The sequence below is a fragment of the Paenibacillus farraposensis genome (assembly GCF_020736845.1).
GTDB lineage: Bacteria > Bacillota > Bacilli > Paenibacillales > Paenibacillaceae > Paenibacillus > Paenibacillus farraposensis.
In genome coordinates this window covers 294,855-406,427 of sequence record NZ_JAFFQR010000105.1, presented here as the reverse complement: position 1 = coordinate 406,427, position 111,573 = coordinate 294,855, and the positions used below count along the sequence as shown (strand labels likewise).

88 protein-coding genes and 16 pseudogenes (1 of these 104 cut by a window edge) are annotated in these 111,573 nt (G+C 44.8%); 51 read left to right on the top strand and 53 right to left on the bottom strand.

What is annotated here, in order from left to right:
- Positions 1-269 (top strand): annotated as a pseudogene (locus tag JO375_RS18375) (IS3 family transposase); the annotation flags it as partial.
- 70 nt (positions 270-339) lie between these two features.
- Here JO375_RS18375 and JO375_RS18370 read toward each other — a convergent pair.
- From JO375_RS18370 to JO375_RS18360, 3 genes are all read right to left on the bottom strand, one after another.
- Entirely contained in the window at positions 340-477 is a 138-nt protein-coding gene (locus JO375_RS18370; RefSeq protein ID WP_229525805.1) for a hypothetical protein, read from the bottom strand.
- Positions 478-1,084: 607 nt separating this feature from the next.
- Positions 1,085-1,768: a hypothetical protein gene (locus JO375_RS18365; RefSeq protein WP_229525804.1), complete on the bottom strand. Its 684-nt coding sequence runs from the start codon at positions 1,766-1,768 to the stop codon at positions 1,085-1,087.
- A 217-nt stretch (positions 1,769-1,985) separates the two neighbouring features.
- Positions 1,986-2,618 carry a hypothetical protein gene (locus tag JO375_RS18360; protein WP_229525803.1) on the bottom strand — a complete coding sequence of 211 codons (633 nt, stop codon included), beginning with the start codon at positions 2,616-2,618 and terminating at the stop codon, positions 1,986-1,988.
- 91 nt (positions 2,619-2,709) lie between these two features.
- On the opposite strand from JO375_RS18360, the gene JO375_RS18355 reads away from it, so the two are divergent.
- The 3 genes and pseudogenes from JO375_RS18355 to JO375_RS18345 all read left to right on the top strand — a co-directional run bounded on the left by JO375_RS18355 (position 2,710) and on the right by JO375_RS18345 (position 5,093).
- Positions 2,710-3,075 (top strand): hypothetical protein, encoded by a 366-nt coding sequence (locus JO375_RS18355; protein WP_229525802.1) that lies wholly within the window; start codon positions 2,710-2,712, stop codon positions 3,073-3,075.
- Position 3,076: 1 nt separating this feature from the next.
- A complete protein-coding gene (locus JO375_RS18350; protein ID WP_229525801.1) occupies positions 3,077-3,412 on the top strand; it encodes an Imm8 family immunity protein in 336 nt (111 codons plus the stop codon).
- An 895-nt stretch (positions 3,413-4,307) separates the two neighbouring features.
- A pseudogene (locus tag JO375_RS18345) lies at positions 4,308-5,093 on the top strand (IS3 family transposase).
- 488 nt (positions 5,094-5,581) lie between these two features.
- Here JO375_RS18345 and JO375_RS18340 read toward each other — a convergent pair.
- Positions 5,582-5,683 (bottom strand): annotated as a pseudogene (locus JO375_RS18340) (LacI family DNA-binding transcriptional regulator); the annotation flags it as partial.
- 280 nt (positions 5,684-5,963) lie between these two features.
- Between JO375_RS18340 and JO375_RS18335 the strand changes: the two are divergent.
- On the top strand, positions 5,964-9,128 hold the full coding sequence (locus JO375_RS18335; RefSeq protein ID WP_322098754.1) for a bifunctional cytochrome P450/NADPH--P450 reductase: 3,165 nt from the start codon (positions 5,964-5,966) through the stop codon (positions 9,126-9,128).
- A gap of 505 nt (positions 9,129-9,633) precedes the next feature.
- Here the strand turns inward: JO375_RS18335 and JO375_RS25135 are convergent.
- Complete coding sequence (locus JO375_RS25135; RefSeq protein WP_377531003.1) at positions 9,634-9,858, bottom strand: helix-turn-helix domain-containing protein; 225 nt, start codon at positions 9,856-9,858, stop codon at positions 9,634-9,636.
- 70 nt (positions 9,859-9,928) lie between these two features.
- Complete coding sequence (locus JO375_RS18330; RefSeq protein ID WP_229525799.1) at positions 9,929-11,500, bottom strand: diguanylate cyclase; 1,572 nt, start codon at positions 11,498-11,500, stop codon at positions 9,929-9,931.
- 274 nt (positions 11,501-11,774) lie between these two features.
- On the opposite strand from JO375_RS18330, the gene JO375_RS18325 reads away from it, so the two are divergent.
- From JO375_RS18325 to JO375_RS18295, 8 genes and pseudogenes are all read left to right on the top strand, one after another.
- Positions 11,775-12,491, top strand: a complete 717-nt coding sequence (locus JO375_RS18325) for a type 1 glutamine amidotransferase (protein WP_229525798.1) — start codon at positions 11,775-11,777, stop codon at positions 12,489-12,491.
- Between the two features lie 1,315 nt (positions 12,492-13,806).
- The gene (locus JO375_RS18320) at positions 13,807-16,251 is read left to right on the top strand and encodes a glycoside hydrolase family 44 protein (protein ID WP_229525797.1); all 2,445 of its coding nucleotides are present in this window, start codon (positions 13,807-13,809) and stop codon (positions 16,249-16,251) included.
- Between the two features lie 94 nt (positions 16,252-16,345).
- Positions 16,346-17,080: an RNA polymerase sigma-I factor gene (gene sigI, locus JO375_RS18315; protein ID WP_229525796.1), complete on the top strand. Its 735-nt coding sequence runs from the start codon at positions 16,346-16,348 to the stop codon at positions 17,078-17,080.
- A 291-nt stretch (positions 17,081-17,371) separates the two neighbouring features.
- A pseudogene (locus JO375_RS18310) lies at positions 17,372-17,594 on the top strand (transcriptional regulator); the annotation flags it as partial.
- Positions 17,595-17,666: 72 nt separating this feature from the next.
- Complete coding sequence (locus JO375_RS18305; protein ID WP_229525795.1) at positions 17,667-17,843, top strand: hypothetical protein; 177 nt, start codon at positions 17,667-17,669, stop codon at positions 17,841-17,843.
- 12 nt (positions 17,844-17,855) lie between these two features.
- The gene (locus tag JO375_RS18300) at positions 17,856-18,155 is read left to right on the top strand and encodes a class I SAM-dependent methyltransferase (protein ID WP_229525794.1); all 300 of its coding nucleotides are present in this window, start codon (positions 17,856-17,858) and stop codon (positions 18,153-18,155) included.
- A 35-nt stretch (positions 18,156-18,190) separates the two neighbouring features.
- Positions 18,191-18,319 carry a hypothetical protein gene (locus JO375_RS24625; RefSeq protein ID WP_267497750.1) on the top strand — a complete coding sequence of 43 codons (129 nt, stop codon included), beginning with the start codon at positions 18,191-18,193 and terminating at the stop codon, positions 18,317-18,319.
- A gap of 556 nt (positions 18,320-18,875) precedes the next feature.
- The gene (locus JO375_RS18295; protein ID WP_229525793.1) at positions 18,876-21,755 is read left to right on the top strand and encodes a glycoside hydrolase family 9 protein; all 2,880 of its coding nucleotides are present in this window, start codon (positions 18,876-18,878) and stop codon (positions 21,753-21,755) included.
- Between the two features lie 422 nt (positions 21,756-22,177).
- Here JO375_RS18295 and JO375_RS18290 read toward each other — a convergent pair whose 3' ends face one another.
- Both JO375_RS18290 and JO375_RS24620 read right to left on the bottom strand, forming a co-directional pair.
- Positions 22,178-22,396: a hypothetical protein gene (locus tag JO375_RS18290; protein ID WP_229525792.1), complete on the bottom strand. Its 219-nt coding sequence runs from the start codon at positions 22,394-22,396 to the stop codon at positions 22,178-22,180.
- A gap of 182 nt (positions 22,397-22,578) precedes the next feature.
- Positions 22,579-22,704, bottom strand: a complete 126-nt coding sequence (locus tag JO375_RS24620) for a hypothetical protein (protein ID WP_267497749.1) — start codon at positions 22,702-22,704, stop codon at positions 22,579-22,581.
- 1,128 nt (positions 22,705-23,832) lie between these two features.
- Between JO375_RS24620 and JO375_RS18285 the strand changes: the two genes are divergently transcribed.
- The 8 genes and pseudogenes from JO375_RS18285 to JO375_RS18250 all read left to right on the top strand — a co-directional run bounded on the left by JO375_RS18285 (position 23,833) and on the right by JO375_RS18250 (position 31,893).
- On the top strand, positions 23,833-24,795 hold the full coding sequence (locus tag JO375_RS18285; protein ID WP_229525791.1) for a cation diffusion facilitator family transporter: 963 nt from the start codon (positions 23,833-23,835) through the stop codon (positions 24,793-24,795).
- 382 nt (positions 24,796-25,177) lie between these two features.
- Positions 25,178-25,282 carry a DUF6254 family protein gene (locus JO375_RS18280; protein ID WP_229525790.1) on the top strand — a complete coding sequence of 35 codons (105 nt, stop codon included), beginning with the start codon at positions 25,178-25,180 and terminating at the stop codon, positions 25,280-25,282.
- Between the two features lie 382 nt (positions 25,283-25,664).
- A complete protein-coding gene (gene helD, locus JO375_RS18275) occupies positions 25,665-28,082 on the top strand; it encodes an RNA polymerase recycling motor HelD (RefSeq protein WP_229525789.1) in 2,418 nt (805 codons plus the stop codon).
- 133 nt (positions 28,083-28,215) lie between these two features.
- A pseudogene (locus JO375_RS18270) lies at positions 28,216-28,633 on the top strand (MarR family winged helix-turn-helix transcriptional regulator).
- Positions 28,634-28,677: 44 nt separating this feature from the next.
- Positions 28,678-28,845, top strand: a complete 168-nt coding sequence (locus tag JO375_RS18265; protein WP_229525788.1) for an arylamine N-acetyltransferase — start codon at positions 28,678-28,680, stop codon at positions 28,843-28,845.
- A gap of 350 nt (positions 28,846-29,195) precedes the next feature.
- A complete protein-coding gene (locus tag JO375_RS18260; RefSeq protein WP_229525787.1) occupies positions 29,196-29,645 on the top strand; it encodes an RrF2 family transcriptional regulator in 450 nt (149 codons plus the stop codon).
- 283 nt (positions 29,646-29,928) lie between these two features.
- A complete protein-coding gene (locus tag JO375_RS18255; protein WP_229525786.1) occupies positions 29,929-30,579 on the top strand; it encodes a nitroreductase family protein in 651 nt (216 codons plus the stop codon).
- A 273-nt stretch (positions 30,580-30,852) separates the two neighbouring features.
- Complete coding sequence (locus JO375_RS18250) at positions 30,853-31,893, top strand: NAD(P)-dependent alcohol dehydrogenase (RefSeq protein ID WP_229525785.1); 1,041 nt, start codon at positions 30,853-30,855, stop codon at positions 31,891-31,893.
- A gap of 190 nt (positions 31,894-32,083) precedes the next feature.
- Here the strand turns inward: JO375_RS18250 and JO375_RS18245 are convergent, their stop codons facing one another.
- Positions 32,084-32,407 carry an ROK family protein gene (locus JO375_RS18245; RefSeq protein ID WP_229525784.1) on the bottom strand — a complete coding sequence of 108 codons (324 nt, stop codon included), beginning with the start codon at positions 32,405-32,407 and terminating at the stop codon, positions 32,084-32,086.
- A 129-nt stretch (positions 32,408-32,536) separates the two neighbouring features.
- Here JO375_RS18245 and JO375_RS18240 point away from each other — a divergent pair, with 129 nt between their 5' ends.
- On the top strand, positions 32,537-32,737 hold the full coding sequence (locus JO375_RS18240; protein WP_229525783.1) for an MFS transporter: 201 nt from the start codon (positions 32,537-32,539) through the stop codon (positions 32,735-32,737).
- A gap of 53 nt (positions 32,738-32,790) precedes the next feature.
- A complete protein-coding gene (locus tag JO375_RS24615) occupies positions 32,791-32,919 on the top strand; it encodes a hypothetical protein (protein WP_267497747.1) in 129 nt (42 codons plus the stop codon).
- Positions 32,920-33,118: 199 nt separating this feature from the next.
- Here the strand turns inward: JO375_RS24615 and JO375_RS18235 are convergent, their stop codons facing one another.
- The 4 genes and pseudogenes from JO375_RS18235 to JO375_RS18220 all read right to left on the bottom strand — a co-directional run.
- Positions 33,119-33,973 carry an SDR family oxidoreductase gene (locus JO375_RS18235; protein WP_229525782.1) on the bottom strand — a complete coding sequence of 285 codons (855 nt, stop codon included), beginning with the start codon at positions 33,971-33,973 and terminating at the stop codon, positions 33,119-33,121.
- Complete coding sequence (uxuA, locus tag JO375_RS18230) at positions 33,970-35,064, bottom strand: mannonate dehydratase (RefSeq protein WP_229525781.1); 1,095 nt, start codon at positions 35,062-35,064, stop codon at positions 33,970-33,972. The genes JO375_RS18235 and uxuA overlap by 4 nt, the downstream gene beginning before the upstream one ends.
- Before the next feature lie 28 nt (positions 35,065-35,092).
- A complete protein-coding gene (locus tag JO375_RS18225) occupies positions 35,093-35,770 on the bottom strand; it encodes a GntR family transcriptional regulator (RefSeq protein ID WP_229525780.1) in 678 nt (225 codons plus the stop codon).
- Between the two features lie 94 nt (positions 35,771-35,864).
- A pseudogene (locus tag JO375_RS18220) lies at positions 35,865-36,007 on the bottom strand (DeoR family transcriptional regulator); the annotation flags it as partial.
- 475 nt (positions 36,008-36,482) lie between these two features.
- On the opposite strand from JO375_RS18220, the gene JO375_RS18215 reads away from it, so the two are divergent.
- The 5 genes from JO375_RS18215 to JO375_RS18195 all read left to right on the top strand — a co-directional run bounded on the left by JO375_RS18215 (position 36,483) and on the right by JO375_RS18195 (position 42,563).
- Positions 36,483-37,349 carry a LysR family transcriptional regulator gene (locus JO375_RS18215; protein ID WP_229525779.1) on the top strand — a complete coding sequence of 289 codons (867 nt, stop codon included), beginning with the start codon at positions 36,483-36,485 and terminating at the stop codon, positions 37,347-37,349.
- A gap of 203 nt (positions 37,350-37,552) precedes the next feature.
- Entirely contained in the window at positions 37,553-38,794 is a 1,242-nt protein-coding gene (locus tag JO375_RS18210; RefSeq protein WP_229525778.1) for a cation:dicarboxylate symporter family transporter, read from the top strand.
- Positions 38,795-38,933: 139 nt separating this feature from the next.
- Complete coding sequence (cuyB, locus tag JO375_RS18205) at positions 38,934-39,626, top strand: cysteate racemase (protein WP_229525837.1); 693 nt, start codon at positions 38,934-38,936, stop codon at positions 39,624-39,626.
- Between the two features lie 39 nt (positions 39,627-39,665).
- Positions 39,666-41,084: an aspartate ammonia-lyase gene (gene aspA / locus JO375_RS18200; RefSeq protein ID WP_229525777.1), complete on the top strand. Its 1,419-nt coding sequence runs from the start codon at positions 39,666-39,668 to the stop codon at positions 41,082-41,084.
- A 51-nt stretch (positions 41,085-41,135) separates the two neighbouring features.
- On the top strand, positions 41,136-42,563 hold the full coding sequence (locus tag JO375_RS18195; protein WP_229525776.1) for an NAD-dependent malic enzyme: 1,428 nt from the start codon (positions 41,136-41,138) through the stop codon (positions 42,561-42,563).
- 400 nt (positions 42,564-42,963) lie between these two features.
- Here JO375_RS18195 and JO375_RS18190 read toward each other — a convergent pair whose 3' ends face one another.
- Positions 42,964-43,845, bottom strand: coding sequence for a LysR family transcriptional regulator (locus JO375_RS18190; protein ID WP_229525775.1), 882 nt, complete (start codon positions 43,843-43,845; stop codon positions 42,964-42,966).
- Positions 43,846-44,101: 256 nt separating this feature from the next.
- Between JO375_RS18190 and JO375_RS18185 the strand changes: the two genes are divergently transcribed.
- From JO375_RS18185 to JO375_RS24845, 8 genes are all read left to right on the top strand, one after another.
- A complete protein-coding gene (locus JO375_RS18185; protein ID WP_229525774.1) occupies positions 44,102-44,827 on the top strand; it encodes a (Fe-S)-binding protein in 726 nt (241 codons plus the stop codon).
- A 15-nt stretch (positions 44,828-44,842) separates the two neighbouring features.
- On the top strand, positions 44,843-46,261 hold the full coding sequence (locus JO375_RS18180) for a LutB/LldF family L-lactate oxidation iron-sulfur protein (protein ID WP_229525773.1): 1,419 nt from the start codon (positions 44,843-44,845) through the stop codon (positions 46,259-46,261).
- On the top strand, positions 46,262-46,957 hold the full coding sequence (locus JO375_RS18175) for a LutC/YkgG family protein (protein WP_229525772.1): 696 nt from the start codon (positions 46,262-46,264) through the stop codon (positions 46,955-46,957).
- 926 nt (positions 46,958-47,883) lie between these two features.
- Positions 47,884-48,474: a TetR/AcrR family transcriptional regulator gene (locus tag JO375_RS18170; protein WP_229525771.1), complete on the top strand. Its 591-nt coding sequence runs from the start codon at positions 47,884-47,886 to the stop codon at positions 48,472-48,474.
- Between the two features lie 21 nt (positions 48,475-48,495).
- Complete coding sequence (locus tag JO375_RS18165) at positions 48,496-49,866, top strand: carboxylesterase family protein (RefSeq protein ID WP_229525770.1); 1,371 nt, start codon at positions 48,496-48,498, stop codon at positions 49,864-49,866.
- 366 nt (positions 49,867-50,232) lie between these two features.
- A complete protein-coding gene (locus tag JO375_RS25130) occupies positions 50,233-50,415 on the top strand; it encodes a MerR family transcriptional regulator (protein ID WP_377570637.1) in 183 nt (60 codons plus the stop codon).
- A gap of 29 nt (positions 50,416-50,444) precedes the next feature.
- Positions 50,445-50,627, top strand: coding sequence for a MerR family transcriptional regulator (locus JO375_RS18160; protein WP_229525769.1), 183 nt, complete (start codon positions 50,445-50,447; stop codon positions 50,625-50,627).
- Entirely contained in the window at positions 50,624-51,394 is a 771-nt protein-coding gene (locus JO375_RS24845; RefSeq protein WP_322098753.1) for a carboxymuconolactone decarboxylase family protein, read from the top strand. The genes JO375_RS18160 and JO375_RS24845 overlap by 4 nt, the downstream gene beginning before the upstream one ends.
- Positions 51,395-51,702: 308 nt before the next feature.
- Here JO375_RS24845 and JO375_RS18145 read toward each other — a convergent pair whose 3' ends face one another.
- Together JO375_RS18145 and JO375_RS18140 are read right to left on the bottom strand one after the other, a co-directional pair.
- On the bottom strand, positions 51,703-52,533 hold the full coding sequence (locus JO375_RS18145) for a copper amine oxidase N-terminal domain-containing protein (protein ID WP_229525768.1): 831 nt from the start codon (positions 52,531-52,533) through the stop codon (positions 51,703-51,705).
- A 168-nt stretch (positions 52,534-52,701) separates the two neighbouring features.
- Positions 52,702-53,592 carry a hypothetical protein gene (locus JO375_RS18140; RefSeq protein WP_229525767.1) on the bottom strand — a complete coding sequence of 297 codons (891 nt, stop codon included), beginning with the start codon at positions 53,590-53,592 and terminating at the stop codon, positions 52,702-52,704.
- Positions 53,593-54,659: 1,067 nt separating this feature from the next.
- On the opposite strand from JO375_RS18140, the gene JO375_RS18135 reads away from it, so the two are divergent.
- The 4 genes from JO375_RS18135 to JO375_RS18120 all read left to right on the top strand — a co-directional run bounded on the left by JO375_RS18135 (position 54,660) and on the right by JO375_RS18120 (position 59,205).
- Complete coding sequence (locus tag JO375_RS18135; RefSeq protein ID WP_229525766.1) at positions 54,660-55,868, top strand: MFS transporter; 1,209 nt, start codon at positions 54,660-54,662, stop codon at positions 55,866-55,868.
- Positions 55,869-56,090: 222 nt separating this feature from the next.
- Complete coding sequence (locus JO375_RS18130) at positions 56,091-57,359, top strand: aspartate aminotransferase family protein (protein WP_377530951.1); 1,269 nt, start codon at positions 56,091-56,093, stop codon at positions 57,357-57,359.
- 34 nt (positions 57,360-57,393) lie between these two features.
- Entirely contained in the window at positions 57,394-58,443 is a 1,050-nt protein-coding gene (locus tag JO375_RS18125; RefSeq protein ID WP_229525764.1) for a zinc-dependent alcohol dehydrogenase, read from the top strand.
- 33 nt (positions 58,444-58,476) lie between these two features.
- Positions 58,477-59,205 (top strand): HAD family hydrolase, encoded by a 729-nt coding sequence (locus JO375_RS18120; protein ID WP_229525835.1) that lies wholly within the window; start codon positions 58,477-58,479, stop codon positions 59,203-59,205.
- A 483-nt stretch (positions 59,206-59,688) separates the two neighbouring features.
- On the opposite strand, the gene JO375_RS18115 is transcribed toward JO375_RS18120, so the two are convergent.
- The 11 genes and pseudogenes from JO375_RS18115 to JO375_RS18060 form a co-directional block, all read right to left on the bottom strand.
- A complete protein-coding gene (locus JO375_RS18115) occupies positions 59,689-60,294 on the bottom strand; it encodes a DUF1349 domain-containing protein (protein WP_229525763.1) in 606 nt (201 codons plus the stop codon).
- Between the two features lie 330 nt (positions 60,295-60,624).
- Positions 60,625-60,822, bottom strand: coding sequence for a TetR family transcriptional regulator C-terminal domain-containing protein (locus tag JO375_RS18110; protein WP_229525762.1), 198 nt, complete (start codon positions 60,820-60,822; stop codon positions 60,625-60,627).
- Between the two features lie 64 nt (positions 60,823-60,886).
- Complete coding sequence (locus JO375_RS18105; protein WP_229525761.1) at positions 60,887-61,993, bottom strand: Gfo/Idh/MocA family protein; 1,107 nt, start codon at positions 61,991-61,993, stop codon at positions 60,887-60,889.
- A gap of 65 nt (positions 61,994-62,058) precedes the next feature.
- Positions 62,059-62,787, bottom strand: a complete 729-nt coding sequence (locus JO375_RS18100; protein ID WP_229525834.1) for a ThuA domain-containing protein — start codon at positions 62,785-62,787, stop codon at positions 62,059-62,061.
- A 36-nt stretch (positions 62,788-62,823) separates the two neighbouring features.
- Positions 62,824-63,996 carry a Gfo/Idh/MocA family protein gene (locus JO375_RS18095; protein WP_229525760.1) on the bottom strand — a complete coding sequence of 391 codons (1,173 nt, stop codon included), beginning with the start codon at positions 63,994-63,996 and terminating at the stop codon, positions 62,824-62,826.
- A gap of 286 nt (positions 63,997-64,282) precedes the next feature.
- The gene (locus JO375_RS18090) at positions 64,283-64,615 is read right to left on the bottom strand and encodes an IS5 family transposase (RefSeq protein ID WP_229525759.1); all 333 of its coding nucleotides are present in this window, start codon (positions 64,613-64,615) and stop codon (positions 64,283-64,285) included.
- 135 nt (positions 64,616-64,750) lie between these two features.
- Positions 64,751-64,919, bottom strand: a pseudogene (locus JO375_RS25125) (arabinoxylan arabinofuranohydrolase); the annotation flags it as partial.
- 173 nt (positions 64,920-65,092) lie between these two features.
- Positions 65,093-65,413: pseudogene (locus JO375_RS18080) on the bottom strand (carbohydrate-binding protein); the annotation flags it as partial.
- A gap of 108 nt (positions 65,414-65,521) precedes the next feature.
- A pseudogene (locus JO375_RS18075) lies at positions 65,522-66,814 on the bottom strand (carbohydrate-binding protein); the annotation flags it as partial.
- Positions 66,800-67,183, bottom strand: a pseudogene (locus JO375_RS18065) (carbohydrate-binding protein); the annotation flags it as partial. The pseudogenes JO375_RS18065 and JO375_RS18075, both read right to left, overlap by 15 nt.
- A 440-nt stretch (positions 67,184-67,623) precedes the next feature.
- Positions 67,624-67,896, bottom strand: a complete 273-nt coding sequence (locus JO375_RS18060; RefSeq protein WP_229525758.1) for a hypothetical protein — start codon at positions 67,894-67,896, stop codon at positions 67,624-67,626.
- Positions 67,897-68,156: 260 nt separating this feature from the next.
- Between JO375_RS18060 and JO375_RS18055 the strand changes: the two genes are divergently transcribed.
- Both JO375_RS18055 and JO375_RS18050 read left to right on the top strand, forming a co-directional pair.
- On the top strand, positions 68,157-69,143 hold the full coding sequence (locus JO375_RS18055; protein ID WP_229525757.1) for a LacI family DNA-binding transcriptional regulator: 987 nt from the start codon (positions 68,157-68,159) through the stop codon (positions 69,141-69,143).
- A gap of 47 nt (positions 69,144-69,190) precedes the next feature.
- Complete coding sequence (locus JO375_RS18050; RefSeq protein ID WP_229525756.1) at positions 69,191-71,467, top strand: alpha-galactosidase; 2,277 nt, start codon at positions 69,191-69,193, stop codon at positions 71,465-71,467.
- A gap of 279 nt (positions 71,468-71,746) precedes the next feature.
- On the opposite strand, the gene JO375_RS18045 is transcribed toward JO375_RS18050, so the two are convergent.
- Entirely contained in the window at positions 71,747-72,052 is a 306-nt protein-coding gene (locus tag JO375_RS18045) for an ArsR/SmtB family transcription factor (RefSeq protein WP_229525755.1), read from the bottom strand.
- A 110-nt stretch (positions 72,053-72,162) separates the two neighbouring features.
- On the opposite strand from JO375_RS18045, the gene JO375_RS18040 reads away from it, so the two are divergent.
- Positions 72,163-73,335: an MFS transporter gene (locus JO375_RS18040; protein WP_229525754.1), complete on the top strand. Its 1,173-nt coding sequence runs from the start codon at positions 72,163-72,165 to the stop codon at positions 73,333-73,335.
- Positions 73,336-73,551: 216 nt separating this feature from the next.
- Here the strand turns inward: JO375_RS18040 and JO375_RS18035 are convergent, their stop codons facing one another.
- Positions 73,552-75,423, bottom strand: a complete 1,872-nt coding sequence (locus JO375_RS18035; RefSeq protein ID WP_229525753.1) for a fibronectin type III domain-containing protein — start codon at positions 75,421-75,423, stop codon at positions 73,552-73,554.
- Between the two features lie 311 nt (positions 75,424-75,734).
- Here JO375_RS18035 and JO375_RS18030 point away from each other — a divergent pair, with 311 nt between their 5' ends.
- Entirely contained in the window at positions 75,735-76,064 is a 330-nt protein-coding gene (locus JO375_RS18030; RefSeq protein ID WP_229525752.1) for a DUF3817 domain-containing protein, read from the top strand.
- 241 nt (positions 76,065-76,305) lie between these two features.
- On the opposite strand, the gene JO375_RS18025 is transcribed toward JO375_RS18030, so the two are convergent.
- The gene (locus JO375_RS18025) at positions 76,306-76,557 is read right to left on the bottom strand and encodes a YolD-like family protein (protein ID WP_229525751.1); all 252 of its coding nucleotides are present in this window, start codon (positions 76,555-76,557) and stop codon (positions 76,306-76,308) included.
- Positions 76,558-76,688: 131 nt separating this feature from the next.
- Between JO375_RS18025 and JO375_RS18020 the strand changes: the two are divergent.
- The 4 genes and pseudogenes from JO375_RS18020 to JO375_RS18010 all read left to right on the top strand — a co-directional run.
- Positions 76,689-76,868 (top strand): annotated as a pseudogene (locus JO375_RS18020) (MFS transporter); the annotation flags it as partial.
- A gap of 261 nt (positions 76,869-77,129) precedes the next feature.
- Positions 77,130-77,318 (top strand): annotated as a pseudogene (locus tag JO375_RS18015) (ABC transporter permease subunit); the annotation flags it as partial.
- Positions 77,318-77,643: pseudogene (locus JO375_RS24840) on the top strand (ABC transporter ATP-binding protein); the annotation flags it as partial. The pseudogenes JO375_RS18015 and JO375_RS24840, both read left to right, overlap by 1 nt.
- Positions 77,616-78,926 (top strand): MATE family efflux transporter, encoded by a 1,311-nt coding sequence (locus JO375_RS18010; RefSeq protein WP_229525750.1) that lies wholly within the window; start codon positions 77,616-77,618, stop codon positions 78,924-78,926. The pseudogene JO375_RS24840 and the gene JO375_RS18010, both read left to right, overlap by 28 nt.
- A gap of 389 nt (positions 78,927-79,315) precedes the next feature.
- On the opposite strand, the gene katA is transcribed toward JO375_RS18010, so the two are convergent.
- The 8 genes from katA to JO375_RS17970 form a co-directional block, all read right to left on the bottom strand.
- On the bottom strand, positions 79,316-80,773 hold the full coding sequence (katA, locus tag JO375_RS18005; RefSeq protein ID WP_229525749.1) for a catalase KatA: 1,458 nt from the start codon (positions 80,771-80,773) through the stop codon (positions 79,316-79,318).
- Positions 80,774-81,037: 264 nt separating this feature from the next.
- Positions 81,038-81,640 carry an adenylyl-sulfate kinase gene (gene cysC, locus JO375_RS18000; RefSeq protein ID WP_229525748.1) on the bottom strand — a complete coding sequence of 201 codons (603 nt, stop codon included), beginning with the start codon at positions 81,638-81,640 and terminating at the stop codon, positions 81,038-81,040.
- Positions 81,641-81,706: 66 nt separating this feature from the next.
- Entirely contained in the window at positions 81,707-82,606 is a 900-nt protein-coding gene (locus tag JO375_RS17995) for a TIGR02452 family protein (RefSeq protein WP_229525747.1), read from the bottom strand.
- Positions 82,607-82,623: 17 nt separating this feature from the next.
- Positions 82,624-83,094 carry an NADAR family protein gene (locus tag JO375_RS17990; RefSeq protein ID WP_229525746.1) on the bottom strand — a complete coding sequence of 157 codons (471 nt, stop codon included), beginning with the start codon at positions 83,092-83,094 and terminating at the stop codon, positions 82,624-82,626.
- Positions 83,095-83,123: 29 nt separating this feature from the next.
- Entirely contained in the window at positions 83,124-84,029 is a 906-nt protein-coding gene (locus JO375_RS17985; protein WP_229525745.1) for an NUDIX hydrolase, read from the bottom strand.
- A gap of 273 nt (positions 84,030-84,302) precedes the next feature.
- Positions 84,303-85,184, bottom strand: a complete 882-nt coding sequence (locus tag JO375_RS17980; protein ID WP_229525744.1) for a glycosyltransferase family 17 protein — start codon at positions 85,182-85,184, stop codon at positions 84,303-84,305.
- On the bottom strand, positions 85,181-93,727 hold the full coding sequence (locus JO375_RS17975; RefSeq protein WP_229525743.1) for a non-ribosomal peptide synthetase: 8,547 nt from the start codon (positions 93,725-93,727) through the stop codon (positions 85,181-85,183). Before JO375_RS17975 ends, JO375_RS17980 begins: the two co-directional genes overlap by 4 nt.
- A 1-nt stretch (position 93,728) precedes the next feature.
- Complete coding sequence (locus tag JO375_RS17970; RefSeq protein WP_229525742.1) at positions 93,729-97,169, bottom strand: non-ribosomal peptide synthetase; 3,441 nt, start codon at positions 97,167-97,169, stop codon at positions 93,729-93,731.
- Between the two features lie 375 nt (positions 97,170-97,544).
- Between JO375_RS17970 and glsA the strand changes: the two genes are divergently transcribed.
- On the top strand, positions 97,545-98,483 hold the full coding sequence (gene glsA, locus JO375_RS17965; protein WP_229525741.1) for a glutaminase A: 939 nt from the start codon (positions 97,545-97,547) through the stop codon (positions 98,481-98,483).
- Between the two features lie 143 nt (positions 98,484-98,626).
- On the opposite strand, the pseudogene JO375_RS17960 reads toward glsA, so the two are convergent.
- Positions 98,627-98,903 (bottom strand): annotated as a pseudogene (locus JO375_RS17960) (VOC family protein); the annotation flags it as partial.
- A 48-nt stretch (positions 98,904-98,951) separates the two neighbouring features.
- Positions 98,952-99,365, bottom strand: a complete 414-nt coding sequence (locus tag JO375_RS17955) for a DoxX family protein (RefSeq protein WP_229525740.1) — start codon at positions 99,363-99,365, stop codon at positions 98,952-98,954.
- Between the two features lie 268 nt (positions 99,366-99,633).
- Between JO375_RS17955 and JO375_RS17950 the strand changes: the two genes are divergently transcribed.
- Positions 99,634-100,173: a helix-turn-helix domain-containing protein gene (locus JO375_RS17950; RefSeq protein WP_229525739.1), complete on the top strand. Its 540-nt coding sequence runs from the start codon at positions 99,634-99,636 to the stop codon at positions 100,171-100,173.
- A 117-nt stretch (positions 100,174-100,290) separates the two neighbouring features.
- On the opposite strand, the gene JO375_RS17945 is transcribed toward JO375_RS17950, so the two are convergent.
- The 9 genes and pseudogenes from JO375_RS17945 to JO375_RS17905 all read right to left on the bottom strand — a co-directional run bounded on the left by JO375_RS17945 (position 100,291) and on the right by JO375_RS17905 (position 107,368).
- Positions 100,291-100,638, bottom strand: a complete 348-nt coding sequence (locus tag JO375_RS17945) for a hypothetical protein (RefSeq protein WP_229525832.1) — start codon at positions 100,636-100,638, stop codon at positions 100,291-100,293.
- Between the two features lie 143 nt (positions 100,639-100,781).
- Positions 100,782-100,994, bottom strand: coding sequence for a hypothetical protein (locus JO375_RS17940; protein WP_229525738.1), 213 nt, complete (start codon positions 100,992-100,994; stop codon positions 100,782-100,784).
- Positions 100,995-101,011: 17 nt separating this feature from the next.
- Positions 101,012-101,260, bottom strand: coding sequence for a stalk domain-containing protein (locus JO375_RS17935; RefSeq protein WP_229525737.1), 249 nt, complete (start codon positions 101,258-101,260; stop codon positions 101,012-101,014).
- Positions 101,241-102,359 carry a phosphodiester glycosidase family protein gene (locus JO375_RS17930; RefSeq protein WP_229525736.1) on the bottom strand — a complete coding sequence of 373 codons (1,119 nt, stop codon included), beginning with the start codon at positions 102,357-102,359 and terminating at the stop codon, positions 101,241-101,243. The genes JO375_RS17935 and JO375_RS17930 overlap by 20 nt, the downstream gene beginning before the upstream one ends.
- A gap of 311 nt (positions 102,360-102,670) precedes the next feature.
- Positions 102,671-103,100 (bottom strand): annotated as a pseudogene (locus tag JO375_RS17925) (potassium/proton antiporter); the annotation flags it as partial.
- Positions 103,101-103,255: 155 nt separating this feature from the next.
- Complete coding sequence (fumC, locus tag JO375_RS17920) at positions 103,256-104,644, bottom strand: class II fumarate hydratase (RefSeq protein ID WP_229525735.1); 1,389 nt, start codon at positions 104,642-104,644, stop codon at positions 103,256-103,258.
- A 342-nt stretch (positions 104,645-104,986) separates the two neighbouring features.
- Positions 104,987-106,006: an aldose 1-epimerase gene (locus tag JO375_RS17915; protein ID WP_229525734.1), complete on the bottom strand. Its 1,020-nt coding sequence runs from the start codon at positions 106,004-106,006 to the stop codon at positions 104,987-104,989.
- A gap of 136 nt (positions 106,007-106,142) precedes the next feature.
- Positions 106,143-106,946, bottom strand: coding sequence for an MBL fold metallo-hydrolase (locus JO375_RS17910; protein ID WP_229525733.1), 804 nt, complete (start codon positions 106,944-106,946; stop codon positions 106,143-106,145).
- 125 nt (positions 106,947-107,071) lie between these two features.
- Complete coding sequence (locus JO375_RS17905; protein WP_229525732.1) at positions 107,072-107,368, bottom strand: hypothetical protein; 297 nt, start codon at positions 107,366-107,368, stop codon at positions 107,072-107,074.
- A gap of 161 nt (positions 107,369-107,529) precedes the next feature.
- On the opposite strand from JO375_RS17905, the gene JO375_RS17900 reads away from it, so the two are divergent.
- Entirely contained in the window at positions 107,530-108,762 is a 1,233-nt protein-coding gene (locus JO375_RS17900; protein ID WP_229525731.1) for an aminopeptidase, read from the top strand.
- Between the two features lie 76 nt (positions 108,763-108,838).
- Here JO375_RS17900 and JO375_RS17895 read toward each other — a convergent pair whose 3' ends face one another.
- The 4 genes and pseudogenes from JO375_RS17895 to JO375_RS17880 form a co-directional block, all read right to left on the bottom strand.
- Positions 108,839-109,330, bottom strand: a complete 492-nt coding sequence (locus JO375_RS17895; RefSeq protein ID WP_229525730.1) for a hypothetical protein — start codon at positions 109,328-109,330, stop codon at positions 108,839-108,841.
- 259 nt (positions 109,331-109,589) lie between these two features.
- A pseudogene (locus JO375_RS24835) lies at positions 109,590-110,058 on the bottom strand (iron-containing alcohol dehydrogenase); the annotation flags it as partial.
- Entirely contained in the window at positions 110,051-111,100 is a 1,050-nt protein-coding gene (gene bioB, locus JO375_RS17885) for a biotin synthase BioB (RefSeq protein ID WP_229525729.1), read from the bottom strand. The pseudogene JO375_RS24835 and the gene bioB, both read right to left, overlap by 8 nt.
- A gap of 198 nt (positions 111,101-111,298) precedes the next feature.
- On the bottom strand, positions 111,299-111,573 hold the final stretch of the coding sequence (locus tag JO375_RS17880; RefSeq protein ID WP_229525728.1) for a hemolysin family protein. It continues 1,060 nt past the right edge of the window; only the last 275 of its 1,335 coding nucleotides appear in the window; the start codon falls outside the window, past its right edge; its stop codon occupies positions 111,299-111,301.

The following is a 111,573-nucleotide window of genomic DNA, read 5'->3' as shown; positions in this document are numbered from 1 at the left end:
ATGAAAAGATGGACGAGCTTCTGGAAACCTTTGAGATCGGTCGTTCTCTGAGCATGAAAGGCTGTCCCTACGATAACGCTGTGGCAGAAGCTACGTTCAAAGTCATGAAGACAGAGTTTGTGTATCAGATGAATTTTCAGAGCCTTCGTCATCTGGAACTGGAGCTGTTTGATTATGTGAATTGGTATAACCATCATCGAATCCATGGAACCCTGGAGTACATGATCCCAGTTCACTATCGTCATGCAGCCCTTAAAAAAGTTGTCTGATTTACTGTTGACAATCCAACCCGGCTGGGTTACTGGCGTATCGCCGGAAACGCGATATTACAACGCTCTGTTACAAACGAAAAGCTTGCACAGGCAGGATATTATGACTTCCCTGCACAGTACGAGCGTCTTCGCCAACTGCACTTAAACGGTTGAACCGCCGTATACCGAACGGTACGTACGGTGGTGTGAGAGGTCGGCTGCTCAATTAATGGGTAGCCTCCTACTCGATTTTGTGGGTTCATTGCAGGGTACATTGCGGTTGAAATGCCTTGCTGTGACTGGGTTCGTACGGTGTGCTGTTGATGTAACCAGTGACTGTCACTGATGGTATGCAGGGTGCTACCGTATCTTGGGATGGTAAGACTAATACGGCTACAGTTACAAAATAAATAAACACCCTACTGGCATTTAGCTGGTAGGGTGTTTATTGTGTTTATAAAGAAAGGTCTTGCTTTTAGACGCTGAGTATGGCGCTCAAAAAAATTTTATTTACTAAGGTCAACGTGATTTATTACGTCTCAAAAACATCATAAGAAGTACACAAAAATACAATGTAAAAGCAACAATAATCCACCACTGAGGGTCAAATATATACAGAATGACTCCTATAAGCAGGACTGTTTCTGTTATTGCAATCCTTACGTTTAGCATTGTTTTTTTGCTCACTCTTGCTTCCAACTTAGGAAGCAATATGAGGGCAATTGCAGTCAATGCAGCAAAAAAAATTGAAGTAAATGAATTATAAATAAATACCAGCTCCCTTTTTGATTATGTACATCTCCTGTGCCGTTAGGGGCTGCTGAAGAGAGACATTAATTACTTGTGATGGACCATCCTGTCCACATCAGGTTAACCGTAATTCCTCTGCCTTTATCTTGGATCTTAAGGACTTGTGCAAGAAGCCCTGCTCCTGCCCCGAAAATCGCCCCGCCTAGTGCTGGGCCTTGCCCACCCGGAATAGTGGATAAAAGCAGGGATAGAAATCCAGCGGCAGAGCCAGACGCTTCCATAGCTGCTATCTGGTTTTGTGTTTCTGAGTGAGATAGGGTTATAGCAACACCCCATGGATAAACATTACTAAAAGCATTTGTGCTGAATTGGTTATTGTAATGGCTATTTCCTTTTGCGGTTACTGTGATATCTCCAGTCGCTGTACTTAAATATCCTGCTTTGATTTCGGTATTTATTTGTTCAAAAGCCTTCGCAAGTTTATCATACTTTTCTTCGCCAACAACGTCCTTGGCTTTTGTATCCAGTGTGTAAAGCCCGTCTTCCCCTAAGATGATGTAAGGTTCAATCTTTGCTGCTGCTGCGGCAATTTCGTCAGCATTAATCACTGTCGGTTGCCCTTTTTGTTCTAATGTACTGCTTGAACCGTTGCTGTCAACTGATGGAGTGGCAAATGCTGCAACAGGCGCTACCACAGTGAGAGCTAAGACACTTGTAAGGATAATTGCTGTCTTCTTCATTTTCAATACAGACACTTCCTTTTCCATGATATGGAATACTTAAACATTATACCACTTAAAAAGGAATTTTTTTGTATTAAGATATAATAAAAATGGAAATTGATTCTTTGGAACTGCTTATTCTACAGAACTCGACATCTTGCTCTAAATAAATTAACGACTCCTTTAAGAAGTCGTTAATTACAGTAATATTTATGATTAGAATATTCCGTGACTATTAGGAGTGATTTGGCCAGTTACCGCATTAATGGGTGGTGTGAGGATGATTAAACTTAATACGATTGTCAAAGTAAGAAATACCTTTTTCATTTTTCAGTTCCCCTTCCAGAATTTTTTTAAATAGCAGGGCGTAACTGTCAAGCTGAGACGGGGTAGCAAAACCTCTAAACGCCTCGAATAGAGCTATACACCGTTTGAAGTATTTACCATTTTCTATTTTAATGGAGGATTCCAATGCCTGCAACAAGCAATTTAATGCATCGACAAACTTGTCTTTTCTTAGATGGTATAACGCTAAATGATAAGAGTAATCAATGAACTGAAAAATGTTTCCGTAATCCTCCAGTTCGGGAAAAGCAGCACTATACTGACTCATGGCGGCTAACTCATTGTCAATGTCCCACCCATACTGTAGGGCTGCTTCAACGATTGAGACATGGGCTGGAAGCCAGTCATCTTCTGGGGAAATTCCCAAGAACCTTATATACTCGGGAATAATATGCTTGTTTCCTTCAAACATTGTTAATTCGTATTGGTTCAGCTTGGCTAAAAGTTTAAAATTCTCTACAACCTCAAGTCCATCCTTATCCAACCCGTTAAACCAACCTAGCTCAGAGTATTTTTCAATGTAGTCTCTGGTGGCTGTGTAATTTTGCATCTTTAGGTGTGCTACACCACACATCAAGTGGCTGTGAAACTACATCTTCAAAACCAAGCAAACCGAACGAGAAGCTTCCTGAAACTGAGGGATGGGTGATCTTAACCAATCTGGTACAAAGTATTATAACCCAAATTATGTTTATAACATGAGTTCAACTGACATGGTTCTAGGAGCAAAAAATGCACCTAAGGGGTTGTCAACAATGGGGGGCGCTACGAGAGCCGATGCTATGGAAGCAGGGAAAGCGTGGGTTGGACCTGGTGCAAAGCCAATAACTAACGGAAATGGTGAGATAATTGGTTACAGCAGTCAGGACGCGTTAAGGGCATTTAGGTTACAATATAAACCGAAGGAAGGCAGAGTAAGGGCTAACTTTACGGAGAATACCCTTAATGAACGAACTAATGGAAAAAAAGAAGTCAAAAACGTTCACGTTGATATAATGGAGGAATAGAATGATTAAACCACAATTAGTCTCATTTACTGTTATTAGCGAAGAGTGGGGGGATGATATCGAAGATTTTGCTGTTGATGTACAAATAGATATCGGGCCATATAATTCAGAAGGTGCTGATACTTTTTCCTTTCGTGTCATAAGTCCAAAGAGACTGGAACAATATCTTGACGGAAATAATGTAGAAATTGGACGGGGAATCTTTATCATGAAAGATTACAATATAGGTGCTATTCAATCTCAGGTAAACCGGCTACTTGATAAATGCCGAGGTGATTCATGGATAGAGGTTGCAATATTATTATCAAGATATTTTCATTGGGAATATGAGGAGTAAAATTTGTTTTAACCTTGATGGGCTTTGTGTCTTTCAAGGTTTCTTTTATTGGTGAGGGCTACCCAGTGCTGAATGAACCCATCATTCAACAAATAACACATATAACCCTTGTAATACCCGTATAAGATTTCTTCATTTCGGTTGTACGCACATAAATGCTTGAATTTCATCCCCTAAATAATGGTTTTCCGTTACAACAAACAGGTTGATTGTGGTCAGATACCACCATGATTGACCTGTTTGTTGTTATCATCGTTTTCTTGCGGGTTTGTTCAAAATTAAATGCAACTTTGCGAATAGATACCCCGATGGATATAGTGTCGAGAGCGTCGCAACTAAATTGTAAGATAGTCCGACCACTAATATTGTCAGGACTTAACTGAACATTTCTCAACGGGAAGGTCATGTGTTAATGGCTAGCCACCTGCCCTCTAATTAAGCCCGAAATTCATGGAAAAATTCGGGAGGGGGCGGCACATGAAAGGGGTCACTATATCCATTGACCGCATTGTCATTGACTTTACAGACGTATATTGGGACTTCTTCAACGAGTTCCACAAACGAATCTGTCATTTCTACGGGGTCAGAATGACGGTGGGGGACAGAGGATTTCAATATCGAATCAGAATCAATACGGGAGAACACTTCATGCATATCTCCTACAAGTTGGTCTTTGCCCCAAAAACTCGTAAGAATACGCTGAGGATTGAAGCCTACCCGAAATCTCTTGTTTACTTTCGTCATTGGCTCGAACAAATTCGAGATTACGCTAATGAAATTTTATTAGTGTGGTGTGATGTAGCTTTCGATATTGGATCGGCTACACTCTTCTAGACAGAAAAATTGTGGTCTAATTTAGTAGACTACAGACCAACCTAGAAGAAACTAACGGATCATGACTAAAAAAGAAAGACGTACCTTTAGCGCTGAATTTAAAGCACAGATGGTTCAGCTCTATCAAAGTGGCAAAGCACGAAAAGATATCATTCAAGAATACGATTTGAATCCTTCATCGTTGGATAAATGGGTGAAACAGAGTTCCACATCTGGGTCCATCAAAGAGAAAGACAACCGATTATGAAGGAATACGTGTTGGTTTCCTCGTATACGGTCGCTCAGTACAACCCTCATCCCACGAGATGCAATGAAGCCAAGCAAGCGAATGTACTTGACCGCAAATTTGAACAAGAGCAGGAGTTATCTGTCGTCGTAAGCGGATCTGACATACGTCCGAGTATGTTCATATTGGAACTACGTATGCTTCTTTGTAGATCTGTTTAACCACGAGATTATCGGCTACAGTGCAGTCCCCCACATGGATGCCAAGCTGGTTTACCGTGCTTTGAATTCAATTAAGGGCAACCTGAATGACATTCAGCTCTTCCATACCGACTGAGGTAATAAATTCAAGAATAAGCTCATTGACGATGCGCTGGAGGCTTTTCAGATTGAGCGTTCTTTGAGCATGAAAGGCTGTCCTTATGACAATCCCGTTGCAGAAGCCACTTTTAAAATTTTCAAAACGGAGTTTGTAAAGAAACGTCATTTTGAAAGTCTTGCTGAGCTAACCACAGAATTACATGACTATGTACACTGGTTTAACCATATTCGGATTCACGGTTTTCTGGATTACTTGAGTCCGGCTGAGTTCAAGCAGAGGCACCACAAAAAAATTGTCTAGTTTAGTGTTGACAATCCAGAGAATCACACTTTCCGTTGACAACAAAAGTTAGCGGAAAGTGTTTTTTCTTATCATGTCAAAAATTGAATTCTTACATTAGTTGCATAATATATTGACAGATGGTTAATTATGGTGAAAAATGAATTATGTTTTAAAAAACTGGCAGAGGTACCGTAGTAGTCGGAGATTGGGAAAGCCAACAACACTTATATCGAGAAACATAGGACATATGGTTCGGTTACGAAAAGTAAAAGAGATCGGCATGCCGATCCCTAATAGCTCTTTTCAATTGGTTTGGTTTCGCCGGTACGGGGATTGAACGGCATAGGTTCACCAAGTTCTTCGAACTTAACGATCTTGTGCTTAACCCCCTGATTCTCCAGAGCTTTCAAAAGATCTTCTGGGGTTTCTGTTATAACTACACCTGGAAGGTTCGATCACCAATATTTTCCTGAAGATACTGTTATGACTAATCAACTGGCGTGAATGGTGTCTGGGCTCACAGACAGTGACAGATCGTTATTTAAAACCCTTGAGACTGTTGCGGCAGACACACCCGCTTCGCGGGCAATGTCTTTAATAGTTGCCAAAAGAGTTCACGCCTTTTTAGTTAATGTTTTTACTAAAAATCGACTTTATCCTAACACATCCCATTCAACCTTTCAAGATGACAATTGAATATAATAAGATTGCTTTTGATCTACTAGTGTTTTGAAGAGACATTAATTAAAACGTTTACTTTTAATTAATGTAATCAATTATGTGTCCATTGAGATTAAACACAATCCGATAGGAATGAATATTCACTTCTATCGTTGAATAACAATTAAGAGTTTTTACAAAATAAAACCACCAATGGAGGTTTTGTATATGACAACTATTCCACAACCTAAAACTTTTGGTCCACTCGGCAATTTGCCTCTAATTGATAAGGACCGGCTCGTACAATCATTCATGAAGCACGCTGATGAATATGGACCTATTTTTCGTACGGATCTTCCCTCGGGAAGCATCATATTTATTTCCGGACACGATCTCGTTGCCGATGCTTGCGATGAATCGCGTTTTGATAAAAATATATCTCCATCCTTAAGGAAGATTCGTCCCTTATTAGGTGACGGCTTGTTCACAGCTGGAACACAAGAACCAAATTGGCAGAAGGCACACAATATTTTACTACCAAGCTTCAGTCAAACCGCATTGCGCGGATATCATGGCATGATGGTGGACATTGCAGTACAACTCATTCAAAAATGGACGCGATTAAACCCGGATGAGAGTGTAGATGTTCCAGAAGACATGACTCGTCTTACTTTAGATACCATTGGTTTATGTGGATTCAATTACCGCTTTAACAGCTTTTACCGGGAGCAGCCGCATCCATTCATTATATGCATGGTTCGGGTACTGGGTGAGGCCATGAGCCAACTGCAACGTCTTGGTATTCAAGATAAGTTAATGGTAGTTACGAAGCGTCAATTCAAGCATGACATTCAAACCATGTTTTCTTTGGTAGATAAAATCATTGCAGAAAGGAAAGCTGCCGATCAGCAAGGTAAAGACGATTTACTTGCACATATGTTAAACGGTGTAGACCCTGCAACAGGCGAAAAATTGGATGATGAGAACATAAGGTACCAAATTATTACGTTTCTGATTGCTGGGCATGAAACCACGAGTGGGTTACTGTCCTTCGCTTTGTATTACCTGTTGAAAAATCCGGATAAATTAAAGAAGGCTTATGAAGAAGTGGATCGCGTTCTGAAAGAACCGATTCCAAGTTATTCGCAAGTACGGGAATTAAAATATATTCGAATGATCTTGAACGAAGCCCTGAGACTTTGGCCAACTGCCCCAACTTTTTCCTTGTATGCAGAGGAGGATATGGTCTTAGCCGATAAATACCCTATAAAGAAAGGGGAGACGGTAACTGTTCTCATCCCAAAACTTCATCGTGATACCGAAGTGTGGGGGGATGATGTAGAGGAATTCCGTCCGGAAAGATTCGTGGATCCTGGCCAAATTCCTCACCATGCCTATAAGCCTTTCGGAAATGGCCAGCGTGCATGTATTGGACAGCAATTTGCACTTCACGAAGCAACTCTTGTTCTTGGTATGGTGCTCAGACAATTTGAAATTATCGATCATACGAATTATCAGCTTAAAGTGAAGGAAACCTTAACCTTAAAGCCAGAAGATTTCACGATGAGGGTTCGCCCCCGTGGAACGCAGACTCATTTAAGTTTCACTGCAATGCCAATAGCGGAACCGGTGAAACAAGAAAAACCGACAGGAATGCCAGTGATTGAAGCTCATAACACACCTCTTCTCGTACTTTATGGGTCAAATATGGGGACTGCGGAAGGTATAGCACGGGATCTTGCGGAAACAGCTCGATTTCAGGGATTCCTTAGCGAAGTCAAGCCATTGAACGACAGTGTCGGCAAACTGCCCAAAGAGGGGCATGTCATTATTGTATCAGCCTCGTATAATGGAAAGCCGCCGAGTAATGCTCGTGAGTTTGTACAATGGCTAGAAAAAGTAGATCCCGGGGAACTGAATGGTGTCAGATATTCGGTATTCGGATGCGGCGACCATAATTGGGCCAGCACGTACCAGCACGTACCACGATTTATAGACGATCAGCTAAAGGCTAAAGGGGCAACACGTGTTGCAATCCGTGGAGAAGCGGATGCAAGTGGAGATTTTGAACAACAGGTTGAGGCGTGGGGTGAGAATCTGTGGGCTGAATTGCTTAGTTCGCTAGGTCTCAAGACCAGCGATGTTTCGCAGCGGGAACGGAACACGCTGAGTATACAGTTCGTCAGCGGACTAAAGGGAACTCCTGTCGCAACTAACTATAATGCGTTTTTGGCCTCAATGACGGAGAACAGAGAACTGCAGGGTGAAGGCAGCGATCGAAGCACGCGTCATATTGAGATTACGCTGCCGCATGGCGTGACTTATCAGGAGGGTGATCACCTGGGAATCATTCCAGAAAACGACCCTGTGTTGATTGAGCGTGTACTTAGGCGTTACGGACTGAATAGCGGCGATTATGTTGTTATTAGCGCTAGCGGCCGCAGTGCTGTCCACTTGCCGGTTGATCGTCCGATCAGCGTGCACGATTTGTTGAGTCACTGCATTGAACTACAAGAAGCGACTACTCGTGCGCAGCTTCGTGAACTTGCAGCATTCACAGTGTGTCCTCCTCATAAAAAAGAGTTGGAAGCTCTTTTACAGGAGGATGCTTATAAGGAAAATGTGCTGCAGAAACGTTTGACGATGCTGGATCTATTAGAGCGGTATATCGCTTGTGAGCTTCCGTTTGAAAGATTTGTTGAACTGCTTCCACCGCTTAGACCGCGTTACTATTCCATCTCCAGTTCTTCGAAGGTGCAAAGTGATTCGGTTAGCATTACTGTTGAAGTCGTTAGGGGTCCTGCCTATAGTGGGCTTGGCGAGTACCGCGGCGTTGCCTCCAATTATTTGGCGAGCCGCAAGTCTGGAGATTCTGTTATGGTGTTCGTGAATACACCTGATTCCGGATTTCATTTGCCGGAAAATTCAGAAACACCTATGATCATGGTCGGACCCGGTACTGGATTCGCCCCGTTCAGAGGGTTTCTAGAGGCCCGTCAAGCCTTGAAAAATGAAGGTAAACCACTGGGGGAGGCACATCTTTATTTTGGCTGCCGAAATGAACTGGACCACATTTATCGTGAGGAAATGGAGCATATTCAGCGACAGGGCATTGTTACGATACACACGGCATATTCCCGAAAAGATGGTACACCAAAAACATACGTTCAACATTTGATGAAGGCTAACTCGGAGGAAATCATTAGACTTTTGGATCAGGGTGGGAGACTATATATTTGCGGCGATGGAAGTAGGATGGCTCCAGATGTAGAGGCGTGTTTACAAGAAGCATATCAAGAAGTTCACGCGGTAAGTAAACAAGAAGCTCAAAAGTGGCTGGAAAAGCTTCAAAACGACGGGCGATATGCCAAGGACGTATGGGCGAGTATTTAGTTTGTTATGTATTCGGCATTCGGAAGGGTGGCAAGCATATTCCGACGGATACGATAGTTGATACAGAAACCAAAAAGAAAGCCCGTAATCCTTAGCACAGGAAACCGGCTTTCTTTTTGATGAAAATTGTCTTATTAGTGCAGGTTGAATCCTTATTGAGTCCATCGGGGTAGGGAATTCCATCACGAGGAAATGATTCGAAGTTATTTCTATATCATTTTAAGACTGTATATATTAATATTATTAGAGATAGCCATATAAGTTACGGAGTTATAAGATCTTTTGGGTTAAAGACTAATTCATTTTCAGATCAAATCGATACTAGATTTATTTCTAGTGAAGGTATAGGAGATCAAACCAATACAGTCGATTTGATGTTGGAAGATATCACTAGTTTAATTTGAATGAATATGGTCTTTGCATCAACCTTCATTCGTGCGCTTAATTCAGTTTTGGTCAGGCCACGATAATGCCTAGCCTTTTTAATTTTCTCCCTAATAGTGCCCTAAGGCATCTCCTCAAAGCAACCAAGATAAGATATCGGCTGCCTCAGCAACTCAGATAGATCGCGGAGCGTTTTAGACTTCGCGGGATTAATATCTCTCTCGATTCTGCTAAGTGCTACCTCTGATATGCCAGCTTTGGCTGCCAGCTCTTTAATTGTAATTACGAAGCATCCGATGATACCTAATTCGTGCTTCAGATGTGTTGATCCCAGCAGATAGTTCATTCGGAAAAAGCCTTGTCTCTTTTGTGATATACAGTCCCAAGGTATTATCTACATAGTTGAGCATGGAGTATCAGGAGTACCGATCATGCCTAAGTATCCCTGCCATCTTTGGCAGCTCCTTGTAATTAATCATGCGATTACGTCCATGACCCTTGGCGTAGTAAAGCGCTTCGTCTGCTTTTGTGATCAGTTCCTCTGGGACATTGTTGCCATCAGGATAGCAGGTTGCGACACCAATACTAACCGTGACCACACTTTTCATGCGTGTTCCGTTATGAAAGATTGCGGTGTTTTCTATGGCCGATCTCAGATTTTCGGCAAGTTGTGCTGCTCGCTTGGCATTTGTATCCGGCAGGATAATCGTAAATTCTTCCCCTCCGTAACGGGCAATTGTAGCTGATGTATGATTGATGGTTTTTTTAGCGATAGCCGTCACTTTGCGCAAGCAATCGTCCCCGGCCTGGTGTCCGTATAGATCGTTGTAAGCTTTAAAATGATCAATATCAAAGAAAATGAGCGACAATTCTTTCTTATTTTGCGCTGCTTTTTTCCATTCCTGCTTAAGCATTTCATCAAAAAAACGGCGGTTTGCAATTTTGGTTAGTCCATCCAACAAGGAAAGCTGCTTCAATTGCTCTTCCATTTTCTTTCTTTCGGAAATATCCGTAGCAATCCCAATGACTCCAACCGTTTTCCCGTCCAGTAAAAGCGGCGACAATGTTAGCAATACCGTTATTCGGGCACCATCCTTCCGAATACATGACCATTCTCTTCCTTCAGATACATGTTCTGCTGCGCCGTAAAAAAACACATCTAATCCTTGTATGGTTTTACCTGTTTTTTGGGACAGCTCTTTCCCATAAACCTCGACTTCATTCGGGTCAAGAAAGATCAGCGGAGATTCCTTGCCAACCAGCTCGTCCGCGCGGTAGCCAAGCATTTTCTCTGTTCCCTTATTGGCATGCGTGAGCTGTCCCTCCCAACCGATGGCTATAATAGCTGTACCTACTGCGGATTCAAAAATCGCTTCTTGAAGTGCATGTAGGGAACGGTATTTTCGCTCGCTGTACTCTAATTGTTTAGTTAGTTGATTCGTTGTAGAAAAGAAGGCAATTAACGATGCTGCGAAGAGTCCGCCCAAACCGACAAGCGCTAAATAGGAGAAGGTATCCTTTTTAATGCCCCTCGTGAGCGACAGGATCGTAATGATCGTCATACTCAGTAATACCGAGAGCAACCAGCGGTGCCTATAACATTTAACAACCTGCATAATGATCCCACTGCCGATGGCAGCTAATGTAATCGATAATAATGGCGTCATGCTGGCAGGCGAAGATGTAAAGGTCCCCACTAATGTTATCCGGCCCAACACAAAGAATAGAGCAGTCACTAAAGAAGCGGTCAGCCCCCCAAAATAAGCGGAACTGATGACAACGATATGGCGGAAATCGATAAAGGATGTTTCATTTATTTGATAACTGAACAGCAGAAGAAGGAGAGCACAACAGCCGTGCGTGATCCCGATCAGCAGCTTAAATCGCAAGGTACGATGGTCTTCCATTAAGTAGCGCCGGAATAAATGGTTGAAGAGAAAAAAGAACGCCGTTAACAAGGCGAAATTCGCAATCATATCTCTTAACATAGATAGTCCTTCCATACATGTTTGTATATCGTGATGTGATGTTATATTTGTTCCGGCTATTATTCTTCATCACGCATGATATAAGTATAATGGGAAACAGAAATAAAAGTAAGCAGAAATTCCATAAATAAACTGAGGTTAGCCATTGGATCTTCCTATCAAAATCATAATAAATATGCAATTGAACGCTCATTGTCTTCGCATTATACTGAATCGTACGCTAAATGGCAGCCATGATACGGGTAGGAACAGAGTGATTCGAGGAGTGAAAAAGATGCATATTCATTTTATTGTCCATGAATTATTTGAGGGGCCAGGCGCGCTTAAGACATGGGCTGAGGCTAGAGGCTTCAGCACCGGGTATTCAAAAGTTTACGCAGGTGAGGCACTTCCGCTTGCCGTTGAGGAAATGGATCTATTGGTTGTGCTGGGCGGCCCGCAAAGTCCGAGTACAACGACTGAAGAATGCAGTCATTTTGATGCTACGGCAGAAATCAATCTGATAGATCGGTGTATAAAAGCTGGAAAAGCTGTATTGGGCATTTGTTTGGGAGCACAACTCATCGGGGAAGCTCTGGGTGCACCATTTGAACATAGTCCCAACAAGGAAATAGGCTGCTTTCCTATAACTCTGACAGAAGAAGGCAAGCGGAATCGCAAATTCTCTCATTTCGGGGATACCCTCCTTGTTGGGCATTGGCACAATGATATGCCTGGATTAACTGAAGATTGCAGCATCATAGCCTATAGTGAGGGTTGTCCGCGGCAGATTATCCAATATCAGGAACTGGTCTATGGTTTCCAATGCCATATGGAGTTTAATAATGAACTGATGGAGCTTCTAATCGAGCATTCGGCAGCAGAACTTTCCGAGTTTTCTGATCACGTTTTTGTTCGGCAGCCAGAACAGCTAATGAATAATAACTTTAAGGAAATGAATGAGAAATTATTTTTGTTTTTGGACGAGCTTGTTAGCAACTTATCAAAATGATCGAGTAGATGACCGATTTGCTCTCCGTGTTTAAAACTGGAGATTTTCCTTCAAAATCTCCAATCCTCTTTTTAATTCCTCCCAAGAAAGTGTAGACGAAAGAGCTATTCCCAAGTAGTTGTCTTGTGTACTGGCCCCGCTTAGAAAAGGATCTGAGTGAAACACATGAATCCCTTTGTTCAGAAGGTGATTCTCGACGTGTGTTGAACTAACATTGTCCGGTAAGGGAAGCCATCTATAAAAGCTTAGCGGATGACCAATGTGGAGAGGCTGCGGGAATAGCTCTGTAAATTTTTCGCACGAATAAGCCAATTAATAGACTCCCCGTTAAAAATACGATTTTTATTTTTATCACGCTGTAAATTAGGAACTAATCCCTAGCGGGTTCGGTAAAGTGATATAGGCGTGAGCTTTTTTCGATACACTACTCGTTGTGGATTTTAAGGGAATTTTTCCTATTCTATTGAAACTAGAATAAAAAATTTCAATGCACCTTTGTGTTAAAGTTATATCATAACCTCACAATTCGACATATATCATTCTTAACTAGGGAGGGAAAGAGTAATAAAATGTAAAAATATGAAGTTGGACGGACAGAAAACAATATTTTCCTGCGTATAAATAGATAACCTGTCGAAGTTTGTCCAGTTTCAAAGAAAGGCGGTGACATTGCTAGAACAATTTTGCAGAAAGATATGCAGGTAAACCATTATATTTGCCATATTTTGGTCCAGTCAGACGCGGCTTTAGAGGACTTATCCGGAGGCGCGCCATGTTCACCAAGATTACCAAAACGTAGTAGCGGCTATGCAAGTTCTATGATATGGCTTATCTGAAAGTTCCCGTGTATATGGGCTTCCATCTAGACTAAGGGTTCGAAATGCAGGCTAGGTTAATAGAACGCATAGCAGAGCTGTACGATTACACATTTGTGAACAAGAAGCCGGTAACGGTTAGCGAAGAATACTGCCTCGATCCAAGCAAATGAATCAGGGCGGTGTGAATCGGCTGTTGCGACGGTTGACGATCCGGGCTATTTCTGGATTTCGCACGGAGAAGAGTGTGTAGTCAGCCGGATACTTGGAGCTTCGACTGGCGAAATTCAAGCGCGTATCAACAAAACGACTGGACGACCTACAATGTGGCAGATGAATACTCCTATGATCCTACAAAGAATTAATTTGCGGATTGGAGTAAGGTGACGCTGTACCAGAACGATAAGCTCGTTCGGAGTCAGATGCCTTAAAGCCTGACGGAGCGGCAAGCGGCACCCGTATGGGTGCCGCTCTTATCAAATTTAAAGGAGGAAAGCGGCATGAAGGCAAGAAATAGTAGGACTGGCATTTTATCTAAACGTTCCAAATGGCTGCCGATCTTTATGGCATGCACGATCATAGTAGGAGGGGGATTACCGTCTTCAAGTATAGTTCACGGTCAAACGGCAAAGACCGTTACCATTAAAGTTGATACATCCAAGGATCGTAAGCCTATTAGTCCTTATATTTACGGTACGAATCAGGACTTGGCAGGCGATGAAAATATGGCTGCTAGACGACTTGGTGGCAATCGGATGACCGGTTACAACTGGGAAAACAATATGTCCAATGCAGGAAGCGATTGGCAGCAATCCAGCGATAACTATTTATGCACTAATGGCGGCCTGACAAAAGCTGAATGCGAAAAGCCGGGAGCGGTGGCAACTTCGTTTCATGATCAATCGCAGAAGCTTGGCTCCTATTCTTTAGTCACGCTGCCGATGGCCGGTTATGTGGCCAAGGATGGAAACGGAAGTGTACAGGAAAGCGAAAAGGCCCCTTCCGCTCGTTGGAATCAGGTCGTAAATGCCAAGAAAGCGCCGTTCCAACTGCAGCCTGATCTGAATGACAATAAGGTTTATGTAGACGAATTCGTCAACTTTTTGGTGAACAAGTACGGCACTGCTTCAACCAAGACGGGCGTGAAAGGATACTCGCTCGACAACGAACCAGCTCTCTGGTCGAATACGCATCCGCGCATTCATAGTGAAAATGTCGGAGCGAAAGAGTTGGTAGACCGGTCGGTAAGTTTATCCAAAGCCGTTAAAGCAGTTGACGCAGGTGCCGAAATTTTTGGCCCGGTTCTTTACGGTTTTGCCGCCTATAAAGATCTGCAATCCGCAACTGACTGGAACTCTGTAAAAGGCAGCTACAGTTGGTACGTGGACTATTACCTGGATCAAATGCGCCGCAGTTCCGAAGCCGAAGGCAAGAGATTGCTGGATGTTTTCGATTTTCACTGGTATCCCGAAGCGATGGGCGGAGGTATACGAATTACGAATGAGGTAGGCAACGACGAAACAAAGAAAGCCAGAATGCAGGCGCCTCGTACTTTGTGGGATCCAACCTACAAGGAAGATAGCTGGATCGCTCAATGGAACAGTGAATTCTTGCCCTTGCTGCCTCGAATGAAGCAGTCGGTGGACAAATATTATCCAGGAACAAAGCTGGCTTTGACCGAGTTTAGCTACGGCGGCGAAAATGATATTTCCGGCGGTATTGCTATGACCGATGTGCTTGGCATTTTGGGCAAAAACGACGTATATATGGCAGACTACTGGAAGTTAAAGGATGGTGTCAACAACTACGTTAGCGCCGCTTACAAACTTTACCGCAATTATGACGGAAAACGCTCTACTTTTGGCGATATCAGCGTTAATGCACAAACGTCGGATATTGTCAATAGCTCAGTTCATGCTTCCGTAACGGATGCATCCAATGAACTGCACATTATTGTCATGAATAAAAGCATGGACAGCGCATTCGACGCCCAATTCGATCTTTCCGGTGATACGACTTACAGTTCCGGTAAAGTATGGGGCTTCGACGAAAATAGCTCGCAAATTAAGCAAGCAGCACCAATCACGCAAATTTCAGGCAATCACTTTACCTATACAGTACCGCCTTTGACGGCTTATCACATCGTGTTAACTGCCGGCAATGGAACGCCTGAGCCGCATGTACCTCCTGTAGATGTTCCTGAAAGCTTTACGCTGAAAGCTGAAGCTGGCGAAACGGCGAAAGTAAAGCTGAGCTGGACAGCGTCGGCGAATGCGGAAAGCTATGAAGTGAAGCGTTCAACGGCTGAAAACGGCGCGTTCGCGACAGTAGCGAGCAATGTATACGGAAACAGCTATACGGACACAGACGTAACGGCAGGCACGACGTACTACTACCAAATCGTAGCGAAGAACGATGCAGGCCAAACGGTTTCGAACACAGCTAGTGCAACGCCGAAAGCGGATGCTCAGCAGCCGACAACGGGGCTGGTGCTCCAGTATCGCGCAGCGGATACAAATGTGAACGACAATCACTTTAAGCCGCATTTCCAAATTTTAAACAAAGGTACAACCTCCGTACCGATCAACGAGCTGAAAATTCGCTACTACTACACGATCGACGGCGACCGCGCACAGATATTCAACTGCGACTATGCAATGCTGGGCTGCTCGAAGCTGAACGGCAAGCTGGTTAAAATGGATAAAGCAGCAACCGGTGCTGATTATTATTTGGAAGTCAGCTTCAATCCGGATGCAGGCGTGTTAGCACCTGGAGCCAGCACGGGCGAAATTCAAACCCGTATTAATAAGACAGACTGGTCGAATTATAACGAAAGTGACGATTACTCGTATAAAGGCACACAAACTTCTTTTGCTGATCATACGAAAGTTACGTTGTATTATAATGGCAAACTTGTTTGGGGAACCGAACCGACAGCGAATTAAGGTAAACCCGAAGCTTCATAGCATTATTATGATGGACGTAAACCCAGCATAATGCAAAAAATGAAGTGATTACAAATTGGAAAGTGGTTGCCAGATGAACAACTTATCTGAAGAATACTTGCCGCAGATTCGCAATGGCGATGAGCAGGCACGGTCGGCTCTGATTGTTCAATACCGACCCTTTATATTGAAGGTTGTTAAACACGTCTGCAAGCGCCAAATTGGATGGAGTGATGATGAAGCAAGTATAGGTTTGATCGCTTTCAATGAAGCTGTCGATCGATACCATATGGAGTATGGAAAAACATTTAATAATTTTGCTTTTCTTATGATCCGCAGACGATTGATCGATGATTTTCGGAAAAAAGTGAAAATTGCCCAAAACGAAGCTGATTGGAAAGACGAAGAGGAAATGCTGTACATTGCAGATAAGATAAGGTCGCTGGATGCTTTTGAAAGACAGGAACGAGCTGCGGCGCTGTCAGGGGAATTGTGCAGCTACGATGAAAGACTCCAGGAATTCGGTGTTTGCCTTCGGGAACTGGAAGATATCATGCCAAGCCATCGGGATACCCGGCAAATGCTGGTGCGGATTGCCCGCCATTTTTGTAATAACCAGGAGTGGCTGAACGACCTTTTTCAAAAAAAAAAGCTTCCCTTGAAAGCAATGACCAAAGAGATCAACGTCAGTAAAAAGACGCTGGAACGCAATCGGAAGTATCTGATATCGCTGATCCTGATTTTCAGCTGCGAGGATTTTACGAGAATCCGCGGGAGCATCTCTTTTACAAGTGTGGAGGAGGAAACGCGGTGCGTAGAGAAGTCGTAGCGAGTTCTTGCTGAAGTGTCCGGGTGACGGCGGTTTTTGCGGCGCTGGGGAGATCACGCTATTTTTATAATAATATAAATACCATCGCTAAAATGAGCAGGGGGATTTAGTATCCCACCTGCTCATTTTTTTTAACATTTTCTACATAAATTTTTACCTAAAGGAAGTGGAAAGAAGCGACACTTTCATATTGAATTTCGAAGCCAGTGAATTTATTAGGATAGAGTATACCTAAGGAAAACTAATCTTGTATCCACCGGAGGGCGTAAGAATGGTGTGGTGACATATGCAATGATGTTTTCAAAAGCGACAAACGATGCCCTTCACACCGTGCTTTTTCTTGTCACAACAAATTTGTCGGTGTTCAGCAGTTGGCAGAGCGACAGGCGGTTTCGCCTACGTATCTATCCAGGATTTTGACCAATTGGTCAAAGCGGGAATGGGGGAGGGACATTTCATTTCGTGATACCATTATGCCATTGAAGGCACAGCCTCTTTGCTTGATTACGTTTTAACCACGGACGGGATGCAATTTTTTTGAAACTATAAAAGATATTAAGAATCTATAAAATCCTTATAACAGTAGTTGGAATTGATGGGTAATGATTTTTTTAATGCAGAGATTTGGGAAAAAGCCTGGAAGGAAGATTCGCATATATCGGTGAACAAAAATGAAGAGGGCTGCATTGATGCGGCGCATGCGTTTGATCAGAAAGCCCCAGCGTTTGACAAAGAGGTCTTTAGTGATGAAGGCAGACGATGAGCCAAGCAAATTATGAATTGGTTGGAGGATCAGGGGATTGCCTTTGAAGGAATTTCCATTTTGGATGTTGGCGCCGCGTCTGTTGGGTTCACTATCCCCTTTGCCGAGCGGGGAGCGAATGTGACAGTCGTAGAACCTTCTCTACCTCTAGTTGAGCTGATGAAAAAACATATTGCACGTATTACAAACGGGAACGTAGAGGTGGTATCCCAACCGTTTGAGAACATCGACATTCAAGCTAAAGGATGGGAAAAAGCTTTTGACCTCGTATTTGTCTCTATGTGCCCGGTTCTTGATAATGGGAAAGTGTAGAGAAAATTCTGGGCTGTGCGCGGGAGTTTTGCTATATGAGTATGTCGGTAGGCCCAGCCGAGCACAGTCTTGCCGATGAGATCTGGCCGCTCGTTACCGGTCAGCTTCGGAAGGACGGGCGTATGGAGATGTCCTACCTGCTCCAGTTGCTATTACTTAAGTGATATGCATACCAGTCACTGATTACACGAGAAATGAAGACAATCGTGTTACCCAAGGCTGCGGTGTTCGAGGAGATAACCAATTATGCTGAAACAATACGGTTTGTCTGTGGATGAGTATACCTACCGGTTCTTCCCTCGTTTCCACCACAATAGCAGCTTCGCCTTATTTATTAAAAATAGCTTAAAAAATCACACCTTTTATTCGACAAAATCTTACATCATTTTCAAATTATCTTAGTTATAATGAACAAGCAAGGCATATTTTTGGTAAATTTTATTTAAATTTAATTATCTTGGGAGAGGGGAGAGAAACAATGTTCGTGTACAAAGGGGGATGAAATAAGGGCCGGTAAAGTAAATGTCACATGCACACGAAAACTGGTGTTCCACATATGAAGGCCGCGGAAATTTGTGTCGGAACGGTACGTTCGTCCGATAAAGTAGATTCGTACCCTTAAGGAAGTGCGAACGATAGGTTTGGTTTGTCTTGGCGCGTTACGGTTGTAGTGCTGAGTTACGAGAGAACGAAACAATTTGACCAAAGGAGTGATGATACATGAAGACCAGCAAACGCTTCCTGGGCGTTTTCCGAACATGCGGAGTCGCGGCGCTTGCAACGGCCATGACATTAAGTTCGGTGTCTTTTTTGGCCGTGCCCGCAAAAGCGGCGGGTGCCGCCAAGTATAACTATGCGGAGGCCCTGCAAAAATCACTGTATTTTTATGATGCAGAGAAGTCCGGCCAGGGCATAACGGGCGGACACTTGGAATGGCGGGGGGACTCCGAGCTTTCGGATTCGCATATTCCTCTGGGAATCAACGGGACGACCACTAACATGACGAATATGTCAGCCAATTTTATCAACAGTAATAAAGCGGTTCTGGACCCTGATGGCAATGGGTCTGTGGATGTCAGCGGAGGTTTTCACGATGCTGGCGACCATGTCAAGTTTGGGTTGCCCCAATCCTATACTGCGTCGACTTTGGGATGGGGATTTTACGAGTTTCGCGATGCGTTCCGCCAGACCGGGCAAGAAGAGCACATGCTGGAAGAGTTAAAATGGTTTTCAGACTATTTGTTAAGATCGACTTTTCGCGACAGCAGCGGTAAGGTGATCGCGTTTAACTACATGGTGGGCAACGGCACGGTGGATCACACATACTGGGGGCCGCCGGAATTACAAGACTCGGCGAAGTATCCCCGTCCGGCTACTTTCGCCACAGCGGAAACGCCGGCCAGCGATCAAGCGGCGGAGGCGGCCGCAGCGCTTGCAATTATGTCGTTAAATATGAAGAACGACGATGCCGAGTATGCATCGACGTGTCTGGAGAACGCGAAGGCACTTTACCGTTTTGCCCAAACCAATAGGGGGCTCGGCAACTCGGACGGGTTTTACAATTCGAGCTTCGACGAAGACGATTTGTCTTGGGCGGCGGTCTGGCTTTATGCTGCGACGAGCGATATGAACTATATCCACGATATCAACGCTACGGGACCGGACGGCATGTATACCGGATATATGAAAAAAATCATCAGAAGTACTTCCGATAGCTGGCAAAACATCTGGGTACACAGTTGGGATACCGTATGGGGCGGCGTTTTCATGAAATTAGCCACCTTGTTTCCAGACAATCCGGACTTTGATTATTTTGCCCGTTGGAATCTGGAATACTGGTCCGGTGGTAAAATCCAGCACAAGGACCCTAGCGATAAGACCTATCTGAAGCAGAGTCCCGATGGATTCGGGGCTATTAGCACGTGGGGGTCCGCCCGGTATAATGCGGCTGCCCAGCTTTGCGCGCTCGTGTACAGCAAATATACGGGTCGGACCGACTTTGCGGATTGGGCGAAAAGCCAAATGGACTATATCATGGGGGACAACCCGATGGGGTATTCCTATATCGTTGGATTTCCAACTCCGCAGCAATCGGCTAAACATCCACATCATCGTGCGGCCCATGGCTCCAAAACGAACAACATGACCACTCCGGCAGAGCATCGGCACGTTCTCTGGGGAGCTCTTGTAGGCGGCCCGGATTCGGACGATGTCCATAATGATGTGACGACCGACTATGTATACAATGAAGTGGCGATTGACTATAACGCAGGCCTTGTCGGGGCATTGGCCGGGCTTTATCTGCAATATGGCCAGGGGCAACAGCCGTTGGCGGATTTTCCGCCAAAAGAAGAGAAAACGGACGAATATTATGCGGAAACCAAGCTGGAGCAGGAAAATGCTGAACGTTCGCAGGTTACACTCACCGTTCACAATGAATCTGTTCATCCTCCGCACTTCGAAACGGGAATGGCCGCGAGATATTACTTCTCGATCAGCGAATTGCTGGCTGCTGGACAAAGCATTAACGACGTATCTTTGGAAATCTATTATGATGAACAAAAGACGATCAGCGGTGTTCCCGTTAAGGTGACCGGTCCTTTTGCGGTCGATGCGGCTGCAGGCACTTATTATTACCAATTTGATTGGGCCGACTCCCCATTATATGGTGACCGTGATTTTCAATTTGGCTTGATTGCCAAGCAGGATCGCAACTACAAGAGTCACTGGGATCCGACGAACGATTGGAGCCATACGGGTATTACGAGCAGGGCCGCGATCTCTCCTTATGTTCCGGTATACTTGAACGGTGTAAAAGTATACGGGAATGAACCGGACGGCGGAAGCAGATCCCCGATCGTGCCGCCGGTGCCGAAGGATTTGAAGACAACGGCGGGGAACGCGCAGGCTACGGTAAGCTGGAACACGTCGAGCTGGGCGACGAGCTATAGTGTGAAACGTGCGACGACCAGCGGTGGTCCGTATACGACAATAGCCACCGTTGCCTCGGCAACCTACGTCGACACGGGACTGACGAACGACACAACGTATTACTACGTGGTAAGCGCGGCGAATAGTGCCGGCGAGAGCGAGAATTCAGATCAGGGAAGTGTGACGCCGCAGGCTACGGTAGACGTCAAACCGGGAGCACTTGCACTCCAGTACAGAGCCGGAGATACAAACGCAGGCGACAACCAATTCAAGCCGCAATTCAATATCGTCAACACCGGTTCAACCGCGGTACCTTTGTCAGAACTGACGATCCGCTACTGGTACACGATCGACGGGGACAAGCCGCAGACGTTTAACTGCGACTGGGCGCAGGTTGGCTGCAGCAATCTTAGCGGTAAGCTTGTTAAGACGCCGACCGCGAAAGCTGGCGCAGATGCTTATCTGGAAATAGCATTCGGTGCCAACGCGGGCAGCATCACAGCAGGCGGCAACACTGGCGAAATCCAGACCCGGATCAACAAGAACGACTGGACGAACTACAACGAAGCCGACGACTATTCGTTCGATCCGACGAAGACCTCGTTTACGAACTGGGACCACGTGACCTTGTATCAGAACGGGACGCTCGTTTGGGGTATTGAACCGTAACGTAAGGCATCTGGCTTAATCAGTTGCAGTTGAATACAAAGCGCACAATCTTATTTTGAAAGATTGTGCGCTTTTCTTGGTCTATGGCGAAGATTGATTAAGCACAAAAATAACCAAAAGAACGAGCGGGGAAGTGAACCTATCTAAAGATGAAGTAGCGCTGTTATTGCAAAAAAAGCAGATGATCTTCACCTTGTTGGGAATAAATATCGTCCGCTTTGTGGTAACTACTAGTACAGGATTGTGTTGTATCCTCCAATGATAATTACGACTTCAACGCAATAACCCGAATCTGCTTATAGCCCAATATATTTAACTTAGTCTAACAGCTTATTTTCATAGGACACCAGAAACCTATAATCTTGGGATGTAGTCAAGCCAGAATCCTAGCTGCGCTAGATATTGTTGAAGAGCATTAAGGACTACTCCAGCTCAACCGAAAATTGATACAACCATTCATCAATGTTGTGGTCAGGTACACTTAAAGCGCGGTGGGTTGCTGGAACATTCGGGTATCCTCCTACGTCTTTCTGATTATCAATTATCTTTCCTCGATCAGCCAGAAAATCGGAGATAATTCGTTGATCTGTTGTATCCCGGTCCTTCGGTCTTGCTCCTGCATGCTCAGTGACCTGCTTCACCACTGCTGAGGCAGCTAGTGCTTTAAGTTCTTCAACCCAAACAGGCGGATTGTCAAGCTACTTGATTCCGCCAAAATTCAGTGGGACTGACTTGCCATTACGGTCATAAGCAAGATTATCTTTGAGATAAGCCCAGCCGCTTTTAATGTTCATTCCGATCATCCCTAACCCTTTAATCGTATCTACTCCATGCGCATGTAATTCCCGACGATACTGACTTTAGGATCTTCCGGCTTGGTCCCCGTATTCGCCCATTCCTTTTCTACGAATCCGAGCCGAATAGCATTTTCCCGGATTATAAATGACATTGTTAACAATTACGCCCAATCGATAATGCTTTGAACCACGGGTTGCGTTCCATGTTATGGGCATAAAGGTTTCCGATGACTGCCACATCCTGGACATAATCATGAACGAGCGTGCCCATGGAATGAGGCCCTTCTCATGAACGGAATTATACAGCCCCTCGGCGAGAATACTATTGCTGAGTGTTACACGACGAGTAGTGTCAAAGAAAAGATTTCGACTTAAACAGTAGGGCGTAGTATGTTAGTAGCTCTATGCAAATCGAATGGCTGATACTAAGGTAAAAAGCTTGAGGATAGAAAAAAAGAGCCGAACAGAAGAGGATGTACCAAAGGTTTCTGAGCATTCGACAGTTGGTAGAGGGATGGAGTATTTAAATGAAAGAGCAGCTTGCCATCTATTCCGGAAGATTCAAAAGGGCTAGCATGATAGGGCAAAATGACATGTAGTGCTTCTGAAGTGACAGGCTGTCTTTTTATCATTGTATGCCCAGTATGGGCGTCGTTTACGGTGGCTGTCCAAAGAAAAAAGAGTATTAGACTGGCTACGCCATTAAGCTAACAGGCCGATTGCTTCAATTGAAAAGACTGATATATCTACCTCTGTTCCTACAATAAAATCAAGAAAGCATCTAACATCCATTGAGGCTTAGCTTTAAATCTGCAATTCCCGGACTTTCATCGGCCAGAAGATACGTACCTGACTGGGCATGCCACTGTCCATACTGGATGGAGGAAGCTGCATTAATAGCAGCTTCTTTTTGACCGCATTGAGGTGAAAAAACGGATGGCGCCTTCATTTAAAGAGGTCATCCAATGTAACAGTGGAATAATCTATCTCCTACAAAACATAGTTAAATCGGTTGGAGTTATTTTCAATTGGAATATTCCCTAATCAGCAAGCTGACGTCGGTAATCAACCGGCATCAGCTTCTTTTATTATGGCTGAATCGTCTGAGCCAGCAGATCGGACTTGTCTGTATAATGCAAATAAACGGTGTCACACACGTGGGATTCATATTATTCTTGCAAATTACATTTGGATTACATATAATACACATGAACAAATGCTCATATATTGATTTTTTATTGATGGATTATTAGAATCTTATAGAAGAGAGGCGCAGGTAGATGAGTAAGATAAGTGAACACAATCATTCTAATGGCAGTAATCATTCACATGTTCACGGATATGGGAACTCCCATAGTCATGGGCATTCTCATGGACATGGAGCGAACAAAAATGCTTTGAAGCTATCATTCTTTTTAATTGCTGGTTATATGATCATTGAATTTATTGGCGGGTTACTGACTAACAGCCTGGCACTGTTATCAGATGCGGGGCATATGTTGAGTGATGCAGGAGCGTTAGGTTTAAGTTATTTGGCAATGACCTGGGGACAACGGCAAGCGAGCAAGTCAAAGACATTTGGATACAAACGATTTGAAGTACTGGCCGCTTTTATTAATGGCTTAGCGCTTGCCCTGATATCGATTTATATTTTCTGGGAAGCATTCGAACGGCTTTCTAACCCACCTGGAATCATGACTTCAGGAATGTTGACAATCGCTGTGCTTGGCCTGCTCATCAATATAGCTGCTGCTTTTATCCTTATGAGGGGAGATACATCTGAAAATCTCAATATTCGCAGTGCTTTTCTGCATGTCCTTGGGGATATGTTAGGCTCTGTAGGTGCAATTGTGGCTGCATTGTTGATTATGTTCTTTGGCTGGAATTTAGCTGATCCGATTGCCAGTATATTGGTGGCGATTCTGGTGATTATCAGTGCTTATCGGGTGACACGGGACTCCATTCATATTCTGATGGAAGGTACGCCGCTAAATATGGACACAGGTCAAATTAAGCAATCCCTGCTTGAGATTGAGCATGTTGTTGAAGTGCACGATCTTCATGTATGGGCGTTATCATCAGATGTTCCATTGCTGAGCTGCCATATTGTCATTCGAGATTCAAAGTACAGCAGTGTTGTAATGGAACAGGCACAGAGGTTGTTGAAAGAACAATACGAGATCAAACATATCACAATACAGATTGATAGACTAGGCATCCAGTGTTATGTTGAACATCATTAGCAAGAAGCTTAGAAGAGATCTAAGCATCTATTTTGTCCCCATTTGGGTATCAGAGGAGATTTAGTAGCTGACATGAACAAGCTGGAGAAATACCGCCAGCTTGTTTCTACGCTTGGAGACATCCCACCTCACTAAGCAGGACGTTTATCCTATGTTTTTCGATATGATGATTTTTCTACGTCTCGGCAGTTTTTCGCTTTATGTGGTACGCTTAGAAAGTAGTGGAATAGATAAATTTCCCAATTAGTCAGATGGCAGAAAACTAAAACCAACAGAGCAGGATATCGATTCCTACATCTTTAGTTTTATGAATGAACAGAGCCAAGACATGACAACTTAAGGAAGTGGTATACATCACAAATCTCAAAGGAGGATATCTGTTATGGCTCACCAGAAGAGAAGGAAAGAAGCGGCCTGGAATTCAAGAAAGCAAGAACAGCATCCCCATGGTAAAATCAAATCGCTTAAGGAATTGTCCAGCGAATAGGATTTTGAGAAGTATACTGCTTTGAAAAGAAGGACTGTCGGTGAAATTTATCGGCAGTCTTCTTTCGTTATAATTTAAAAGGATGTCGATTCGATTCTGACTCATCAAAGACCGTTGATCTGATTCAACTAAGGGTCGGTAGTCTCCAGTTCAAGTGAGTTCATATTTTACGTGAAAATAAAAAAACTTGGCCAATAAGCCAAGGGACACAAAAAATATTTGAATACAAAAAATACCCTATGTTATAATTGATAGCGCAATTGAAAAAATCATGTTAAAACTGGTATTTTCCTTACTATTCCTAATTTTATTTTACACCAGTGACCTCTGATTTGTCAATGCTTTTTTTATCCAGACTGAAAAGGAGTGTGTTCAGTAAAATATGGAAGCGAAGGAACGGCAGGCAGAACAAGAACGGCTGGATCAGGTTAGGAAAAAGCTGAAAGCGAGGATCGAGGAGCTGGAACCGGAGGTTACCGGGCTGCGCGATCAGGCTGCTGAGATTCGCAGGCGATTCTGGGAAGAGGTTACGGTCAACACGAGCTCGGACGAAGAATTTGAAGAAACATTCTATACGATTAAACAACAGGCCGCGGTGTTATCTGAACGAGAGCGCCGTCATCGGCTTCTGACGCAACAATTGAAGAGCTTGAATCGGATGTTACCTTCTCCTTATTTCGGGCGCGTCGATTTCCTAGAGGACGGCCTGAACCAGAGCGAGCAGATATATATCGGCGTATCTTCCTTCATCGACGAAGATGGATTGAGCTTCCTGGTGTATGATTGGCGAACGCCCATCGCGAGTCTCTACTACGACCATTCCCCCGGTGAGGCTTCTTACGTCACCCCGGTCGGGCAGATCACAGGTACAATGGAGCTGAAACGGCAGTATCAGATTCAGAGTGGACAAATCCGTAATATGTTTGATGCGAACGTAACGATTGGCGACGAGCTGCTCCAGCAAATGCTAGCCAAAGGCGCGGACTCGCAAATGAAGAGTATCGTATCAACCATCCAGAAGGAGCAAAACGCCCTCATCCGAAACGATCATAGCCGGCTGCTTATCGTACAGGGGGCGGCTGGCAGCGGGAAGACCTCCGCGGCTTTGCAACGTGTGGCCTACTTGTTGTATAAAAACCGCGATTCACTTAAGGCTGACCAGATCGTTCTTTTCTCGCCGAATCCGATTTTTAACAGTTATGTATCCTCTGTCCTTCCCGAGCTCGGCGAGGAGAATATGCAGCAAACGACTTTACAGGAATATCTCGAATATTGGCTTGGTTCATCCTTGCGTCTGGAGGACCCCTTCGATCAGATCGAATATGTGCTGACCGCACAAGCAACTCCAAATTATGAGGCTCGCCTTCAGGGGATTAAATACAAGGCGTCCGAGGCTTTCTTGAGAGCTCTGCAGAACTATGCGCAGTGGCTGGGGCGCGAAGGCATGCTTTTCAACGGCATTCGGTTTCGGGACCGTGATCTGATCACTGCGGAGCAAATGAGATCACAATTTTACAGTTACGACCCCTCCTTGCGCCTGGCCAATCGTGTCGATCTTCTGCAGAAATGGCTTCTGAAGGAACTGTCGCTACTGGAACGCAAGGAGCGCAGGGCGGACTGGGTAGAGGAGGAGCTACAGTATCTAGAAAGCGAGCAATATGCGGAAGTTTTCACCATGCTGCACAAGGAAAGAGAAGTTTTTGACATTGCCGAGCATTACGCCGTAGTTAACGAGAAAAAAAGCAATAAGCGCCGGGAAGATGAAGGCGACTTTGACTTTGCCAAGCGAGAGGAAGATTTGCTCAGGCAAAGGATCGTGAAGACGAGCTTCAAACCGCTAAGACAAAGCGTGAGGAAATTTTCGTTTATCGATGTCCAAGGTCTATACGCCCAATTGTTTGGCGATGAAGCTGCTTATCTGGAGAAGACAAATGAGACCAAGCTCCCTGTTCTATGGCCTGAAATCTGCAAGCAAACCAAAGAAAAGCTGGATCGGCTCGAATTATTCTATGAGGATGCGACTCCGTATTTGTATTTAAAAGAACTGATCGAAGGCGTTCGGACGAACACAGAGATTCGGCATGTTTTCGTCGATGAGGGGCAGGATTATTCGCCGTTTCAATATGAGTATCTCAAAAAACTATTTCCTCGTGCCCGCATGACTGTACTCGGCGATTTCGGGCAGGCGATCTTCACGCAGGCTACAAAGCTGCAAGGGGCCGAATCACCGCTGGTTCTTCTTTATGGCGAAGCTGAAACAAGCTTGATCTGCCTTGTGCGCAGTTATCGTTCAACTCGGGAGATTGTGGAATTTACGAAAGTACTGCTCTCTGATGAGTCGGAAATCGCACCCTTTGAAAGGAGCGGGCCAAAGCCCCTTCTTGCTAGGTTAGAAGGCGGGGAGAAGCGTGACGCGCGGATGCTGAAGGACATCGCAGCATTTAAAGCCGAAGGCTTCGACTCTATTGCCGTCATTACGAAGACTGCGGCCGAAAGCCGCACAGCCTTTGAATCATTACGGATACAAGGAAGCGAAGCACTGCACCTCATTACGAAGGAGACGGTCACCTTTGAGAAAGGAGTGATGGTTATTCCCGTATATCTCGCCAAGGGGATAGAATTCGATGCAGTTCTGATTTATGAGGCTTCATCTCAAGCTTACAGCCGGGAAAACGATCGCAAGCTTCTGTATACCGCATGTACACGAGCCATGCACCGACTTCGTCTTTACACGACAGGTGATTGGTCGCCGTTCGTGGAGGCATTGCCTGCGTATTTATACGAGAAAGCATCATATTGACGAATCGGGGGTGAAATTGCCGTTCGTCTCACTATAACGGTAGGCGCTACCCCGCTGGGTGGCGTCTTTGCTGTAGCAAGTATGCGAAGTATCGGATGATCATTTTTTATTTTGTTGTAATTGCAACAAAATATTGAAGGAAATTCTGCGTGAAATTGGAATGATTGCCAGAGCACTAGATTCTATAAGCAATATAGTATTTAAAGAATATGACCTTACAAGAGGGCAGTATTTGTATCTTGTCCGAATATGTGAAAACCCAGGAAGCATCCAAGAAAAGTTAGCTGAAATGATTAAAGTAGACCGAACAACCGCAGCTCGTGCCATAAAAAAACTTGAAATGAATGGCTTATTGAAAAGAAAGATGATGAGCATAACAAAAAAAGATATCTCCAATAGAAAAGGGGAAAAATGTATTTACTTTTATAAAAAGAGAAAATGATCATTCGAATAGTGTCGCATTAGCGGAATTTTCCGAAAGAGAAGCAGAATCCATTTTTCATCTTCTTCAAAGAGTTATTATGAGGCAACTTCAATTCGATGGGAGGTAAATGATAAATAGACAAGCTAGATATACTATTTCGTCATAGGTGTTTTGTCAACCGAAATCATAACTTTTGAAAACTTAGACAGTGTTCTTGAAAAGACTGCAAGAGAAATCCCATTTGAAAATTTATGCATAATTGAAAATAGAACTACTGACATTACAAAAGAAAATCTAATCGACAAAATCATTAAAAGAAATGAGGGTGGACTGTGTTAGGCATAAAGCTGTCATCCAGTTTCATCTGCTATGATAAAAGCAGCTTTATAATCATGCTCATCAATCCAGTAGACAAGCGGTGAAAAGTCAGCCCTATTCTGTGACACGCTTGTGATAAAACAGGCATATTTGCCGCCTGGAAGGGTCAGAATGCTCTTTTCCTCTACATATTGATGTTGCCCGGAACCCATTTCGATATATCCGCCAGTCTTATGGAATAGATTATTGAAAATATCTTCGTTGTTTACATCTTTCTACTGTCCATTAAGCTCATCTATTGCAGCATATCGGGGAATTCGGTACAATTTACTCATAATAGTTAAGAGTAAGCTGGAAGGAGAGAGCAAAGGTTGAGGAAGGAATATTGTACACCGACTCAGCATCCAAAGTGGTTTGGACTGGCTGTTCAAGCGCTTGTTATATTGTCACAGGAGGACGTAAGCACTGCTTGTCCAAGTATTGAGCTCGCCAGGGATCTTCAGTCGGAACCTTCCCTGCTGCGCCGAGTACTTTCCGTTCTCGCCAAGGAAGGGTTTATCGGGACCCGGGAAGGCCGTGACGGCGGGTACCGCCTTAGGAAACCGGCAGAGTCCATTCGGCTGGTTGATGTCTATGATGTATTTCGTGCAGACAGCAGACTTTCCTTCGGTATTACCGGGACAGTCGGCACGCATCCGCTTGGTAAATGTATGAAATCTGCGCTTGAGGATATCACCCAAGAAATGGATGACAGTATGCGCGGAGTATTAAGCAAATACACAATTGCTGATCTCGCCAAACAACTGGAAGCAAAGCTGTAGATGAATCTGGAAAAAGACAATTGACAGCGGCTTACTTAGAATTTATACTGTGCAATATAAACAACAGTTTAGAACGAGCCGCGAATGGCGTATTTATTTGGGTTTAACTATGTTAAAATGGACACAGTTAAACCCGTACGCAGAAGCAATTTGGTGATCTTACTACCGATTTCATTTACAAACATCTGCTTCGCATTCCGGCATTGAGCTTTAAATTGGGTTGTTTAGCCTGAATTTAACTGTGCTGAATCATTAACAGTATTTATCCAAGGGAGGATTTATCATGTCAACTACTGGTCAGAGTTCCGCTTTATTCGCCGATGTCATCCGCGAGCGCCGTTCTGTGCGTGTTTATGACAAGTCGGTTCGCCTGTCTCACGAGGAAATTAAGGATCTGCTGAAGGAAGCGACACTTGCGCCTTCCTCCAGTAACGCTCAGCCTTGGCGTTTCCTGGTTATTGAGACAGAGGAATTGAAAGCGAAGCTGCAATCGATCGCCTACAATCAATCTCAGGTTACTGAGTCTGCAGCGGTGATCGTTGTGCTTGGTGATACGGAGGGATATAAGAGGCTCGATGAAGTTTTCGGTGAATCCGTAAAACGCGGTTATATGGACCAAGATACCGCTAAATCGTTAGTGGAAAGATCGATTAATGTGTATGCTTCGATGCCAGAAGAAAGCCTGCACAAAGTCATCCATATCGACGGTGGTATTGTATCCCAGCAGCTTATGCTGGTTGCGCGTGCTCACGGTTACGATACCGTCCCGATGGGCGGCTATAATGCGGTCGAGCTTAAGCAAGCGTTCGGTATCAGCGACCGGTACATTCCGATCATGCTGATTGCACTCGGCCAAGCGGCACAGCCGGGCCATCGGACGACTCGATTGCCTATAGACGACATCACATTCTTCAACGAAATGCCCGCTACCTGATCTGAACTGTGCCCCATAAGAAGGACACTTTGAAAAAAGTGACCCTCTTGTGGGGCATTGCGTTTTAATCAGGGTAAGAGGCGGGGCGTTTTGTCACAAATTTACGCCTTCTGTTACCTTTAAATCTCTTTGTTGTTAAATTTACAATTTTAGTGCATTTAACAACTGGTAATATAATGGATACAGACGGTTGGACAAGAGAAACATCGATCAGTGTGCTTTTTTCTTTGACCAGCTGCCTCATTTTCAAAGGCAAAGGAGCAGAGGAAACCTATGTGTACAACCCATGTTCTAAGCGTTCCAAACGCAAAAGCACCTTTTGAAAAGACAATTATTGAGCGGAGAGAATTACGGCCTGACGACATTTTGATCGATATTAAGTATTGCGGGATTTGTCGCTCAGATATTCACATTGCCCGCAATGATTTTGGCAGCGGGGTTTATCCAATGGTACCAGGTCATGAAATTGCAGGGATCGTGACAGCAATAGGAACAGAAGTTACAAAATTCGCTGTTGGGGATCGAGTTGGTGTTGGTTGCTTTGTTAACTCTTGCGGAGAATGCAAATTCTGCCTAAGAGGTGAAGAGCAATTTTGTACAAAAGGCGTAGTTATAGTATTTAATTCAACAGACTACGATGGAAATCTTACTTACGGCGGATATAGCCAAAAAATTGTTGTAAAAGAACATTTTGTTGTTCATATCCCAGATAGCTTGGATCTGGCTGTAGCAAGCCCGCTATTATGTGCCGGTATCACCACTTACTCTCCGTTAAAACACTGGAACGCAAGTCCTGGTAAGAAAGTTGCCATTCTGGGGATGGGCGGTCTCGGCCATTTGGCCGTTCAATTTGCTCATGCCTTAGGCGCTGAAGTCACAGTCTTGAGTACAAGTACGAGTAAAAAAGATGAGGCCATAAGCTTTGGCGCAGATCATTTCTATACTACCAGTGACCCTGCAATATTTAAAGAATTGGCTGGTCACTTTGACATCATCATAAACACAGTATCTGCAAATATTGATATTGATACTTATCTATCCCTGCTTGAAGTAGATGGATCACTTGTAAATATTGGACTGCCAAACAACCCAGAACACTACAATATTTTCTCCCTATACGCAGGACGTCGCAGCATTGCGTCTTCAAATGTTGGCGGAATTCAGGAAACACAAGAGATGCTCGATTTTGCTGCTCAGTATGCTATTGTTCCTAGAATAGAGGTAATCCGTGCCGATCAAGTGGATGAAGCATATGACCGTATGCTGCACAACGATGTGCGTTATCGGTTCGTGATTGACATGGCCACTTTATAAGCCATTAAAAGAGCTCGTAAACATAAAATATTCAACAATCTGGTAGGCCTATGCGGAAGTGCATAGGCTTACTCCTGATTCTGCTGAAAAATGAACATATGTGGCCGCCATGGGGGCCATAACGGAGAAACTAACGGCTCGCCGCCTGGCAGACTATTTTTTTGTAAACTCGGTAGATGATTTTTCAAAATTATGAGACAAGTCTAATACAGGCAAGGATCGTCTCAGGATTGAAAATATTTATTATGTTGTTAATCCCGATTGAGAGATAATTAATAAATTGTCCCATCGTTCCCAGAACCTCTTCATCCTCACTGTAAATCCAGTTAAGAACCTTCTCATAGGTAACATAAAACAGCTTCTTTTGCTTTGCCAAAGTGGATAGCACAGACGCCTCCGAAGCGTATTTTTCCCAGCAGCCTTCATTACCACATTCACAAGGTCTGCCATCCGGCGCAACGAGCGCTTCAGCATTGAGTCTGGTAGGTGTAATGCAGGTAGTAACCGTTCTCATAGCCATTCCCTTAGTCAAACCTCTAGTTGCAAGATTTGGTAAGAAAGAGATTACCTCAACGGGACTGCTTCTGACCGTTATAGTATACGGAATGCTCTACTTTTACCGGATATTACAGCAAATCAGTTTGTGGCCATTTCAGCTATCGGTATGTTTGGTTGTGCTTTCTTAAATTTAATGATCTGGGCCTTTGTAACGGATATTATTGATTATCATGAATCTTTAACAGGCTTAAGGGAGGATGGAACCATCTATTCTGTTTATTCATTTTCCCGCAAGGTTGGCCAAGCGGTCGCCGGAGGAGTTGGGGTGGAGCCATCGGTCTTCTAGGCTACAATGTCAATATTGAGGTTCAGGAACAGAAAAGACTGCATGGAATCTATATGCTGGGTACACTGGCACCAGCGATCATTATGCTGATTGTGTTTTTAATTATTACTCTGATCTATCCGTTAAACAAAAATCGAACTCTTCAGCTTGCCGAGGATTTGAAGAAAAAAAGAAACAGATAAATTAAGAGAGAATAGCACAAAGCTCTTATAGGAGTGGGGAGACACAAATTTAGAGATCTTAGCGGAACAGAAACACTGCTTAAGATCTTTTTTTATTTTTCGAGTACGCACCAATCTGGATAGAAAAGGGGAAAGATGTCATTGACACAATAATGCCCTTGCCACTTCACAGGAAGGGCAAGGGCTGGAAATGAAGGGCTTATACCCCTGAATAGGCCATGAATCCACCATCTACCGGAACGACTGTACCTGTAACAAAACCGGACGCGGTTTCATCGGTCAACCAAAGCAGCGTGCCAAGCAGGTCTTCAGGCTTGCCGAACCGATGCATTGGGGTGTGGGCAATAATCCTGGCCGAGCGTTCGGTAAGCGAGCCGTCCTCGTTGGTGAGTAGTTGCCTGTTCTGCTCTGTCAGGAAAAAACCGGGAGCAATGGCATTCACCCGAATGCCAGATTCGGCCAGATGTACGGCCAGCCACTGGGTGAAGTTGTTGATGGCGGCTTTGGCAGCGCTGTAGGCGGGAACCTTGGTCATCGGACTGGGAGCGCTCATGGAGGAGATGTTAAGGACCACGGCACCAGGCCGACCGATCATGCCTTTGGAAAAAACCTGTGTCGGGATTAGAGTCCCGATAAAATTTAAATCAAGCACATTGCGGAAACCGGGCACACTGAGATCGAAAAAGGTAGTGATTCCAGTCTGGTTCAGATCTTCAGGATGGAACGTCTCCAGACTCGTATTAGCGCCGGGGTGGTTGCCGCCTGCTCCATTGATCAGAATATCGCATGGACCGAGCAGGCGGCGGACCGTTTCCTCGGCCTGCTTCATGCTGTCGGCATTGGTCACGTCGCAAGCAATTGCGATGGATTCTCCACCGCTCTCACAGATCTCCTTTGCTATCAAATCGCCCTTTTTAGCAGTACGGTTCAAGATGGCGACCCTGACACCCTGGCGGGCAAGCTCCTTGGCCATGACGCTGCATAGCACGCCGGAGCCGCCGGTTACCACAGCTGTTTTTCCAGACAAAGCTGGATGCAGGGGAAGAGTAGTCAATTTACATCCCTCTTTTCGTTGGAAGATAAGCCCGCATTCCGCTCATACGCATCCCACAAGCCCCATAAATACATGATACCGAGCGCTCTGTCATATAGCCCGTAGCCTGGTCTGCACTGCTCATCCCAGATATGGCGGCCGTGATCCGGCCTGGCGTAACCGGTAAATCCCACTTCGTGGTATGCTTTGACAATACCAGTGATATCGACGCTCCCGTCCTGCGTCCGGTGGGAGGTTTCGATGAAGTCACCATTTTCGAATCTCTTTACGTTGCGGATATGGGCGAACGGAATGCGGTGGGCAAATTCGCGAATCATAGCAACGATGTCGTTATCTGGATTAGCGCCAAGCGAGCCGCTGCATAAAGCGATGCCGTTTGCCGGACTGTCGTGCAGAGCTAGAAATTTGCGCAGATTGCCCTGGCTCGTAATGATGCGTGGCAGCCCGAAGATGGACCATGGCGGGTCGTCGGGATGAATGGCCATCTGGATTCCGTTTTGTTCCGCAACAGGAATGATGGCGTTCAGGAAGTAGTGCAGATTTTCCCATAGATCCTCTTCAGTAACACCTTTATAGGCTTCAAACAGCGCTGTTAGATGTTCGAGGCGCTCCGGCTCCCAACCGGGCATTGTAAACGCGCTGTTCTCATTGATCTGGCGTACCAGCTCAAACGGGTCAATGCCATGAATTTTGGCCTTTTCAAAAAAAAGCGCGGTTGCCCCGTCCTCGGTCGTTTTATGCAGATCAGTCCGTAACCAATCGAATATCGGCATAAAATTGTAACAGATGACCTTAACGCCAACTTGGGCCAGCTTCTCAATGGTCCGAATGTAATTCCTGATATAGAGGTCGCGTGTAGGTCTCCCCAGTTTGATATCTTCATGTACATTGACGCTTTCCACCACATCAAGATGAAGTCGGGCCTGATCGGCCTGTTTCTGAATATCCAAAATGCGCTCCAAAGGCCATTCCTCTCCTGCTGGAACATCATGCAGCGCCCACACAATGCCCTCTACACCTGGAATTTGTCTGATTTGTTTCAGAGAAATCGTATCATTGCCTTCTCCGAACCAGCGGAATATCATTCGCATTTCTGCACCGCCTTTCCTTATCTGAAACCTACTTAAAATATTCAGGGTACTGCTCCCGAAGGACATTTAGATCCGCTACACCCAGATTCAAATGCTCATGCATGATGCGTTCCGCCTCGTCCGTCGCCTTACCGCGTATGACTTCCACCATCCGGCTGTGTTGATCATAAAGATGGTTCCAATGAGGATTCGTATCGAGCCGCAGCATGCGTACCCGGTTAAAATGGACATTCAACTGCTGCATAACGCTCCACGTTGCGAGCTTCCCGCAGCCTTCGAACAGGATTCGGTGGAACGCATCATCCAGGTCCAACATTCGCCGGCCTTCATGCCGCTCAATGCTTTCACGCTGCTGTACAAGGTTTGCTTCCAATTTAGCAAGCCAACTGGCAGAAAAGTCCGCGCAGGCAAGACGTATCACAGCGCATTCAAGTTGCTCACGCATAAAGCGAGCTTCCTCAACAAGCTTGGTATCGATCAGAGATACTCTTGTACCTCGTTGCGGGAAAACCAGCACTAACCCTTCCTGGGCAAGCCTGACAAAGCTTTCGCGGACCGGAGTTCGGCTGACCTGAAAGCGGACAGACGTCTCTTTCTCGGACAAGGCGGTTCCGGGTGGAAGTTCAAGGCTGATAATCTGCTCTTTCAGCAGGGCATAGACGGAATTTCCGGCCGATTCGCTGTGGCGATACATACTTTCATCCATATATTCACCTCCCTACAACCACACTACCATACAAGTATGGTAGTGGATAGATTTTATTTGTATTAAGTTGTGCAATGAATTTGACGGACAGATCAATTGCGGGATCAACAAGAGGCTGAATATCTCTACGGATTGTATTCTTGGATACCCAAAATGCTTCACCAGTTCTTCCAGTGAAACCGATTCATGCTCGAAAACGTATTCTTTAACCTGATTAATTCGTTGCGATTTGATCATTTGTTGATTTTCCTAATGATATTTTAAGTTAAAGTTTTGATCATAATGGTTTATACTATCCAAATACAGGGATTATCTATAATTTTGTTCAGTATCTACTGTAATTGGTATATTTATTACATATAAAAAGAACTCTACAGACGCGGAGGGTTCTTGCATTTTATCCATGTATTTGCGGGTGGTTCAGCTACGCTGGTATTACCCCAAAATGAAACAAAAAAAGGGGCTGACCCAAAAGTCATGAAGATGGCTTAGGAACGGCCCCTTTGGCATGATATTTCTCCAGTGGAATCTTATATGTAATCTCGACCTGAAATCTATACTTGATAAATTTTTGGTAAAAAATTAAAATGATTGCGCGAGAAATGAAAGAGATGGATATGCTATATTAGCATAGCAGTGTGAATGTGACTAAAGCATTTAATAAGAGTATATTTAAAAAAGATTAGATTGAGAAGAAGGGTGGTCATTGTGTTTGAATATAGAAAATATTGAGGCATTCGTCTATGCTGTCCATTTAGGGAGTTTTGTAAAAGCAGCTGAGGCACTTTATCTTACTCAGCCTTCTGTAACTGCCCGTATTCATTCCCTGGAACGTGAGCTTAATGCGGAATTATTTCATCGTTCAGGCAAGCAAATCTCAATAAATGAAAAGGGAAAGTCGTTTTTACCATATGCACAAAACATTTTACAATCTTATCAGGAAGCCAAATTAAAGTTGCACCAACCAATACTTACACTTGATAAATTGAAAATTGGATGTGCTACCTCAATCGCGAATTTCATTATCCCTGAAATTCTTCCCGCTTTTAAAACTAAATTCCCCAATGTGAACATCAAAATTCTAACCGGACATTCTAATGATATATTAGACAAGGTTCTTAATAACGAGGTGGATTTCGGAATGGTTCGAACAGTTACACATCCTCAAATTGAGTCTGTTATATTTCGTCATGATCCAATCGGATTGTTTGTCCCTATCAACCATCCTCTTTTACTCAATAGTCCGGTAACAATTGAAGAAGTAAGTGAAGAACCGCTCATATTTTTTGATTATGGATCGGTAGACTGGCTTATGATTTATGGCTTGTTTGAATCCAAAAATATAAAGCCGAATGTGGTTCTTGAAGTCGATAGTATGGAGGCTGCAAAAAATTTAGTGGTAAATGGGATGGGAATCAGCTTTTTACCGGAGCATTGTGTGAAGAAAGAACTGGAAAGCGGGCAGTTATTCCGTGTGCCATTGGTCTCATCCGGGAGATTCGATGTAAAAATTGATTTTATCTACACAAAGGGAAACAATAAACCTCCATATATAGAGTACTTTATAAAAAATAGCTGACTATAACTAGTTCAATTGATGAAAATATAACGACTGTCTATTATTTTATTTCTATATAGATTTATCCTATATAGAAATAAAATACCTTTAATTTTCTATATGGTATACTATACCTTAGAATATATTGAAGGTCTAAATAAATGTAAACACTTACATTTTTCTGGCCGCAATCTCAGAATAAGAATAGGGGATGAAGGTTAAAGATGAAAAAGTTGGGACTAGCATGGCAAATATTCATCGGACTAGCTCTAGGGATTATAGTGGGTGCCATTTTCTACGGAAATCCTCTAGTAATGGACATTTTGAAGCCGATTGGTGATGTATTTATCCGTCTGATTAAAATGATTGTTTTGCCTATTGTCATTTCTTCTCTAGTAGTAGGCATAGCGGGCTCTGGAGATATGAAAAAATTGGGAAAGATAGGCTTTAAAACGATTTTGTATTTTGAAATTATAACTACTATAGCAATAGTTGTAGGTTTGTTCGCGGGAAATATTTTCAAACCAGGATTAGGCATTGATATGTCGCATCTGGCCAAAACTGATATACACCAATATGTAAATACCGCAGAAAACGCTAGTCACAGTATGGCTGACACGTTCGTTAATATCGTTCCGACAAACATCGTTCAAGCTATGGGTAACGGCGATTTGCTAGCCATCATTTTCTTCTCTGTACTGTTTGGGGTCGGTATTTCTGTAATTGGTGAAAAGGGTAAACCGGTGATTCATTTTTTGGAAGCCGTCTCTGAAGCGATGTTCTGGATGACCAACCAGATTATGAAATTGGCCCCTATCGGTGTGTTTGCTTTGATTGGTGTTACAGTTGCTAAATTTGGCGTTTCCTCTTTAATACCGCTTGGCAAACTGATAATTATACTCTATTTGTCTATGGTTTTGTTTGTGCTTGTCGTATTAGGCATAGTATCAAAAATGTGCGGCACCAGCATTGTGAAAATTTTAAAATTATTGAAGGATGAAATTATTCTGGCTTTCTCGACCGCAAGCTCGGAAGCTGTTCTACCGAAACTGATGCTTAAGATGGAACAATTTGGATGCCCAAAATCGATAGTATCCTTTGTCGTTCCTACCGGATATACTTTTAATTTGACCGGCTCTGCACTGTATCAATCGCTGGCTACTCTATTTATTGTACAAATGTATGGTATCAATTTACCGATCATGCAACAGATCAGCATAGTGGTGGTATTAATGTTAACCTCCAAAGGGATGGCTGGTGTTTCAGGCGCTTCCCTGGTTGTTCTGCTAGCTACCGTAAATTCCGTAGGCCTTCCTGTTGAAGGTGTTGCGCTGATTGCTGGAATCGACCGTATTCTCGATATGGCGAGAACCGTTGTTAACGTGGTAGGTAACGGCTTAGCTTCAGTCGTTATTTCCAAATGGGAAGGTCAGTTTGATCATGGAAAATCAGATACTTTAGAATAATTACACTATCCTTTTTTTCAATTGTTTCTGTTAGATATATAGAATTTCTATATTTGAATAAATTCCGTTAATATACACTTCTTTCCACTCAAGAGGTATACTTTTAATGTGCATTAGAAAAAAGTGGAGGTATATCTTCATGATAAAAACCGTTGGGATTATGGGAGGGATGGGACCACTTGCAACAGTCGATTTGATGGGCAAAATTATTCGGCTAACCCCAGCTCAAAATGATCAGGATCATATTCATATGATCGTTGATAATTATCCTCAGATTCCGGATCGTACAGCAGCCATAATGGGTAAAGGCAATGATCCCCTCCCCTTTATGAAACAATCTGCCAAGAGATTGGAGGATGCCGGTGCGGATTTGATTGTAATTGCTTGTAATACTGCACATTATTATCTAAAAGACATTCAAGGAACGGTTCGGACTCCGATTGTTAATATGCCCAAAGAAACGGCAAGTTTCATAGGCGAGGCCGGTATAAGACGTGTCTCATTGTTAGCGACTGACGGTACATTGAAAACATTGCTTTATCAAAACGCTCTCCATGAAAAAGGTATTACTGTGTTGGAGCCTGATGAGATTACACAAGCTATCGTAATGGAAGGTATTTATTCAGTAAAAGCGGGACATATCGAAAAAGGCAGACGTTTATTGATGAACGCATTTCACACGATGATTGCCAAAGGAACGGAGGCCGTTGTTGCAGCTTGCACAGAGATTCCAATTGTTTTGGGTGAAGTAGACGGGATGAAAGTAATAGATCCAACTTATATTTTAGCCAAGAAGGTTGTAGATGTTGCCTACCGGGAGCATGTGTTGTGAATGAAACTTTAAAACTAGAAGTAAGGGAGCTAAAAACTCATGAATGAATATCGTAAAGAAAAAGATTTTCTTGGAGAAAAAGAAGTTCCATCTCAAGCCTACTACGGTATACAAACTGCTAGAGCATTGGAAAATTTTCCAATCACAGGCTATCGTATCCATGAATCGTTAATTTGTGCTATGGCTACGGTTAAAAAGGCGGCAGCGTTGGCTAATATGGAGATTGGGCAATTGAATCAACATATCGGGAATGCGATCGTATTGGCAGCACAAGAAATCATGGACGGTAAATGGCATGACCAATTTATAGTTGATCCTATTCAAGGCGGAGCAGGCACATCCATCAACATGAATACCAACGAGGTTATCGCCAACCGGGCGATCGAGCTGCTGGGGGGAACCAAGGGGGATTATTTCAAAGTGAGCCCCAACACACATGTGAATATGGCCCAATCAACCAACGATGCTTTTCCCACAGCGATTCATATTGCAACACTTTCTTTGATTGATAAGCTGATTGTCACGATGAAGGAAATGCTCGCAGCATTTCAGACTAAAGCAGTACAGTTCGACGGGATTATCAAAATGGGTCGTACTCATCTACAAGATGGCGTGCCGATTCGTCTTGGGCAGGAGTTTGAGGCCTACAGCAGAGTGCTGGAACGTGATATCAAGAGGATCAGTCAGACTCGCGGCCATTTGTACGAGGTTAACATGGGCGCAACAGCTGTCGGTACGGGTTTAAATGCCGATCCCCGATACATTAAACGGGTCGTGGAATATCTTGCCGAGCTCAGCGGATTGCCGCTTTGCAATGCCACGCACCTGGTGGACGGGACGCAAAATACGGATGCTTACACTGAGGTATCCGCCGCTTTAAAAGTGTGCATGATCAATATGTCGAAGATTGCCAATGACCTTCGTTTGCTTGCCTCCGGACCTCGCACCGGGCTGGGGGAATTGAATTTGCCGGCACGCCAACCCGGTTCGTCCATTATGCCGGGCAAGGTCAATCCGGTTATGGCGGAGGTAGTGAACCAAGTGGCGTTTCAGGTCATCGGCAATGACCATACCATTTGTCTGGCCTCCGAAGCAGGGCAGCTTGAACTAAATGTTATGGAGCCTGTGCTCGTGTTCAATTTGCTGCAATCGCTCAGCATGATGAATCAGGTGTTCAACGTTTTCAGGGTGTATTGTTTGGAGGAAATCGAAGCAAACGTAGAGCGCTGTAAAGAGTATGTGGAGAAAAGTGTAGGGGTTATAACGGCGCTCAACCCGCACTTAGGCTATGAGACAGTCGCGAGAATCGCACGTGAGGCGATTTTGACGGGACGTCCGGTACGCGAGCTGTGCCTTCTTTATAACGTTTTAACGGAAGAGGAGCTTGAGATCATTCTTAACCCATATGAGATGACGAATCCGGGTATTGCAGGAGCAGAATTACTGGAAAAGAACTAAGGGGCAGCGTGCAATAAACGTTTAACGAAAGCAAAGGGAGAGTGACAAAAGATGTCAGTGTCAAGCGGTGCCAGTACTTATATGATATTTCGGATTCAAAAAGAAAAAGGACGAACCCCCCTCAGCGATATCGCTGCAATAATTGAAAAAACAGGCGGAGATATTGTGGGGATTGATGCCATCTCGTCCGATCACACAAGCATCATCCACGATATCGCTGTGAACGTATTCGATCAAGCACACAGCCAATTGATCAGCGAGTCGCTTCAGAAGCTAGGCGGTGTCAAAATAATTCACGTCTCAGACCGGACTTTCCTTGCACATTTGGGCGGGAAGATTGAAATTGCCTCTAAAGTATCGGTGAAGAACCGTGACGACTTGTCACGAGTGTATACCCCCGGTGTCGCTGGCGTATGTACGGCGATTGCGGAACAGCCGAGCAGAGCCTACTCGCTGACGATCAAACGCAATACGATTGCGGTAGTTACCGATGGAACGGCCGTTCTGGGGCTAGGTGATATCGGACCATTGGCGGCTATGCCGGTGATGGAAGGCAAGGCTATGTTGTTCAAGCAATTCGCAGACGTGGACGCTTTTCCGATTTGCCTGGACATGAAAGACCCTGACGAAATGGTCCGAACCATTAAAGCAATGGCTCCGGCATTCGGTGGCATCAATCTCGAGGATATTTCGGCACCGCGTTGCTTCGAAATTGAGGAGCGTTTGAAACAGGAGTTAGATATCCCGGTTTTTCACGATGATCAGCACGGAACAGCCGTTGCCTTGTTAGCAGGTTTATTGAATGCACTCAAAATTACCGGCAAGCAAATGTCGGAGATTAAGGTCGTTGTCAATGGCATCGGTGCAGCGGGTATCGCTTGTTCGAAAATGTTGCTCTCCGCTGGCGTGAGGAATCTAATCGGGGTGGACCGTAATGGCGCTATTCATCGGGAGGCACATTATGACAATCCCCATTGGACTGCATTTGCTCAGATGACGAATCCGAACCTAGAAGCCGGTAACTTGTCCGAAGTCATTAAGAATGCGGATGTTTTTATTGGCGTATCAGCTCCCAACATTCTAAAAGTAGATGATGTTCGATCTATGGCGAAGGACCCAATCGTCTTTGCCATGGCGAACCCGATTCCGGAGATTGACCCGGAGTTGGCCAAACCTTACGTTAAGGTCTTGGCAACCGGAAGATCCGATGTTCCCAATCAGATCAACAATGTGCTTTGCTTCCCGGGTATTTTCCGTGGCGCATTGGATTGCAGGGCGAGCGAAATCAACGAAGCCATGAAGCTTGCAGCCGCACAAGCAATCGCCTCCGTTATTACAGATGACGAACTGAGCGAAACGTATATTATTCCGAGCGTATTCAATCAGGAAGTAGTAAGTAAAGTTAGAGATGCCGTGATTGAAGCGGCCTATCGTACCGGAGTTGCACAGAAAAGCATGGGAGATACAAGTTACAAATAATTCTGTACATGGTGATGGATATACCTACGGAGCAGTTGTCGCTGAGAATTCTACAGCGACAACTTTTTTATGGTTTTTGATGTGCTATGACGGGTAGTACCAAGCGTCGCTGACATTATTTATACTCGAACGTGAAAAAACCTTGAAATATTAGGTTCTGCACATTGTTTACATGTATTCAATGAATTCTTTAGGGAGCATCACAAAAGAGATACCAGTATAAAAATCGGGTCTCATCTGGAGTTTAAATCCAGTATGTGGCCCGACTTTACATGTATCTCGGCTGTACCCCTATCTGCTCAATTACAATTTTCTAAGCTTGCGTATTCTTGGAGAAAAAAAGCAGTCTTCGCAAATAGCGGAATACGGCAATAACAATAAACTATATCTTCATCTGGGATCATCCCACAACGTCTCTGGCTAATCGAACGAATCGTTGAATTAAATCCATACGTGACGTGTTACGCCACGCGAGTGCCATGTCGATTTTAAGTGTTGCGCCTGATATTTCCCGATATACCACATCCCGCGCCTGCAGCGTACGGGCAGTTGTCGGTACAATACTTATGCCCATGCCTGCAGAGACTAACCCGATTGCGGTTTGATACTCTTTGGCTTCCTGCTTAACATTAGGTTTGAAAGCGGCTGTGTTGCAGACATTAATAAAATCGGAATAAAGGCGAGGAAAAATTTCCTTGGAGATCAATACGAATGACTCATTTTTGAGATCAGTAGGATAAATGCTTTCAGCTTTCGCTAGCGGATGCGATCTGGGAAGCGCTAAGACGCAGTCCAGGGTCTGTATAATCTCACTGGACAATAACGGATTGTTGATGGGTGGACGCAAAAGTCCCACATCGATTTCTTGGTGTATGAGTGCTTCAATTTGTTCAGGCGTTGACATTTCTTTTAGTTCTACTTCAACTTCCGGATATTTATTTCGATAAACCGGTAACATTGCCGGAAGAATGTCATAAATAGCCGACCCTACAAACCCGACATTCAAACGCCCCACTTCTCCCCGATACGCCTTTTGAGCAGCGTCCACCATGGCGTCAATTTCCTCAAAAACAGTGTGTACTCCTCTCAAAAAAACTTTACCGGCATTCGTGAGCTGAACAGAACGTTTCGTTCGATGAAATAACTGAGCACCCAACTCATCTTCCAGCTCTTTGATTTGATGACTCAGTGGCGACTGCGTCATGTGCAGCCGGGATGCCGCCCTACCGAAATGCAGCTCTTCCGCTACAGCAATAAAATATCTAAGATGTCTAAGTTCCACTTAGATTCCTCCAAAAGCTTGCAATTTAGTTGTATTACATCTTAGTATATGACATTTTATGTATTTTACAACTTTATGGATCAGAGTTACAGTAATTATTGTTAATAATTTCTATGAGTTGGAAGAAGATGTGTTTTCAATAGGTGGTAATCAATCCTAATTTTAAACCTAGCGCTAATTATTTTCGAAGTTGCATAGTATTTGATAATGCGGTCATATCATTCAGTAAAGTGGGAATACCAGGAGGAGTTCAAACATGAAAGTTTCATTATTTATTACTTGTCTCGCAGATCTCTTTTATCCGGAAGTAGGAAAAGACGTAGTTGAAATTCTTGAGGATTTAGGTTGCGATGTTGATTTCCCAAAACAGCAAACCTGCTGTGGTCAGCCAGCTTATAACAGTGGCTATCATAAAGAAACCAAAACAGCAGCGAAACACATGATTGAAACCTTTGCTGGCGCTGAATATGTAGTAGCTCCATCAGGATCTTGCGTAATGATGGTTCACGAGTTTCCGCATCTTTTCACGGACAATGAGGAAGAGTGGAAGCGCAAGGCGAAAGAACTTGCGAATAAAACGTATGAATTTACGCAATTTGTAGTTGAAGTATTAGAGAAAGTAGATTTGGGTGCAGAACTTCACAAGAAAGCAACCGTCCATACATCTTGCCATATGAATCGGTTAATGGGAATTAAGGAACCCCCTCAAAAGCTGTTAAAGCATGTAAAAGGATTGGAAGTCGTTCCTTTATCCCATAGCTATGATTGTTGCGGGTTTGGCGGTACCTTCTCCGTAAAAATGCCTGAGATCTCTGAACAAATGGTGGATGAAAAGGTAAAGCATATTACAGACACAGAGGCGGAACTATTAATCGGGATGGATTGCAGCTGTTTGATGAATATTAATGGCCGATTAAATCGCAAAGGAATTCCCATTGAGGTGAAACATATTGCTCAGGTTTTAAACTCAGGAAGAAAATAAGGGAGGGCTGTAACCATGGGAATCAAGATCGGTGATGCATCGTTTCATAAAAGAACCGAAGAGGGGATTCAAGATTCCTTCATGCGCAACGCTGTTTCGAAGGCACAAGACGGGCTCAGAAGCAAAAAGTTAAAAGCTTCGGAAAGTCTCGGGAATTGGGAACAATGGCGTTCGTTAGGTGAAGCCATTCGTCAGCATACGCTGGATAACCTCGACTATTATTTGTTTCAGCTAAGCGAAAACATTGCGAAGCATGGCGGATCTGTATTTTTCGCAGAAACCGCTGAAGATGCCAGAGAATATGTAAAAGGTATTATTACAAGGAAAAATGCCAAAAAAGTCGTGAAGTCCAAATCAATGGTCACCGAAGAAATTAGCTTGAACGAAGCGATAAAGGAAGCAGGTTGCGAGGTATTAGAGACAGATCTTGCAGAATTTATATTGCAAACAGCAGACAATGAACGCCCTTCTCACATTGTTGTCCCCTCTTTGCATAAAGATAAAGAAAGTATATGTAAATTATTCCATGAAAAATTAGGATATACCGGTACCTCTAAACCTGAAGAGCTTACAAGATTTGCACGTAAGCATCTGCGTGAGGATTTCTTTCAAGCTGATGTAGGAATTACAGGATGTAATTTTGCTGTAGCGGAATCAGGATCTATCTCCATTGTGGCTAATGAAGGCAATGCGCGAATGGTTACTACTTTGCCTAAAACACTCGTGACCGTGATGGGGATGGAACGAATTGTTCCAACTTGGGAGGAACTTGATGTTCTAGTCACTCTTCTGTGCAGAAGTGCAGTTGGCCAGAAATTAACAAGTTATATAACGGGATTGACGGAACCCGGCGGAATGGACGGCCCCGAAGAGTTCCATCTGGTCATAGTGGATAATGGCCGTTCGGATATCTTAGGTACGGAGTTTCAAAGCGCGCTGCAATGCATTCGCTGCGCAGCTTGTATTAATGTCTGCCCAGTCTATCGTCATATCGGCGGGCATGCCTACGGTTCGATCTATCCCGGCCCCATCGGAGCGGTATTAACGCCATTATTGGGCGGGTATGACGACTACCAAGATTTACCTTTTGCCTCAAGCCTTTGCGGTGCTTGTACGGAAGCATGTCCCGTTAAAATCCCTTTACATGAACTCCTGATTAGACATCGACGCCGTATTGCTGAAGATGAAAACAGAGGTCCGCTGTCTTGGAAAATTGCCATGAAGGGATTTGAAAAAGTGGCTAACCATTCCGGATTGTTCTCTTTTGCAACGAAAACCGCACCATATGCGTTACAGCCTTTGACAAAAGACGGACGGATGATTAAGCACGGAATAGGGCCATTAAAAGCCTGGACCCATGTCAAGGATCTTCCGGTTCCGCCAAAACAATCATTTCGGGAATGGTTCGAGAAGCAGAGAAAGGATGGAAAATAAATGAATATCCCAAATCGCGATACTTTTTTAGCTAAGCTTTCGGACAAGCTTGGCAGAAAACGTCCGGATACGGTTCATAGACCGGAGTGGAAGTTATCTCCACAGTGGCGTGTTTTTGAGGGATTCACACAAGATCAACTGGTCTTGAAATTAGAGGATCAATGTAGAGACATTCATACAGATGTCAAACGAACTACTACAAGTCAGCTTGTTGATACCTTGCACGCCGTAATTCAGGCTTGGAAAGCCAATTCTGTCATTTATGCTAATGATGAACGGTTTGACCAATTCGGAATTAAGGAATATTTAAACAACATGTCTCAATGTCGAAAATGGGACTCGAGGGATAAAGAGGAATGTATCGCCTTTGCCAAAAATGCAGACATTGGGATTACCTTCAGTGACATCACACTTGCCGAATCCGGAACCGTCGTGTTATTTAACGATGGGATCAAAGGAAGGCCCGTTAGTCTTTTGCCCGAATCGTATATTGCCTTGGTTCCCAAAAGTAGTATTGTGCCAAGACTTACACAAGCCGTGAAGACGATTCATGAACGGAATTTAAAAGAGGAGGAAATACCGGTATGCGTGAATTTTATTTCCGGTCCTTCCAACAGTGCCGATATCGAAATGAACCTTGTCGTCGGGGTTCATGGGCCAGTAAGAACAACTTATATTGTTATAGATGATCAATAAGCCATACTGAGCGTTCATGTACTCGCCGGTGCGTAACCACATGTGTCATGAGCGCTTGTTCAATTTTGCCAACAGACCGACACGCGAATATTTTGAAAGAGAGGGTATAGATGAGGCAGGGGGGACCCGATTGTTGCAGCATATGATTGGGCCATCGAACAGTTTAGAAGAACGGAAACCCCTCAAGTGATATGTAACTCTTGGGGGTATAAAAGACCCGTGGGAAGGCGTAATAGATAATCCGAACCACCCGGCAAACCGTAAGATTCTTGAAGCAATTCGGGCGGCGATACTGGTATTATTCTCTGGGGGTAATTGTGAGGACCCCATACTAACGATGTGTATACAGTAGCCTGTCGTCAAGCCAGTTGTAGTATAGGAGTAAAATAAAGAAGAAGGGTGTTTTTGGAGCAATCCAGGAGCATCCTTTTTTCATGAGGCGCTTCGAGTTTCGAGCCCTGAAGGCTGGATTCTCGATCAATGAGCACTAGAGCAAGAAGGACAAGAGTAAGGAAACAGGCCCATGCTACTCATGTCAATCTAAAGTGTTTACGGCCGGGTAAGAGCGCCCCGGCCAAGGCGTTCTACGTTCCCGACGTTTGTCTCACGCAACCCACGTAGCGCGGGAGCTGAGGGCCGAATCAAAGAGGGCAAGCACCATGATTTCGCTGTGTTTCATCATCTTGCTATGGAAGTGGAATCATGGTTGCTGGCGGATATATTGGTTGGAGTTATTGAGAGTAGGCGTAACCAAAGACTTTATGAATAGGTATGTGCTGTTTTTTTAATCAATAAATTGGAATCAATTTGTCCAAAATATCCTGGTGGCATCCTCCAAGATATTTGTGCTGCTGATGTATAGGTGTTTATAATTTGTTTAGAAACGATACGTTTCGTTTTATAATTGATTATGAAAGGAGATAGAAATGAACACACATACCAAAGAGGGTAAACGCTCAGTTGGAAAACCAAGGAATGAATCATCTAAGGCAGCCATTATAAGCTCAACTATTAAGTTACTTGAACATTCCAGTTTTGCGAACCTAACGATTGAAGGGATTGCAAAAGATGCAGGAGCTAGCAAGGCAACAATATATAGGTGGTGGAAAAATAAGGAGGAACTATTATTAAGCATTTATTTAGATGTTACAGATTTAAGTGTAAAATTTAATCCATTATTATCAGTAGAAGAAAATTTTCGCCAAGTAATCATTGAACTCTCTAGAGTTCTTGATAGTACGTTAGGAAGAGCTTTGATTTCAGCAATCGTAGAAAACGAGGATCTTTTAAAGAAATTCCATGTTCATTTTTTTGAACCAAGAAGATTGGAAGCAAAAAGTATTCTGGAGATGGGTATTCATGCAGGAATCATTCAATCTGAAATTGATTTAGACATAGCCTTAGATATGTTATTTAGTCCGATATATTTAAAGATTTTTATGTATAGGGAAAATATAGATACAAACTTCGTTAATGGTTTAATACGCCATTTTATGAACGGAATAGCCACAAGATAATCAAAAAAGGAGAATTTTCAAATGGAAAATAATAAATTGAGGGCTGACTGTGAACAAGGTAAGTTGGTTGGAACTGAAGAAAAAGGAACTTTAGCATTTTATGATATTCCCTATGGTGCTGATAAAGGTAGATTTATGAAAGTTGGGGAACCTCTGAAATGGAATGGAATACGGGATGCAACAAAACCAGGGCCAATTTTTCCTCAACTAAACAATCGTCTTGCTTCTGTCATGGGGACAAAGAAAGAAGAACATAATCAGAGCGAGGATGCTTTCCGTTTGAACATATGGACAAAAGGTACAGATGAAAAACGACCTGTTGTTTTTTGGATTCATGGAGGAGGCTTTTTGACAGGAGGGGGTTCTTTACCATGGTACAACGGTAGTCAACTGGCTGCAAACGGCGATGTCGTAGTCGTTACAGTGAATTACCGACTAGGCACTTTAGGTAATCTATTTTTACCTGGTATATCTGAAGGCAACTTAGCATTAAAAGATTTAATTGCTGCTTTGTATTGGGTAAGGAAAAACATTGAATGTTTTGGCGGAGATCCCGACCAAATCACTGTAGCTGGACAATCAGCAGGTGCGTGGTATTCTGTTGCATTAATGGCATGTGAAGAAGTAAAGGGAATGTTTAATCGTACAGCTTTATTTAGTTTGCCTGGTGGCGTTAATCCTCTTAATAAAAATGAATCAATTGAATTGTCTCATTTAATATTAGAAAATCTAAGCATTGACGAAAGGGATAAAGATAAGCTTGTTGATGTGCCTGTTGAACAAATATTAGCTGCACAAGGAGAAGTAGCAAAAGAAATACAACGCAGAACACAGGAGCTTATCCCCACTACCTTTTTCCCCATTATAGACGGCATATTATTAAAAGGGAATATTATTAGTGAAGCAGTTCGAATCTCTGGTAGTAAAGTAAATGTTATGGCGGGATTAACAGCTGAAGAAAATGCAGCATTTCTCCATCATACTAGCTTGAAACACGAAGATAACTATTTGGAAATAGTGGAGTCAAGTTCAAATGCTCTTTTTAAGTTTCCAACCTATGATTTGATGACTGATTTAAATGATGTTGATAGTAACACTTATGTATTTAATTTCAACTATCAATCACCTAAACCTTACATTTTAGCTTGTCATTGTATGGATTTACCATTTGTTTTTGGGAATTTCGATAAGTGGGAAAACGCTCCGATGCTTGAGGGTGTCAATCGCGAAGAAGCACAGAGTTTATCCAACCAAATTCAGGAGTATTTCCTTAGCTTTATTAAAAACGGCACACCTAATCATGAAAATAGTTTAGATTGGCCTATTTTTGAAAGGAAAGAACAAAAAGCTATGATATTCGATAAAAATTTAGAGGTAAAAAAAGTAGATTGATTAAGTGAAAAAGTGTTTCGATTAACTGTTGAAGAGGGGAATGATACAAAGCTTCTTTATAACGACCTAGTCCAGCAGTCAATGAGTGAAAGAATCAGTTAGGGCATTCGTCTATACTAAACAACCATGATCTATACATTTTTGTCTGATGAAGAAATGAGAACTGCAGTTAATAATATGGATAAGTTTGGATATTAAAATGACACGAAGTTTGACCCGTTGAAGGATACGGTGACACAACTTTCTTAAACATGGCTTATTTGTGCCTTCTAGGGGTAGTACCAGCGAAGCTGACAGAAGCTTCTTTGCATCGTTTTAGCGTGTCACTATTGACTTAGAGTGCGCTCTAAGATGTAAGATGTGACTATGGACAAATATTTAAGCATCCAAGACATTTCCAACCTTACCGGCATCACTGCATACACCTTGCGCTACTACGAAAAAAACGGTCTGATTCATGCAATAGAGAGGGGTTCGAACGGTCGCCGCCAATATTCTGCAAACGATTTAGCATGGATTCGTTTTTTGGTAAGGCTTCAACAGGAATGACCATTCGACAAATGCAACAGATCGCTGACTTGAGAAGACAAGGTTCCGCTACGACCAAAGAAAGGAGAATTCTGTTGGAAGTCCATAAGAACAAGTTAGCGGAACAGATCGAGAGGCTTCAAGAACATTATAAAGTCATTAACGAAAAAATAGAGATTTACCGTCAATGGGAATTAGAGAACCCGCAACTGGAGGTAGCTGTTGAGCAATGAACTCACCATATGAAATTGGAAAAAAACTATTTCAAGAAACTAATGAAGCAGGTATTCAGGAAGTCATTAATGGTTTAAGTGATGTATCCCCGCACATCAGTAGATACATTATTGAATTTTTCGGGCAACTTTTTAGTAATCCCGTACTAACCTATCAACAAAGAGAAATGATCGCAATCTCTGCGTTAATCTCATTAGGTGATACTCCAAATCAACTCAAATGGCACATGAACTTCGGCTTAAAAGTTGGGATTACGCCGAACGAAATTATAGAAATTGCAACCCATTGTATTCCGTTTTGTGGTTTTCCTCGTGTTTTAAATGCTGTTGGTGTTGCAAAACAACTTTTTGCTGAACAAAATATCGAAGTAAATATCGAGGACGAGCTACTACAAAATGTAGAAGAACGACGAGAAAGAGGCTTGGCAAAACTTCAGGAAATCGACGGCAAACATGGCGAAGCGGTTGTTGATTCCCTTGCTGATATTGCTCCTCTACTAGCTGAACAAATCATCGAATTTACTTTCGGTGAAGTCTATAGCCGCCCAGGATTAAATCCCAAACTACGTCAACTCGTAACATTAGGAGCCTTAACTGCTCAAGGTGGATGCGAGCCGCAGTTGCATGTACATCTCAATGCTGCAATTCGTGTAGGGTTAACAAGACAAGAAGCTATTGAGGCATTGTTACACTGTTCCCCATATACGGGATTTCCTAAAGTGCTGAATGCTATTAAAGTTGCGAAAGAGATCTTCTTATCGCATTAATTCCAACATGAATGTTAGGTTCGATAAAGGCTTCAAATGTAACGGTGTATCCTTCAACTAACGGATACGTTAGTTCAACGAACTCCAGCCCCGATAACGAAAACCGTGTGTTTTGCCAGTAGATTCAATAGGTTTTGAGATATTTGTTGAAGCCCCTGATCCGTGAGATATGCGGATCAGGGGCTTTTTGGTTTTTGCTGATTCGACACCAAGCCAAGTACGGCGTAGTGTTTGATCATACTTAACTGTATTCTTACCCATTACTATGTATCTCTTACAAGAAAAACGATATCGTCTGGTATATCAGCTTATCGTTTAAGAGTTCTTCCCTTAAAAAGGATATACTCCAGTTTCTCCCTTATGATTTTTTTATTTTCGATTGTGCCTGGGTATGGTATGTCCTTACTACGTGTAACGATTTCATCCTTTTCTATACTTGGCCGTTTACGATTTCGATCTTCAATTGCTGTGCTACCATTATTAAAAATAAAAGTGGTATTTAAGTCTTCAATACCCTCATCAAGTTTCTTGCCCGTTATATTTTTAGCTGTGAAAGTTAAATTAACCTTTTCCTTCTCCAAGGTTAATTTGTACGATAACAAATGGAAAGCATTCTCATTGTCTACCGGTACTTTATCCAAATCCTCAACGTTCTCCATCATAGGTGTCTTCATTAATTCCTTCCCCGAAAGAGAGTACAGTTTATTTTGTTGATCCCACTCCTGATGTATTATTAGTTGCGTCGTAAGCACCCCCAAAGGAACAAACATTGCATTTTTATTAAGCACTGGAAAGGTATCCATCATGGACGTACTTGAATCCGTAACAATCTCTGTTGAGTTTATTTTGAACTTAACCTGATGCGAACCAAACTGTATAGTAGCCGTTTTGGAAGCCGGGTCATACGACGTGTGCCCCCCCAATAAATCGTTAATAGATCGCAAAGGTACCATGAAGCGGTTGTTCTTATCAATATAAGGGGCTTGGGGCGTCGTAAATAAAACATAATAGTTATTAATTTTTAGAATTGTCGTGCTAGGAGCTATACTCTCAGCTGATAATTTTCCAGTAAGAACTTCTTGAGAAAAGCAAAAAATCATCACACTTAAAATCAAAATCTTGAACAGCATCTTTTCCATAAGTTTCCTCCTTAAAAGGAGAGGTAAAGCCCCTCCGATAAAATTTATTCTAAGATATTATCAATCGTTTCTCTTCCTGCATGAACGAAATCTATAAACACTTTATTTCGTGGGGATGAACAAAATCCATAGGTTTGGGAACCTCGCCATGGAATATTATCTTCTGAACTAAGAACCATACCAAGCAACATTTTTGATGTAGGAACCATCTCTGTAATTCTCGTGATCTTGAATTTGGGCCATACTTGTCATTCGTTTTATGAGGTTACCGTTACCAGTAGAAGTCCAACCTGGAGCTGGCCCGGTGAAGGTTTTTGTAACTTTCGTACCGCTAATATCATGACCAGAAATAACTAAAGCAACAACACCATCAGATGGAACATAAAATTTCATTTGAATGTCCTGATCTCCTTCAAATCTTGGGGTAAACGTTAAGCGACCACCATTACCCTCGATCAGCAAGAAGGGGGCCCAGTCATTAAACTTTGGGCTATGCTGTAAACCTGCATCTACAGCATTATTCGTATTTCCCCAACCGCCCATATAGACGTATCCTGTACTACTAGTGTATTTAGACGGATTCTCGTAAATTTCTTTTTTACTCGGTAGATGAATTCGGGTCGTTGCCCATGCATATCCTATATGTGAATATACTCCACGATATGCCCCATTTCTCAGGTCCCGGCATACGGGGAAACTTGCAGCGTTAGTGCTAAAGTCCATTGGTGTAGATATTGAATGATTTCCTACCATACAATCCGGTTTAGGTTGTAATACAGGAAAAATATAAATTTGTCCCGTTGAATCTTTATAAGTATTCTGAGTTACGGACAGGCTGGAAGATCCCGATTTTTGGTACGTAACCAGACTTGCGGATGGGAGGGAAGGCTCCGAACCCTTGTATGTAACCTGACTTACCGGTTCTAGGGGAATAACTTCCTTCCTTAAACTTTCCTTGTTTACAAACACTTTGCCCGTTTGATCTATGTATGTAACGTGAATGAAAGCATACTTACAACAGCCAACGAGCATATGCTCTTGAACTTCAAATCCATTCATCTCCCTCAAATTTTTGTTGTTGCAATTACATAAAAAAACACTATCCTCCTTTTTTTGGCATTTATGACACAAATCTATTATGTACAAAACTATATATTAAATCAAGATAATATAATTTACCATTTTTCCAATTAAAATGGATAATTAAATAAAAAGAAACCAATCGATCTAAATAAACCTTTTATAGCTACAAGAAAAATGATCAACCGACTCAGAAATCGAGCGGACCAGAAAACAGAGAATATTTTCAGAGAAAAGGGGAAGGTAACCTTTGAAACTGTGGCTTGTATTTGGGAAAGAGAATATGTAGATAAACACATTTCAATTGTAAAAGGGCTTTTTTTGCTGTTGGAGCTAACTTTTTAGGAATAGACCATGAAATAGAAGGCTATTTCAATATAGTAGATTCAGAGTAACACTTTATAAGTTTTAGGAGTTTCTTTGAACTTTTTGGTAATTATGTACTGTAATCTATATAACAAGTGGGTATATTATTTAGTACACCTTAGAGATTTCCCCTTGATAAGACACGTCCGAGATAGGGCGTGTTTTTATTTGTCCTGTTTTATAGTACTGATATTAACATATGTACAAAATACGGATTTTGTGAATATGAACTTCTAGAAATACTTTTTTTTGTAACATCAATTCTATTTTAATCTAATTTGGAACATTAATTTGTTTAGCTCCATGTACTGTCGCGCGCACATTTTATCATACTTATGTCTTTTATACTATAATAAACAAAAATGGAATTTTATTTAATTATAAAACTGGTTGAGAGCTCTCCTTCATCTTGACCAATGACACAAAATTTCCCTCTTTTCTTACGAAATACTTGATACAGTCTTTAAAAAAAATGAACAGAAATAACATCGATCTCATCTTGAATTGGAAGCTTACCTGAATTCAAGCGCATATATGACTTTCTGAATTACTAGTTCCCCGGAGTCTCCTTCTACGAGAATAGCTTTCTTTGCAGAGAATCAGCCGAAAGGTATCATAAACATATACAAAAATATATATACTACTCATATAAAAAAAATGACCTACTGGAGGGACAGGCCTTGAAGAGACTATTCGCTTTAAGTTGTGCTTTCTATCTGTTAATCGGCATCACTAGCGTGGTACTTGGGCCATTACTGCCGACTTTACTGCCTCACTATGGACGCGGGTACAGTGATGGTGGATTACTGCTGTTCCTGCAGTTTTTCGGGTTTCTTGTCGGGGTTCTGCTCAGCCCCTTCATGGCTCTGCACATGGGTCGCAAGTCTATGCTATCCATTGCCCTGGGCAGTATCGTGGCAGCGTGCACTATCCTGGGTGTACTACCCTCGTGGAATTGGATCATCGTAATGGTCATCTGGGTGGGCTTCGGCTCAGGCATCATTGAGTCGTCCATCGGAGCGTTTACCATTGAGTTCACGGAAGAGCAAAAAGCCGTAGCCATGTCTAAGCTGGATGTCTATTTTGCACTTGGCGCACTGCTTATTCCAGCGATCGTAAGCCTGTATATCTGGCTTGGAATGTGGAATCTAATCTTTTACACCATCGCCCTTCTCACTTTTATCCTAGTGCTATTTTGGCTTACCATGCCTGCTTCCGCCTCCTCTCACCTTACCCAAGCAGACATCCGAACTACTGAACGTTCAGTTGAAAAAGCCCGTTACGCAGGCCAACATCGTGTATTGCTAGGAATCTTCATTATATTCTTCTTTGTTTATATGGGTCTTGAACTGGGGCTCATGAACTTCCTACCTTCTATTCTGACAGAGATGCTACAGCTTCAGGGATCCGTAGCCTCGCTGGGTGTCAGCGTGCTTTGGATTGCAATGATCATTGGTCGTATGTTCTCAGGAAGGATTGCAGAGTCTGCAGGATATATTCCTTTCCTGCTATGGAGTGCAATCGGCACTTTCTGTTTCTTAGTTGCCATGGTATTTATATCCAACCAATGGGCTACATACCTTCTAATTTTTGGTACAGGTATATTCATGTCTGGACTCTTCTGTATCGCGCTCGTCTATGCCAACGTGCTGATTCCGGGAATGACCGAGCGGACGACCAGTATCCTGATTGCGTCGGGCGGTATTGGCGGCTCGGTGCTTCAATATGTAATAGGCTGGAGCATGAGCGAATGGCCAGTGACGGCTAGTCTCTGGATTTTAGGAGGGTTTACTCTGATTTTGCTGCTGGCGCTTATTCTTACGCATCTGTGGAATAATCGGGGTAGCCGAGTAGTTGACTCCCTTGTCCAACAGGGCAAGGAAGGATGATATTGTTTTAGTTCTTAGGGGAGGTGAGGCCTATCGCATTTTTGCTTTTCGAGCTGATTCTGTTGCTGCGGGTATCTCTTATATCTGTGAAATCGAAGAAGCACCAGATTGTGCTCCCTTGTCCATGAGGGCAAGGAAGGTAAGTTCTAATTTTGGGGAGGTGAGTTCAGCAGCGTTATGCTGTAATAGGGCGGTATACTAAATAATAATGACTTAATAAGAATGAACATTCTGATATGGAGGGGAAGTATCGTGCATACGTTGACCAAAGAACGTTTCAGATATGGAAAAGGCATTACTCTGATTGACGATTCGGGTAAGGAGTATTTGGATGGCGTATCCGGGACCTTCAACCTGTCGCTCGGTTATAACCACCCTCATGTCGTCAGTAAAGTACAGGAGCAAGTCGCCGATCTTGCCCACATGTCTTCATCCTTTACAGAGCCTTATGTCGAAGAAGTCCTAGATCATCTAGTCCAGTATGCCCCGAACGGCATCGACGCCGGATGGATGAGAGATATTACCGGCTCCACAGCGAACGAATGTGCTGTGAAACTGGCCCAGAAATACACCGGAGCAACTGATATAATCAGTCTGCATCTGTCACATCATGGACAGACCCAGTTCGCAACAGGCATTTCCGGTAATGCCTTTCGTCGCAAGAATTTTCCTAACTCAACTGCGGCAAATTCTCTGCATGTGCCTGCTCCCTACTGCTATCGCTGCCCCTTTAATTCTTCACCAGACAAGTGTGGCCATCATTGTATTGAAGCCATATCGAACGCCATTGAATATGCAAGCTCAGGCTCCGTAGCCTGCATGATTATTGAACCCATTCTGGGCAATGGAGGTAATATCATCCCACCAGAAGGATATTTCAAGCGCCTCCGTCAGCTATGTGACAAGCACAGAATGATTCTAATTGCTGATGAAGTACAGACCGGGATTGGGCGGACAGGCTACATGTTCGCAAGTGAGCTGTTTGACATCCGACCGGATATTATTACTCTCGCCAAAGGTCTGGGCGGCATTGGTGTCCCGGTTGCGGCGGTCTTGATGCAGTCTCGTCTCGATGTCCTGGAGAAGCACGAGCATTCCTTTACCTCGGGCAGCAATCTGATCTCGGTCACGGCAGCCAAATCCACGCTGGAGGTTGTAACCGAGCCCGGATTTCTGGAAGCCGTCCGGTCCAAAGGAAACCTGCTCGGATCCCTGCTGACGGAGATGGCCGACAAACACGATTGCATTGGTGAGGCTCGTGGCGTCGGACTGATGTGGGGACTAGAAATTGTAGACGAGAACGATGCCCCGGATGCAGTAAAAAGCAATGTGATTATCAATCGTGCATTTGACGAACAGCAATTAATTCTTAGAGGTTCCCGTTACGGTTATGGCAATGTGGTCAAAGTGAGACCTTCTCTCACGGCTACAGAAGATGAGATTGTCGAAATTGTTAAACGGCTTGACGCGGTTCTGACTACCCTTCACTAACTATCTGCCAATAGGCAAAAAGGAGGACTTATTCATGCTTGCACTGGTATACAAATCAGCTTGGGATGTAGCCCTTGAGGAAAGACCTATCCCGGAGATTAAAAAAGATAACGATGTACTCGTCCGGATCCGGGCGACAGGCGTTTGCGGTACGGATTTAGGCATCATCAGTGGCAAATATCATGCCGTGCCGTCCACTATCTTGGGCCACGAATCAGCGGGGGAAGTGATCGCTGTTGGATCAGCCGTCAGTTCACTGCAGCCTGGGGATCGGGTGGTGATTGACCCAACATACTACTGCGGCCAATGCGAAATGTGTCGGACAGGAAGACAGAACCATTGCACATACAAATCCGTAACGGAGACCGGAGTCAGCGCTGACGGTACATTCACCGATTATTATGTGACCGAGGACCGTTTCCTGTACAAGCTGAAGGACCATATCAGCTACGAAGAGGCAACGCTCACCGAACCGCTGAGTTGCATGCTGACCGGAATCAACCAAGTTCACCTGCTGCCCAATTTTACAACCGTTATTCTGGGTGCAGGTCCGATCGGGATTCTGTACAGCTATGCTCTTGCGTCAAAAGGCGTAACTGGCTGCCTTGTCGACATCTCGGAGCAACGACTAGCCATAGCGCATTCCGTTGCCCCTGAACGATGGTCTGTACACTCCACACTGGAATCGGCCATACATGAACTCGCACCGTTAAAAGATCAGGTAGACATGATTGTGGATACCACAGGCGTGGTCGGCACCCAGGTACTAAGCCAGCTTGCGAGTGGCGGATATTTGATGCTAGTGGGGCTAAGAGATGGGACAAGCTCGTTGAATCCGAAAGAGGTAGTTGACCGCAGCCTTAAAATTATCGGCTCGATTGACTCCCTGGGTACATTCTCCACAGCGCATTACCTGATTGAGCAGCAGATCATTCCCGCTAAAAAAATCATTACTCACTCGTATCCGCTGGATGACTACCGTGAAGCCTTTATGACGCTTGGATGCAACATCAATGAGCGGACACTTCAGCCTTCTTCACAGGCAATCAAGGTTGTATTGCAATCGAATGGCTCATGCAACTAAAATCCGGATACTTACAAGGGGGGGAGAATGGACATGACGAGCATTCATCATGTTTCACAGACGAACCATGAATGCACAGAAGATATTTCAGCGTCCGTTCCGATCAAGGCGGTTATCTTCGATATGGACGGGGTGTTGGTAGACAGCGAACCGATTTATTTTGAGGTTGAGCGCAGCTCCTTTGCCCATTTTGGTGCGCCCATGACGGAAGAAGAGCACCACACCTATGTAGGAGTGACACTCGAATCCATGTGGCGTCAAGTGATGGACAGACATCAACTTACTTGTACATTGGAAGAGGCGCTTTCCTATCACCGGAAAAATGTAATGCAGACCATAACATCACATGAGGGCCTTGTGGCAATCGATGGACTGGAACGATGGCTGGACTGGCTGCAGGAAAAAGGGATTCCGATTGCGGTGGCCTCTTCCTCCCCGCGGTCGCTAATTGATCTCATTATGGAAAAAACAGGACTTGACCGTTACTTTGATATTCGAATCTCCGGAGAAGAGGTACCCCAAGGCAAACCGGCACCGGACATCTTCCTACATGCCACCGAACTGCTTGGCCAAGCGCCGGCCCACTGCATTGTGATTGAGGATTCACGGAACGGTGTTCATGCAGCCAAGAGTGCAGGCATGCGCTGCATCGGTTTGCACAACCCAGGCTCGGGCCAGCAGGATTTGTCCAGAGCGGATCACTGTATTTTCAGCTATGATGACCTGTGGGCGATTAAAGAGAGCTTGCCATTCGAGGAATAGCTGTCTGTCACGAGCAAAGGTCGTAATGTGCCGGGAGGCATATCTTCTTTATAAACAAAAATTAAACCGCCAGATCTTTAAAATGAATGAGGAGTTATACAATATTAATGCCCCTTGGAATACACACTGGAGTATGTCATTTACACTACCCTGTGTGTACTCTAAGAGGCGTGCTTTACATCGCATCGGTTTTGTTGAATCGAACAAGTACCAGTCTATTCCCCGCTTCTCAGCTTTTCAATTATTTTTCAACCTCATGTCTGCTACGGAAAAAAATGAACTTAGAGATGACGTAAGCGAAATTTTCTAAGTATGTATCTTATTCTGTCAAGTAGTGACTTCCCGCTCTCGCCATTCTCATTAGTTCCGGCTTTTACCTCAATAAATACCCGGCTCACTTCGAATTCAGGAACGAAGGTGTGATAAAGATAGCCGGATAAAACACACAAAGTATCTAGTTATCCTTTGGCGCTGTCTATTCGTTTATTCCACCGGGGGGTCACTATGAAGGTCTTGATCCCGCTCTGTAAAGTGCCAGCGAGTAAAGGTAACCTCAAAGCCCTCTCTGGTTGGCGAACAGGTATAGGGACCAGCCTGATTTCCGCTGGTGTGTGGGAAACGCGCCACACGAATCGTTCGCCATGCGTGATGCTCCGTCCGTGCGCGGATAATCACAGCATCCTTGATGATGGAGGCGCGCAGGGTGACTTCTTTACCGACCCACTCCGGCACAGCTGCGAGCGACCAGTCAGAATAGCCATCGGTTACGACTGTGGAAAGTTGGGGAATGCCGTCATTGATTTCAATTCCTGCTTTAATCCATTGCTCCGGCCCCTGATACAACAAAATACCTGCTTGATCATAAAGTTCCGTAAATGATGCCAGTTGAAACGACACCTCCACCGCCGATTTGTTATTCCAATCCGACAATAAAGCGGATCCGTCCTCAAATTCAAAACCATATAAAGTTTTTTTCCAGAAGTCTCTTCCCTTTTCAGGCGCAACCTTAAGGAAATCTCCTTCTTTCCGTGCATATAGAGGTGAATTAATCCAGTTCCCTTCCTCCCATTCCATTCTCTTCTTTATCATCTTTTGTCCTCCTTTATTTATATAAATATGTGTTGCTATGCCCTTAGTATAGACGGATCTGACTAAAGACAAGGAACAATCGAAACACTACTCAATTAATGACCAATGGAAATGTGAGCTAGTATCACAGCCATGCGATCGTTTACCTCTTGGACGTATGCTGAAAAAAAAGTGTCTGGACGCTTTTTGTGGCGATCATCCAGACACTTTTTATTGTACCCTGATATGCTGTTAATGGCTAATTTCCTTTTTTAAAAATAGAAACTGTTACTTTTAGGATGTATGTTCAAACTGACTGTTGTATAGATCGGAACAAAAACTTGAAAAATATTAAACATACAGCAGCAGCAATGCGCCCCTGTCTAGTCCGCTTGACAGCCGGCTAAGACCAATAATAGTGCTTTCGATTATAACGGCAAGCTGCTCCACGTGATCTGCCTTGAATTCCCCGTTTTCGATTCCTTGCTGAATCAGTTTCCAGTTAAATTGGATGTGATGTTTTAGAAAAGACTCCAGTACCCCGGTCACAGCGGAACTAGAGTCTTCTTTATAAGAGAGAAGAACATTCAATCAGCATCAAGATGGCATGAGTTTACGCATCTAACGTATACAAAGGCAGGTTTTCAGGTAAAGCCGCCGGGCGCAGGCATGTGCTCTGCATCGAATAGAAGGTCTGCTGATCGGAGGAATCGTGGAAACCCCACATCGCCTCCAGCACATGGTAGGCCAGCTCACCGCTAGCGCGATGAGGGCGTCCGCTGCGAACAGCGTACGCCATATCGGCAACACCGCTGCCCCTTGTATTCTCCTGGTAGCCCGATAGCAACGGTACCTCTGTCCAACTTTGCTCGCCTAGCAGCCTGTAGCGAACTGGTCCGCCGAATGTATTCGGGTCAGGCACCTGCAGCGTACCATGAGTACCATATACCTCGATCGGTGGGAGAGCGCTTCCACCAAAGATGTCAAAGCTGGTAATTAGGGTACCAACAGCCCCCTGCTCGAAGCGCAGCAATCCGGCCACATGGGTTGGAATATCGACTGGAATGGTTTGACCTCTCTTTTTCTCGCTCATAATCGTTCGTTGGTTCCTCGCCTTGCTTGTCATGCCGGAGATGGTGGAAATCGGTCCCAGCAATTGAACCAACGCCGTCAAATAATATGGGCCCATATCAAACATGGGTCCGCCGCCAAAAGCATAATAAAATTCAGGATCAGGATGCCAATGCTCATGTCCACGACTCATCATAAAAGCCGTAGCGGCTACCGGATTCCCAATGACTCCGTCCTCAATCAGCTTTAATGACGTCTGTATACCCGAACCAAAAAAGGTTTCCGGTGCACAACCGACAAGCAGTCCCTTTTGACGAGCAAGATCCAAAACAGCCTTGCCCTGCTCTCGGGTGACGGCCAGTGGCTTCTCCACATAGACATGCTTGCCTGCCTCAAGGACTCTAAAACATACGTCCGCATGAACGGCCGGAATAGTCAAATTAATGATGAGTTCAATCTCCGGATCAGCCAAAATCTCACCTACCGAATATACATTCGGAACATTGTATGCTACCGCCTGTTCCTCTGCCCGACTTTGGTCCAGATCCGCTACTGCGGACAGCTCCAGTATGTCGAAACGATGGCAATTTTCCATGTAAATTCCACTGATTTTTCCACATCCAATAATGCCTACCTTCATTTTGTTCATACCCGGTCTCCCTTCACTTTCAGAAAAATGGATAATGGCATTCCTTTATTGAATTGGATACCTTACTACCGCTGCTGGCTGTCCGCCATGCCTGTATATGCCTCTGCCATGGAGCTTCTACGGGTGGTCACTGCCTGTTTCCCTGCCGCAGCCCACAGGAATCCGCTGTGCATCATCTCCGTCACTTGAGGCATATCTATAATATCCGCGTGATGTCCCAGCGAATTATAAAAAACATGGCCATTCCCCCACCGTTTCGTCCATACAACGGGCATATCCACCGGTCCATTGGCTGAATGCGGTCCAGGTACAACTGGGAAGCGTGTGGTTGCCAGTACTTCAACTGCCGGGTCTACGTGGAGGTAATACTGCTCGCTTTTGATTTGAAAATCCTCAATATGTTCCAGCAACGGGCTGGAGCCGCGTTTCATGTTTACCATGTATTCCACTCCGTCATTGCCGGGATGTGCTACCCATTGCCCGCCTGTCATGAACTGCCAATCCACGTTGTTCCGGAAAGCATCGCACATACCACCATGGCAGCCTGCCAGACCTACGCCGCTTTGAACCGCTGCTGAGACATTATTGACCAGTTCCTGCTCAATCTGTCCCATAGTCCACATTGGAACAATGAGGTCCAGGTTCAACAGTTTCTCCGCATCCTGGTAGGCTTCAAGGCTATTAGATACCTCTACCTCGAACCGCTCTTCCTTCAAAATACGTTCAAAAATGGCCGCTACCTGCTCCGGCTCATGTCCGTTCCATCCACCCCATACAATCAGTGCCTTGCGCATCTGTAATCCACTCACCTTTCAGAATGTATTGTTATACTACATTTCTTCAATGGATACCCAGCGGCGTTCCTCTATGGATCGTTCTACCGCTTCAAGCACAACCTGACAAGCGACACCATCGTGGAAGTTTGGCGAAGGTTGCCGTCCTTCGGAGATGGCACTCAACATCTCAAGCATCTCGTGGGTGAAGGTATGCTCGAATCCAATTGTATGTCCCGCAGGCCACCAGGCTCCAGAGTACTTGTGTGCCGGATCGGTGGCGAGCACGCGGCGAAAACCCTGGACGTCCTCCTCATCTTGTGTAAAATACACTTCCAGTTCGTTCATCCGTTCAAAGTCAAACCGCACACTGCCTAAACTACCGTTAATCTCGAATGAATTTGTGCTTCGATGTCCGGCAGCAAACCGTGTGGCCTCGAAGCTGCCCAGTGCGCCTCCGACGAAGCGTGCCAGGAACAGCGTGGCATCATCGACTGTCACATCTCCCATGGGTGCATTTGCTTCGCTGCTCCGCTTGGAGCTCAGTCCACTCATCTCTAAAGCCAGCGGGCGCTGTTTGATGAACGTCTCACTCATGCCAATCACTTCATGGAACTCGCCGACCAGGAATCGGGCGAGATCAATCAAATGGGCACCAAGATCACCATGAGAGCCAGAACCTGCCACTTCTTTTTGCAGCCTCCATACCAGAGGGAAGGACGGGTCCATGATCCAGTCTTGAAGGAAAAAGGCACGAAAATGATAGATCTTCCCCAGGCGACCGCTCTCAACCAACTGCTTCGCCAGCTGTACAGCCGGAGAAAAACGGTAGTTGAAGCCGATCATATGTCTGACTCCCGCTTTCTCTGCTACCTCCAGCATTTCACGAGAATCCGCTAGCGAGAGTGCAAGCGGTTTCTCACAAAACAGATGCTTGCCATGGAGTGCAGCTTCAACGACAATTTCCTTATGGGCATTGCTCGGGGCGTTAATGTCAATCAGATCAATATCGGTGCGTTTCACTAGATCACGCCAATTTGTAACACACTCGGCCCACCCGAACTGACGGGCAGCCGCCTGAACCCCCTGTTCGTTGCGTCCACAGATAACGGACATCTCTGGCTGTAGCGGGGCATCTGGAAAGAACATGGGTAGGCTACGGTAAGCGTTGCTGTGAGCCTTGCCCATAAATTTGTAGCCTACCATTCCGATGCGAAGACGATTAGACATATCGTGATCCTCCTTATGGGTCTACGTTCAACGGATTTTTGATAGTTGCGTATATTGACGAATGGATGATGCCCTGATAATCAACTCCGTGGCCAGAAGCTCTCTTATGGAGGAGCATACGGTCAGTTCCAAGGTTGGTATGCAGTCCAGAGAATCCGGTATAAGCTTCAAATGTACAGTGACAACAAGTTTACCCCTTTTCTTATATAACTATTGTTGGAATAAGCCTAATATTCTGAACTCCATGTTTCTGGTATCATTCTTCTTGAAAGGTATAAACTTGTTGTTACATTGCGCCCGCTCCATGTTGATGGGCGCGGACGATGGTGGCATCGACCATGACTTGCTCCCCATCCGGTTCCATGGCGACATGCTTCAGAATCTCATCCCAAATGCCTGCTTTTTGCATCCGCCAGAAAAAACTGTAGGCGGAAGACCATGGGCCATAGTGACTCGGCAAATCGCGCCAGGGTGCTCTGGTTCGAGCCACCCAAAGCACTGCATTCAGCATCTGACGCCGATCCTTAGGCGGACGTCCTCCTTGTTTTTTCCGGGCTGGGGGCAACAGCGGTTCAAGTATATTCCATTCTTCATCCGTTAACTCGTATCTTTGTCTCATGTTCCTTATTTTACTAGATTTTTACGAGTTGTACAATTTGCGTACAGGCCCTAGATAATTAAACTGAGAACATATTTTTTCTGTGTGTTTCTATAAAACCATAATATACCTTGGATATCAAAATATTCCAAATACATTGCTAGTGAATTTGTAAAAACATGATTGTGAGCTTTCCTTGTAGACACTTCCGTTATTAAGTCAGTGCAAAGGAATCCGATCCTAAATGATGGTCTATAAATGGGTTAGAATTTCCTATTTGCTTGGCAATTGTAGAACTGGCGGCAGACACAGACAATCCAGAAATGCAACTTCACACAGCTGCTAGAACTAATAAAAACAAACTACATTTCTTCCACATCAATTTATCTTCCTTGAGTCAGAAAAACCAATGAAAATACCCCGCCAAGTAGACATGGTTCTTCTCGTGTCTGATTGACAGGGTACAGTTCATTCTTTATAGCTTTTGCTTATATTAGGTTATTGGGCTGATACAGTGATTTTATCAATATTAGGTCCTTCAGTACCCGTAGTTACTACTTTTAAGGTATTGACTCCACTCTTGAATGGTAGCTGGACTGTAGTTTCACCCCAGGTTCCCCAACTACCAACGGCTTCGAAAGGCGCATCGCTCATTACTTTTGCTCCATTCACATACACATCCAGGTATCGTGTACCTTTGTCCAGCGCATATCTGAATTTCACATTTTTGGAGCCTGTAAAAGCACAGTTAATGCTGTTCCACTGAATGGATGCATCGGACATGGTGTTAAAGTTAACAAATTGAAAATTATTATTTTCCGAATAAGTGCTCTCTACTACGGAGTTAACCAACGTGGTATCCTTCTCAGCTTCATAAGAGGTACCGGCATTGGTATTGACGATATTGTTATTCTTGCCTAATTCAGCTACAAAAGTAGTTACACTTTGCGCAGGAAGCTGAGCCGTAAAGGAACTGCCTGTCACATTCATTTTTGGTCCGGCTGCCAGATTTCTGGTTCCATCTGTTACCCAGGAGGAGACTGTGGATGCTGTTCCGTTTTTCAGTGTAAAGTTTTGGCTTACTGGGGAAGCACTTTTGTTGATTGCCACAATGACGACCTTGTTGTCACCTTTATAGGCAGAGGTGTAAATGTTGGCAGCAGGGTTCTTCGTTGCATCTACTCTTACATATCCAGGACGAACAAATTTCGAGAAGTGAGCCATATTATAACCACGTTTACTGATTGTACTGTCTTCATTCATCGGGCTGTATTGTCTGCGGATGTACCACCATACGTATGCCTGGAAGTCTCCCTCTACCACCGCATTGTGAATGTGATAGGAGACATCCAGTGCCTCAGGCCAGCGATCTGCTGAGTTGGCTTCACTGTTCGGATAGTAGACTTCTGTCATCCAGAGCTCTTTGCCAGCTCCTTTTTGCTTGAACAGCGGATAAGAGAAATCGCTGAATCTCGTACCATAAGTATGCGCTCCCAGAATATCCATATTTGCAAGGGCCTGTGGATCATTCAATATCTTGTCTGACATTGCTTTGACATAAGAAAATGATTCCGGTGCCATTACTCGGTTATTGATAGAGCCAGCATTTTCTTTCATAAAGCGAAGAATTTCATCGGCAGACCACCATGTCCAATCATGTGCATAATCTGGCTCGTTTTGAACAGAAATAGCATATAGATTTACACCATTGTTTTTCATAAAGGAGTCGAATTCATTTAAATACTTGGCATAAGCATCATACTTATCGTATCTGAGGCGTTTTGCCGTTTTGGACTCAACATAAGCAGTAATATTGATGTTATCAATAATCGGGGTCTCTGTCCCTGTCGTGACCAATTTCAACGTGTTGGTTCCATTAGCCATCGATACCTGGATTGATTTTTCGCCCCAAGTGCTCCAACTGCCGGTAGCTTCAAAAGGAACATTGCTCTGTGCTCTCGCCCCGTTCACATAGACGTCCAGCTTGCTTGTTCCATTTAGCAGGGCATAGCGAATTTTCAGATTTTTCATTCCTGTACTGCCAATGGGAATTGTATTGAATTGGACAGCAGAATTGGTTGTATTTTGAAACTTGACATATCCGGTACCGGTGTAGCCCGAATTCGTACGCTCCACTTTTGCATTAGTTGTGGTACCTGTTTCCGCTTCATATGTAGTGCCAGTACCTGAGTTTGTTCCGAGCGTGAAGCTCTCAACCATGTCACTTGGAGGATTCCACGGCGTAGCAAACACGATGGCGCCGTTTTCAATCGCCTTTTTTGCTGTTGCTACTTCCCTTTTCCAATTATTTTTATTTTCGTCAATAGGAATTCTTAGTACAGTAAGCCCTAACTGATTGTTGCCATTGCCAAAAGCGGTTTCCCTTTGAGCCGGTGTCAAATCTCCAGCCCAACCTGAATGGTTCATGCCTCCAAAACCGCGAATGACTTGCTTTTCGGCTGATAAATCAACGGTTACATCGCTTGCCGCTGACACCTGAACGGGCGCTGGCACTGTTAGCATTATGATCGGCAACGCTGTTGCCAATGCTAACAATGAGCAGATTGACTTTTTTACATGGGATTTCATTTCCATCTCTCCTCAGCTTTCCATACATCTGCAATTCAAATCTGGTTTTTACTTGGTGTTATATCGGTAATTTGTCCAGATTACCCTCTTTCATATTTCCAATTTTGGATTTACAACACAATAAAATAAATTATCTACTGTAAATAATTGTAATACACTTCCTTAAAACCGGAATAGGGTCAATAGAACTGTTTGTTTCTTTCGCAATTTCTTCATTATTTTGTGTATTTATGAATAATTCCCCGAAGTGAGATTTTACTTCCTAAATTTCGGGAAAAATGTGTTTCTTCCCGTAGGGAACGGGACTGACCTAGGTTTGTGAGACAAGGTTAAAGACACCTTTCAAGTTTAGGTAACCAGTTGTCGAAATTCAAAAGGCGACTAATTATTTAGTTTCTCGTCTGATGGTATTTCCTTTTCTCTGAAATCTTGAATCTTTCTCAAACCTTAGTACCTATCGGCAACCCGATACCCAGTGTGTTCTCTTGGTTGCCTGGCAGGGCTCCAACCGGAGATGGTGTGAGAACACAAGCCCATCTGCAGTCCCAATTCCGGACTCTTTTTTCCAGCTCTTCCGGATAGCGATCCCCCACCAGTATAATTTTCGAAGCTGCGGACTCAATCGCTCGCAAATCTTCCAGTGTCAACTCCACATGAGCCGCTCCGAGGTTTTCTTCCAGACGACTCAGCTGTTGTACCCGGAATCGGAACAATCACGATTTTTGGCCAAGCACTCAAGCGAGCGCAATTTGAGCAGGAGTCGCCTTTTTCCGCTCAGCTACTTCTTTCAGCACCATTGAACAAATTATTCATCATGATCGTGAAAAACTCCGCTGATTCAATTGCTTTTTTATCATTAAACGGCAGAAACCAACCGTCATGCCCGTTCTACCTGTGTCTTGAAAAGATCATCCGGATGTGCTAGTATGAAATCGAATTTTAGTAAAATTATTAACTAAAAGGTGTGAGCTCTTTGGCAACCATTAAGGACATTGCCCGCGAAGCGGGTGTGTCTGCTGCAACCGTTTCAAGGGTTTTAAATAATGATCTGTCTCTGTCCGTGAGCCCGGACACCAAGAACCGAATTTTTTCGATTGCTAAACAGCTTGGGTACAAGCCTTCCCGGTTAAGACAATTAAAGCAGAACACAGAACGTGCCGGGAAAACGGTCTCTCTCCTGCTCTGGTGTTCTATTGAAGAGGAACGGGATGATCCATATTATGCCTCGATCCGCCGTGGAATCGAACTGCGCTGTGAAGAGCTTGGCCTGACGCTGGGTCAGACTTTGCGAGGACGTTCTTCCATCACTACCTTGCAGAAGACGGACGGTCTGATTGTTGTGGGCGGCGTGGAGCCTGAAGAGCTGATCAAGCTGCATCCCGACAAGAACACGATTGTCCTTGTCGACCAGTACCATGAACAGCTCGAATACGATTCTGTTCGCGTTCATTTTCGGCAAGCTGTTGATCAGGCGCTTGGGCATCTGTTCGAGCTTGGCCACCGACAAATCGGGTTTATCGGCGGCAAAAGCGACGGAGAACGGCGGGCGCATTACTTTGAACGGTTCATGCGAGAACGGGGGTTGTACAATCCTCAATTTGTTCGGATAGGTGCTTGGAGTACCGCGGATGGATATCGGATGATGTCCGAGCTCCTTACCGGGCAGGAGCGGCCGACGGCCTGTTTCGCTGCAAGCGACCCGCTCGCCATTGGAGCTCTCCGTGCCCTTCATGGACATGGGGTCCAGGTGCCGGAGGGAATGGCTGTCGTTGGCTTTGACGATATTGAGATGGCGGCTTTCGTACAGCCTCCGCTTACCACGGTACGCGCCTACCCTGAACAGATGGGCAAGGCCGCCGTTCAACTGCTCGCTGAACGGTTTGAGGGACGCGAACCACCTGCCCATAGCGTGATCGGGACTAAGCTTGTCATACGGGAGAGCTCGCGCGCAAACGAGTAACATTACGTAAAACAATCCATACGATGAACCCCCAAGGAGTGAATATCATGAACATTCATGTAAACGGGACGCTTGGCTTGTTCCACCTGCAGTCCAAGGATTGCAGCTATATAATCCAGCTTGTAGAAGGATATCCTGCACATGTCTACTGGGGAGCTCAGCTTCAACATGACGAAAACCTGGCCAATGTACTAGAGTTCAGAGAGCGCTGCTCCTTCTCTCCCAATCCCGTTCCATCCAACCGCACGATTTCTCTCGACACGCTTCCCCAGGAATATCCACAGTATGGAACAAGCGACTTTCGTCAGCCGGCCTATCAGGTTGCACTTGCGGACGGAAGCCGGATCACGGAGCTAAAATATAGCGGCTACCGCATTGAACCAGGTAAACCCAAGCTCGAAGGACTTCCTGCCGTCTATACCGAATCGGATGATGAAGCGGCAACCCTGTTTTTGATCCTTGAAGACCAATACTCGAGACTTAAGGTTACACTGCTCTATACTGTATTTGCGAATCACAGCGCTATTGTCCGGTCTACCCTTTTTGAGCATAAAGGAAGCGCTGTCATAAATATTGAGCAAGCGATGAGTGCTTCTGTCGATTTCGCAGATTCCAACTATCAAGCTCTCTACCTGTCCGGGGCCTGGGTGCGGGAAAGGCATATTCAGCGCCGCGAACTCGGACCGGGTGCTATTCGGCTGGAAAGCCGCCGGGGCTCGAGCAGTCACCAGATGAATCCATTTCTGGCACTGCTTCGTTCTGATGCGAGTGAAGATCGCGGAGATGTGTACGGCTTCAGTCTGGTTTACAGCAGCAATTTCGTCGCACAGGCGGAAGTAGAACAGTTCGACCAGACTCGAGTAAGTATCGGAATCAATCCGTTTGATTTCTCATGGCGGCTTGAACCGGAGCAATCATTCCAGACTCCTGAAGCCGTACTGGTCTACTCCGGAGAAGGTCTTGGAGGCATGTCGCGCACCTATCATCGACTCTATCGTACACGTCTGTGCCGGGGCGTTTACCGTGACAAAGAGCGCCCTATTCTCGTAAACAATTGGGAAGCCACTTATTTCGACTTCGACGCCGATAAAATCGAAGCGATTGCCAAGGAAGCGGGACCGCTTGGTATCGAGCTCTTTGTGCTGGATGACGGTTGGTTTGGCAAACGCGACAACGATGACAATTCGCTTGGGGACTGGTTTGAGGACCGCCGCAAGCTGCCTGGAGGTCTTGCCGATCTGGCCAAACGGGTGAATCAACAAGGATTGAAGTTCGGCTTGTGGGTAGAGCCGGAAATGGTATCTCCTGATAGTGAATTATACCGCAAGCATCCCGATTGGTGTCTGCATGCCGAAGGCCGACGGCGGACGGAAGGCCGATCCCAGTTGGTGCTTGATCTCTCCCGCAAGGAAGTTTGCAATTACTTGTACGATACGCTTAGCTCCGTTTTCTCGCTTGCTCCAATTACTTATGTCAAGTGGGATATGAACCGTAATATGACAGAGATTGCTTCGGCGACAGCTCCTGGCGAACGGCAAAAGGAAACCGCACACCGTTATATGCTTGGTCTTTACAATCTGCTGGAACGTCTGGTCTCCCGGTTTCCTGACATCTTGTTCGAAAGCTGCTCCGGCGGCGGCGGACGGTTCGATCCCGGAATGCTCTACTATATGCCACAAACATGGACCAGTGACGATACCGATGCGATTGAAAGATTGGCTATTCAGTATGGAACAAGCATCGTGTATCCGGCCAGCACTATGGGTGCACACGTATCAAGTGTGCCGAACCATCAGGTGAAACGAATCACCTCCCTTGCTATTCGCGGCGACGTTGCCATGAGCGGCAACTTTGGTTATGAGCTTGACCTTACTGCATTTACAAAAGAAGAAAAGGAGCTCGCTGCCAAACAAATTGCCCAGTACAAGGAAATTCGCTCCCTTGTACAGCAGGGAGATATGTATCGGCTTCAGAGCCCGTTTGAGGGCCGGGGCGATACGGCCTGGATGTTTGTTAGCGAGGATCAGTCCGAAGCTTTTGTCGCTTACTTCCGCGTGCTGGCTGAGCCGAACGGACCCATACGGAGATTAACGCTTAGAGGACTTGACGCGGAGAAAAAGTATATCATTGAAACTGGTGCAACAGGCAACACGGCCGGCCATATGGGCAATCCCCTGCCGGCAAACGGCGCGTCCCCTTTCCGTATAGCGTTTGGCGGCGAAACCTTTGGAGGTGACCGTCTCATGCGAATCGGGCTTGTGGTTTCGGATCTGGCAGGTGATTTTGCCAGCTCTACCTTTCGCCTTAAGGCAATTCCCCGTTGATCACGGCTGTAGTCCGTAACGATAAAATGATGACAAGGCAGGCCGATTCTCCGGTCTGCCTTGCTTATAATTCATCAGTCATTCCAATCATTACTCTTTTCCAAATAGATGATTCCCTGGTGTTTTTGTGCTTCGGTCCTATGTATGTCATGGTAAAAGTCATTAATATCAACCTCCACATTAACCGCATTACTCCCCAAAACAGATATTCTTTCTCTTTGTGTTTTGTTTTTAGTGGAATGATCTTGATTTCCATAAAAACTTGCTTTATTTCTTTTGTTATTGCTCTATTCCTTGCAGTACAGCCGACAGCAAACCCGGAAAGCGTAAATTCAAATCGTCATATCGTATGGAAATGAATCGCTGGGTTCCCTCTAATCTCGTATGAATGACTCCTGATTCCCGAAGAACCTTGAAATGATGAGACAAGGTTGACTTTGGAGCAGAAATATCTAGCGAGCTACAGGATTGCTCCCCCTTTTCACTCAAAATTTTAATAATATTAAGTCGAATCTGATCACTGAGCGCATATAAAACCGTGGATAGGTTTATTTCATTGACATTGGGATGGTACATGGTTCTCAAGAACATTCACCTGCCGGATTAAAGAATTATAGTTGCATTATAGCATAAGCGGTGCTATATTTCTATTGTTTGAAAATAATCGAACTTACGAATATAGGGAGGTATCTGCTTTGAACAAAAATATCATCTTGTTTTTCTTTGTCATGTTTTTCATCGGAACTGATACGTTTATTGTATCACCGCTTTTACCGATGCTCCGTGATGATTTCGGCATTTCTGTTGAACAGTCAGGGTGGATCGTTTCGGCTTATGCACTGGGTTATGCAGTATTCGCCTTGATTGCAGGGCCTCTGTCAGACGGATGGAATCGCAAAAAGGTGCTGCTATGGGGCTTGCTTAGTTTCGGTGTATTTACATCGCTATGTGGCTTTGCGACTGATTTTTGGACTATGTTTGCTTTCCGTTTTCTGGCTGGTGTTAGCGCCGCTTTTGCCTCGCCTCAAGTCTGGGCTGCCATCCCGCAGCTGGTTCAATCCCATCAAATTTTAAAAGCGATGGGAGTTGTCACCGCAGGCTTGGCCATTTCCCAGATGCTGGGCGTGCCTATCGGCAGCTATCTTGCGGCCACCCAATGGCAGACACCATTTATCATGATTGGAAGCTGCACCTTTATGCTCGTTATACTGGCTTCCATTCTATTGCCTTCCATGCCAGCTATGCAGCTACAGCATAAACCAGTCTCGATTGGGAGCAGATACCGTTCTTTACTGGACAGCTCAACATCCAGGATTGCTTTTGCTGCCTATTTCCTCTTTCAACTTGGAAATTTTGCGGCATTCTCTTTTATTGGCATTTGGCTTTCCGACAAATTCAGCCTTAATGCTGCGAGTATTGGCAGCGTAATTCTGTTTCTAGGGTTGGGAAATACGATCAGCAGCTTTTTCGGCAGCAGTCTGGTGAACAAAATAGGCCCTCGTCATTCTTTGAAATATGGCGTATTCCTCATCGTCCTGCTCTATTTACTGCTTCCATACTTGTCTAGTGTAACCTATGTTGAAATTACATATTTTTTGATCTTCCTCATTCTCGGGATGATTTTTCCGCTTATGATGAGCTTGCTTCAGACCCTGTCTGGCACAGCACGTGGAACCATCTCATCCCTTGCCAACTCCTCCATGTATTTTGGAACGACCTTTGGCTCTTTCACTGCAGGGATTTTGTATGCGCACATGGGGGGATTTATTTCCGTAAGTCTGTTTACTGTGCTTTGTTTCAGTATGTCACTGGTCCTGTTCATTCGAAGCGGAGTTTTACCAGGCTCCTCGCCTGTATCTGCTTCCTAAAACTGCATAGCAATTCTAACATCTAAAAAGCCGAGTTGTTATTTCAGTTAAAAAAACGCACACACGGGCGAGGTCAAGTGTACGTTCGGACAAAATGAAATGAGCTTTAAGCCGAATGGTGTGGAGGAAATAAATAGCACCTTCCAAAAAAAAGAAACCCAGGGTTATTAAAATAAGCCCGGGTTTCCTGAAACAGAGTTCAGCTTACAAAAGCCTTTATTTTTTAATCGTAATTTGTTTGGATGCAGCGTTATAGTTTACCTGGTAACCCGAAAGCTCGCTAATCACTCGCAGTGGAACCAGTGTAGAGCCGTTAACGATAACTGGCGCTGTGATGTTCGTCGAGTAATTCCGGGAATTGTTTAATTCGAACACGGCAAGGGTGGAATTCTTGACTTGAAGAACCACTTGTTTGCCGTCATCAGGGCGATTCAGAATGATCTTTTTGCCCGCTTTTTCATAGTTTACCTGATAACCCACATGTTCACCGATAAAGCGCAGCGGAACCATGGTTACTCCATTTATGATTCGCGGAGCCTGAGCTATTGTCGTAGCACGGCCATCGATATAAGCCGATCTGGACCCTGGTGTAAGGGTAAATGAAGTTGAATAAGCGGCAACCCCATTATTATAATTTGGAGACGTTGTACTGGAAGTTAATGTGTTCGAGCTCGTCCCGGACGATGAACTACCGGTACCAATCGCTCGATTGCGAATAGCTTCCAGCCGATCCAGCAAATTGTTTTTACCTGACCCGCTCGGCAGATCACTGATTGCATCTCTGGCAGACCGCCAGTCGGACGCATTCAGAGTGTTCTCTGCAATGCGCATCAAGTCACTTGCTTTCTCATAGTTCGAGGAATAGGATGACGACGATGATGATGATGAATAACCATCTGTACGTTCCGACACCTTTACCCCGCTGGACTCTCTACCACTGCTATTGACGGTCACGACTTTGATCTCATACCAGCGTCCTTCACGCAAATTCGAAATTCTGTAGGATTCAGAGGATGTAGTCCCCTTATAATCATTATCTACATAGATTTTCACTTTTTCAGCCGAACTCGGCTTATCGTAGTTGATTTTGATCCAGGTATCACCCTTGCTATCCACTCTAAGATTGGATACTTCCGACGAATTGGAGGATGTGCTGTTCGTTGTAGCCGTCAGCCTCACACCGGAGGACAGAGCACCTGTGCTGCGCTTGGATTTAATCGTAAACGAATACGACGTTCCTGATGAAAGATTATTGAATGTGTAAGACGTTCCTGTCGAGTCTGTGATCAGTGTTCCATCCCGATATAAACTGACCGTACTAATTTCGCTAGGTCTCGTCCAGGAAACAGTGACGCTATAGTTATTAACCGATGTCACTGAAGCTCCGGTCACTTCCGGCACTGTATCGACGGTGAGCGCTGGAGTGGTCACTGCTGTACTGGTCCCTGCGGATATGTTGCCGGTTTTGTCCATGGTCTTGATCAATACGTTATAGTTAGTGGAAGCAATTAATCCACTGAACGTATAGGATGTGCCCGTTGTTCGCTGTACTTCTCTACCATTTAAATAAATAATTGCTTGGCTCAAGTCGGCATCCTTGGGCATTATGTAATTAACGGTGAAAGCGTTATATCCCAAATTCGTCACGCTCAGTCCGCTTACTTCCCCCGGAGGTGTCTTGTCTGCAGGGGTATCAGTGGAAGCCGTTCTAGCTTGCACTGTAGTGCCTTGAGAATCATCTCCACTCTTATTCACCGTCTTGACCTGAAAGGTATATGTTGTATCCGGCCGTAAGCCAGCCAACGTATAAGAGTTGCTTCTAATGTTATCTACATACACATCGTTACTGACACCGATTACTTTGACATGGTCAAAATTGATGTCCAGCGGGTTGGTCCAGGACAAATTCACTCTTGATGTATCTAGCGGAACTGCGGTCAGATTGCTAACCTCTGCTGGTGCAGCACTTGAAGCAACCGCTCGGCTGACCAGCGCATCCGTTCCCCCCCAGACGCCATATCCTGTATTCAACATCAATGTAGCCGTTGCTAACGGAACCATCCATTGGCGCAAACGCTTTTTGTTCATGGTTTATGCTCTCCTTGATAACAGTATAAAAATTTTATTATCTACCATCATTAATTAGTAAGCTGACAAACCCCTCCTGATGCAATTCAGCTTTAAAAATTTATGCCATAATGGTTACATGCACATTTAAATGTTATCGGAATTTACTTGGGAAATGTTTAGAGCCACTCATGTTTTGAGGTTAAGTGAAATTTCACACATGCTATATAGATGTGCTGTAAATGTTCGATATATCGTAACTTTTTGCTATTTTATAACATCCGTTTGTAGGATATATTAAATTTTAAGTAATATGAGAAGGGAGGTCTATCATGTTCAAAAATGCATTTAAGTTGTTTGGTACCATTGGAAATATTGAAGCAATCTCATATTTGCTACTCGTATGTATTGCCATGCCCCTTAAATACGCAGCCGGGATGCCGCAAATGGTAAGCTGGGTAGGTATGATTCATGGAGTCCTATTCATCGCTTATGTGATGGCAATTGTAGTCATGCTGATTTTACGGAAAATAACGATTCTGCAAGGGCTTATGGCCTTGATTGCCTCGCTGCTGCCGTTCGGGCCTTTCATCTTTGATCGCAAGGTGCTAAAAAAAGCCGAGGGACGTGAGAGCAACACCCCTCCAATAAAGGCTACATAAGCATGTATGAGGCTTCTTTCTCTCTCATGCGACTTATATACAAAAAAACAACCGAGGGCTGTTGAACCCACTCGGTTGTTTTTTTGTATATCCAAATGTAAAAGGCTTCACCGGATTTTCCGGATTTTCCGGATTTTCCAGACTTTTCGTAATCGTCATCTGACGGCTCATCCCGGCGGTTCCGGTTGATTTATCCCGCCACAGCCAAGTAGATGATCCATCCAAATTATGTAATTGGGGACTAATCTCTTGGGTAATTGACACTCATAATGTCCATAAAAGGAACTTTAACTGTCTCACCATGATTCTCTACATGAACTTTCCCTGTTCTAGGGTCCATTTTAACAATCAGTCCGCGGGTGGTTTCTTCATGTCCCCATACGGTCAGTACAACTTCGGATTGCTCCTGCTGCGCTTCTACAAGCTGATTCCCGATTTCCTCCAGTACAAATTCATCCCGGGTAGGACGTTTGGGCACTTTCGCCTTGACCACTTGCTTTCCTCCTTCCTTTTCATGCAAAATCAAATTCATTTCATTTTACCATACTTTTCATCATCTGGTACTGGTAATCTACGTAGAATTCAGAGATTTTCGGTGATTGAGTCAAGTTATGAGCTGCGGAATTGCGTGTTTTCAAGCATCCGATGTTCGTCATCGGAGTTGTGATGATCTCCCTGTGTATGATGACCATCCTTTCTACGATGTTAATTCTGCCGCTCTTTTTGCAAAAAGAGCTGGCTCTGTCCGCACTGGCGGCAGGTTTGGTGCTTCTGCCTGGTGGAATTATCAATGGTCTTGGCTCAAAGCTCCGATGCATTAATCGGCAAATCCATATATACATATTCATACAATTATATATTTACAAACCTCCTCTATTTGGTTACGATGTGCTTCTGAAGTAAATGTAAAAATTACTATTACCATTAAGGAGGAAGTACTCGTTATGTAAGCGCTCATATTATAAACTTTTCATACCTACTGCCATAGCCGTAATGATGGCGGCCTGCTCTTCAGCTCCATCCGTTTCACCTTCTTCATCTGCAGCCAAAGCACCCCAAGCCAAAAGTATTTTTCATCTGGTGCTCCCTTCTCTTACCTTGGGACTAGCGATGACGGCTGTTTATGTACGAATGATCCGCTCCAGCCTGATTGAAAGCTCAGGGCAAGATTTTATCAAAGCAGCGCAAGCCCGTGGAATCAGTCCGGTTCGCATCTTTTTCAGACATATGTTCCGTCGCAGTCTTGTTCCACTCGCGTGACTATTGCGTGCGCGAACAGCACAGAGCCGGATTTTATCGTGCTTGACGAGCCAACGGCAAGTTTGGATGTAACTACACAGGCCACCGTTTTAAATCTGTTCAAGGATTTACAACATGAACTGGGAGTGGCTTATCTGTTCATATCCCATGATCTGGCGGCCGTGCACTTTATGAGTGACCGAATCATGGTCATGAAAGATGGCTGTGTACTTGAGAATTTTACCAAGGAAGCGCTCTTTCAGCCAGATCGCCATCCATATACACAATCTTTATACTGGAGGTTTTTTCAACATGCTGCCTTCCCACCGAGCCTATCTAGCTTTAGCCATTCCATTAATACTTTCAACGATTACAACCCCGCTGCTCGGTGCGGTGGATACGGCGGTAATCGGTCATCTGAGTCATGCCTCCTATTTGGGCGGTGTGGCTGTGGGCACACTTATTTTTAATACTTTATATTGGATGTTTGGCTTTCTGCGCGTCAGCACATCGGCATTTACAGCACAGGCGGCAGGGGCCCAGAATAACGAGCAAAGCATCGCCGCTCTGATGCGTCCGCTCGCCATTGCGTTACTGATCAGCGGGGTATTCATCATACTGCAAAAGCCGATTCTGCTTGCCTCTCTGCAGTTAATCCATCCGGCTCAGGATGTGGCTGCGCAGGCAGCGATTTATTTTAATATTCGTATTTGGGGAGCGCCGCTTACGCTGGTAAACTATGTATTGCTCGGCTGGCTAATGGGGCTAGCCCGCGTGAAGGCTACCTTATTTCTGCAAATTACGATGAATGTGACCAATATGGTTTTAGCCCTTGCGTTCACACAAATCATGCAATGGGACGTAGTCGGTGTGGCAGGCTCCACACTCATCGCAGAGGTTCTCGCTTGTGTGCTCGGTTTTATACTTGTACTTCGTTCCCGGATGTGGAGAGAATGGCTGCAACATGGGAAGAAGGATTGGCAGGGCTGGTTTGGAGTCTCGGAGCTAAAAAGTGTTATGGCCACGAACCTTGATCTCATGATTCGTACAGCCTGTCTGCTAACGATGTTTAATCTGTTTACCTCGCGCAGCGCGAGCTTTGGAACCGATCAGCTTGCAGCAAATGCAATTTTGCTGCAAATCCACTATATTATGGCTTATTTTTTTGACGGATTTGCTAATGCCAGCAGCATCATGGCGGGCCAAGCCCGTGGTGCCGAAGATCGGAACATGCTGCAAAGAGTGATTCACTTGTCCTGGTTCTGGACACTGCTCACCAGCGTGGTATCAGGCGGACTGTATTTAGCACTGAAGGAGCCGTTGATCCGATTGTTCACGGACAATGCCACGGTGATCAGCCTAACAGGCCCATACAATGGCTGGCTTGTCGCCTTTCCGCTGGCTGCCGGGCTGGGTCTGGTATTCTACGGTGTGTTTACAGGGATGACGGTAACGTATCCGATCCGAAATTCCATGCTGATTTCGCTGCTCTTCTTTTTGGCCGTTCTTTTTTGGTGCGTTCCTCACTATGGCAACCATGGCTTATGGCTGTCTTTTATCGTGTTTGCTTTGGGACGATCTTTATTTCTTGTGATCTATTTGCCTCGGTTAAAGAGAGTTTAGCAGCTATTGTGCTGACGAACGTGCCGGTACTTGTTTCTACGGCAGCTACACGGACGGATCATTCTTGCGAACGTTGTCCGCTTCTACAGTACGCTCCGTCCTCTCTGCTTGCTCTATGCTGTTTTACATCATTATATTTGTAAACACCAAAACGCACCAAAATAAGCCGCAAAACCTCGTATTATTTGAGATTTGCGGCTTTTCTAGTTTTAGAATCTTTCCTTCGGTTTGTAAGACTGGTACACCTTAAAGCAGCGGAGAGGACGGAAAATGATTTGCGGAAAAGCGGTAGTGGTCGCTTTTGTCTCCAGATTTATACCGCTTAATATAACTGGAGACAACAGCGATTGGAGCAACGTTCCGTTCGCGAAAGTCAGGAGTTTGTATATCTATTCACCTTGAGGAACTGTCAATCCCAGTCCTTCGGCTACACGGCGTCCGTATTCAGGGTCAGCCTTGTAGAAATGTCCGATCTGACGCAGCTTGATTTCGTCACTTTCTACTGGCTTCATTGCACCCACAATATTTTGGACCAGACGCGCACGCTCCTCCTCACTGAGCAAACGGTACAGATCTCCCGGCTGCGTGTAGTGATCATCGTGATCGTAGGCTACACTTTGCGCTTCGCCGGACACTTCAAATGGAGCGATTTTGTGCTTCGGTGATTCTTTAGGTCCACCGAGACTGTTGGGTTCGTAATAGACAGATCCACCGCCATTATTGTCACTGCGCAACGCACCATCACGCTGGTAGTTGTGCACTTCCGCATGCGGACGGTTGATCGGCAGCAGATTGTGGTTTGCACCTACACGATAGCGATGGGCGTCTCCGTAAGCAAACAGGCGTCCTTGTAGCATTTTATCCGGTGAGGCTTCAATGCCGGGCACAAATGAGCCCGGAGAGAACGTCGCCTGCTCTACTTCTGCAAAATAGTTTTCAGGGTTACGATTCAGAACCATACGTCCTACCTCGATCAGCGGGTAATCCTTTTGCGACCACACCTTGGTCACATCAAATGGATCAAAACGGTATGTGTTTGCATCCTCTAGCGGCATAATCTGCACGTAAAGCTTCCATGCAGGAAAATTACCCTTCGCAATCGCCTGAAACAAATCTTCTATATGATAATCCGGATTTTCACTGGCCATTTTTGCAGCCAAGTCGACATCGAGATTTTGTATGCCCTGCTCTGTTTTAAAATGATATTTTATCCATACAGCCTGCCCCTCGGCATTCACCCACTTGAACGTGTGACTACCGAAGCCGTGCATATGTCTGAGTGTAAGCGGAATACCGCGGTCAGACATGAGGATCGTTACCTGATGAAGTGATTCAGGAGATAAGGACCAGAAATCCCACACCGCATTCGGGTTTTTCAGATGAGTTTGGGGATGACGTTTTTGCGTATGAATAAAGTCCGGGAATTTAATGGCATCCCGAATAAAAAAGACAGGTGTATTATTGCCGACAAGATCATAATTGCCTTCCTCTGTGTAAAACTTCACGGCAAATCCGCGCGGATCGCGTACGGTATCGGACGAGCCTAGCTCACCCGCAACGGTAGAAAAACGGATAAACATCGGCGTACGCTTGCCTACCTCGGACAAGAAGCTTGCTTTGGTATAAGCAGACAAATCATTCGTAACTTCAAAATATCCGTGCGCCCCTGCACCTTTGGCATGAACAACGCGCTCCGGCACACGCTCCCGGTTAAAATGCGCCAGCTTTTCCAGCAAATGCACATCCTGAACCAATGTGGGGCCACGCGAGCCTGCAGTGATCGAATGCTGATTATCTCCAACTGGAGCGCCCCAGCTGGTCGTCAGGTTGTTTGGTTGTTTACTCATAATTGAAATCACCTCTTGAATGAATTGGTTGACTATGTGCCTTTCACTATAAATTGTGCACAAACAAAAATCAATACTTTTTTATAATAATTATAATTTAGGATTTAGAATTAGTTTAAAATCACACATAAAAAAAGCAAGCCCGTACGGCTTGCCACAGCGTAATTTTATATTTTATTTATAACTGCATACTTCAATTTCAATGTCCGTTAGCGAAATGTTTATTTTTCTTCAGACCATATTCATCTAAAATTAATCATAAAATTATACAAGCAGCTGTTCCCTGTCGAGAAAATCCAAAATTTCTTGAACCGATCCGGCGATCTCCTGGTCCTCTGTGCATACGATGAGATCAGGTCCCAAGGGGGCTTCATAAGGTGCATCAATTCCTGTAAAATGGCGAATTTCTCCAGCCCGCGCTTTCTTGTACATCCCTTTGGGATCGCGCCGCTCGCATTCCTCCAGACTGCACTGTATAAAGATTTCATAGCAGCCTTCCTGCTGTAAAATTTCCTTTACCATGTTACGATCCTCACGATAAGGGGAAATGGTGGCGCAAATCGTTACAATTCCCGCTTGTGCCATAAGCTTTGACGCCTCGGCAATACGACGGATATTTTCCTTGCGATCCGCAGGCAGGAAACCGAGATTGCGATTTAATCCATGCCGAACATTATCCCCGTCCAATATAAAGGTGCGTATGCCTCGCGCATATAGCGCTTTTTCCAGTGTGGAGGCGATCGTTGATTTTCCCGAGCCTGACAGCCCCGTAAACCAAAGCACCGGGCTTTTATGTCCGTTCAAAAGCTGGCGCGCTTGCTGGTCAACATCTGATCTATGCCAGGTAATGTTGGAGGATGGATTCATGCAATATTCTCCTTTTCATTTCATGAGGTATTCATGTAAGTATTTTTTGTAGCATGGCTGCCGGCTTCAGGAAAGGAGTTCTTTAAAGCTGTTCAAAGTACGCTGCCCTGCTGTATGATCCAGCACGGCAAAAACAATCCGGTCAAACAGCATACCATAGGCTTCATTGACAAGCACCTGCTTGAACCAGCCTGCGACCTCCTCCGGTTTATTGCGGAACACTCCGCAACCGTAAGCTCCCAATATAAGATGCTCTACCTTGTTTTGCTTTGCCATCCCAAGAATGTAACGGATACGCTCCAGCATCACTTCCCCGATCCGATCCACCTGCTCCGGCTCACGTTCTCGTACGACTCCGGCATTCACAGCAGGTGCAGTCAGAAAATCGACTTGATACGGCGCTTCCAGCAATGCTCCCTGATCATCCCGAAATACAGGAACTTCGGGCGAATAAATCATGTAATCTGAATAAAAACAGCTTCGCAGCTTCCGGTTATGCTGGTACATCTCTTCCATTTGTGAAATGCAAGGATACAGGGCTGACGAACGAGCCAAGCTTTCCTCTTGGGCCTGGCTGCCTCCAAGAAATCCGCCGCCCGGGTTTTTGGCTGATGCAAAATTCAAACACGCTACGCGGTTCAGCTGCTCCTCAAGCCGGAGCCTACATGCCGCCTGTAACGTGCTTTCTCCCGTAATTTGTATCTTTGCGTTTATCGCCTGTTCGTCAAGGTGTGAGTAAGACAACCGTGCGTCCTTTATCCTTTGCTCGGTCTCTTGTCTTACAGCCACCAGCTGAGAAGGTGTATATAGCTTCGAACCTGTGATTGCGTTGTCCACTTCTTTTGCTATATTCACTTGTACTTGTTGGGAATTGGTGTAATATCCGTTCTCCACAATCGATAGCGTTTCCTGTGCCATATGTGATCGGGCATTCCGGTTGCTCTGCCAGTTCATTGTACTCGTCATGATGATGATTCCTCCTTTTACAATAAATCCTCACGTAATTTCGTCAGGATTTGGCCAAGCCAGTTCGTACCGCGCCATAACTTACGGTTCTGTATGCGGGCATCGTTTTCAGCCAGCCCCACTCCCCAAATGGTATCGGTCGGACTAGCCTCCACTAGCAGGGTTCCCTTCGTTTTAAGGAGATGCTTGAGCAGGTTAGGATTTTGCGTAAATTTAGCGTAGTTGCCGTCATACACAAACTGTCGACAATTTGCCTCCCACAAGGATTGATCAAATCCTCGCACACCACGACCGCGGGCTTTTTGCTCCCGAGGGGTGGGAGTCTGCATAATTTTCAGAGCAGCCTCTTCATCTCCAAAAAGCTGCGCTTTTTTGAACATCATATATTGCTCCGCACAGTTAAATTTCAGCCCATCTACGATATAATCAGAAGGATACCACTGCGAAAATGGCGAATGACTGCGATAAAAAAATGTAAACTTTTCCACGTTACTACCTCTTTTCATATCACCTTATGTTACGTAAAACGAGATCGGGGCTTGAACCGATACAGCTTGGACGGACGATGCCCAGCCGCTTTGCGATATTCATTCGTCTCGTCCACGAGATCTGCTATTTTGCGGCGAAAGGCAGCAGCCAGCAGCTCCTTGCCCAAAATAATTTCATACACTTGTTGAAGCTCACTCAATGTAAAGAGGGATGGCATCAAATGAAATGCAATATCGGTATACTCAATTTTGCTGCGCAGACGCTCAATGCCGTACGCAATAATTTTGGCATGGTCAAAAGCAATCCCCTGTGATTCCATGACCTCGCGCTTGATTTCAATGGTTTTCCCCTTGAGAATTTCAGTCACTTTTACCTTGGCCATCAGCCGAATGTCCTTATGCTTCAGGGTAACATCAATGACTTGTTCCCAAGTGCAGCCTTCAGGCTGATTCGTCCGCGTCTCCTGAGCTACACTGTAATCCAGCTCAAACCACCGCGCATCCGCGGCATCGTCCCCGGCCTGTACCTCCAGGGAATCATGGTCTACAAGCGCCATGTAAGCGCAACTGATAACCCGTGTACGCGGATCACGTGCTACATCTCCCCACGTATATAGCTGCTCCATATAAATTTGATCCACATTGGTTTCGGTTTTAAGCTCGCGCCTTGCAGCTTCTTCCAGGCTTTCATCCATGCCTACAAAACCGCCGGGGAGCGCCCATTGTCCGATAAAAGGATGCTCCCCTCTTTGAATCAAAAGAAGCTGGAGTGTCTTCTCCGGCAGCTTGCGATAATTATGCTGAAGCTGATCCATTACAGTAAAAAGCAGCATATCCACCGTTACGGATGGACGCTCGTATTGACTCGCATCATATGCGGCCAGAAATTGTTCTTCCGTCATATCATGCGGATCGTATTTTGATAATTCGGTCACCAGCGTCACCTGCCTGTTCGTATATGATTATTGTCGCCTTCAAAAGCAAAAAAGCGATTATAGCCTATGTTGGTATTTTAATCTTACCGTCGTGATAAAAACAAAATGTTAATATCAATATAGTAATATATAAATATAGCTTCGTCAACTTATCTCCATAAAATCTGTATTAAAAAAGATTAAGGATATGAGCCGCTCCATTTTCTAATGAAGAAAAAGAGAAACCCAAGTTTTATATGAACCGGGTTTCTCGGACGGCAAGTAAAGCTTGCTTCACTTATACCAAAGATCTTCTGTTTCAAGTTCCTGCAGACTGCTCAAAAACACTTTTGTGTTATCAACATAAAGCTCGGTATCGATATAGTAGAGCTTTTTATCATTTAAACATTGATCAATATAATCTGCATTCAGTATACTTTTATCCTCTACATTGGCGGCAAAGGCCTGCAGCTTGGGAAGCGCAGTTTTCTGATATTCCAGCCATGAATGATGGAACCCAGCCGGTTCTTCCAGGCAATAAATGTCCTGATACAGCGCTTCAGCAATTCCCTTCTTCCTCAGATAGTCGGGTGAGAACGGCATACTTTTGAAGTATCGGCCCGTCATGACGAACACACGATAGCTCCAGTGAGGAGCACCATGGTTCGATTGGCAAAAAAGATTCAGGAAGAATACAGAATAGTGCATTTTAATCGTAATAATCTGGTGTTTCTTTACTTCCGAAACAATCCGATCAGCCATCCGGCTATCAATGATCTCATCGAAGTCAGCCAAAATGATTACATCATCGTCCTCCACCTGCTCCCGCAAGATAGAGGTACTACTGTTTCTTTGGCACGCCTCATTGTAAAACGCGCTGTTATAGCTGAGCAGACGCCAGTACCAGCAGTCAAAGTTATCCGCACCACAGCTATTGACATCAAAATATAATGAATGCTTCTCAGGCGCACGAAACAAATGATCTGCATGAAATGGATGATGAATGACCTTGGGACCCAGATATTCTGCTTTAAAGTTGCTAGGCTTGTCCGCATAGCTAAACGTCTTGTTGGCTTCGATCACGTGCAGCTCGTCAATCCAGCGGCCGTTTTCTTTGATTTTAATATCTGCAATCCGATTTTCATTAAAAAAAGGACAACATTCATATATTTTCATAGCCGGAAGCTCTCCTCTTCTATCATCGTATATGGACGTACACCAATGCTTTGGCTCAGATGCATAGATATTAAACGTACAAGCCCTGCGATTGTCTGGTCTTCATAGTGCAGTGAACTGTAATAGCAGGTTAAACTTAATCTGTCTCGTTTAAGACTTGCCGTCATATTCAGCTTGTAAGCGGAGGGATTGTTTTCCGCATTCGTATTTCCGTAAGGAAGGATCAAAGGCTCATAAAAATCATTCGCCGTCCCACTCATTTCCTCCGATTGATAATGGAAAAGCATGTGTGTTCCGTCTTCCAGCAGCTCCGAATCGGGGTGAATTTCCTGTATCATATGGCGCAAAATAAAATAATCCATTCCTTCAGATGGAATATGTTGCAGCGTATGCTTGACATGCTCCAGTAGAATCCCCCCATTTTGCGGCAGTTCTTCTTCCGGAATCTGAATGCGAATGGGGTAAGCTCCGGCAAAAAAACCGATTGTACGGTCAATAACCATCCCCTGCAAAAAAGACTCGCGTTGATAAGACATCACATGCAGCAGCAAATCTGCTTGCTTTTTTAATTGGAAACAAGCCTGTGACATTGCCGCTAATATGATGCTAAAGGGTGTAGTATGCTGCTTTACAGCCCATGCTTTTAAAAGACGGATATGCTCTTCTCCCTCAAGCACATCATGCGTTATGGTTGTCATGTGGCGATGAAGAGGCTGTATCTCCGATTCCCTGTCGACCTGTAATGACTCACCGCCTTCTACCACCTTTCTCCAAAAGGTTGCTGCATCAGAAGAAATGCCTTTCGCTGCATATTGTGTCAACGCCATGCACCAATCCCGATAGCTGCTGCTTTCCTCCCTTTTTAATGCCAAATCGCCCCCCATTCCGTGCAAGAGAAGCTGGCTCAAATCTTCTACAAAAATGTGTATGGATATGCCATCAAAAATTAAATGATGGAACAGGAGCAGTATCACCTGTCGTCTTTGTTCACCATAGTGATCGAACAGCACCACTTTCCATAAAGGGCCATCCTCGATGTCAAATTCATGCTGAACCTTCGCGCAGTATTCTGAAATATAAGCGTCATGTAATCCTGAAATAGCTTGTAAATCCACGTAAGAAACAACCTGTGCTGCCCTTAGCTTCTGCTCATACTGATACCATTCATCATCCAGTTGGGCAAATGACAGCCGTAGTGACGCATGCTTGTTCATTAGAACCTCAAGCGACGCGTTCAGCATTTCTCTGGAGATATATTTCTTGAGCAAAGCCAGGTAAGGCACATTAAACATATTGCGATTCGCCAGATCTCTTTGGAAAAAACGTTTTTGAACAGCAGACAGCGGAAATCCATCGTCCGGGTATGCTTTTCTCATGAACTGAACAGATGACGCATGCTTACCCGGGTCAAGTACAGTGGGTGTATCCAGTCCCCTGCTTAATGAAAGGGCCAATCGTTCAATGGTCTGTTCGCGAAATATTTGGCTGACTGTCATCGAATAGCCGCTTTTTTGCAGCAGGCTGGCTATACGCAGCGCATGAAGTGAATGTCCTCCCAACGCATGAAAATCTGCATCCTTGCGGATGTGTTCAAGCTTCAGTACCTTGCTCCAGATCTCTACTATGATTTGTTCCAGTTCGGTTTTGGCTTCAGGATTGAATTCTTGTTTCCTGCTATCAATTACCGGCACAGGAAGCTTTTTACGATCAACTTTCCCGTTAGGCGTTAATGGGAATAACCTTAGCCAGACGTAACGAAATGGCAGCATGTAAGATGGAAGACCGTCAGCCATAAAAGCATGAAGCTGATCCTCGTGTTCTTCCTCTTCCGCTGTATAGTATGCAATCAGTCGTAAATCACCGTGTATCTCCCGGGCCACAACCAGGCATTCTTTTACAACAGGGTAGCTGCTAAGACGGCACTCCACTTCTCCGGGTTCGATTCGATAGCCGCGCAGTTTCACCTGATTGTCAACCCGTCCAACATACTCGATATTACCGTCTGGCAGCCATCTCGCCCGATCTCCTGTACGGTAGAGAACCAGGTTGGTCCCTCTTTCACGATCTCTGACAGAAGGATGTGGATTGGGAATAAACGCATACTGTGTCAGCTGCTTTTGCAGCCAATACCCTCTTGTTACCCCGTCTCCTCCTACATATAACTCTCCGACTGCCCCGACAGGCTGAACACGACCCCGTTTATCCAGAATATAGCAAGTTGAATTGCTGATCGGCTTACCAATGGGAATATCGTGTTCAAAAGGCTCTTCGATCCGGTAGCTCGTCGAAAATGTAGTGTTCTCTGTTGGACCATATAGATTGAGGATGGAAAGCTTCGGGTAGGCGAGCCGGATACGATTTATATGCTTAACGGACAAAACTTCCCCGCCTACGGTCAGCCATTCGAGCCCGGCAAACATCGCTTCATTTTCTTCAATCCATTGATTGCACAGTGCAGAACTTAGCCATAATGTATTAATGTTCCACTCTTTCATTTGCAGCTCCAGCGTATGAATATTTAAAAGATCATCCTGTGAAACGACAAACAATTGGCCTCCATTCAGCAGCGTCCCCCAAATTTCAAATGTAGAAGCGTCAAAGACGGGCGAACCTGTATAGAGCAACCTCATATCAGAGGAAAACGGGAAGTAGCGGGCGTTTTTGACCAAGCGGATGACATTGCGATGTTCTACCATAACCCCTTTTGGTTTTCCCGTCGAGCCTGATGTATACATCAGGTAAGCGAGGTCATGGGGAGCAATTATATTGTCCTTGTCTTCCTTTGTAACTCCAGTTGGGTCAAAATGCTCTGTATATATCAGTTTTAAATGGATTCCCTTACAGGCCTCGAAAATACTTTTCGCTCCTTCCTGCGAGGTAATGATGGTATCCAGTCTGGCGTCTAAGATCAATTCACGGGTTCTGTCTGCCGGAAAAGTGGGGTCTATGGGAACATAGGCATATCCCGCCTTCAGGATCGCCAAGATGGAGACCATAAATTCGGAAGAGCGCGGTAAGTACACTCCGATAAACTTCCCGTCACAGTCTACTTCTGCCGTTAGCCTATTGGCCATGCGCTGAGACATTTGGTTGAGGGTGTGGTAAGTCATAATCTGGTTGTGCGCAATGACGGCAGGCTGTAAAGTCCGAAGCTCCACTTGTTCCTGGAACAAGTCAACAATAGTCCGGTCTCTGGGATACGCTGTATACGTATCGTTCCAATCGTAGACGACTCGATCATATTCAGACTTGCTCATAAAGCAAATGCGTCCGACGGAGTGATGCGGATTGTCCAGCACATATTGCAAGGTATTTAGCAGATGCTCTGCCAGTCGGTGAACGGTGTCCTGTTTCAAGCGATCCGCATCGTAAATAAACTTGATGGTGACCTGTTCTCCATCGCTGGCAATGGTGATGGTCATGGGATAATTGGTCTTCTCACGCTCCTCCATAGCCGACATCTTCAGTTCACTTGCGGGTTGCCGGTAGTCATTCAAATAATTCTCGAATGCTACAATGCTGTAAAATATGTTATGTCCTTGAATAGCGCTCCAGCCCTTCAGCTCATTCAGACTCACATAGCTATAGTCATTCAGCTTCTGAATGGTTTGGTGCAGCTTCCCTACATATTCAGTGATGGTTTCCTCTACATTCCAATGCATAACCAAGGGCAGGGTATTAATCAGCATACCTGTAATGCGATCCGCTTTTGAAAGATCCGATCCCCTCCCGGATACGACCATGCCAAATATGGTTGTATCTGCATCATGATAGACCTGTAGCACTTTGCCCCATGCAAACTGCACCAGAGTATTTAGCGAAACTTGTGTCTGCTGTACAAAAGCAGCGATACGCTTGGTTAAGCTTGAATCCATATGAAGAGTTTTGATCCGCTGTTTCTCTATCGGTTGATGGGCATCGGGAAGTATGCTGCCCTTTTCGATCGGCAGAAGGGTTGACTCCGTTACATCAGCCAAATAAGGCTTCCAGAATGATTCGGCCTCCGTCTGATCCTTATCGTTCTGCCAGCGGATAAAAGCTTCAAAAGAGCGAGTCAAGTTATGCTGAGGCATCTTGTTTTGCAGGCTGCAATCATAAAGCTCATGAACCCGATTCAGCAGTAACGGCAGGCTCCAGCCATCCAGCAAAATATGATGGTAGCTCCAGATGATTGTCCATTCTTCCGGGCTAGTCTGAATCAGTGTTATGCGGTACGCAGGCAGTCTCAGATCAAAACGGCGCTCACGATCCAGTGTCATCCATTGTTCGATGTACTCATGCTGCCGCTCTGGTTGTTCTGCTGTAAAATCCAGCAACACCCAGTCTAATTCTGCTTTTCGAATCACACATTGTATGGGCTTGACCAGCTCTTCCCAAATGTAACATGTTCGCAAGCAGTCATTTTCGGCAATGACGCGGTCCCATGCTTCCTGGTAACGGGTTGTCTCTGGTCTTCCATAATATTTCCAGCAGACCTGCACGAAGTATTGATCGGAAGCGGGATGATCTAAATAATGAAACAGCAGTCCTTCCTGTAAAGGGCTTAGATACAGCATTTTATCCAGACCATATTGCATATGATAGGTGTTTACGATCTGATCCAGCTCTTGTTGATTTAATGTAACGAATGGAAAGTCACTCGGTGTAAACTCCTCGTGTTCAGTCCGGCTGCAATGCTCGATGATCGTAAGCAGATGTGATATAAAAGCATCCATCAACTGCTTAATGCTCGATTCTGTATAGTGACGTTTGCTATATTTCATGAACAAATGCAGTTGTCCGTGAACAATGGAACAGTTGAGTTCCAATAGGTTTGTTCCGTGATTCAGCGGTGAGCTGTGGTCCTGTGCTGCGTCACTCGTAAAACCTAACCACTGGTTTTGTCCATTTCTATTCGCCTGATCGAATTGTCCTAAATAATTAAACAGGGCCTGAGGCTCTGAACCTGCCAACTTGGAACGAATGTCTTCGTTCGGATGGCAGTATTTCAAAGCACCGTAGGATATGCCGCGGTGAGGAATTCTGCGCAGCTGCTCTTTGACAGATTTAATCATCGCTCCCAAGGAGCAAGTATCCGAAACCTGAATGCATACCGGAAACATCGAGGTGAACCAACCGATGGTTCTGGTCAAATCCATATCGGATACAACGTGTTCACGTCCATGACCTTCTAACCGAAACGCAATCTCCTGCTGCCCAGACCATGCAGAGAGCGCCAATGACCAGGCCGTAAGCAGCAAGTCATTGATCTCGGTATGATAAGCCTGAGAGCAATGGTGCAAAAGCAGCTGCGTATCGTTCGGTGTAAGCATTGTAACGATTTCCGAAGACTCGCCGCTCTTTTTATGTTCTGGGCGATGGTCTACTGGCAATACAAATGCTGCACTTTGGTGTTGTACATTTTGCCAGTGCTCCAGATGACTTAAAGTCTCTTCATGGATAGAATAATTCATCAATGCGTAATACCACTTTTTGTACGGATTTGGAGCAGGAGACAGCTCTGGACCGTGATACAATTGATACAATTCCTGCACTAATATTCGCCAAGACACTCCATCGATAACCAAATGATGAATGGTCATAAATAAACGGGCTTTACCATCAGGATGACCTTGGATTATTCCTGCATAAATCATCGTGCCTGTCTCATAATTTAGTTGTCTGTTCCATGTATCGCATATGCTTAAAATTTCGCTTTCGAGACAGTCGATTTGTTGAATCGTGTAGCTGGCAAGGCAAAGGGAAATATCCGCTCGATAGCGCTGTGAATATCCGTGTTCCCCGCATGTAATTTCCATTGCAAGCTCTGGATGTAATCGGATCAATTGGTTGATGGCAGTTTCCAGCTTTGCCGGATCAACATCACGGAGTAAAAACAGCTGGGACTGATTGAAATCATGTGGATCTTCGAACTGTTGTTCGAAAAACCAGTATTGTATCGGCGTTAGACCAAATTCGCCAGCCAGATCAACGATAAGCTCTTCCTCTCTTGTACGGTCTGTCCAAGTAACGACAGCAGCTAAATCTTTAATCGTCGGATGCTCCGCGACTTGCCTTGGAGTAAGCATGATGCCGTGGTCTCTGGCCATAGATACGACCTGAATGGCAAGAATTGAATCTCCCCCTGCCGCATAAAAATGGTCGTTAACACCAATATCCCTTCTTTTTAAAATGTACCTCCAAATCCAGAGCATACGCTTTTCGAAATCGTCCTCGCCTGCTTCCGCAGCTTCATCGTCATGGAGAAGCCAGGTGCCCTTCGGATCGGGCAGAGCTTTATGATCGATTTTCCCATTCGTATTTACCGGAATTGAATCCATATGACAAAAATAAGAAGGAACCATATAAGCAGGTAAAGCAGCGTTTAAATGCTGCGCCAGCTCAGCCTCTTCCAGCTTTTTTGCGGCCGTATAATATGCTACCAGTTTGTGGTAGGCTTCGTCCTTCCAGGCTCGAACAACACATTGACGGATATCGGGATGCTGGCGGAGCCGATGTTCTATTTCCCCTAGTTCGATACGATAGCCCCTGATCTTGATCTGTTCGTCATTGCGACCGATAAATATCAGTTCACCGTCCGCTGTCCACTTCACGATATCTCCGGTTTTGTATAGCCGCTCTCGCTGTACTGAATACTCACTGCCCATGTTAATCTCTTTGTGAACGAAGCGTTCCCGAGTCAACTCCTCGTGATTCAGATATCCTCGGGCAAGCCCTATGCCGCCCACCCATAGTTCGCCGGGAACCCCGACTGGTACAGGATTGCCAAACGGATTCAATACAAACAACCGTTTGTTATAGACGGGTTTGCCAATCGTAATTTCTTTCCCTGGCTTGCATACTGAAGTGGAACAAACAACTGTCACTTCGGTTGGCCCATAAGCGTTCACAAATAGTCTGCTTTTTCCCCAGTAGTCTACAGTATCCGACGTACAGGGCTCACCTGCGGATACAATAGTACGCAAATTAGGTAATTCTCTTTGCTTCATCGTTCGCAGTACAGATGGTGTCAGCATGGCGATGTGAATGTTCTTCTCCTCAAGAACATCTGAAATATCCGCATAAGGAGGCAGTTCCTCATCCGACAGCACAACAAGCGTTGCGCCTGCTGTCAACGTTCCGATCCATTCGTAGACCGAGGCATCGAAACTGATGGATGCGAATTGCATGACTCTTGAGTCTGGGGTAATACCAAACTTTTCAATAAGGTAAGGGATCAAGGCTACAAGTCCGGCATGTTCAATGAGAGGGCCTTTCGGATTTCCAGTAGAACCGGACGTATAGATGACATAAGCCAGATCGTTCGGATTAACCCTGACTTTCAAATTTTCGATGCATGCATCACGTTGTTGCATCAAGCATTCATCCACACAAATAATCGAGTGGGCTTCCATCTCCATACAAGAAATATATGGATCCAGCCTGGCAACGAGCTGGCTATGCGTAATGATCATTTGGGCCTGTGCATCTTCTAAAATAAATCGAATCCGTTCTCCAGGATAGTTAGGGTCGACTGGTAGATAAGCAGCTCCGGCCTTCATGACCCCTAACATCGACGGGATCGTATCTGCACTTCTGTCCATGACGATAGCAATCAATGTGCCAGGCGGCAAAACGCCCTGCGCCTGTTGCAAATACGTATCCAAAATCACACGGCTGATTTGATTGGCACGGTGATTTAACTCCGCGTAGGTCAGCTTCTTCTCTCCAAATTCCAGTGCAATCGTATCGGGTGTTTTGACAGCTTGTTCCTCTACCATTTGGACTACGGTTTTGTCCAAAGGATACGCTTGTTTCGTAGCATTCCATTGCTGCATCTGCTTGTATTCTCTCTTGGTTAGCATGGGATGGTATAGTATCGCTTTCTCTGGAAAACGGAGTGCATTTGCCAACAGGTTCTGAAAATGACCTGCGAGTCTAATGATCTGTCTTTGGCTGAAATGTCTGCCATCATATTGTATGGCGCATTCCAAGGCATCCGGACCATAACGGTAGCAGAGCGCAAGCTCTAGCTGATCTATACCAAATAAAGGTGCAAACTCTTTCATATTCGAACCTTGAGATGAAAAGTCACTACCCGTTTCGACGATACCCACATTGAAAAAATCTTCATCCGTTCCTGATGGGGGATCAATACTGGTTTGCTGCCTTTTATCCCATTCCAGCTTTATCCTTTGCATCAAGGAGAAGAGGTCGTCTTCCTCCTGGATCTGGAACAGAAGCGAATAGTCCAGACGGCCTTCTTCCCCCTCTTTGTCTGATAACATGGAGTATACAACAGGCAAAGCATACTGATTGGTGTAATGAGATAACAGTACGGACCATACGGCTGTTATAAACGGAGGCATACCTAACTGCTGCTGTACAAATGCCATGATCGCTTTGACCTGTTTTGTCCCCAAATGGATGTTGTAAACGACTTGGCTTTCGTCTTCGGGATGTCCAGGATTTCTCCTGTGATCAGAAAATAAAGGCAAGTAACATCGTCTATTGTCTGGCATGTCAGATAGACCTTGAATGGGTGTAATAGAAGCTTCGATCATTTTACTGGACCCCCTTTATCCGGGATGCTGTACCGGCAGCTTGATAAAAAGCAGCCCTGACCTGTTCTACCTCGATCTCGTAGCTGCATCGCATTAAAAAAATAAGGCCGTCTGTATAAGCTGAAGCAATACAATTAAACAGGGAATAGATCGGCAGCGGATTCGGTTGCTTCAGGACCGTATCATCGTAAAAATGGCTATACTTCAAGCCTTCTTTGGCGCTGTTTCCCAAATAGTTAAACATGAATAAATCCAGTTGCTCGTACCATTTCCCAAACTGTACAAGCTTTTTGGTCCGTTTCCATTGGGAATTGTAATCAGGACTTGTAAGTAGATTCATAAAATTGATCGTATGGCGTTTTAATAAACCCAGCCTGTTTCTAACAGATTCCACCATTTCAGCTGGCTGCTGCTTCGTATCCATCAGCATGGGCACAAAATCAATAAACTCACCGACCGTGTTATAATATTCTGCCTCGTCGTACCTTCTTCCATCATATAAAAATAACAAGGGCAGCTTATCCATGCCTAAATAAGTTTGCAAGCCCTTTGTATACACTGAAAGCGCAAACTCCAAAGATGGGTTCTCAGTCGGGATACTCACGCTAAAAAGGTAGGCTTCTGTGCTCGTTCGAAGCTTTGGACGTAGTAAGATGTCCTGCTTGCTTTTCTGGAACGCTTCCAACTGAAAGGCGGATACCAATTCTTGTTCTGTAATTCCTTTGGGCCCATTTTGGATTTGTTTCACATACTCCACGTAGGGTTTCACTTCATCTGTAGGAAGGGATTGATGTTGAAGCAGACTCCTATAGCAAGCAATCATCTGTCGTTCGGCTACTTCCGAGGTTACCCGATCGCATATGGCATGATGATAAAGTGTGATGACATAGTGCTCACGCAAATTTCGTTTCAGCACAAACATGTGAAACAAAGTATGTTCTCCGGTGTATCGGGTGTTTGTCATATAATCATGTATCATTTCCGCAAAGGAGCCGCTGGGATTGCGATCCGACACGTCGATTATGTTGAGTTTTGGTACGCCAGCGGCAGGCAGTACGTATTCACGCCAATAAGTCCATTCATCCCTTTGAACAGGAACGCTTCTCAGCAATCCCTGACTTTGTACAAATTGAGCATACGCCTGATCCAAAAAATCATAATTTGTATACTCGTCCAGCCTGAATATGCCTAAACTTGGCGGTGTATCAAACGAAATTTGCATTTGTTGAATACCGCTCAGCGGATATTCTTGTGCCACTTGCCCTGTTTTCATCCATTGATCTCTTCGCAAATAATCGTCTTCCAGCTGTGTGCGGAACCTTGCCGCCATATCTGAATCTATGCTTTTCAAGCCCAGGTGCTGGAAAAATTCCTCTTCATCGATGGTCCAGTATACATTATCCAATTTAGCTTTTTGGTGCAGTGGTACAATGTAGTGCGGAAGTAATTCTGTGGCGACTTTCCCGTCCATGAGTCGCATGATATGGATAACGTCAGCCACAGAGCTGGAATACAGCACCTGAATATCTCTAACTTCACGAAGAAAATCCCTCACTTGATATTTCACCAACTCATAAACTCCATCTGTTTCCCGGTGCAGCCAAGAAATCAATTGTTGTTTAGTTACTATGCTGGCCAGCTCCTTCTTGGACCCTTCTCCATTCTGAGCAGCATAAAGATATGCCGTGAGCGCCCGGATCGTTTTATAGTGGTAAATATCTGTTAAAGTGGCGTGATATCCTGTCCGCTCCATTCTCGTCATCAGCGTAAGTGCATGAATAGAATGTCCACCAAGGTCAAAGAAGCTGTCCAAAACACTGAACTGCTGAATACCCAGCACATCCTGCCAGATTTCCATTAGTCTGGTTTCCAGCCCAGGCTCAGGGGGCACGTATGCTGCTGCACTTTGCATTTTTACTTCAAGACCCAGCAGTGCTTGGCGATCCAGCTTTCCGTTCAGTGTCAGTGGCATCTGCTCTAATTGCCTAAAAAAAGACGGAATCATGTAATTCGGCAGTTCGGCTGAGAGAGCGTATTTAATCTCATCGGCTGTCAGCTTTCTGGTCGCCGTAAAGTACGCACCCAGTTGCTTCTGCCCCTTTTCATCTTCACACACGATCACAGCCGCTTCTTGTATTTGATTGATTTTGAATAGATGGGACTCTACTTCCTCAGGCTCAATTCGGTAGCCTCTTAATTTCACTTGACTATCGATCCGTCCGATATATTCGAGATTTCCATCCGCCCGTTCTCTTACCCAATCTCCGGTTCGGTACAGTCTGCCTCCCGGCACCCATGGCAACTGAATAAACCTCTCTTCTGTCAGCTCTGGATGATTCAAATACCCTTTAACTAATCCATCGCCAGCAATGCAAAGCTCACCTGCAACTCCTTGTGGCAGAAGCTGCTGTTCATGATCCATAACGTAAACTGACGTATTGCTGATTGCTTTACCAATCGGTACGGTATTGGCCCTTTCGTCCAACTGATCAATCCGGTAATACGTAGCAAACACCGTGCTCTCGGTCGGCCCGTAGACATGAATTAAACGTCCGGGGCCCATACGGGCAAATGCCCTGCGCACATGGCTGACTGACACCTTTTCACCGCCAAATAACAAAGTTTCAAGTGTGGCAAAGCAATCGGGGTCCATATCCACCACCGCATTAAAAAGCGCTGTCGTGATGAAACATTTGGTGATCTGCTGTGTTCGCAGCACGCTCGATAGCTTACGTGCATTCATGATTTGATCTTGTGGGACCAAAACGAGTGTGGCTCCGTTAAGCAGAGCTCCGTATATGCCAAATGTAGAACCATCGAACGAAAAACTGGACACTTGTAATATTCGATCATTTCTGTCGAATTGAATATAATTCGTCTTTTTAACAACACGTGTAATATTGTAATGCATCGTCAGGTTCCCCTTGGGTTTTCCCGTTGAGCCCGACGTATACATCAGGCAAGCTAGCGAATCTGAGCCACGAACTGCTGTGAGATTCCCCGTCTCCTTCCCGTAATTTCGCTTGTCCGTCAAATCCAGTACAAGACCGTCGAGCCCCGACTGTTGGTGGAATGGCGATCGGGTTAGCAGAAGCTTTGCGCCACAATCTGCTAGCATATACTGTATACGTTCCTTGGGGTATTCCAGGTCAATCGGTACATAGGCTCCCCCCGCTTTTAAGATCGCGAAAATCCCGATGATCATTTCTAGTGAGCACTCGGCTATAATACCGATAGGCTTCTCTGCCTCTACACCGTTGGCACGCAGAACATGTGCAAGCTGGTTAGCCTGCTTATTCAAATCCGCATACGTCAACTGCTTGTCTCCAAATACGACTGCCACTTGCTCCGGAGTGTGCTCAACCTGCTCCTCAAACAATTGCTGAATTGTTTTCTCACGCGGATAATCCGCTAATGTACCATGCAGCATGCTCAGCTTCATCTCCTTTTCCCATTAACGTTCATATTGAATAGGGCTTGCTTAAACATCTTTTTTCAAAGCTTTTTACAAGAGGACATGGCTAAAAAATTGAAAGCTTTCATATGAGCTAATGCTAAAACGAAAGTATGTGTGGAAATTAGAAGTGATTACTGAATGAAGTGAATGAAGGCCATAGGGGATAAACTATACTCCCGATATTACATGAGGTTGGGTATTTGACTGGAGGAGAAGAAATGACATCAGATGACAGAGAGGATTGGTTTGCTTTAGTGCTTGTCTTTCGGCCAAAAATTTCTTTAAAATATGTGTATAGCTATCATTGCTTACTCTACAATAACAAGACCACAGGATGGTTACTCGACTGGAGGAAAAGAAATGACATCGGAGTGGCAGAGACTACAAACCAAACTGCCGGAATGGGTAGAACACAGCCGTCATGAGTATGTACACGGCAAGGTAGCGGCGTATATTCCTGAATTGTCCAAAGCGCCAACCGACGCGCTGGGTGTTGTTGTGATGAACGGTGCGGGTGAGACCGTGGTAGCCGGAGATACGGAGCTCCAATTTACGATGCAAAGCATCTCAAAGGTATTTACGCTTATTCTGGCCTTGATGGATAATGGAGAGGACGTTGTCTTTTCCAAGGTCGGCATGGAGCCTACGGGTGATCGTTTTAATTCGATGTTGAAGCTGGAACTGGTCGAGCCGGGCATTCCGTTTAACCCGCTTATTAACGCTGGAGCCATCGCTGTCTCTTCTCTCATTCGTGGAAGCAGTCCGAAGGAAAGGTTTGCCCGCATCCTGCAATTTTTCCGTCTGCTTGCCTGCAATGACACGCTGGAATATGATCAGGATGTCTACGATTCGGAATCTGCTACAGGCCATCTGAACCGCTCTCTTGCTTATTTTCTAATGGAAAAAGGAATTCTAAGAGGTCATGTTGAGGACGTGCTGGAAGTTTATTTCAGACATTGCGCTATCAAAATGAACTGTACGGATTTGGCACGCATGGGAATCGTACTCGCCTACAACGGCCATGATCCGATTACAGGCATGCCACTGATCCCCCGCCGCTATGTCCAAATCGCCAAAACGTTTATGACAACATGCGGCATGTATGACGCCTCTGGTGAGTTCGCCATTCAAGTCGGACTGCCCGCCAAAAGCGGCGTATCCGGCGGTATTATGACGATGGTGCCCGGACGATATGGCATTGGACTTGTGGGACCCTCCTTGAACCGTATGGGCAACAGTACAGCCGGTGTACATTTGCTGGAAACCATGTCCAGGGATTTGGATTGGAGCTTGTTCTAGTATACGAATCAGGGGATTCCTGGCTGATGGCCTTTGGGAATCCCCTGTTTGATGTGTTTCTAGTCATATATTAAGCATGCCGACCGTTGACCAGTTTAATTTGAATTCGGAACGGGTCAGCTACAAACTTGGCACCATCTCGTTAGTGCTTCACTTACATCATGATCCCCCTGTCCGATTTCAATCTCATGGGCCAGCAGATTGTGTAGAGTCAGACCCAGAGCTACACGATTTGGTAAAAGAATGGCAAAATGGTGCAAGGCATACTTTCCACCCACCGTTAATTCAGCAGTATCCGCCGTTTGACGCAGCAACTGGAAGCCAACGACTTCAGTACAAAAATCGAATCGAGCGCTCAAGGTTGCTAACCTTTAATGAAACCTGCCCAATGGTCGTGTTGTCATGAATATGTGCTGTCATAAGATTTCCCTCTTTCTTCATGGATTGGAGGAGCGGACTATCCCAAAATTATTGTTCTGCTGACGTACGACGGTTGAACAAAAAATCCAGAGACAAGCGAGTCGTTGGTGCAAATGCCAGATGCAGAGCTACCAGGATAAAAGCAATGTCCAGTTCATAGCCGGCACCTTGACCATTCCCCATCAACCCGCCGGACAATTTTGCTGTAAAAATCGCACCGATCAACATAATCACAAAAATTCCAGACACATAACGAGTAAACAATCCGAGGATTAATGCAATTCCGCCAACCAGCTCAATGACCGCAACGACATAGCCAAAAAATCCCGGAACGCCAATGCTGGAAAACCAGCCTGCAACATTACCCAACCCCATTTGGAATTTGGCAATTCCGTGTGCAAGAAACAGAATCCCCAGCGTTACCCGCATCATTGTAGATATGTTTTTGCTTGCTGTGCTCATATTTACCTCTCCAGTCTAATTGTTTTTTCTCTTCCTCAAGTCATATAAATAATTAATTTATATTACTAATAATTTGCTTAAAAAAATAGTACAGACTCAAGCTACGCTCCAGCACATACGTATAAATCCAAAATCCTAATATTAGTAATAGAAATAATTAATTTGTAATGTGAATTTAGCACAAGGAAGTATAGTCTGTCAACAAAATATTTGATATGATAAATATTAAATTAGTATATAGTATATTTTCATGAAGGAGGAATACTTTATGGGTATAGGATGCAACATAAGGGCTGCACGTAAACGTAAAAATTTATCCATTCAGCAAATATGTGAGCGGACCGGACTATCCCAAGGGTTTATGAGTCAGGTGGAGAACAATAAAACCTCCCCTTCCATTGCTACACTCGACAGCATCGCGAATGCGCTTAACGTCCCGCTCGCTTTTCTGCTTCTTAAGGAAGAAGAGCGGATGCAGGTGATTCGCAAGGACGAGCGCCGTAAAACGGTGTATGGTAAAAACAATTTTCAGGTCGATCATCTAGGTGGACAAGGGAACGTTAAAATGATGCTGGTGGACATGCCGCCAGGCTCGTCAACAGAAGATGAGCATGCGCATGCGGGAGATGAGATTCATTATATTTTGGAGGGTACAGTATATGTAGAACAGGGTGAGGACTCAGCTATTCTCGAAGCGGGTGATTCCTTTAGCTGGAGGGCAGCCATCCCCCACTATGCCAAAAATGTAGGGGAAAGCAACGCCCGCATCCTGATTGCCGTGTTTCTCGAAGCCGAAAATGACGCTTAATTCAGGCTGAAGCACAGCACCGTATAAATCGCAAATTTTATTAAAAAAAAGCGTGTACTGTGAAGTGATCTTTTTACTTCCACGATACGCGCTTTTAGTATTAGTGCGACTGTAAACTTATTCCATTGGCCGCTGGATATCAGTTCGGGATTCCCACGGCAGCCTGAAGGTTTTCATAATTTGTTTGGTATCAGCGGGGAGGCCAGTAATCGGATCACCTGCAGTACCCAACAGCTCATCTTTGAGATCCACAGTGATGCGCCAAAAAAAAGTCCTGCTGCTATCTCCCCACCCAGTCGTGAATTTATAGATTAGCGGTATATTTAATTTCGGATAAATACCCCACTGATTTTGGGCTTTGTTTTTCAAAAAAAGCTCCAACGGATCGTATTCCATCGTAAACTCTTTACCAAAAGGTGCTCCCACATACCCTTGATAGGTAACAAGCGGAAAACTATCCTTCACTTCAACCAAACTTAGTACATCCCTGTTCACTGTAAAATAGCGCAATGCTTCGCCTTGAGGGAACATATGGACATTAGACAGGAGCTCGGTGTTGGGAAAATGAGCTTCGATATAAGGATGAACAGAACGACTGTCTAAACGGATTAACGCTTCACCGCTGTCACTAGATCTCCTTTGTATATTTGGTCTTTTATTTTACCATGGATCGGCGGCTGTACCTGTATCTCTGTGTTGGTCTTTTCCAGCGTATAACCCAATTCAACCGAGACATCTCTCAGCGGTATATAAAGCTCTTTACCTAGTATCTCATAGGTAAGCAGTTGCTGGCTTTTATGTGATCGTTCTTTGAGCTGCACGGGTTCTGCCCATTTTTTTAACGTGACAAGCTTTTTTTAACATCCCAATGATAAGTTGCACCCACTGCTTCGGCAAAATATTTAAGCAGGACCATAAGCTTGCCATTGATCAGCATAGGTTTGGTCTTTGAGTTTAGTGACTGTTCGTTTACCACTATATTTGTAAATTGTATCGAATCAGTTGAAGGAGTCGCATTGTCTGCTTGTCCGGCAGCTTCGACAACTCCTTGCAGCAGCATTCCTGAATTATCGCTTTTTGGCTGCATCAATGTCCTCAGGATTCAGACCTGCCCAGATATTCGGAATATTGACGGTTTCCGGGTGCTCAAATACGAGAAACGCTGTCGGCAAATACCGCTCGCCGTATTCAGAAGAAGGCTTATTGATAATAGCACGATCCTTAACGAGCACGGTCGATGACCCACCATCCAGATTAGCACCAATTACTGCCCCGTGCTTTAGCAAAATATTTTGCATATCGTACAAATTAGCGCCAATGCTATAACCAGGCTGACGCCCGTCAACAGTCACGAAAATAATCGCGCCGTCGGCCCTTTGTCCCATCGCGGTACGGGGCGCAATCCCCCATCCTTCATTGGCATTGCGGATTAGACCTTTCCCATTCACGATTAAGCGTGGCTGAAAGGTAACCGCTTCTTGCACATTCATTTTGGACAGTTCAGACAGTGAATAGTGCCCGGCTATCATCTTCCCCTGCTTATCAATACCTACGATTTGAACAGAAGCATTTTTCCCCATGTCGTTGTAGTAAATCTGCCCCTGAGAGATAACAACGCCAATCGGCTTGAAGCCATTTCCGTCCCAGTTAGGATCGGCAAAGCCGCCACCATTTACGCCAGCAATGGCTCCCAAACGCCCAACCATGCTGGATACCCGTTCCCCCCTGCCAACCTTGGCAGGAATTCCGAGCCTAATCTTAGTAGGGTCACGCACTGTCATCACGTAACCATGATAATTCCGGCCCGACACTTCTTCCACTTCAACCAGCGGCTGCTTCATCCTGGTCGGAACTAGATCAGACAGATTAATCGTATGTCTGTCCTTCTCCTCGCCCATCTGCTCAAAACGGGCCGAATACTCAGCCACACGTTTTTGCGCCTCTGCTTCACCGATAAAATACTTTGCCCAGTGGCGATGTTGAGTCGTAATTAACGTGTCTGCAGCCAAATAGCGCATGTCCTTGCCAGAAGGTGTTAAAAATAACCACGCCGCTCCCCCTATCCCCGCTAGCAGGAAGACTAAAAAAAGTCGCAGCACAAAGCGGCGGAATTTGCCTTTCCGTTTCTTCTTTTTATTTTTTGACCTACGTGTTGCTGCCCGCTGTGGCAAAACTTCCGGTTTCATTCAACATCTCTCCTGTTATGGTGACTTCGCTTTTCAAAACTCGCTGTTTTCCATTAAACAGCAACATCTATCGACATTATCATAATCTAATTTTGTAAAATGATAGTGTCAATTTTTTAACAGATTCATTATGCTGTAAAATAACAAAAAAAGTCCTCCACATGAATGTGAAGGACTGCTTTATCGTACCGTTTTTACGTTACTGCCTCGGGCTCAAGCAGCATGAACAGCTTTTTTATTTGCTGTCGTTTGAATTTTGGGACTAAGCACCTACCGCGTATCACCCGGCACAAGCACAGTTGTGCCTCTTGGAGCAATGATCTGCTCATCGCGAACAAGCCATTATTAAAATGAATGATGGAGCCTTGTAGGTTAAGTCGGACTCCCCAGCACGGTGGCCATTACATATACCTCCAGGCGTCCGAGCACAAAACCAAGGACCAGATCAAACCCCATTTCCCATAAAAACAATAAAATATGTACCCAAAACACCGCTGCCAAATCCGTTGACAGCATGGATTCCATTCAGCTTACGTGTAAAATAAATTTGGCGCAGACGCCAATGACGACAGTCGTAAAGATAACCCCAAGCGTGGATAACGACAACGCAGGACGAATAACCGGTTTAATATCTGTTAATTTCGTCTGCATTTCGCCTTCGAACAAGATCACAATAAGTGCGAGAATGCCGACGAGTTGCGTAATAAAGGCATTATCAAAATAAATAAACTGACTGAGCATCTTCTATTTATATCCCCTCAAATCATGCAGAATACTAATCGCTGGATAAAAAATATTTAGAAATCAAAAAATCCAGCTCACGGTGTGCTAAAAATAGCACTCCATGAGCTGGATTGTTAATTTCTTATAGGCTTAAGCTGTGATAAAGCCGCATTTTATGCTTTAGGCTGAATCATTTGCGCCGGTACGACATATTGGTCGAACTGTTCCTCGGTCAGCAGGCCGCTGCGAAGAGCCGCTTCTTTTAGAGACAGGCCTTCCGCATGTGCAAGTTTGGCGATTTTAGCGGCATTTTCGTATCCGATATACGGATTCAATGCTGTTACGAGCATCAGCGAATTGTTCAAATTATGCTCGATCTTAGCCAGGTTTGGCTCGATGCCAATCGCACAGTTATCATTAAAAGCCACCATGGAATCGGCTAGCAGATTCACGGATTGTAGGAAATTATAAATAATAACCGGCTTAAACACGTTCAGCTCAAAATTCCCCTGACTGGCAGCAAAGCCGATCGCTGCGTCATTCCCCATAACCTGCGTAACGACCATTGTCAGCGCCTCGCTCTGGGTCGGATTTACCTTGCCCGGCATGATCGAGCTTCCCGGCTCGTTAGCAGGAATCGTAATTTCGCCCAAGCCGCTGCGTGGACCACTTGCCAGCCAGCGGACATCATTGGCGATCTTCATCAGATCGGCGGCAAGCGCTTTGATTGACCCGTGCACGGCTACAACTTCATCATGGCTGGTGAGCGCATGGAATTTGTTGGGTGCCGAAGTGAACGTCTTTCCTGTAATAGTGGAAATTTCGGTAGAGGTACGGGCACCGAACTCAGGATGAGCGTTAATTCCGGTACCTACAGCTGTACCGCCAATCGCCAGTTCCTTCATGTATTGAGTCGTGTCGATGATCATTCGCTTGCTCTTGTCCAGCATGGCATGCCAGCCACTGATTTCCTGACCCAATGTGAGCGGCGTGGCATCCTGTAGATGAGTCCGGCCGATCTTGATAATATCCTTAAATTGCTCTGCTTTTTGCTGGAACGTTTCTTTCAGCTTGTCGATGGCAGGCAGCAAGCGCTCCTCGACTGCAATGACGCCCGCCACATGAAGCGCCGTCGGAAACGTATCATTGGAGCTTTGCGACATATTCACATCATCGTTGGGGTGCAGCTTCGTATCTTTGCCCTGCTCTTGCAGCCATTGGTTCCCCAGATGAGCAATCACTTCGTTCACATTCATATTGGACTGTGTACCGCTCCCTGTCTGCCATACAACCAGCGGAAAATGGTCATCGACTCGTCCAGCAAGAATTTCATCTGCTGCGTAAATAATGGCGTCCTGCTTTTCCTGTGACAGCTTGCCCAGCTTATAATTGCTGATCGCCGCACTCTTTTTGAGCACCGCAAACGCCTGAATAACCTCTAATGGCATTTTCTCCGAGCCAATCGGGAAATTCTCCTTGCTTCGCTGTGTCTGTGCCCCCCACAGGCGGTCTGCCGGTACCTTGATTTCGCCCAATGTATCCTTTTCGATGCGGTAGTTCAATTCATTTCCTCCTCTTGGCTTATGTAATTCAGACAAAATATAGTAATCTTCTTTGTCTATTATACATTAATTTTCAAAAGTAATCATTATTTTGTAAGCGTTTTTTACGATAAGGCTAAAGAGGGAAGAATACCAGCACCCGTCTGTTCTTCAAATCAGCTAATAGAGTTTTAGGAGATGCTCAAAAAGCGGGTTTATAGATTATTAAATTCATATGATCATCTGATGTTTTGTATCACGACTGCTTCGTACCCTGCAACTGTTTTCCTTTGGGCTGCTCTACAAAAATAAGCCTGGTAACCGTTCTCAACACGGTACAGGCTTATTTTTGTATCATCTATTTTACGATTTCATGTTGGGTGGTATAACACAATACAGACGGCTGGTTGTTTCAAAAATATGACCCGGTGCCAGCGCAATTAAACCGATGTCTTCAGCAGGCAAATCCGTGCGATTAGGTGCGTTGATCATGTTCATTTGCGGTTCAGGACAGATAAATTCCTTGTTCGCTTTGTTGTTCCAGATCATCCAATGCTTATAAGCAGTGCCTACATCATATACGAGGGTAGCCCCTGTTTTACTGTGTGTCAGTTCCATGTAATTGCGTCCATTTTGCGGAGCTGCCGTGTAATGATTGTCCATAGCGGCAAAATAGGGGCTAACTCCCGTTGTCTTCAGCAGTTCCTCTTCCGGTGATAAAGGCTGGAACTGTCCTGTGGCCAGCAACCGCTTCGTCAACTCACGACGCTCTCCGATCGTGACCTTGATTTTGTAGTCCTCAGGCGAGCTATTCGGTATGAACGGAATTCGAATCGCTGTGTGAAAGGCAAACAAGTTAGGGATAGGTTGATCATCCTCGTTATGAATCACATAACGCTGATGCAGGCCAAATTCGTCCAGCGTGTACGTCAGCTTCATCGTGAAGGTGAACGGCAAGTACCGGAACATGGGGTGCCCTTCCCTGACATGCTGATTCATTACCACATAGCTGCCCTGCTCCCCGGAGCTATAGTCCTCAACTTCCCACCGAACCGTGTGCAAAAAGCCGTGCAGATGATTATGGGTCGCCTCTTCATTAACCGGCAGCTCATATGTAACTCCATTCCACAGGAATTTCCCGTCCTCATACCGATTCGGAGGGAACAAAAAAGGAACTCCGTAGACCGACGGGTTCTGTTTAAAAGCTCCTATGCTGTCAGCATCCGGCTCACGCAAAAAAGAATAACCAATTTCATTGTCACGAAAAGAAATTAGATTTGCACCGTTTCCCGGCAAGGCTACCGCTTCATATCGTCCAAATTTAAGACGAATGGCGGGGATTCCGTAATAAAGGTCACCAATTGCAGCATGCTGTTGTGTCATCAAAAATCCTCCTTGATGAAATGACGATGGTTAATGAAAGCGTTTTTCTTTTGGTTTGACTATATCATGCTCAGCAAAAAAATTCCACGTCAACACAAAAAACGATGCCCCGCAAGGCATCGCACTTCACACATTATTACGCATACCGCCCCTGTTTGGGTACCGCTATGTGCTCAAAATCTGCGGCCAGCCGCTCCAGCTGATTTCTTAGCTCCATTCCATGCATGTAATGACCATGCCCTGTAACCGCAATCTCAGGCTTCAATCCTGCCAGCATGGCCACTGAGCGCTGCGCAGCCTGCCAATCGGTCGTAAAATAGGCAGGCGGTCCGTGAATTTCTTTTTCCTGTAAAATTACAGCCAGCGCCGATTCCTGCTTCACGGTAATAAAAGCGTCCCCAGCCGCCAGCAACCGTCTTCCCTCATGAAAAAGCGAGACATGACCAGGCGTATGTCCTGGCGTATGCAGCCACTTCCAGCCTGGGGCACCAGGGACACTGCCATCCAGAGGCAAGGGCGCGATGCGATCATCCAGATCGATAGCATCATTGGGGCACAGAAAAGAAATACCCGACAACAAACTTCGACCCACACCGAGATCAGATTTTTGGTAATCCTTCATTCCCGTCAAATAAGGCAATTCCAGCGGATGTGCATAGACTGGGGTGCCCCAATACTGTACAAGCTCAATAACCGAGCCTACATGATCAAAATGACCGTGGGTAAGCACAATAGCAACCGGAGGACCGGTAAACCGTTGTTCAGCCAGGCGTATAATCGAGTCTGTAAATCCCGTCATCCCCGTATCCACCAGCACCCATGAGCGATTTCCCGGCACTCCGATAAAACACATATTTACAAACAGCGTCCGTAAGATCAAGAGATCGGGAGCAGCCTCTTCATTTGCCGTCATTCCTTCGGTGAACAGATGATTTGCCAAAGCGTCACCCTCCTATTCACATGGAATTTCCTGTCATTCTTAATTCATAGGCTTCCCCCATGTCAGCAGATTATGCGGACACTGCTAAATATAATCGGCTGGTCATCAAAATAGACCTGTTTCCATCATTCAGGTAATTTGCTCCAGGCTGCATCCAGCAAATAATCGAACAAATCATCATTTTCCTCAATCCAGCTGTCCATCTCCAGCATTTCTTCCTCGATCCGCGGGTCGCCCGCAAAATGGAGACTGTAGTCCCACTCCTTTCCCTTTTTACTGTGGAATGAAATTTCATATACAGACTGATGTCCATCTACACCAAATACGACTTGGCCTAAATAAACACCATTTTCATCTCTCGTCATTTGTGCCTGTTGAATATGTACTTCCTTCTCTCCCTGAGCTAAATTTTGCTCTGTCATTCATTAATCAGTCCTTTCATTTTACTAAAATTTACCAAAAGTGATTTGTGAACCTTTTCGTTACATTGTACAATATATAAGCTGTGTGTAGAATTTGCAAAAAAATGTGCAACCCGACCCAAGCCGATTTAAGGCTTTTTCATGAAATGGAGGAAAGTAACATGTCAGATTTTGAACAAAATTTGCAAAAATATGCCGAATTAGCCGTTCGGGTAGGCATTAACGTTCAGCCTGGGCAAACGCTTATCGTTCATGCTCCCGTCTTGTCCGCCGATCTCGTACGGCTGATTGTCAAATCCGCCTATACTGCCGGAGCCAAACTGGTTAAAGTAAAATGGAGCGATGAAACCATTACCCGTTTACAGTATGAACTGGCTCCGGATGAAACGTTTGATATCCCTCCCAAATGGTATGCAGCCGAAATGACTGAAGAGGTCGAACATGGCGCGGCAGTGCTCCATATTATTGCCGAAAATCCGGACTTGCTCAAAGGCATCCCGTCCAGCCGAATCACTGCTGCACAGCGGGTGCGGTCACATGAATTGCGTCAATACCGCAAATATCAAATGGCCGACAAATTCAGTTGGTGCCTGGTAGCTTATCCTTCTGCAGAGTGGGCAGCCAAAGTATTCCCTGATCTGCCTGCTTCCGAGCAAATAGATAAGCTGTGGGATGCTATTTTCAGCACCGTGCGTGTGGATCTGGACAATCCCGTGGAAGCCTGGAAAGAACATTTGAAAACCCTTTCCAGCAAATCTGATATTTTGAACGCCAAACGCTTTAAAAAACTTCATTATTTGGCTCCAGGAACCGACCTTACGATCGAATTGGCCAAAGATCATCTCTGGGTAGCTGCCGAAAGTGTCAACCAGCAGGGACATAGCTTCGTAGCCAACATGCCTACCGAGGAAGTATTTACAGCTCCGCTCAAAACAGGCGTCAACGGCAAAGTCAGCAGCACCAAGCCGCTTAGCTACAGCGGAAACATTATCGACAACTTCTCATTGACCTTTGAAAATGGACGTATTGTCAATATTCAGGCTGAAACAGGTTTGGAGACCCTTCAGCATCTCGTAGAAATGGATGAAGGAGCCCATTATCTGGGCGAGGTTGCTCTTGTGCCTCACAAATCACCGATCTCTGATAAAAATATTTTGTTCTATAATACGCTGTTTGATGAAAATGCATCCAACCATCTGGCGATTGGTAATGCTTATGCATTTAATATTAAGGGCGGCAAGAACATGACTCAAGAGGAGCTGGCTGCAAGCGGTCTGAATTTCAGTCTGACACACGTGGATTTTATGATCGGCTCAGGCGAAATGGACATTAACGGCATTACCGAGGACGGTACTGAGGAGCCTATCTTCCGTAAAGGAAACTGGGCGATCTAACGCAACAAAAAAGGCTCTCGCCGCTTCATGCGGGGGAGCCTTCTTGCTTTCGCAACAGATGATTTCACATTTAATACTATAACGTATGGATCCAATGATTTACGGCAATTCCAAAAGCAATTTGTACCACGCTGATGATGAAGAAGACAATAAGGCAGCTTACAACTCTTCGATTGGTTGTTTGATGCATGGATAAAGATGATTTCACATAAAACATACTGCCCAAGATTCCTAAGCATATACCCAAGATTCCCGCGAATAGCCATCCAATAGCAAAGCTGAGTGTGACAAAAGCCCAACTCCAGCCGGGAACTTTGCTCACTGGCACATAAGGTTGATTGGACCCGAGGTATACACCATCTACGGCCAAATCTGCTTTGTTGCCGATGACCACAACATTCACAGCTTTATGATTCAGTTTAATTGGAAAATCAATCAAAATCAAAAATGCATTTTGGCTTTTAACTCTCTGCTCACTCCCGTTCACAATGATTTTGCCGCCATTCAAACTACGCTTGTACTCAATACTATATTGAGTCCCGTCATCCTCTACATTCCATTTTGCCATTGTTATACTCCTCTCAAGTTTTAGGTAAGCCACTGAGACACTTCCGGCATTTCCTGATTATGTATCAATAAAATCATAACATAAGCCACAAGTTAAATAATGGAAAAAAAGAGACCGCTTATCAGCGGCCTTTTCACATCATTTATATTGTAAAGGTTTGTTTTTTTAGGGTTATTTTTTATATTCAATTTTAGCTTCATAGGCCTGTGAATATTGGTCCACCGTTAAAAAATCGCATCAAGCCCGTCCTCGGCTATAACAGCAAATGTTCCACCTCGGTCAGAGGTCTTTTCTCCGGCGCAAGCTGTACCAAGTGCCAAAAGCTACTTTCTGACCATGCGTCAGATGGTGAATGTCACCTTCCAGCACGGTAAAACCATTGTGAATCGCATGCGGGCCTGCCAAGCCACCGCTTTCAAAGCCAAGCCGCTCGGTAAGGAACCGAGTGCCTCACTAACGGCTTTGGCGGTATCCAGCGTCTTGCCGCCACCTACACCGATGACAATATCGACATTACTACTGCGTTCTTGATCAGCAATACGGTTCACTTCATTTTTGGACGCTTCTCCGTTAAACACAACCTTTACCGCTGTAATCCCGGCCTGCTCCAGACTTTTTACGACCTGGCCTGCTGCAATATCCCAAACCAGCTAATGTGCAATCACCAGGGGAGTATGGCCTAATGGTTTAACATATTTACCTGGACTAATAAACACTTTTTCACTCATCGCTCATCGCTCCTTCCAAGTTTGAACAACTTTTATTATCAGTTGAAAGGGCACACATCTCAATTTCAAACCCGAGATCTTCAATCATTTGATGATCAGCCGTAACTTCTTGCCCTTCTGTCGTCAAATAATCTCCTACAAAAATCGAATTGGCCGCATAGAGAGACAGAGGCTGTAGCGAGCGTAAATTCAACTCCCGGCCGCCAGCGACACGTATTTCTTTGGAGGGACAGATGAACCGGAACAATGCCAACACCTTTAACGCTCGGATCGGGGATACACGTTGTGCTCCTTCCAGCGGGGTTCCGGGAATCGGATTCAGGAAGTTAACCGGAATCGAATCCGCATCAAGCTCCCGTAAGGCATAGGCCATTTCAACGATTTCCTCATTTGTTTCCCCCATACCGATAATAACGCCAGAGCATGGAGACATCCCGTAGGATTGAGTTGTTTTTACGGTTTCAATGCGTTGATCATATGTATGTGTACTGGTAATGGACGGGTAGTTAGTTCTGCTTGTATTTAAATTATGGTTATAGCGATGCACACCAGCCTCTGCCAGCCTCCGGGCCTGATCTTCCTTGAGAATCCCCAGACAAGCGCAAATTTTGAGCGGCATCGTCCGGGTAATCTCCTGCACAGCCTCAATTACCTGGTCCAGCTCCCGTTCCGTCGGTCCTTTGCCAGAGGCGACAATACAATACGTTCCTGCTTTCCGGGCTAACGCTTCATTCGCCCCAGCCAGCAAAGACTCCTTGTCCAGCATACTGTACTTGCTGACAGGCGCCGTAGATACAATAGATTGTGAGCAATAACCACAATCCTCCGGGCACAGACCGCTTTTGGCATTCATGATCATGTTAAGCTTAACCTTTTTACCGTAAAAATGATGCCGTATCTGAAATGCAGCTTGCATAATCGGCAGGAGTTCCTCATCGCTCGCTTCAAGTATCGCGATTCCTTCCTTTAGCGGCAGCTTATTCCCGTGGATTGCTTGCTCGGCCAACGAGCACCAATCCAACGTCTCATTCAATAATTTCATACTTTGTACCTCCCTCAATTTGATCATGCAGAAGCAATAATGTGTCAGGATGATTGAATTCCAACATTATTGTCAACCTAATTACACTTAATATGGTTGACAATAATACGAACATCATATCAATTCATATCGTTCTTGTAAAGAAGATAAATGAAAAAGCGACCTCATCACTCAAGGTCGCTTCCTAGGTTTATTTCACTATGAGACTCCTGCTTCCTCCACGATGATGGGCTGCTTTATCAGCCGTATACGTGAAATCCGCTTGTTTTCAACTTCCTCTACAACGAACATACATCCTTCAAACACGACAGACTGACCCGGCTGTGGAGGAATAACCTCAACATGTGAATATAGCCAGCCCCCCACCGTATCATAATCCTCATGATCGAGTTCCAGTCCAAAGCGATCGTTCACTTCATCAATTAATAACATACCGTCAATGGAAAATTCCTCGTCATTAATCTGCTCACAGC

Bases quoted from the DNA above. Each gene is read 5' to 3' on its own strand.
- JO375_RS18365 (WP_229525804.1), bottom strand. From the start codon at position 1,768: ATGGAAAAGGAAGTGTCTGTATTGAAAATGAAGAAGACAGCAATTATC.
- JO375_RS18360 (WP_229525803.1), bottom strand. From the start codon at position 2,618: ATGCAAAATTACACAGCCACCAGAGACTACATTGAAAAATACTCTGAG.
- JO375_RS18355 (WP_229525802.1), top strand. From the start codon at position 2,710: ATGGGTGATCTTAACCAATCTGGTACAAAGTATTATAACCCAAATTAT.
- JO375_RS18350 (WP_229525801.1), top strand. From the start codon at position 3,077: ATGATTAAACCACAATTAGTCTCATTTACTGTTATTAGCGAAGAGTGG.
- JO375_RS18335 (WP_322098754.1), top strand. From the start codon at position 5,964: ATGACAACTATTCCACAACCTAAAACTTTTGGTCCACTCGGCAATTTG.
- JO375_RS25135 (WP_377531003.1), bottom strand. From the start codon at position 9,858: ATGAACTATCTGCTGGGATCAACACATCTGAAGCACGAATTAGGTATC.
- JO375_RS18330 (WP_229525799.1), bottom strand. From the start codon at position 11,500: ATGTTAAGAGATATGATTGCGAATTTCGCCTTGTTAACGGCGTTCTTT.
- JO375_RS18325 (WP_229525798.1), top strand. From the start codon at position 11,775: ATGCATATTCATTTTATTGTCCATGAATTATTTGAGGGGCCAGGCGCG.
- JO375_RS18320 (WP_229525797.1), top strand. From the start codon at position 13,807: ATGAAGGCAAGAAATAGTAGGACTGGCATTTTATCTAAACGTTCCAAA.
- sigI (WP_229525796.1), top strand. From the start codon at position 16,346: ATGAACAACTTATCTGAAGAATACTTGCCGCAGATTCGCAATGGCGAT.
- JO375_RS18300 (WP_229525794.1), top strand. From the start codon at position 17,856: ATGAATTGGTTGGAGGATCAGGGGATTGCCTTTGAAGGAATTTCCATT.
- JO375_RS24625 (WP_267497750.1), top strand. From the start codon at position 18,191: ATGAGTATGTCGGTAGGCCCAGCCGAGCACAGTCTTGCCGATGAGATC.
- JO375_RS18295 (WP_229525793.1), top strand. From the start codon at position 18,876: ATGAAGACCAGCAAACGCTTCCTGGGCGTTTTCCGAACATGCGGAGTC.
- JO375_RS24620 (WP_267497749.1), bottom strand. From the start codon at position 22,704: ATGTCATTTATAATCCGGGAAAATGCTATTCGGCTCGGATTCGTAGAA.
- JO375_RS18285 (WP_229525791.1), top strand. From the start codon at position 23,833: ATGAGTAAGATAAGTGAACACAATCATTCTAATGGCAGTAATCATTCA.
- JO375_RS18280 (WP_229525790.1), top strand. From the start codon at position 25,178: ATGGCTCACCAGAAGAGAAGGAAAGAAGCGGCCTGGAATTCAAGAAAG.
- helD (WP_229525789.1), top strand. From the start codon at position 25,665: ATGGAAGCGAAGGAACGGCAGGCAGAACAAGAACGGCTGGATCAGGTT.
- JO375_RS18255 (WP_229525786.1), top strand. From the start codon at position 29,929: ATGTCAACTACTGGTCAGAGTTCCGCTTTATTCGCCGATGTCATCCGC.
- JO375_RS18250 (WP_229525785.1), top strand. From the start codon at position 30,853: ATGTGTACAACCCATGTTCTAAGCGTTCCAAACGCAAAAGCACCTTTT.
- JO375_RS18245 (WP_229525784.1), bottom strand. From the start codon at position 32,407: ATGAGAACGGTTACTACCTGCATTACACCTACCAGACTCAATGCTGAA.
- JO375_RS24615 (WP_267497747.1), top strand. From the start codon at position 32,791: ATGCTGGGTACACTGGCACCAGCGATCATTATGCTGATTGTGTTTTTA.
- uxuA (WP_229525781.1), bottom strand. From the start codon at position 35,064: ATGCGAATGATATTCCGCTGGTTCGGAGAAGGCAATGATACGATTTCT.
- JO375_RS18225 (WP_229525780.1), bottom strand. From the start codon at position 35,770: ATGGATGAAAGTATGTATCGCCACAGCGAATCGGCCGGAAATTCCGTC.
- JO375_RS18210 (WP_229525778.1), top strand. From the start codon at position 37,553: ATGAAAAAGTTGGGACTAGCATGGCAAATATTCATCGGACTAGCTCTA.
- cuyB (WP_229525837.1), top strand. From the start codon at position 38,934: ATGATAAAAACCGTTGGGATTATGGGAGGGATGGGACCACTTGCAACA.
- aspA (WP_229525777.1), top strand. From the start codon at position 39,666: ATGAATGAATATCGTAAAGAAAAAGATTTTCTTGGAGAAAAAGAAGTT.
- JO375_RS18195 (WP_229525776.1), top strand. From the start codon at position 41,136: ATGTCAGTGTCAAGCGGTGCCAGTACTTATATGATATTTCGGATTCAA.
- JO375_RS18185 (WP_229525774.1), top strand. From the start codon at position 44,102: ATGAAAGTTTCATTATTTATTACTTGTCTCGCAGATCTCTTTTATCCG.
- JO375_RS18180 (WP_229525773.1), top strand. From the start codon at position 44,843: ATGGGAATCAAGATCGGTGATGCATCGTTTCATAAAAGAACCGAAGAG.
- JO375_RS18175 (WP_229525772.1), top strand. From the start codon at position 46,262: ATGAATATCCCAAATCGCGATACTTTTTTAGCTAAGCTTTCGGACAAG.
- JO375_RS18170 (WP_229525771.1), top strand. From the start codon at position 47,884: ATGAACACACATACCAAAGAGGGTAAACGCTCAGTTGGAAAACCAAGG.
- JO375_RS18165 (WP_229525770.1), top strand. From the start codon at position 48,496: ATGGAAAATAATAAATTGAGGGCTGACTGTGAACAAGGTAAGTTGGTT.
- JO375_RS25130 (WP_377570637.1), top strand. From the start codon at position 50,233: ATGGACAAATATTTAAGCATCCAAGACATTTCCAACCTTACCGGCATC.
- JO375_RS24845 (WP_322098753.1), top strand. From the start codon at position 50,624: ATGAACTCACCATATGAAATTGGAAAAAAACTATTTCAAGAAACTAAT.
- JO375_RS18145 (WP_229525768.1), bottom strand. From the start codon at position 52,533: ATGGAAAAGATGCTGTTCAAGATTTTGATTTTAAGTGTGATGATTTTT.
- JO375_RS18140 (WP_229525767.1), bottom strand. From the start codon at position 53,592: ATGAATGGATTTGAAGTTCAAGAGCATATGCTCGTTGGCTGTTGTAAG.
- JO375_RS18130 (WP_377530951.1), top strand. From the start codon at position 56,091: ATGAACATTCTGATATGGAGGGGAAGTATCGTGCATACGTTGACCAAA.
- JO375_RS18125 (WP_229525764.1), top strand. From the start codon at position 57,394: ATGCTTGCACTGGTATACAAATCAGCTTGGGATGTAGCCCTTGAGGAA.
- JO375_RS18120 (WP_229525835.1), top strand. From the start codon at position 58,477: ATGACGAGCATTCATCATGTTTCACAGACGAACCATGAATGCACAGAA.
- JO375_RS18115 (WP_229525763.1), bottom strand. From the start codon at position 60,294: ATGATAAAGAAGAGAATGGAATGGGAGGAAGGGAACTGGATTAATTCA.
- JO375_RS18105 (WP_229525761.1), bottom strand. From the start codon at position 61,993: ATGAACAAAATGAAGGTAGGCATTATTGGATGTGGAAAAATCAGTGGA.
- JO375_RS18100 (WP_229525834.1), bottom strand. From the start codon at position 62,787: ATGCGCAAGGCACTGATTGTATGGGGTGGATGGAACGGACATGAGCCG.
- JO375_RS18095 (WP_229525760.1), bottom strand. From the start codon at position 63,996: ATGTCTAATCGTCTTCGCATCGGAATGGTAGGCTACAAATTTATGGGC.
- JO375_RS18090 (WP_229525759.1), bottom strand. From the start codon at position 64,615: ATGAGACAAAGATACGAGTTAACGGATGAAGAATGGAATATACTTGAA.
- JO375_RS18050 (WP_229525756.1), top strand. From the start codon at position 69,191: ATGAACATTCATGTAAACGGGACGCTTGGCTTGTTCCACCTGCAGTCC.
- JO375_RS18035 (WP_229525753.1), bottom strand. From the start codon at position 75,423: ATGAACAAAAAGCGTTTGCGCCAATGGATGGTTCCGTTAGCAACGGCT.
- JO375_RS18030 (WP_229525752.1), top strand. From the start codon at position 75,735: ATGTTCAAAAATGCATTTAAGTTGTTTGGTACCATTGGAAATATTGAA.
- JO375_RS18010 (WP_229525750.1), top strand. From the start codon at position 77,616: ATGCTGCCTTCCCACCGAGCCTATCTAGCTTTAGCCATTCCATTAATA.
- katA (WP_229525749.1), bottom strand. From the start codon at position 80,773: ATGAGTAAACAACCAAACAACCTGACGACCAGCTGGGGCGCTCCAGTT.
- cysC (WP_229525748.1), bottom strand. From the start codon at position 81,640: ATGAATCCATCCTCCAACATTACCTGGCATAGATCAGATGTTGACCAG.
- JO375_RS17995 (WP_229525747.1), bottom strand. From the start codon at position 82,606: ATGACGAGTACAATGAACTGGCAGAGCAACCGGAATGCCCGATCACAT.
- JO375_RS17980 (WP_229525744.1), bottom strand. From the start codon at position 85,184: ATGAAAATATATGAATGTTGTCCTTTTTTTAATGAAAATCGGATTGCA.
- JO375_RS17975 (WP_229525743.1), bottom strand. From the start codon at position 93,727: ATGATCGAAGCTTCTATTACACCCATTCAAGGTCTATCTGACATGCCA.
- JO375_RS17970 (WP_229525742.1), bottom strand. From the start codon at position 97,169: ATGAAGCTGAGCATGCTGCATGGTACATTAGCGGATTATCCGCGTGAG.
- glsA (WP_229525741.1), top strand. From the start codon at position 97,545: ATGACATCGGAGTGGCAGAGACTACAAACCAAACTGCCGGAATGGGTA.
- JO375_RS17955 (WP_229525740.1), bottom strand. From the start codon at position 99,365: ATGAGCACAGCAAGCAAAAACATATCTACAATGATGCGGGTAACGCTG.
- JO375_RS17950 (WP_229525739.1), top strand. From the start codon at position 99,634: ATGGGTATAGGATGCAACATAAGGGCTGCACGTAAACGTAAAAATTTA.
- JO375_RS17935 (WP_229525737.1), bottom strand. From the start codon at position 101,260: ATGCAGCCAAAAAGCGATAATTCAGGAATGCTGCTGCAAGGAGTTGTC.
- JO375_RS17930 (WP_229525736.1), bottom strand. From the start codon at position 102,359: ATGAAACCGGAAGTTTTGCCACAGCGGGCAGCAACACGTAGGTCAAAA.
- JO375_RS17915 (WP_229525734.1), bottom strand. From the start codon at position 106,006: ATGACACAACAGCATGCTGCAATTGGTGACCTTTATTACGGAATCCCC.
- JO375_RS17905 (WP_229525732.1), bottom strand. From the start codon at position 107,368: ATGACAGAGCAAAATTTAGCTCAGGGAGAGAAGGAAGTACATATTCAA.
- JO375_RS17900 (WP_229525731.1), top strand. From the start codon at position 107,530: ATGTCAGATTTTGAACAAAATTTGCAAAAATATGCCGAATTAGCCGTT.
- JO375_RS17895 (WP_229525730.1), bottom strand. From the start codon at position 109,330: ATGGCAAAATGGAATGTAGAGGATGACGGGACTCAATATAGTATTGAG.
- bioB (WP_229525729.1), bottom strand. From the start codon at position 111,100: ATGAAATTATTGAATGAGACGTTGGATTGGTGCTCGTTGGCCGAGCAA.